The 115,343-nt window shown below is 67.0% G+C and carries 94 protein-coding genes and 1 riboswitch (2 of these 95 running past the window's edge); of the genes, 56 read left to right on the forward strand and 38 right to left on the reverse strand.

The annotated features are described in order from the left end of the window. Positions 1-1,020, forward strand: the 3' end of a protein-coding gene (locus D5301_RS11115) for a bifunctional (p)ppGpp synthetase/guanosine-3',5'-bis(diphosphate) 3'-pyrophosphohydrolase (protein WP_248858109.1). Its footprint begins 1,137 nt before the window's first position; only the last 1,020 of its 2,157 coding nucleotides appear in the window; its start codon lies off the left edge, out of view; it ends in the stop codon at positions 1,018-1,020. 30 nt (positions 1,021-1,050) lie between these two features. After that, entirely contained in the window at positions 1,051-2,616 is a 1,566-nt protein-coding gene (locus D5301_RS11120; RefSeq protein ID WP_153855723.1) for a hypothetical protein, read from the forward strand. On the opposite strand, the gene D5301_RS11125 is transcribed toward D5301_RS11120, so the two are convergent. Further along, complete coding sequence (locus D5301_RS11125) at positions 2,613-4,712, reverse strand: glycosyltransferase (RefSeq protein WP_153855724.1); 2,100 nt, start codon at positions 4,710-4,712, stop codon at positions 2,613-2,615. The two genes, D5301_RS11120 and D5301_RS11125, sit on opposite strands and share 4 nt — an antisense overlap. Before the next feature lie 96 nt (positions 4,713-4,808). On the opposite strand from D5301_RS11125, the gene mrcB reads away from it, so the two are divergent. The 4 genes from mrcB to tsaB all read left to right on the forward strand — a co-directional run bounded on the left by mrcB (position 4,809) and on the right by tsaB (position 11,114). Beyond that, positions 4,809-7,250 (forward strand): penicillin-binding protein 1B, encoded by a 2,442-nt coding sequence (gene mrcB, locus D5301_RS11130; protein WP_110713268.1) that lies wholly within the window; start codon positions 4,809-4,811, stop codon positions 7,248-7,250. 11 nt (positions 7,251-7,261) lie between these two features. Beyond that, a complete protein-coding gene (locus D5301_RS11135; RefSeq protein ID WP_180846411.1) occupies positions 7,262-7,783 on the forward strand; it encodes a hypothetical protein in 522 nt (173 codons plus the stop codon). A gap of 559 nt (positions 7,784-8,342) precedes the next feature. Next, a complete protein-coding gene (locus tag D5301_RS11140) occupies positions 8,343-10,391 on the forward strand; it encodes an ATP-dependent DNA helicase (RefSeq protein ID WP_153855725.1) in 2,049 nt (682 codons plus the stop codon). A 9-nt stretch (positions 10,392-10,400) separates the two neighbouring features. Beyond that, the gene (tsaB, locus tag D5301_RS11145; protein ID WP_153855726.1) at positions 10,401-11,114 is read left to right on the forward strand and encodes a tRNA (adenosine(37)-N6)-threonylcarbamoyltransferase complex dimerization subunit type 1 TsaB; all 714 of its coding nucleotides are present in this window, start codon (positions 10,401-10,403) and stop codon (positions 11,112-11,114) included. Between the two features lie 487 nt (positions 11,115-11,601). On the opposite strand, the gene D5301_RS11150 is transcribed toward tsaB, so the two are convergent. Then, a complete protein-coding gene (locus D5301_RS11150; RefSeq protein WP_110713262.1) occupies positions 11,602-12,486 on the reverse strand; it encodes an energy transducer TonB in 885 nt (294 codons plus the stop codon). Next, positions 12,486-13,433 (reverse strand): glutathione synthase, encoded by a 948-nt coding sequence (gene gshB / locus D5301_RS11155; RefSeq protein WP_153855727.1) that lies wholly within the window; start codon positions 13,431-13,433, stop codon positions 12,486-12,488. Before gshB ends, D5301_RS11150 begins: the two co-directional genes overlap by 1 nt. A gap of 240 nt (positions 13,434-13,673) precedes the next feature. Here gshB and pilG point away from each other — a divergent pair, with 240 nt between their 5' ends. The 7 genes from pilG (at position 13,674) to D5301_RS11190 (ending at position 25,585) form a co-directional block, all read left to right on the forward strand. Then, positions 13,674-14,075 carry a twitching motility response regulator PilG gene (gene pilG / locus D5301_RS11160; RefSeq protein WP_005418455.1) on the forward strand — a complete coding sequence of 134 codons (402 nt, stop codon included), beginning with the start codon at positions 13,674-13,676 and terminating at the stop codon, positions 14,073-14,075. Between the two features lie 18 nt (positions 14,076-14,093). Beyond that, positions 14,094-14,456 (forward strand): response regulator, encoded by a 363-nt coding sequence (locus tag D5301_RS11165; protein ID WP_005410717.1) that lies wholly within the window; start codon positions 14,094-14,096, stop codon positions 14,454-14,456. Continuing rightward, positions 14,456-14,986, forward strand: a complete 531-nt coding sequence (locus D5301_RS11170) for a chemotaxis protein CheW (protein WP_005410716.1) — start codon at positions 14,456-14,458, stop codon at positions 14,984-14,986. The genes D5301_RS11165 and D5301_RS11170 overlap by 1 nt, the downstream gene beginning before the upstream one ends. Before the next feature lie 41 nt (positions 14,987-15,027). Continuing rightward, positions 15,028-17,064 (forward strand): methyl-accepting chemotaxis protein, encoded by a 2,037-nt coding sequence (locus D5301_RS11175; RefSeq protein WP_032130100.1) that lies wholly within the window; start codon positions 15,028-15,030, stop codon positions 17,062-17,064. 100 nt (positions 17,065-17,164) lie between these two features. Then, a complete protein-coding gene (locus tag D5301_RS11180; protein ID WP_153855728.1) occupies positions 17,165-23,800 on the forward strand; it encodes an Hpt domain-containing protein in 6,636 nt (2,211 codons plus the stop codon). After that, positions 23,787-25,124: a chemotaxis protein CheB gene (locus D5301_RS11185; protein WP_324187308.1), complete on the forward strand. Its 1,338-nt coding sequence runs from the start codon at positions 23,787-23,789 to the stop codon at positions 25,122-25,124. The genes D5301_RS11180 and D5301_RS11185 overlap by 14 nt, the downstream gene beginning before the upstream one ends. Beyond that, positions 25,121-25,585 carry a chemotaxis protein CheW gene (locus tag D5301_RS11190; protein WP_110713256.1) on the forward strand — a complete coding sequence of 155 codons (465 nt, stop codon included), beginning with the start codon at positions 25,121-25,123 and terminating at the stop codon, positions 25,583-25,585. Before D5301_RS11185 ends, D5301_RS11190 begins: the two co-directional genes overlap by 4 nt. A gap of 102 nt (positions 25,586-25,687) precedes the next feature. On the opposite strand, the gene D5301_RS11195 is transcribed toward D5301_RS11190, so the two are convergent. Continuing rightward, positions 25,688-26,425: a 16S rRNA (uracil(1498)-N(3))-methyltransferase gene (locus tag D5301_RS11195; protein ID WP_110713254.1), complete on the reverse strand. Its 738-nt coding sequence runs from the start codon at positions 26,423-26,425 to the stop codon at positions 25,688-25,690. After that, positions 26,416-27,807, reverse strand: a complete 1,392-nt coding sequence (gene bioA, locus D5301_RS11200) for an adenosylmethionine--8-amino-7-oxononanoate transaminase (protein ID WP_228756387.1) — start codon at positions 27,805-27,807, stop codon at positions 26,416-26,418. The genes D5301_RS11195 and bioA overlap by 10 nt, the downstream gene beginning before the upstream one ends. Before the next feature lie 77 nt (positions 27,808-27,884). Between bioA and nudE the strand changes: the two genes are divergently transcribed. From nudE to gcvH, 9 genes are all read left to right on the forward strand, one after another. Continuing rightward, complete coding sequence (gene nudE / locus D5301_RS11205; protein WP_110713251.1) at positions 27,885-28,448, forward strand: ADP compounds hydrolase NudE; 564 nt, start codon at positions 27,885-27,887, stop codon at positions 28,446-28,448. Then, positions 28,445-29,248, forward strand: coding sequence for a 3'(2'),5'-bisphosphate nucleotidase CysQ (cysQ, locus tag D5301_RS11210; protein WP_032130106.1), 804 nt, complete (start codon positions 28,445-28,447; stop codon positions 29,246-29,248). The genes nudE and cysQ overlap by 4 nt, the downstream gene beginning before the upstream one ends. A gap of 13 nt (positions 29,249-29,261) precedes the next feature. Beyond that, positions 29,262-30,101, forward strand: a complete 840-nt coding sequence (mazG, locus tag D5301_RS11215; RefSeq protein ID WP_153855730.1) for a nucleoside triphosphate pyrophosphohydrolase — start codon at positions 29,262-29,264, stop codon at positions 30,099-30,101. Then, on the forward strand, positions 30,098-30,427 hold the full coding sequence (locus D5301_RS11220; RefSeq protein ID WP_110714367.1) for a YnfA family protein: 330 nt from the start codon (positions 30,098-30,100) through the stop codon (positions 30,425-30,427). Before mazG ends, D5301_RS11220 begins: the two co-directional genes overlap by 4 nt. Positions 30,428-30,574: 147 nt before the next feature. Then, on the forward strand, positions 30,575-30,877 hold the full coding sequence (locus tag D5301_RS11225) for a DUF962 domain-containing protein (protein ID WP_110713247.1): 303 nt from the start codon (positions 30,575-30,577) through the stop codon (positions 30,875-30,877). 72 nt (positions 30,878-30,949) lie between these two features. Then, on the forward strand, positions 30,950-31,909 hold the full coding sequence (locus tag D5301_RS11230; protein ID WP_005410704.1) for an SPFH domain-containing protein: 960 nt from the start codon (positions 30,950-30,952) through the stop codon (positions 31,907-31,909). 1 nt (position 31,910) lies between these two features. Continuing rightward, positions 31,911-32,354 (forward strand): NfeD family protein, encoded by a 444-nt coding sequence (locus D5301_RS11235; protein ID WP_153855731.1) that lies wholly within the window; start codon positions 31,911-31,913, stop codon positions 32,352-32,354. Between the two features lie 144 nt (positions 32,355-32,498). Then, positions 32,499-33,611: a glycine cleavage system aminomethyltransferase GcvT gene (gene gcvT, locus D5301_RS11240; RefSeq protein WP_153855732.1), complete on the forward strand. Its 1,113-nt coding sequence runs from the start codon at positions 32,499-32,501 to the stop codon at positions 33,609-33,611. 94 nt (positions 33,612-33,705) lie between these two features. Further along, positions 33,706-34,101 carry a glycine cleavage system protein GcvH gene (gcvH, locus tag D5301_RS11245; RefSeq protein ID WP_005410701.1) on the forward strand — a complete coding sequence of 132 codons (396 nt, stop codon included), beginning with the start codon at positions 33,706-33,708 and terminating at the stop codon, positions 34,099-34,101. A 292-nt stretch (positions 34,102-34,393) separates the two neighbouring features. On the opposite strand, the gene D5301_RS11250 is transcribed toward gcvH, so the two are convergent. Continuing rightward, positions 34,394-34,693, reverse strand: coding sequence for a hypothetical protein (locus D5301_RS11250; RefSeq protein ID WP_125895567.1), 300 nt, complete (start codon positions 34,691-34,693; stop codon positions 34,394-34,396). Between the two features lie 183 nt (positions 34,694-34,876). Here D5301_RS11250 and D5301_RS11255 point away from each other — a divergent pair, with 183 nt between their 5' ends. Further along, the gene (locus D5301_RS11255; RefSeq protein ID WP_032130057.1) at positions 34,877-35,395 is read left to right on the forward strand and encodes a hypothetical protein; all 519 of its coding nucleotides are present in this window, start codon (positions 34,877-34,879) and stop codon (positions 35,393-35,395) included. Positions 35,396-35,515: 120 nt separating this feature from the next. Here the strand turns inward: D5301_RS11255 and D5301_RS11260 are convergent, their stop codons facing one another. Beyond that, positions 35,516-36,409 (reverse strand): LysR family transcriptional regulator, encoded by an 894-nt coding sequence (locus tag D5301_RS11260; RefSeq protein WP_110713241.1) that lies wholly within the window; start codon positions 36,407-36,409, stop codon positions 35,516-35,518. A gap of 114 nt (positions 36,410-36,523) precedes the next feature. Between D5301_RS11260 and D5301_RS11265 the strand changes: the two genes are divergently transcribed. Further along, positions 36,524-37,282, forward strand: coding sequence for an SDR family oxidoreductase (locus D5301_RS11265; RefSeq protein ID WP_153855733.1), 759 nt, complete (start codon positions 36,524-36,526; stop codon positions 37,280-37,282). 131 nt (positions 37,283-37,413) lie between these two features. Here the strand turns inward: D5301_RS11265 and D5301_RS11270 are convergent, their stop codons facing one another. Continuing rightward, positions 37,414-38,814 carry a serine hydrolase domain-containing protein gene (locus D5301_RS11270; RefSeq protein WP_153855734.1) on the reverse strand — a complete coding sequence of 467 codons (1,401 nt, stop codon included), beginning with the start codon at positions 38,812-38,814 and terminating at the stop codon, positions 37,414-37,416. 325 nt (positions 38,815-39,139) lie between these two features. Here D5301_RS11270 and D5301_RS11275 point away from each other — a divergent pair, with 325 nt between their 5' ends. Then, positions 39,140-40,429 (forward strand): MFS transporter, encoded by a 1,290-nt coding sequence (locus tag D5301_RS11275; protein WP_153855878.1) that lies wholly within the window; start codon positions 39,140-39,142, stop codon positions 40,427-40,429. A 73-nt stretch (positions 40,430-40,502) separates the two neighbouring features. Further along, positions 40,503-40,853 (forward strand): DUF1304 domain-containing protein, encoded by a 351-nt coding sequence (locus D5301_RS11280; protein WP_153855735.1) that lies wholly within the window; start codon positions 40,503-40,505, stop codon positions 40,851-40,853. 470 nt (positions 40,854-41,323) lie between these two features. On the opposite strand, the gene D5301_RS11285 is transcribed toward D5301_RS11280, so the two are convergent. From D5301_RS11285 to D5301_RS11295, 3 genes are all read right to left on the reverse strand, one after another. Beyond that, the gene (locus tag D5301_RS11285) at positions 41,324-41,791 is read right to left on the reverse strand and encodes a hotdog fold domain-containing protein (protein ID WP_110713234.1); all 468 of its coding nucleotides are present in this window, start codon (positions 41,789-41,791) and stop codon (positions 41,324-41,326) included. Positions 41,792-41,866: 75 nt separating this feature from the next. Continuing rightward, positions 41,867-44,344: an acyl-CoA dehydrogenase gene (locus tag D5301_RS11290; protein WP_110713233.1), complete on the reverse strand. Its 2,478-nt coding sequence runs from the start codon at positions 44,342-44,344 to the stop codon at positions 41,867-41,869. Further along, on the reverse strand, positions 44,341-45,258 hold the full coding sequence (locus tag D5301_RS11295; RefSeq protein ID WP_110713231.1) for an alpha/beta hydrolase: 918 nt from the start codon (positions 45,256-45,258) through the stop codon (positions 44,341-44,343). Before D5301_RS11295 ends, D5301_RS11290 begins: the two co-directional genes overlap by 4 nt. A gap of 141 nt (positions 45,259-45,399) precedes the next feature. Between D5301_RS11295 and D5301_RS11300 the strand changes: the two genes are divergently transcribed. From D5301_RS11300 to D5301_RS11310, 3 genes are all read left to right on the forward strand, one after another. Next, the gene (locus D5301_RS11300; protein ID WP_006464233.1) at positions 45,400-46,002 is read left to right on the forward strand and encodes a TetR/AcrR family transcriptional regulator; all 603 of its coding nucleotides are present in this window, start codon (positions 45,400-45,402) and stop codon (positions 46,000-46,002) included. A 103-nt stretch (positions 46,003-46,105) separates the two neighbouring features. Next, positions 46,106-47,425: a hypothetical protein gene (locus tag D5301_RS11305; protein WP_110713229.1), complete on the forward strand. Its 1,320-nt coding sequence runs from the start codon at positions 46,106-46,108 to the stop codon at positions 47,423-47,425. 34 nt (positions 47,426-47,459) lie between these two features. Continuing rightward, entirely contained in the window at positions 47,460-48,098 is a 639-nt protein-coding gene (locus D5301_RS11310) for a 2OG-Fe(II) oxygenase (RefSeq protein WP_110713228.1), read from the forward strand. Between the two features lie 37 nt (positions 48,099-48,135). Here the strand turns inward: D5301_RS11310 and D5301_RS11315 are convergent, their stop codons facing one another. From D5301_RS11315 to D5301_RS11345, 7 genes are all read right to left on the reverse strand, one after another. Continuing rightward, positions 48,136-48,675 carry a GNAT family N-acetyltransferase gene (locus tag D5301_RS11315; protein WP_110713226.1) on the reverse strand — a complete coding sequence of 180 codons (540 nt, stop codon included), beginning with the start codon at positions 48,673-48,675 and terminating at the stop codon, positions 48,136-48,138. 32 nt (positions 48,676-48,707) lie between these two features. Further along, positions 48,708-49,997 (reverse strand): tetratricopeptide repeat protein, encoded by a 1,290-nt coding sequence (locus D5301_RS11320; RefSeq protein WP_110713224.1) that lies wholly within the window; start codon positions 49,995-49,997, stop codon positions 48,708-48,710. Between the two features lie 6 nt (positions 49,998-50,003). Beyond that, positions 50,004-51,905 carry a glycosyltransferase family 41 protein gene (locus tag D5301_RS11325; RefSeq protein WP_153855736.1) on the reverse strand — a complete coding sequence of 634 codons (1,902 nt, stop codon included), beginning with the start codon at positions 51,903-51,905 and terminating at the stop codon, positions 50,004-50,006. Further along, positions 51,898-52,872 (reverse strand): class I SAM-dependent methyltransferase, encoded by a 975-nt coding sequence (locus tag D5301_RS11330; RefSeq protein ID WP_162622085.1) that lies wholly within the window; start codon positions 52,870-52,872, stop codon positions 51,898-51,900. Before D5301_RS11330 ends, D5301_RS11325 begins: the two co-directional genes overlap by 8 nt. A gap of 140 nt (positions 52,873-53,012) precedes the next feature. Beyond that, entirely contained in the window at positions 53,013-55,664 is a 2,652-nt protein-coding gene (locus tag D5301_RS11335; RefSeq protein WP_110713219.1) for a TonB-dependent receptor, read from the reverse strand. A gap of 282 nt (positions 55,665-55,946) precedes the next feature. Continuing rightward, on the reverse strand, positions 55,947-56,762 hold the full coding sequence (locus D5301_RS11340; RefSeq protein ID WP_180847648.1) for a hypothetical protein: 816 nt from the start codon (positions 56,760-56,762) through the stop codon (positions 55,947-55,949). A 149-nt stretch (positions 56,763-56,911) separates the two neighbouring features. Continuing rightward, positions 56,912-57,805 carry an Hsp33 family molecular chaperone HslO gene (locus D5301_RS11345; RefSeq protein ID WP_153855737.1) on the reverse strand — a complete coding sequence of 298 codons (894 nt, stop codon included), beginning with the start codon at positions 57,803-57,805 and terminating at the stop codon, positions 56,912-56,914. 77 nt (positions 57,806-57,882) lie between these two features. Between D5301_RS11345 and mtgA the strand changes: the two genes are divergently transcribed. From mtgA to D5301_RS11360, 3 genes are read left to right on the forward strand one after another with little or no spacing between them, the layout of a single operon-like run. Then, positions 57,883-58,632, forward strand: a complete 750-nt coding sequence (mtgA, locus tag D5301_RS11350; protein WP_153855738.1) for a monofunctional biosynthetic peptidoglycan transglycosylase — start codon at positions 57,883-57,885, stop codon at positions 58,630-58,632. Between the two features lie 42 nt (positions 58,633-58,674). Then, a complete protein-coding gene (locus tag D5301_RS11355) occupies positions 58,675-59,694 on the forward strand; it encodes a glycosyltransferase family 2 protein (protein WP_153855739.1) in 1,020 nt (339 codons plus the stop codon). Continuing rightward, positions 59,654-60,085, forward strand: coding sequence for a CBS domain-containing protein (locus tag D5301_RS11360; RefSeq protein WP_012511858.1), 432 nt, complete (start codon positions 59,654-59,656; stop codon positions 60,083-60,085). The genes D5301_RS11355 and D5301_RS11360 overlap by 41 nt, the downstream gene beginning before the upstream one ends. 481 nt (positions 60,086-60,566) lie before the next feature. On the opposite strand, the gene D5301_RS11365 is transcribed toward D5301_RS11360, so the two are convergent. The 4 genes from D5301_RS11365 to D5301_RS11380 all read right to left on the reverse strand — a co-directional run bounded on the left by D5301_RS11365 (position 60,567) and on the right by D5301_RS11380 (position 66,004). Beyond that, positions 60,567-62,540, reverse strand: a complete 1,974-nt coding sequence (locus D5301_RS11365; protein ID WP_324187309.1) for an AsmA family protein — start codon at positions 62,538-62,540, stop codon at positions 60,567-60,569. Between the two features lie 83 nt (positions 62,541-62,623). Beyond that, on the reverse strand, positions 62,624-63,262 hold the full coding sequence (locus D5301_RS11370; protein ID WP_110713209.1) for a hemolysin III family protein: 639 nt from the start codon (positions 63,260-63,262) through the stop codon (positions 62,624-62,626). A gap of 177 nt (positions 63,263-63,439) precedes the next feature. After that, on the reverse strand, positions 63,440-65,044 hold the full coding sequence (locus tag D5301_RS11375) for a peptide chain release factor 3 (protein WP_049401409.1): 1,605 nt from the start codon (positions 65,042-65,044) through the stop codon (positions 63,440-63,442). A 66-nt stretch (positions 65,045-65,110) separates the two neighbouring features. After that, positions 65,111-66,004, reverse strand: a complete 894-nt coding sequence (locus D5301_RS11380) for a M23 family metallopeptidase (RefSeq protein WP_153855740.1) — start codon at positions 66,002-66,004, stop codon at positions 65,111-65,113. 149 nt (positions 66,005-66,153) lie between these two features. Continuing rightward, positions 66,154-66,272, forward strand: a riboswitch (SAM riboswitch). Between the two features lie 77 nt (positions 66,273-66,349). Here D5301_RS11380 and D5301_RS11385 point away from each other — a divergent pair. The 3 genes from D5301_RS11385 to D5301_RS11395 are packed head-to-tail and all read left to right on the forward strand — an operon-like array spanning position 66,350 to position 69,677. Further along, on the forward strand, positions 66,350-67,381 hold the full coding sequence (locus D5301_RS11385) for a homoserine O-succinyltransferase (protein WP_153855741.1): 1,032 nt from the start codon (positions 66,350-66,352) through the stop codon (positions 67,379-67,381). Next, the gene (locus D5301_RS11390) at positions 67,378-68,613 is read left to right on the forward strand and encodes an O-succinylhomoserine (thiol)-lyase (RefSeq protein ID WP_153855742.1); all 1,236 of its coding nucleotides are present in this window, start codon (positions 67,378-67,380) and stop codon (positions 68,611-68,613) included. Before D5301_RS11385 ends, D5301_RS11390 begins: the two co-directional genes overlap by 4 nt. After that, complete coding sequence (locus tag D5301_RS11395) at positions 68,610-69,677, forward strand: homoserine dehydrogenase (protein WP_110713203.1); 1,068 nt, start codon at positions 68,610-68,612, stop codon at positions 69,675-69,677. Before D5301_RS11390 ends, D5301_RS11395 begins: the two co-directional genes overlap by 4 nt. 106 nt (positions 69,678-69,783) lie before the next feature. Here D5301_RS11395 and D5301_RS11400 read toward each other — a convergent pair whose 3' ends face one another. Next, on the reverse strand, positions 69,784-70,779 hold the full coding sequence (locus D5301_RS11400) for an alpha/beta hydrolase (protein WP_153855743.1): 996 nt from the start codon (positions 70,777-70,779) through the stop codon (positions 69,784-69,786). Between the two features lie 128 nt (positions 70,780-70,907). Next, positions 70,908-72,290 (reverse strand): L-serine ammonia-lyase, encoded by a 1,383-nt coding sequence (locus D5301_RS11405; RefSeq protein ID WP_049456519.1) that lies wholly within the window; start codon positions 72,288-72,290, stop codon positions 70,908-70,910. A 99-nt stretch (positions 72,291-72,389) separates the two neighbouring features. On the opposite strand from D5301_RS11405, the gene D5301_RS11410 reads away from it, so the two are divergent. After that, positions 72,390-72,620, forward strand: coding sequence for a glutaredoxin family protein (locus D5301_RS11410; RefSeq protein WP_110714365.1), 231 nt, complete (start codon positions 72,390-72,392; stop codon positions 72,618-72,620). Between the two features lie 99 nt (positions 72,621-72,719). Here D5301_RS11410 and D5301_RS11415 read toward each other — a convergent pair whose 3' ends face one another. Genes D5301_RS11415 through D5301_RS11425 form a run of 3 tightly spaced genes read right to left on the reverse strand, consistent with a single transcriptional unit; the run spans position 72,720 to position 74,511 of the window. Beyond that, positions 72,720-73,292: a YceI family protein gene (locus D5301_RS11415; RefSeq protein WP_110713200.1), complete on the reverse strand. Its 573-nt coding sequence runs from the start codon at positions 73,290-73,292 to the stop codon at positions 72,720-72,722. 3 nt (positions 73,293-73,295) lie between these two features. After that, positions 73,296-73,868, reverse strand: coding sequence for a cytochrome b (locus D5301_RS11420; RefSeq protein WP_153855745.1), 573 nt, complete (start codon positions 73,866-73,868; stop codon positions 73,296-73,298). Positions 73,869-73,878: 10 nt separating this feature from the next. After that, positions 73,879-74,511 (reverse strand): YceI family protein, encoded by a 633-nt coding sequence (locus D5301_RS11425; protein ID WP_110713196.1) that lies wholly within the window; start codon positions 74,509-74,511, stop codon positions 73,879-73,881. A gap of 164 nt (positions 74,512-74,675) precedes the next feature. On the opposite strand from D5301_RS11425, the gene D5301_RS11430 reads away from it, so the two are divergent. Both D5301_RS11430 and D5301_RS11435 read left to right on the forward strand, forming a co-directional pair. Next, positions 74,676-78,221 (forward strand): ATP-binding protein, encoded by a 3,546-nt coding sequence (locus tag D5301_RS11430; protein ID WP_153855746.1) that lies wholly within the window; start codon positions 74,676-74,678, stop codon positions 78,219-78,221. 95 nt (positions 78,222-78,316) lie between these two features. Continuing rightward, positions 78,317-81,844: an ATP-binding protein gene (locus tag D5301_RS11435; protein ID WP_324187310.1), complete on the forward strand. Its 3,528-nt coding sequence runs from the start codon at positions 78,317-78,319 to the stop codon at positions 81,842-81,844. Between the two features lie 606 nt (positions 81,845-82,450). On the opposite strand, the gene mdtD is transcribed toward D5301_RS11435, so the two are convergent. From mdtD to D5301_RS11460, 5 genes are all read right to left on the reverse strand, one after another. After that, positions 82,451-83,860, reverse strand: coding sequence for a multidrug transporter subunit MdtD (mdtD, locus tag D5301_RS11440; protein WP_010482759.1), 1,410 nt, complete (start codon positions 83,858-83,860; stop codon positions 82,451-82,453). 92 nt (positions 83,861-83,952) lie between these two features. Continuing rightward, positions 83,953-85,035 carry a uroporphyrinogen decarboxylase gene (gene hemE / locus D5301_RS11445; RefSeq protein ID WP_012511848.1) on the reverse strand — a complete coding sequence of 361 codons (1,083 nt, stop codon included), beginning with the start codon at positions 85,033-85,035 and terminating at the stop codon, positions 83,953-83,955. Between the two features lie 25 nt (positions 85,036-85,060). Next, positions 85,061-85,300, reverse strand: a complete 240-nt coding sequence (locus D5301_RS11450; protein ID WP_032127800.1) for a WGR domain-containing protein — start codon at positions 85,298-85,300, stop codon at positions 85,061-85,063. 102 nt (positions 85,301-85,402) lie between these two features. Further along, positions 85,403-86,515: a 3-dehydroquinate synthase gene (gene aroB, locus D5301_RS11455; protein ID WP_153855747.1), complete on the reverse strand. Its 1,113-nt coding sequence runs from the start codon at positions 86,513-86,515 to the stop codon at positions 85,403-85,405. Continuing rightward, on the reverse strand, positions 86,512-87,054 hold the full coding sequence (locus tag D5301_RS11460) for a shikimate kinase (RefSeq protein WP_110713190.1): 543 nt from the start codon (positions 87,052-87,054) through the stop codon (positions 86,512-86,514). The genes aroB and D5301_RS11460 overlap by 4 nt, the downstream gene beginning before the upstream one ends. A 98-nt stretch (positions 87,055-87,152) precedes the next feature. On the opposite strand from D5301_RS11460, the gene D5301_RS11465 reads away from it, so the two are divergent. Further along, positions 87,153-87,356 carry a dodecin family protein gene (locus tag D5301_RS11465; RefSeq protein WP_005410663.1) on the forward strand — a complete coding sequence of 68 codons (204 nt, stop codon included), beginning with the start codon at positions 87,153-87,155 and terminating at the stop codon, positions 87,354-87,356. Between the two features lie 6 nt (positions 87,357-87,362). On the opposite strand, the gene D5301_RS11470 is transcribed toward D5301_RS11465, so the two are convergent. Further along, a complete protein-coding gene (locus D5301_RS11470; RefSeq protein ID WP_110713189.1) occupies positions 87,363-88,190 on the reverse strand; it encodes a kinase in 828 nt (275 codons plus the stop codon). A gap of 40 nt (positions 88,191-88,230) precedes the next feature. Between D5301_RS11470 and pdxH the strand changes: the two genes are divergently transcribed. The 3 genes from pdxH (at position 88,231) to D5301_RS11485 (ending at position 89,948) form a co-directional block, all read left to right on the forward strand. Then, complete coding sequence (gene pdxH / locus D5301_RS11475) at positions 88,231-88,830, forward strand: pyridoxamine 5'-phosphate oxidase (protein WP_110713187.1); 600 nt, start codon at positions 88,231-88,233, stop codon at positions 88,828-88,830. Next, entirely contained in the window at positions 88,827-89,294 is a 468-nt protein-coding gene (aacA, locus tag D5301_RS11480; protein WP_110713186.1) for an aminoglycoside 6'-N-acetyltransferase, read from the forward strand. The genes pdxH and aacA overlap by 4 nt, the downstream gene beginning before the upstream one ends. A 192-nt stretch (positions 89,295-89,486) precedes the next feature. After that, complete coding sequence (locus tag D5301_RS11485) at positions 89,487-89,948, forward strand: DoxX family protein (protein ID WP_153855749.1); 462 nt, start codon at positions 89,487-89,489, stop codon at positions 89,946-89,948. Positions 89,949-90,084: 136 nt separating this feature from the next. Here D5301_RS11485 and prpR read toward each other — a convergent pair whose 3' ends face one another. Beyond that, positions 90,085-91,668, reverse strand: a complete 1,584-nt coding sequence (gene prpR, locus D5301_RS11490; protein ID WP_110713182.1) for a propionate catabolism operon regulatory protein PrpR — start codon at positions 91,666-91,668, stop codon at positions 90,085-90,087. Positions 91,669-91,821: 153 nt separating this feature from the next. On the opposite strand from prpR, the gene prpB reads away from it, so the two are divergent. The 9 genes from prpB (at position 91,822) to pbpC (ending at position 107,659) form a co-directional block, all read left to right on the forward strand. Further along, positions 91,822-92,715 carry a methylisocitrate lyase gene (gene prpB / locus D5301_RS11495; RefSeq protein WP_075677355.1) on the forward strand — a complete coding sequence of 298 codons (894 nt, stop codon included), beginning with the start codon at positions 91,822-91,824 and terminating at the stop codon, positions 92,713-92,715. A gap of 36 nt (positions 92,716-92,751) precedes the next feature. Then, positions 92,752-93,909: a 2-methylcitrate synthase gene (gene prpC / locus D5301_RS11500; protein ID WP_014038133.1), complete on the forward strand. Its 1,158-nt coding sequence runs from the start codon at positions 92,752-92,754 to the stop codon at positions 93,907-93,909. Between the two features lie 97 nt (positions 93,910-94,006). After that, positions 94,007-96,625 (forward strand): Fe/S-dependent 2-methylisocitrate dehydratase AcnD, encoded by a 2,619-nt coding sequence (acnD, locus tag D5301_RS11505; RefSeq protein WP_153855750.1) that lies wholly within the window; start codon positions 94,007-94,009, stop codon positions 96,623-96,625. Positions 96,626-96,725: 100 nt separating this feature from the next. After that, positions 96,726-96,968: a type II toxin-antitoxin system ParD family antitoxin gene (locus D5301_RS11510; RefSeq protein WP_110713180.1), complete on the forward strand. Its 243-nt coding sequence runs from the start codon at positions 96,726-96,728 to the stop codon at positions 96,966-96,968. Further along, the gene (locus tag D5301_RS11515; RefSeq protein WP_164161713.1) at positions 96,965-97,327 is read left to right on the forward strand and encodes a type II toxin-antitoxin system RelE/ParE family toxin; all 363 of its coding nucleotides are present in this window, start codon (positions 96,965-96,967) and stop codon (positions 97,325-97,327) included. The genes D5301_RS11510 and D5301_RS11515 overlap by 4 nt, the downstream gene beginning before the upstream one ends. A gap of 3 nt (positions 97,328-97,330) precedes the next feature. Then, positions 97,331-98,509, forward strand: a complete 1,179-nt coding sequence (gene prpF, locus D5301_RS11520) for a 2-methylaconitate cis-trans isomerase PrpF (RefSeq protein WP_110713177.1) — start codon at positions 97,331-97,333, stop codon at positions 98,507-98,509. Between the two features lie 124 nt (positions 98,510-98,633). Continuing rightward, positions 98,634-100,094: a bifunctional 2-methylcitrate dehydratase/aconitate hydratase gene (locus D5301_RS11525; RefSeq protein WP_110713175.1), complete on the forward strand. Its 1,461-nt coding sequence runs from the start codon at positions 98,634-98,636 to the stop codon at positions 100,092-100,094. Between the two features lie 226 nt (positions 100,095-100,320). Next, the gene (locus tag D5301_RS11530; protein ID WP_153855751.1) at positions 100,321-105,228 is read left to right on the forward strand and encodes an alpha-2-macroglobulin; all 4,908 of its coding nucleotides are present in this window, start codon (positions 100,321-100,323) and stop codon (positions 105,226-105,228) included. A 49-nt stretch (positions 105,229-105,277) separates the two neighbouring features. Then, entirely contained in the window at positions 105,278-107,659 is a 2,382-nt protein-coding gene (gene pbpC / locus D5301_RS11535) for a penicillin-binding protein 1C (RefSeq protein ID WP_153855752.1), read from the forward strand. Between the two features lie 99 nt (positions 107,660-107,758). Here pbpC and D5301_RS11540 read toward each other — a convergent pair whose 3' ends face one another. Together D5301_RS11540 and D5301_RS11545 are read right to left on the reverse strand one after the other, a co-directional pair. Further along, positions 107,759-108,334 carry a ferritin-like domain-containing protein gene (locus tag D5301_RS11540; RefSeq protein ID WP_110713170.1) on the reverse strand — a complete coding sequence of 192 codons (576 nt, stop codon included), beginning with the start codon at positions 108,332-108,334 and terminating at the stop codon, positions 107,759-107,761. Between the two features lie 28 nt (positions 108,335-108,362). Then, complete coding sequence (locus D5301_RS11545; protein WP_110713168.1) at positions 108,363-108,845, reverse strand: peroxiredoxin; 483 nt, start codon at positions 108,843-108,845, stop codon at positions 108,363-108,365. A gap of 261 nt (positions 108,846-109,106) precedes the next feature. Here D5301_RS11545 and D5301_RS11550 point away from each other — a divergent pair, with 261 nt between their 5' ends. Further along, positions 109,107-109,997, forward strand: a complete 891-nt coding sequence (locus D5301_RS11550) for a DnaJ C-terminal domain-containing protein (RefSeq protein WP_153855753.1) — start codon at positions 109,107-109,109, stop codon at positions 109,995-109,997. 88 nt (positions 109,998-110,085) lie between these two features. Here D5301_RS11550 and pilH read toward each other — a convergent pair whose 3' ends face one another. Beyond that, entirely contained in the window at positions 110,086-110,457 is a 372-nt protein-coding gene (gene pilH / locus D5301_RS11555) for a twitching motility response regulator PilH (protein ID WP_005410644.1), read from the reverse strand. 88 nt (positions 110,458-110,545) lie between these two features. After that, positions 110,546-111,541, reverse strand: coding sequence for a YhdH/YhfP family quinone oxidoreductase (locus tag D5301_RS11560; RefSeq protein ID WP_153855754.1), 996 nt, complete (start codon positions 111,539-111,541; stop codon positions 110,546-110,548). A gap of 153 nt (positions 111,542-111,694) precedes the next feature. On the opposite strand from D5301_RS11560, the gene hflK reads away from it, so the two are divergent. The 4 genes from hflK to D5301_RS11580 all read left to right on the forward strand — a co-directional run. Then, entirely contained in the window at positions 111,695-112,828 is a 1,134-nt protein-coding gene (hflK, locus tag D5301_RS11565) for an FtsH protease activity modulator HflK (RefSeq protein WP_049401370.1), read from the forward strand. Further along, a complete protein-coding gene (locus tag D5301_RS11570) occupies positions 112,825-113,688 on the forward strand; it encodes a protease modulator HflC (protein ID WP_088026795.1) in 864 nt (287 codons plus the stop codon). Before hflK ends, D5301_RS11570 begins: the two co-directional genes overlap by 4 nt. A 67-nt stretch (positions 113,689-113,755) precedes the next feature. Then, positions 113,756-113,941, forward strand: a complete 186-nt coding sequence (locus tag D5301_RS11575; RefSeq protein ID WP_005410640.1) for a DUF2065 family protein — start codon at positions 113,756-113,758, stop codon at positions 113,939-113,941. A 325-nt stretch (positions 113,942-114,266) separates the two neighbouring features. Then, positions 114,267-115,343, forward strand: the 5' portion of a protein-coding gene (locus D5301_RS11580) for an adenylosuccinate synthase (RefSeq protein ID WP_006463282.1). The gene runs 216 nt beyond the window's last position; only the first 1,077 of its 1,293 coding nucleotides appear in the window; the start codon lies at positions 114,267-114,269; the stop codon falls past the right edge of the window.

Genomic DNA, 115,343 nt, shown 5'->3' on the forward strand with positions numbered 1-115,343 from the left:
GCGCTCGATGCCGAACTGACCGAGGACCGGGTCTATGCGCTGAGCCCGAAGGACGAGGTGCTGGACCTGCCGCAGGGGGCCACGCCGCTCGATTTCGCCTACCAGGTGCACACGATGGTGGGCCACCGTTGCCGTGGTGCGAAGGTCAATGGCCGTATCGTGCCGCTGACCTACCGCCTGCGCAGCGGCGACCGCGTCGAGATCCTGACCGGCAAGGAGGCCGACCCGCGTCGCGACTGGCTGATGCCGGCCAACGGCTTCCTGGCCAGCAACCGCTCGCGCGAAAAGGTGCGCAGCTGGTTCCACAAGCTGGATCGCGCGCGCAACGTGCAGGCCGGCCGCGAACTGCTTGAGCGCGAACTGAAGCGGCTCGGCCTGCAGCATTCGGACCTGTCGGTGGCGGCGAAGAAGTTCCATGCCGACAGCGTCGACGATCTCTACATCCAGGTGGCGCTGGGTGATACCGGCCCGAACCAGGTCAGCCGTACCCTGCTGGAGGCGGAGCGTGCGGCCAGCCAGCCGGCACCTGCGCCGAGCCTGCCACGCCCGACCGCGCGCCGCGAGAACCTGGGCAAGTCCAAGTTCACCGTGCAGGGCGTGGGCAACCTGCTGGTACAGCTGGCGCGTTGCTGCCAGCCGGTGGCCGGCGAACCGATCGTCGGCTACCTGACCCGTAGCCGGGGTGTCACCGTACATCGTGCAGACTGTGCTGCGCTGGCCCGGCTGGCAGCCACCAGCCCGCAGCGCATCCTGCCGGTGGAGTGGGGCCAGGCCGGCGGTGGCTACGAGGTGGACGTGGTGGTCACTGCAGTCGACCGCCGCTGGCTGCTGAAGGACATCACCAACCTGATCGCCCAGGAAGACGCCTACGTGCTCGACATCCACAGTGACAACGTGCGCAACAGTGGCCGTGCCCATCTGCGCCTGCGCCTGAAGGTGAGCGACTACGGCCAGCTGTCGACCCTGCTGGGCAAGCTGGATGCGCTGCCCGGCGTGAGCGAGGCGCGTCGCCTCGGCTGAGCTTCACGCTGCCCCGGCTACCCTGCACGCATGGAACGCGAGCCTCCGCATCGCCCGCATGGCGCTGAACATCCTGCGCTGGACCGCGTCCGCCGCGAAGGCCGTTGGTGGTGGCTGCAGGCCCGCCACGCGCGCCGGGTGTGGCGCTGGGCGCTGGTCGCAGCGCTGGCGGTGTTCGTGCTGCTGGTGCTGCTGCGCAAGCCGTTGGCTGACTGGTTCTGGGATGAACCGCAGATCGAACAGCTGCTGGTCGAGGGCGATCGTGCGCTTGCCAGCGGCCGACTGAGCGCGGCCGACGGCAGTGGCGCACGCGAACGTTACCAGGCCGTGCTGGCATTGGATGGCGACCGTCCGCAGGCCCGTGAAGGCCTGGCACGAACGGCCGCCGCCGCCCTGCAGCAGGCCCGCGACAAACTTGAGAGCAATGATCTCGACGGCAGTGCGCAGGCGCTGGCACTGGCCCGCGAACTGCAGGTGCCGCAAGGCGATGCAGATGCCGTCGCCCGCCAGTTGCAGGCACGTCGCAGTGCCGGGGCGGGCATCGGTGCGCTGCTGGCGCTGGCCCGCAATGCCCTCGCTGCCGGGCGGCTCGACGATGGCGACAGCAGTGCACTGCCGCTGTTCCAGCGCATCCTGGCACTGCAGCCAGACAACCTGCCGGCGCTGGAAGGGCGCGAAGATGCACTGAGCGATCTGCTGCAGCATGCGCGTACGCTGGCCGGGCGCGGGGACCTGGCCGAAGCCGCTGCGATCGTGCAGCGCGCGCGCCAGTTCGATGCCGGCCACGCCGATCTGCCCGCCAGCCAGGAGGCGTTGGCGCGGGCAGTCGATCAGCGCCTGAGGCAGGCGCAACGTGCATTGCAGCGGCGGCAGCTGGACGTGGCGGCCAAGGGGTTCCTGGCGGTTCTTGGGGTGGCGGCCGATGATCCCAATGCCCAGCGTGGCCGCGAACAGGCGTTGCAGGCCGTACTGGCACGCAGCCAGAAGCAGGCCGACGACTTCCAGTTCGAGGCGGCGCAGGCGGATGCAGCGCTGGCGGAAGAACTGGGCGCCTCGCCGGCCGCACGACAGCAGCTCGCACAGCGTCTGCAGCGCGCACACCAGGCGCAGAAGGCGCTGCAGCAGCCGTCGGTCAGCAACACGCAGCGCGAGCGCCAACTGCGCGACCACCTGCGCAGGATCGAGCGCGCCGAACGCGCTGGGCAGTGGATCAGTCCGCCCGGCCACAGTGCGTTCGACGCGTTGCGCGAAGCGCAGTCACTGGCGCCACGCGATGCACGGGTGAAGGCCGCTGCAGCCCGCCTGTTGCCGGCCAGCCGAAGTTGTTTCGACGACAACCTGCGGCAGAATCGCGTGCAGGCGGCCGGTGCCTGCCTGCAGGCGTGGCAGACCCTGTCGCCGACCGCGGCTGGACTTCCCGCGGCACGCCTGCGCCTGGCCCAGCGCTGGCTGGCGATCGGCAGCGAACGGCTCGGCAATGGAGACCTGGCGTTTGCCGCACACGCTGCCGAACAGGCCCGGTTGCTGCAACCGGACCTGGCCGAGCTGCCGGCGTTCGAAGACCGCCTGCGCCGCGCCGGCGGTCGCCCGGATTAGGTGAAGAACACCCGCTGCACGGTCGCGCGGGCAGCGTCGAGGGAGAAGTGCTCTGCGATGTTGGCCAGGCCGGCGTCGGACAACTGCTGCCACAGCTGCGGATCCTGGTACAGGCGGACCACCGCATCGGCGAAGCCCGCCGCATCATCGGCCACCAGTACGTCCTGGCCCGGGTGCAGGTGCATCCCTTCCACGGCGCAGGTGGTACCGACCACCGGCTGGCCATGGGCCATGCTCAGGTTGATCTTGCCCTTCACGCCGGCGCCGAAGCGCAGTGGCGCGATGGAAATGCGGGCACCGTCCATGTAAGGCGTGATGTCCTCGACGAAGCCATGCATCTGCACGCCCGGCTGGCGAGCGGCCAACGCCAGCAGCGATTCCGGCGTGGCGGCACCGATGCAGTGCAGGCGTACCTCGGGCAGACGGGCGCGGATGCCGGCAAAGACTTCGCCGATGAACCACTCCATGGCATCCAGGTTCGGCGGATGGCGGAAGCCACCGACGAACACCAGGTCATGGCGCTGTTCGAACGGCTTGCCGGCACCGGCGAGGTCATGCAGGTTGGAGATCAGTTCCACCTGCACGGCGGGTGCGTCGGCCTGCAGCTGCTCGCGCTCGGCGGCACTGACCAGCACGGTGATGTCGCACTGCTCCATCACCGCCAGTTCGCTGGTACGGGTGCGCTCGGCGGCCCGTAGCAGGCTGGTGTCGCCGGCGACTTCGGCACCGCGGCGTTCGCGCAGGTAGTGCAGGTCCACGGTGTCGAATACCGTGCGTGCCTGCGGGGCATAGCGCTTCAGCAGCGGCAGGCACTCGTGGGCAACATGATGGCGGACCAGCAGCGCCACGTCGAAGCGCGCACCGTGCGTGCGCAGCCAGCCGGCCACGCCATCAATGAACGGCGCGTACCAGACTTCCACGCCCATCCGCTGCAGCGCCTCGGTGGCAGCGCCGCCGTGTTCGCGGCGGGTGGGGACGAACACCACGTGAGCGCCGCCCTGCAGCAGCAGGCGGATCAGGTTGACCTGGCGCAGCGAGGCGGAATCGCGATCGGGCCTCGGGACTTCCTCATCGAGGATCAGCACCTGGCGGCGGCCGCGCTGCAGCAGCGCAGGCGACGGCACCGCACCCACTGCAGGATGGTGGGCCAGCTCGGCCGCCCACTTGGTCGCAAAGATGGCCTGGTTGCGCACCTGGTAGGCCTTCACCCCGCTGCCGGTATCGGTGCCGTTGCTGGTGCCTTCATCGTGGACCACGCGGCTGGCCGGCTGCACCAGCACTCGCAGGCCCTGGGCGCGAACGCGGAAAGCCAGATCGGTGTCCTCGTAGTACGCCGGCTTGTAACGGGTATCGAAGCCGCCCAGCTGCTGCCAGAGGGCGCGCGGCAACATCAGCGCCGCGCCGGAGCAGTAGTCGACGTCACGCAGGCTGGCAAAGCGCGGGTCGTCGGCGGCCTCGAAGCGGCCGTAGCTCCAGCCGCTGCCGTCGGCGAAGATCACGCCCCCCGATTCCTGCAGTCGGCCATCCGGGTACAGCAGTTGGCTGCCGACCAGCCCGGCCTCGGGGGTATTGGCGAACGTGTCCAGCAGTGCATCCAGCCAGCCCGGCTGCGGCACCGTATCGTTGTTGAGCAGCACCACGAAGCGGCCGCGTGCGCGTGCGACGCCGTCATTGCAGGCTTCGATGAAGCCGCCATTGCGCTCACGTACCTCATAGCGCAGTCCGGCCACCTGTGGCATCCACTGCGGGGTGGTATCACTGCTGCCGTCATCCACCACCAGGATCTCGCAGGCCGCCGCCGGCGGGTGCGCTGCCAGGGCGCGCAGGCAGGCCAGGGTGTGGCCGACGTGGTTGTAGACCGGGATGACGATGCTCACTTCCGGCGTTTCACTGAACGGCACCGTGAAGGGGGCGAACGCTTGTTCCGGTGGCAGGAACAACGGCGTGCGTGGGGCGGGGACGGCGCGCTGGGTGTGCACGCGGATGCGCTGCCAGGTCGCCCGCCACCCACGGGTACGCAGGCTGGCCAGGCTCCGGCGGGCCAGGCCCGACAGGCGGTTGATCAGGTATCGGATCTCGGCCAGGGACATCGCCATCCGGTTGCAACTCCAGCTTAAGCAGGGGAACCCGGGAGAATCCGCCAGCCGCAGCGGCTGGGGTAGACTCGCCAGACCTTACATTCTCGCATCCCCGTGCCCCGACGCTACGATTCCGACGACATCGACGATTTCGACGACGACGACCAGCAGGACAACGGCCCGCTGTGGCGGCGCCGGCTGATCACCTGGAGCATGGCTGCGGTCGCGTTGGGATTGGGTTTCCTGATCCCCTATACGCTGTACCTGAACCAGCAGGTCACCCAACGCTTCGGTGAACTGCGCTGGCAGATTCCGACCCGTGTGTACGCGCGTCCGCTGGTGCTCACGCCCGGCAAGGCAATGGATGCGGCGACCCTGAAGACCGAGCTGGCCGCTTCTGCCTACCGCGATGACGGCCAGGGCAAGGAGCCAGCCACCTATGCGGTGAACGGCGGGCGTTTCGTCATTTCCAGCCGCGGCTACAACGATGTCGACGGCCGGGTTGCCCCGCGCCGGCTGGAACTGTCGTTGTCCGACGGTGCGGTCGCGTCGCTGCGTGATGCCGACAACCGCAAGGCGCTGAAGGCCGCACGGCTGGACCCGGCGCGCATCGCCACCCTGTACGGGCAGAAGCAGGAAGAACGCCGCCTGATCCGCATGGATGAGGCGCCGGACCTGCTGGTGACCGGCCTGCAGGCGGTCGAGGACAAGGACTTCAACCGCCACCACGGCATCGACCTGTCCGGCATCGCCCGTGCGGTGTGGGTGACCATCCGCTCCGGTGGCCAGAGCCGCCAGGGCGCCTCTACGCTGACCCAGCAGCTGGCCCGCAGCGGCCTGCTCGGCATCGGCAAGGAACAGACGGTCACCCGTAAGTTCAACGAAGTGCTCTACGCGCTGATCATGGAAGCGCGCTACGACAAGCGCACCATCTTCGAGGCCTACCTCAACCAGGTGTACCTGGGCCAGCGCGGCAGCCAGGCGATCCATGGCATGTCCTCCGGTGCCGAGTTCTGGTTCGGCCGCGACCTGTCGTCGCTGGAAACCGAGCAGATCGCGCTGCTGATCGGCCTGGTCAAAGGCCCGTCCTTCTATGATCCGCGGCGCAACCCGGAACGTGCGCTGGACCGCCGCAACTTCGTGCTGGGCAAGCTGCACGAGGCCACGCTGATCGACGACGCCGAGTACCAACGTGCGCTGAAAGCGCCGCTGGGGGTGCCCAAGACCCCCGGCCTGGTTGCGGCCAACCGCTTCCCGGCCTACGTCGATCTGGTTCGCCGCCAGCTCGGCCATGATTATCCGGAATCGGCACTGCAGGGGGCCGGCCTGAGCGTGATGACCGGCATGTCGCCGTCCGCGCAGGCCTATGCCGAAGGTGCGGTGACCCGCACCATCAAGTCGCTGGAAAGCAAGCGTCGCCCCGAACTGCAGGCCGGCATGGTGCTGACCGACGTGCACAACGGCGACGTGCTGGCCGTGATCGGCAGCCGTGAAGTGTCCGAGGTCGGTTTCAACCGTGCGATCGAGGCACAGCGCCCGGTCGGTTCGCTGCTGAAGCCGTTCGTGTACCTGCTGGCGCTGGCACAGCCGGACCGCTATTCGCTGGCCAGCTGGGTCGACGATTCACCGGTGACCGTCCAGCTCGGCCGTGGCCGCAACTGGACCCCTGGCAACGCGGACAACCGCAGCCATGGCACCGTGCGCCTGATCGACGCGCTGGCGCATTCCTACAACCAGGCCACGGTGCGCGTGGGCATGCAGGTCGGCCCCGAACGCGTGACCCAGCTGATCCACGTGCTGGCCGGCATCAAGGCCGAGGCGAATCCGGCGGTGATCCTCGGCTCGACCGACCAGAGCCCGTACGCGATGGCGCAGCTGTACCAGTTCCTCGCGTCCGGCGGTGAGATCCAGCCGCTGCACGCGGTGCGTGGCGTGCTCGACCCGCAGGGCAAACTGCTCAAGCGGTATGACAAGACTCCGGCACCGGCCCAGGAAGGTGACTCGATCGCCGCCAACCTGATCAGCGTCGGCCTGCAGCAGGTGGTCGCCAGTGGTACCGCGCAGCGACTGAATGCCGATGGCCTGGGCCGCCTGCAGCCGGCCGGCAAGACCGGCACCACCAACGACGGCCGTGACAGCTGGTATGCCGGCTATACCGGTGATCATCTGGCGGTGATCTGGATCGGCAACGACCAGAACGAGCAGGCCGGCCTGTACGGCGCCACCGGTGCGATGCGGGTGTGGTCGGGTATCTTCCAGCGCCTGCCGAGTGCCCCGCTGCGGGTCAGCAACAAGGGCCTGGACTGGCAGTCGGTGGCACCCACCGGTCTCAACACGACCGATGAAGGCTGCCCGGGTGCCCGCCGCTTCCCGTTCGTGGTCGGCTACGCTCCGGCGTATGCACCGTGCGCACCGGCGACGTCGCCGGATGGGCAGGGCGGTGCCGAAGGCGAAGGCGGTGGCTGGCGTAGCTGGTTCGGACTGGACCGCAAGCCGGAAGCGCCTGCCGAACCTGCCGCGGCACCTGCCGCAGCCTCTCCTCCTCCGAGCCGATGATGTCGATGAACATGCGATCCCTGTTGCAGCCCCTGGCCTTGACCGGCCTCAGTCTGGCCCTGGCCGCCTGCGTGAGCAGCGCACCGCCAGTGGTCAAGCCGGTCGATACCACCACGCCGGCGCAGCGTCTGGCCGCCGTGAACGCAGCTGCGGGTCCGGACGACAAGGAGCTGTCGGTGCAGCCGCTGCGTGATTCGCAGGTGGAAGATCTGCGGGTGACCGCGCAGGCGCAGCGCCAGGCCAACGATCTGGCCGGTGCCGCCAGCAGCCTGGACCATGCGCTGGAGATCGTGGCGGGTGACCCGGCGGTGCTGCAGGAGCGCGCCGAGCTGGCGCTGCTGCAGGGCCAGTGGGCGCAGGCGGAGACGTTCGCACGCAAGGCGATCGACCTGGGTTCGAAGACGGGGCCGCTGTGCCGCCGGCACTGGGCGACGATCGAGCAGTCGCGCCTGGCGCGGGGCGAGAAGGAAAATGCGGTGTCGGCGCATGCGCAGATTGAAGGTTGCACGGTGCCGGGGATCAAGCGGTACTGAGGTATTCCACTCCATCGGGCGCTGCCCCCTCTGCGGCGCGCGCTCGCACTGATGGATACTGGTGATGGGCCGGGTGGGTGGGGCGTGCAGGACACGCCGTAAACCCATCCCTGGGGGCTCGATGGCGCCATCCATGGCGCCAACGGTCCTGCACGCCCCACCCACCCGGCCCGCCATACATCGCGCGGGCCGCAGGCAAGAACAAAATCAAAATCAAAAGCGGGTCGCGCGCTGCGCGCACTCGCGGTAATTCATCGTTTTTCCCCGTTCCCTCCACCGCTTTTGACATCCCAGTCGAGCAAGCTCGACGCTACGAAGCGCGTGCCTCCGTCACCGGGAAACTGTCGAAGGCAGGGGACTGTGGGTTTGCGGGGTGTCCGCGGCATGGATGCCGCGGCCAAGCCCACAGGGACGGGTTTACGGCGTCCCCGCAAACCCACAGTCCCCTGCCAGCCCTCGGTGCAACCCAGAGCCATGACCGCCGTTGCCGTTGCTGGTGCTCTGGCTCCGGCTTGAAACGGGTGCCGGGCAGCGCCCGGCCGGGTATCCTTTCCCTCCGATGTCCGACCTTGTCCATGCCAGCCGCGAAGCCCTCAGCGACGGCGGCGCGCTCGCCTCGCATCTGGATGCCTTCGTCCCGCGTCCAGCCCAGCTGCACCTGACCGAAGCCATCGCCGATGCGCTGCAGCAGCGGGACCTGTTGCTGGCCGAGGCCGGTACCGGTACCGGCAAGACCTTCGCCTACCTGGTGCCGGTGTTGCTGTCCGGGTTGCGCACCATCATCTCCACCGGTACCCGCGCGCTGCAGGACCAGCTCTACCACCGCGACCTGCCACGGGTGCGCCAGGCACTCGGGGTCGGCCTGCGCAGTGCGCTGCTGAAAGGGCGTGCGAACTACCTGTGCCGCTATCGCCTGCAGCAGGCGCGCGGTGAGCCGCGTTTTTCCAGCCCCGAACAGGCGGCGCAGTTCCAGCGCATCCTGGCCTGGTCCGGTCGCTCGGAGTTCGGTGACATCGCCGAACTGGAAGGCCTGGCCGATGACTCGCCGCTGCTGCCGATGGTTACCTCCACCGTCGACAATTGCCTGGGCACCGATTGCCCGTTCTGGGACGATTGCTTCGTGGTGCGCGCGCGACAACGCGCGCAGGCCGCCGACGTGGTGGTGGTCAACCATCATCTGTTGCTGGCCGACCTGGCACTGAAGCAGGATGGCTTCGGTGAACTGTTGCCGGGCGCGCAGGCCTTCGTCATCGACGAGGCGCACCAGCTGCCGGAACTGGCTGCACAGTTCTTCGGCGAGGGTTTCGGCATGCGACCGTGGCAGGAGCTCGGGCGCGATTGCCTGGCAGAAGCACGCGGGGTGGGCGGCGCGCAGTCGGCGTTGCAGGAGCCGGTCGACCAGTTGCAGCAGGCGTTGTTGGCGCTGCGTTCGGCGATGGAGGGGCTGCCGCCACGTGGCACGCAATGGCGCGCACTGGCGATGCCGCAGGTACGCGACGGCTTCGATACGGTGATGGCAGGGTTGGTAACGCTGGAGCAGGCATTGCAGCCGCTGCGCGAAGCGGCGGCGGGCCTGGATGCCTGCCATGCACGGGCGCGCGAGGCGGTCTCGCGGCTCAGCCGCTGGCTGGGCGATGACGAACCTGCCCTCGATTTCGATACCGACCCGGCGGAAACCGCCACTGCCGCCGATGTGCTCTGGTACGAACTCACCCCGCGCGGTTTCCGCTGCCAGCGCACGCCGATGGATGTGTCCGGTCCGTTGCGCGAGCACCGCGAACGCAGTCGTGCGGCATGGATCTTCACCTCGGCGACGCTGACCGTCGGTGGCGGTTTCGATCACATCGCCACGCGCCTGGGCCTGGACGACCCCCACACGCTGGTCCAGCCAAGCCCGTTCAACTGGCCGGAGCAGGCGTTGTGCTACCTGCCCGAAGGCCTGCCTGATCCGGCCGCGCGGGGCTTCGGCACTGCGCTGATCCAGACCCTGCGACCCGTGCTGCAGGCCTCGCAGGGCAGGGCCTTCCTGTTGTTCGCTTCGCATCGCGCGCTGCGCGAGGCCGCCGAGGCACTGCGCGACGGGCCATGGCCGTTGTTCGTGCAGGGCGAGGCGCCGCGCGCGACGCTGCTGCAGCGCTTCCGTGAATCCGGCAATGGCGTGCTGCTCGGTTCGGCCAGTTTCCGCGAGGGTGTGGACGTGGTCGGCGAAGCACTGAGCGTGGTGATGATCGACAAGCTGCCGTTCGCGGCACCGGATGACCCGGTGTACGAGGCGCGGCTGGAGGCGATCCGCAGCCAGGGCGGCAATCCGTTCCGCGACGAGCAGTTGCCGCAGGCGGTGATCGCACTGAAGCAGGGCGTCGGCCGTCTGATCCGCAGCGAGAGCGACCGCGGCGTGCTGGTGCTGTGCGACCCGCGCCTGCTCAATCGGGGGTATGGCCGGGTCTTCCTCGATTCGCTGCCGCCATTCCGCCGTACCCGCAGCCTGGCCGATGTGCAGGCCTTCTTTACGCCACAATGGGCGCCCGTGGCCGATGATGCGGCTGCCCCGGTCGCTGTAGCGACCGGTCCCGAGCCGGCGCCCGGTGCCACGTTCCCCCTGTTCTGACCCGATCCGATGAAACTGCTCGCCTTTGAAACCGCCACCGAAGCCTGTTCCGTTGCCCTGCATGTCGACGGACAGGTACTGGAACGCTTCGAGATTGCCCCGCGTCGGCACGCCGAACTGAGCCTGCCGTGGGCGGAGGCGCTGCTGGCCGAAGCCGGCATCAGCCGCCGCCAGCTGGACGGTATCGCGCTCAGCCGCGGCCCGGGTGCGTTCACCGGCGTGCGCCTGGCGATCGCCATTGCCCAAGGCATTGCGCTGGCACTGGATCGGCCATTGCTGCCGGTCTCGACACTGCAGGTGCTGGCGCTGCGGGCACCGGCGGAAGAAACGCAGATCCTGTCGGCGATCGATGCGCGGATGGGCGAACTCTACGTTGCCCGCTTCGAGCGCGTGGACGGCCTGCCGGTGGCGCGCGATGCAGAACGTGTGTGCGCACCTGCCGCGGTGGCGCTGCCGGAAGGGCTGTCCGCCTACGGCGTCGGTACCGGTTTCGGTGCAGCCGAGGGCGCGCTTGTTTTGCAGTTGGGCGCTGGCCTGCGCGGCTTTGATGCCACTGCGCTGCCGCGGGCATCGGACGTGCTGGCACTGGCGGTGCCGGCCTTCGCGCGCGGCGAAGCCATCGCACCGGAGAAGGTCGAGCCGGCGTACCTGCGTGACAACGTGGCGCTGACCCTGGTCGAGCAACAGGCGGCGCGCGAGGCGAAGGCGAAGGCCAACGGCTGAGCCCCTCGTGGCGGGGGGCGAAAGCACAAGCCGCGCTGGGCCGGGCGGGGTGGGTTCGCGGGGGACGCCGTGAACCCATCCCTGGGGGCTTGGCCGCGGCATCCATGCCGCGGACACCCCCGCGAACCCACCCCGCCCGGCCACGGACAGTTTCCGTGTGCGTCCGCCACGGAAAATCAAAAAAATCAAAGTCAAAAGCGGGTCGCTTCGCTCGCATCCACGCGTGGCGTGGATGTGTGTCGACCAAGGTCGACACCTACCAATAGCAAAAATGCGCCGCGATCTGTCAAAGGTGGGGCGGTGTGGGCTTGCAGGACCGTTGGCGCCATGGATGGCGCCATCGAGCCCCCAGGGATGGGTTTACGGCGTGTCCTGCAAGCCCACACCGCCCCGCCAAACCCAAAGCCCAACCGCAGCTCTTGATCTTGCTGTTGCAGTTGCTTGGGCTTGCAGCGGGTCCCGGGCCGCAGGTCCGGGCAACAAAACCCTACCGATCGTCGTGCAGGGTGCCGCCCGGCAGGAACACCCACGTGCGGGTGACCTGCAGGATATCGATCTCATCCTCGGTCTTCGGCAACGGCGGGAACGGCTGGGCTAGCTTCACCACCCGCAGTGCCGCCTCATCCAGCAGCGGGGTCCCGCTCGAACGCAGGATCCGGCTGCTCTCCACGCTGCCATCGCGGCGCACGCCCACGCTGATCACCACCTGGCCACCCAGGCGCCGCTGCCGCGCCTCATCCGGGTAATTCAGATTGCCTACGCGCTCGGCGCGATCGACCCACGCGCGCAGGTAATTGGCATAGGCATATTCGCGCGTGCTGGCCGACACGAACTTGCGGTTCGGACGCTTGGCGTACTGCGCCGAGCGCAGGTGCACTTCGGCGGCCAAGCGCGCCATCTCCACGTCGCGCTGTTCGCGCGCGCTCAGCGGTGCGTCCGGTTCGGGCTGATCCGGCGTGGGCCGGGACTGCGCCTGCGCCACCATTTCTTCGCCATTGCGGCTGCTGACCACCCGTGCCTGCGGCGGCGGAACCGGTGCGGCCGATTGCTGCTGCTGTGGCACCGGGCTGATTCCGGACTGGGCCTGCGGCACGATGCCGGCCTGGTTGTCGCGCGGACGCTGCGCGCGGTCGTGCTCGCCACCGCCTTCCTGGTTGGCTGCGGCCAGGAAATCGGCCTGCTTCGGCGTCAATGCGGTGCGGGTCTGGCTGAAGATCACTTCCAGCGTCGGCACCAGCGGTGCATCGCCCTTCACGGCAAAGCCCACGCCCAGGATCAGCAGGGCGTGGACCAGCACAGACAGCGCGATGGTCGCCCCCAGCCGTTGCGCTTCGCGCGGCGGCGGGGGCAGGACGGCAGGGGCGGACGGCATCAGCGCAGGCCGGCCTCGAGTGCGTCGAACAGGGTGCCAGCGATGTTCAGCCCGTACTGGGCGTCCAGTTCGCGCACGCAGGTCGGGCTGGTCACGTTGACCTCGGTCAGGTAATCACCGATCACGTCCAGGCCGACGAAACGCATGCCACGACGCTTCATCTCCGGGCCCACCTGGGCGGCGATCCAGCGGTCGCGCTCGCTCAGCGGGCGGCCTTCGCCGCGGCCGCCGGCGGCCAGATTGCCGCGGAATTCGTCGCCCTGCGGGATGCGCGCCAGGCAGTAATCGACCGGCTCACCATCGACCAGCAGGATGCGCTTGTCGCCGGCGGTGATGTCGGGAATGAACTTCTGCGCCAGTGCCATCCTGTGGCCGCCGTCGGTCAGCGTTTCCAGAATCACATTCAGGTTCGGGTCGCCCTGGCCGCTGCGGAAGATCGAGCGTCCGCCCATGCCATCCAGCGGCTTCAGGACGGCCTGGCCGTGTTCCAGGGCAAAGGCCTTCAGCGCCTTGGCATCGCGGCTGACCAGGGTCGGCGGGCAGCACTGCGGGAACAGCAGGGCGGCCAGCTTCTCGTTGTAGTCGCGCAGCCCCTGCGGATTGTTGACCACGCAGGCGCCGGCGGCCGCGGCCACGTCCAACACCTGGGTGTCGTAGATGTATTCGGCGTCGACCGGCGGGTCCCTGCGCATCAGCACGATCTGGCCGGGGCCGAACTCGGTACGGCTGAACGCGCCCAGCTCATACCAGCCGGCCGGGTCGTCGCGCACCTGCAGCGGCGCGGTCTGGGCCACCGCCACGCCACCTTCCAGGGCCAGGCCGCCCGGGCGCACGTAGTGCAGGGCATGGCCGCGGCGCTGGGCTTCCAGCAGCATGGCGAAGGTGGTGTCCTTGGCGATCTTGATGTGGGCGATGGGGTCCATCACCACGATGACGTTCAACGGCATGGGCGCACCTGTCAGGCAAGGCGTTGATGGTAGCGGCAACGCCGCTCGCGCGCCTCCCCGCCGTACTGCAACGCAGCGTCCGCCCGGCGGTCGCGCACGCATTGCGAAACCCGTCACGTTCAGGAGGGCGCCATGCCCCGCGCCATGGGGCGGCCTTGAAGCGGGCGCGGAAAGTGCGATATAGATACGCTTTCGTAGCGGCCCCCGCCAGAGATCGGGCCGTGCGCTTGGGGATAGGCAATGACTGAAAACACGACTGCGGGCGGGGAACTCGCAGGACTCCGGGTGATGGTCATCGATGATTCGAAGACCATCCGCAGGACTGCGGAAACGCTGCTCAAGCGCGAAGGCTGCGAGGTGGTCACCGCCACCGACGGCTTCGAAGCGCTTGCCAAGATCGCAGACCAGCAACCGCAGATCATCTTCGTCGACATCATGATGCCGCGCCTGGACGGGTACCAGACCTGTGCGCTGATCAAGGGCAACCAGCTGTTCAAGGCGACCCCGGTCATCATGCTGTCGTCCAAGGATGGCCTGTTCGACAAGGCGCGGGGACGCATCGTCGGCTCGGAGCAGTACCTGACGAAGCCTTTCACGCGTGAAGAACTGCTGGGTGCCATCCGCACATACGTCAACGCCTGACCAGGGGGGAAAGGCACAATGGCTCGTATCGTTCTGATCGAGGATTCACCGACCGACCGCGCGGTGTTCACCCAGTGGCTGCGCCGTGCCGGCCACGAGGTGCTGGAAGCGGACAACGCCGAGGATGGACTGCAGCTGGTCCGCGACCAGGTGCCGCAGCTGGTGCTGATGGACGTGGTCCTGCCCGGCATGAGCGGCTTCCAGGCCACCCGTGCGATGGCCCGTGATGCGGCGATCAAACACATTCCGGTGATCATCGTCAGCACCAAGGCGATGGAAACCGACAAGGCATGGGGACTGCGCCAGGGCGCGGCCGATTACATCGTCAAGCCGCCGCGCGAGGATGAACTGATCGCGCGGATCAACGAACTGGTGGCCTGATGCGCTCGCCCTTCGACATTCTCGAAGCCTACGAACGGCGCAGCCTGGCCCACGCGGTGCAGCTGCCCGAACGGCAGTTCGCCCAGGACCTCTGGCGTGGCGTGGGTTACCGCGTCGGCCAGCGCCGGCTGGTGTCCGATTTCCGCGAAGTGGTGGAAATCGTGCCGATGCCGCCGGTGACCCCGGTACCGTGCGCGCAGCCGTGGCTGCTGGGCGTGGGCAACCTGCGCGGCAACCTGTTCCCGGTGGTCGACCTGAAGTACTTCCTGGAAGGCACGCGTACCGTGCAGCAGGAAGGCCAGCGCGTGCTGATCATGCGCCAGGCCGGCGGCGACGTCGCGCTGACCATCGATGAACTGTTCGGCCAGCGCAGCTTCGAACTGGACCAGCAGATCGCGGCCGGCACGCTGGCCGAAGGGCGCTACGGCCACTTCGTCGATCGCGCCTTCCATGCCGACGGCCATGACTGGGGCGTGTTCTCGCTCTCGCTGCTGTCGCGTACCCCTGAATTCCGGCAAGCCGCGGCCTGAGGCCGGGCATCGCCCCCTGCATTGAAGATCGAGGTTGAACGATGAGTACTGCTTCGGACGCCACCAAGACCGGCAAGCTGCGGCTGGGCGGCAGCAACCTCTGGCTGTTCCTGCTGCTGGCATCGATGATCCTGTTCGGCGTCAACACCGGCGTCGCCACCTGGCAGGGCAGTCGCCTGGCCGATGCCGGTTCCAAGGCAGCCGACCTGCAGGTGCTGTCGCAGCAGCTGGCCAACCAGGGCCGTGACGCGGTGGGCGGCAACGCGCAGGCGTTCACCGCCTTCAAGGCGACCCGCAACGCGATCGAACAGAACGTGTCGACCCTGCAGGGGCGCTACGGCAAGGAGCCGGGCGTGTCGGGTGCGATCGCCACCCTGGCCGAAACCTGGGCGCCGCTGGGCAAGCAGGCCGGGCAGCTGGTCGCCAGTGAACCGGCGGTGCTGGCGCTGGCCGGCAATGCCAACAACTTCACCGGCGCGGTGCCGGGCCTGCAGGCACAGCTGAACGAGCTGGTGCGTGCGATGTCCGCCTCCGGCGCGCCGTCGTCGCAGGTGTACAGCGCCCTGCAGCAGGTGGTGGTGGCCGGCTCCATGGCCCGTCGCGTGACCGAAATGCGCGCCGGTGGCAGCGCTGCGGCGACGTCCGGCGATGCACTGGCACGCGACATCACCGTGTTCTCGCAGGTGCTCGACGGCCTGCGCAACGGCAACGAGGAACTGGGCATCACCGCCGTGCGCGGTGCTGCCGCCGTGGCCGCGCTGGAGCAGTCGCAGCAGAAGTGGGAAGCGATGAAGCAGGACGCCGACGCGATCCTGGCCAGCTCGCGCCAGCTGTTCGCCGCACAGTCGGCGGCCACTGCGCTGGGCCAGGGGTCGGCACACATGCTGGACGACAGCCGCAAGCTGTTCGAGGCGTTCTCCTCGTTCGGCTCGGTGTCCGATACCCGCCTGTTCCCGAACTTCTGGATCGGCGTGGTGTCCGGTGCGCTGTCGCTGATCGCGATCATCGGCTTCGTCTCCACCAACGTGCGCAGCCGCTCGCGCGAGCAGGAACTGCGCTACCAGACCCAGGTGGAGTTCAACAGCCGCAACCAGCAGGCGATCATGCGGCTGCTGGACGAAATCTCCTCGCTGGGTGAGGGCGACCTGACGGTGAAGGCCTCGGTGACCGAGGACATGACCGGCGCCATCGCCGACGCGATCAACTACGCCGTCGACGAGCTGCGCCACCTGGTGACCACCATCAACGACACCTCGGCCAAGGTCGCGCTGTCCACCCAGGAAACCCAGGCCACCGCCATGCAGCTGGCAGAAGCGGCGGGCCACCAGGCCAACCAGATCACCTCGGCTTCGGACCGCATCGGCGAAATCGCGGCGAGCATCGAACAGGTGTCGCGCAACTCGGCCGAGTCGGCCGACGTGGCACAACGCTCGGTGGTAATCGCCGCCGAAGGTGCCGGCGTGGTGCGCGAGACCATCCAGGGCATGGACCAGATCCGTGACCAGATCCAGGAAACCTCCAAGCGCATCAAGCGCCTGGGTGAGTCCTCGCAGGAAATCGGCTCGATCGTGGAGCTGATCAACGACATTTCCGAGCAGACCAACATCCTGGCGTTGAACGCAGCGGTGCAGGCGGCCTCGGCCGGTGAAGCGGGCCGCGGTTTCGCGGTCGTGGCCGACGAAGTGCAGCGCCTGGCAGAACGCACCTCGGGCGCGACCCGACGCATCGAGAACCTGGTGCAGGCGATCCAGGCCGATACCAACGAAGCGGTCACCTCGATGGAACAGACCACCGCCGAAGTGGTGTCCGGTGCACGCCTGGCCGAGGACGCCGGCACCGCGCTGACCGAAATCGAGCGCGTGTCCAACGCCCTGAACACCCTCATCAAGAACATCTCCATCGCCGCCCAGCAGCAGTCGGCTGCGGCCTCGGACATCACCCGCACCATGGGCGTGATCCGGCAGATCACCGGCCAGACCTCGCAGGGTGCCGGGCAGACCGCCGAATCGATCGGCCACCTCGCGCAGCTGGCGGCCGACCTGCGTCGTTCGGTCGCCGACTTCAAGCTGCCGGCGTGACGCGGGCAGGGCGGCGAGCAAGGAACCAGTCGATGAAGCATTTCCATTCCCCACGCCAGAACTCGCGCGGCCTCCGCGCGGCGGCGAACGGAGCGCGTCCATGAGCAGTCTGCGCGATGCGATGAGCCACGCAGCGCTGGGCTGGGTCAAGCCCGAGCTGGACGAGACCCTGCGCCAGGTGCGCAACGAGGTCGAGTACTACGCGGAAGACCCGACCGATGCCAGCCGCATGCGCATCTGCGCCGGCTTCCTGCACCAGGTGCAGGGCACCCTGCGCATGGTCGAGCTGTACGCCCCGGCGATGGTGGCCGAGGAGCTGGAGCAGCTGGCCAATGCCATCGGTGCCGGTGGCGTGGCCGATCGCGATGAAGCCTGCGCGACCCTGATGCGCGGCAGCGTGCTGCTGCCCGATTACCTGGAGCGCCTGCAGAACGGTCACCGCGACATTCCGATCGTGCTGATGCCGCTGCTCAACGAAATCCGTGCCGCGCGGGGCGAAGAAGGGGTGCATGACAGCGTGCTGCTGGCGTTCGCGCCGGACAGCGTCAGCGCCACCGAGGCCGAGCTGGACCATGCCCGTGGCAGCCTGAGCGGGCGCAACCGCGAGCTGCTGGATACCGTGGGCAGCGCGGTGAAGGAAGAACTGCTGCGCATCAAGGATGCGCTGGACCTGCACCTGCGTACTGGCGGTGCGCCCGAACAGCTGCAGACCCAGGCCAACGAACTTGGCGCCGTGGCCGATACGCTGGGCATGATGGGCCTGGGCGTGGCCCGTGGCGTGGTCGTGCAGCAGCGCGATGCGCTGCGTGGCGTGGTCGAAGGCCGCCAGCAGATCGACGAGAACCTGCTGCTGGATATCGCCGGCGCATTGCTCTACGTGGACGCGTCGCTGGACGACCAGGTCGCCCATCTGGGTGCCGGTGGCAGTGGCGAAGATGATCCGAGCGCGGTCGAGAACCGGCGCACGGTGGAGGTGCTGGCACATGAGGCCATCGCCAACTTCGCCGCCGCCCGCGAGCATTTCGTCGCCTTCATCGAAACCAGCTGGAACCATGCTGAGCTGCAGGACGTGCCGCGCCTGCTGGGCGATGTGTCCGGCGCGCTGCGCATGCTGGATCTGGGCATGGCTGCCGATTACCTGCGCGGTGTGCAGCAGTACATCGAAGCCGAGCTGATCGGTCGCCAGCGCGTGCCCAGTGGCCGCCAGCTGGACACCCTGGCCGACGCCATGGCCAGCCTGGAGTATTACCTCGAAGCCCTGCGCGACCGTCGGCCGGGGCGCGAGGACATCCTCGACATCACCCGCAGCAGCCTTGAAGCGCTGCGCTATTGGCCGTTGCCGGAGCGCAACGCGGCGGAACCTGTTGCAGCCGCGCCGATTGCGTTTGCGTCGCTGCTGATCGAGCGCGAGCCGGTCACGCTGCAGGCCGAGCCGCTGCAGCCGGAGCACATCGAGATTCCGGTGCAGCCGGCCGCGCCTGCCGCCGGCACGGTGCCGGTGCCGCTGCCGGACTTTACCTTCGACCCGCCACCGGCCGCGCCTGCACCGGACGTGGTGGACAACAGCCTGATGTTTGGCGCGCTGGGGACGGTTGCGTCCGCACCGCTGTCGCTGCATGACGACGCGGATGCACCGCTGGTGTTTGCGGCTTCGAGCGCGCCTGCGCCCGAGGTGCCGCAGTGGGATCTCGCGCCGTTCCATCCGGAAGCCGATCCGCTCGCGTCTGCCGACGAGCGCAGCCCGACCTTTGCCAGCTTCGATCCGGTCAGTTTCGAACAGGCCGACGCGGGGCAGGGCGCTGCAACACACTGGACGCTGTCGGAGGCAACGCCTCCGGCACCGGCGGATGAAGTCGCGCTGGACGCCGACGAAGGCGCAGTTGCGACGACAAGCATCGACGCCGATGCGTATGCCGCGCCGGTGTTTGATCCGGTGGCCGCCGAGCACGAGGCTGCTCCGGCGAGTGACGACGTGGTGTTCCGCTTCGACGCCGACGCGCTGGACAACGCTGACGATGTGCTGTCGCTGCATGCGATGGAGACGCTGTCGCTGGACGACGATGCCCCGCTGCACCCGTCGCTGGAGATCGCCGATGCCGGCGCGCCAACGATGGAGGACGAAAATCCTGTTGCCGTCGAAATGGGCACCGCTCCTGCGGATGCACCGATTGACACGCCGGCACCCGGTGCCGACGCGCCGACGCCTGTGGCGGATGCACCTGCGGTGTCGGTGATCGACATCGACACCATCGCGCCGATCGATTTCAGCGAAGCCGACGCGCAGTTCTTCGCCGAGCTGAGCGCGGCTGCTGCGGACTTCAATCCGCAGGCAACGGCGGCACCGACCGTCGTCGAAGCGCCAGTCGCGGTGGATGCCGAGGAGGGCTTTGAAGCGGGCTTCGATGATGACGCCGAGAACATCGACGAGGACATCCGTGAGGTGTTCCTGGAAGAGTTCGATGACGAACTGGCCAACCTCGGTACCTTGCTGCCGGCATGGCGCATGCAGCCGGACAACATGGACCGGCTGCGGCCGATCCGCCGCATCTTCCACACCCTCAAGGGCAGTGGCCGCCTGGTCGGTGCCCGCACCCTGGGTGAGTTCGCGTGGAAGATCGAGGGCATGCTCAATCGCGTGCTGGACGGTAGCCGTCCGGCCTCGCCGGCCGTGCTGGCCATGGTCGACAACGCGCACGCGGCGTTGCCGCAGCTGAACGCAGCGCTTCGCCACGGCCAGCGCATCAGCGTGGACCTGCAGGCGATGCAGGCCATCGCCGACCGTGTCGGCGCTGGTGAGGAAACCTACTACGTACCGTTGCCGGTTGCGGTCGCACCTGCGACACCGGTGGTGGAGGCCGGGAGCGAAGGCGAGGACGACATCAGCCGCATCCTCGAGGCCGAAGCCATCGCGTCGGTGCAGGCCGAAGCCGAGCCGGTGCCCGAGGCCGTGGGCACGCCAGCCAATATCGACAGCGTGCTGCGCGAGATCCTCGAAGCCGAAGTGGAAGTCCACCAGGCCACCCTGCAGGACTGGCTGCGTTCGGCGCAGCAGGCACCGCAGCCGGTCAGCGACGCGCTGCTGCGCGCGGTGCACACCATGAACGGCGCCTTCGCGATGACCGAAGTGCCGGAAATCACTGCCGTCACTGGCGGTGCCGAGTCCTACATCAAGCGTGCACTGGCTGCAGACGTGGTGCCTGGTGACGAAGGCGTTGCCGCACTGGGGGCGACCGCGCAGGCGATCACCGCGACCATGGAAGCGCTGCAGGCCGAGCAGCCGCGCATTGTTCCGCAGGAAGCGCTGGTGCAGCGCCTGCAGGCGCTGGCCGGCGAACTGCCGGAAGCGCGCTGGCCGATGGTCGGGCTGGAGGACGAGGACGACGAGCTGCCGCTGGAGACCGATCCGGAGTTCGATGCCGCTGTCGACACGCCGGATGCCTCCGCGTTCGAGCCGACCGGGTCTGGGATCGAGCCTGCCGAGCCGGTGCTGGAACCGATTGCAGCTGGCGCGCAGGTGCCGGAAACCACGGACGTGATCGACACCGGTCTCGACGTCGGTGAACTGACCGGCAGCGATGATCTTTCGCGCTACTTCGATGCCGGATGGCCGTCGGTGCCGGGCGAGGGCGAAGCCGTCACCGTGGATGCCGGATCGCTTGAATCGATCCAGCCGGTTGAAAGTGAGCCGGTTGTTGCGCCGGCCGAAGTGGAGGCTGCACCGACGCCGGCCGCCGAAGCCGAACTGACTGCCGCGGACGACCTGTCGCCGTACCTCGACGCCAGCGCATTGCCGGTGGACGACCGCGACACGGATGAGCTGGCTGCGCCTGCGGAAACTGACGCGATCGACCTGAATACGCAGCAGCCCGCAGGCCCGGGCGATGTCGACGGCAACGACTTCGACGACACTGCTGCACTGCCACTCGACAGCGAGCTGTCGAGCCTGCAGGATGAAATGGCTGCGCCGGGTTTTGCAGAACCGGTCACGCTGGCAGCCGCGCTCGAGGCCGGCCTGCACGTGATCGACGAAGAGCAGACCCTGGACGACGACGGGCAATGGCCCGTGCTCGGCCTCCAGGCCAGCGAACTCGCGCCGGGCGAGGCGGAAGCCTTTGCCGAGGATGCGGACGTCGGCGGGGAGGCGGCGATCGGTGAAGGAGAGAGCGCCGATCAGCCGTCCCCGGCGACGGTGAATGAGGAGGTCGCAGCGGACGCACTGCAGGCCTCCGGCGGGCCGGTACGCTTCTTCGAACTCGAAGACGCACCGGGGCAGGGCACGGTCCATGTCGATGCCGAGCCTGTCGAGTCCGAAGCCGCCGCCAACCTGCCGGCCCACGATGGAGCCGCCGCTCTGGAAGACAGCGCCGATGGCGTTGATGCGCTCGATTTCAGCGTGTACGACCGCGAACTGGTCGATATCTTCGTCGAGGAAGGCAAGGACCTGCTGGATCATTGCGATGGCCTGATCAGCGAACTGCGCGATGCGCCGCAGGACCGCGAGGTACTGGCCGGCCTGCAGCGTGATCTGCACACCCTGAAGGGTGGCGCACGCATGGCTGGCATCAACGCCATCGGCGACCTTGGCCACAGCATCGAATCGCTGCTGGAGGCCGTGGCCGCGGGCCGTACCGAGATCGAGCGCCGCGACGTGCAGTTGCTGGAGCGTGGGTTCGATCGCCTGCACCAGCTGCTCACCCGCACCGGCGCGCACCGCGTGGTGGAGCCGGCGCAGGATCTGGTCGAAGCCTTTGAAGTCCGCACCACCACCGATATCGCAGCGGCCGTGGCGGCCGCGCACGGGGCCAGTGTGGTCGAGGCGGCTCCGGCGCAGACCATCAGCCCATCGACTGCCCTGGTCGATATCCCGCTGTCGGCACCGCTGCCGGCCGAGGGCGTGGTCGATGAAGATCCGCTGGCGCGTCCGCAGCAGGAGCAGGTGCGCGTGCGCGCCGATCTGCTCGACCGCCTGGTCAACCATGCCGGTGAAGTGGCGATCTACCGCTCGCGCCTGGAACAGCAGCTGGGTGCCTTCCGTGGCGCCATGGGCGAACTGGAACGCACCAATGCGCGACTGCGCGACCAGCTGCGCCGCCTCGACCTGGAAACCGAGGCGCAGATCGTCGCCCGCTACCAGCGCGAACAGGACCAGGCCGACCAGAAGTTCGATCCGCTGGAACTGGACCGCTTCTCCACCCTGCAGCAGCTCAGCCGTGCGCTGAACGAGTCGGCGGCCGACCTGGGGGGCCTGCAGGGCGTGCTGGACGATCTGTCGCGCCAGTACGATTCGCTGCTGCAGCAGCAGTCACGCGTCAGCTCCGAGCTGCAGGATGGCCTGATGCGTGCGCGCATGGTGCCGTTCGATGGTCTGGTGCCGCGCCTGCGCCGCGTGGTCCGCCAGTCCGGCATGGATACCGGCAAGCAGGTCCACCTGACCCTGGAAGGCACCCACGGCGAACTGGACCGCAACGTCCTCGACCGCATGGTCGCGCCGCTGGAACACATGCTGCGCAACTCCGTGGCCCATGGCCTGGAAGCGCCGGAACAGCGTCGCGCCGCCGGCAAGCCGGAGGAAGGCGAGATCGCCATCCGCCTGCACCGCGAAGGCTCGGAAATCGTGCTGGAAGTGGCCGATGACGGCGCTGGCCTGGATCGCGAAGCGATCCGCCGCCGTGCCATCGACCGGGGCCTGCTGGCGGCCGACGCACAACCGAACGAGCAGGAGCTGGACAACCTGATCTTCGCTTCCGGCTTCACGACCGCCGACCAGGTCAGCCAGCTGGCCGGCCGTGGCGTGGGCATGGACGTGGTGCGCAACGAAGTGCGCCAGCTCGGTGGCTCGGTCGACATCCAGTCGGTGCGGGGCCAGGGCGTGCGCTTCACCCTGCGCCTGCCGCAGACGCTGGCGGTCACCCAGGCGGTGTTCGTACAGATCGGCGAGACCACCTTTGCAGTGCCGGTCGCCTCGGTCAGTGGTATCGGCCGTCTGTCGCGCGAGCGTTTCGAAGCCGCCGACAGCAGCTACCGCTACAGCGGCGAGGACTATCCGCTGTACGACCTCGGCAGCCTGGTAGGCCAGGCCCCGGCGCGTGCCGATGGCCAGGACCAGGTGCCGCTGCTGCTGGTCCGCGCCGGTGATCTGCGTGCCGCCGTGGCGATCGACCAGGTGCTGGGCAACCGCGAAATCGTGGTCAAGCCGGTCGGCCTGCAGATCGCATCGGTGCCGGGCATCTACGGCGCCACCATCACCGGCGATGGTCGCGTGGTGGTGATCCTGGACGTGGCGCCGCTGGTGCGCCGCTTCCTCGCCAACCCGACCTTGCCCGTGCTGGCCAATGCGCCGCGCCAGGAGCGCCAGGTGCCGCTGGTGATGGTGGTCGACGACTCGCTGACCATGCGCAAGGTCACCGGCCGCATCCTCGAACGCCACAACTTCGAGGTCAGCGTCGCCCGCGATGGCGTGGAAGCGCTGGAACGCCTGGAAGAGCGCGTGCCCGACCTGATGCTGCTGGATATCGAGATGCCGCGCATGGATGGCTACGAGCTCGCCACCGCGATGCGTGCCGACCCGCGCTACAAGGATGTGCCGATCGTGATGATCACTTCGCGCAGCGGCGACAAACACCGCCAGCGCGCCTTCGAGATCGGCGTCCAGCGTTACCTGGGCAAGCCGTACCAGGAACTGGACCTGATGCGTAACGTGTACGACCTGCTGGGGATCGCCCGTGTCCGTGAGTGAAACCCAAGCGGCTCCGGCCGTGGCCCTGCTGGCCCGCCCCGGTGCGGCGCGTGAGCGCCTGCGCGAGGCGCTGTCGCATGCGGATGTGCAGCTGGTGCTGGAAGACGACCCGAACAGCCTGGAGCCGCAGCTGCTGCAGGACGCCCGTCCGCAGATCGTGGTGATCGCCCTCGAGGCGGCCATCGAGGATGCACTTGAGCGCCTGGAAAGCGTGCTGTCCGCCCCGGGCCTGACCCTGGTCTTCGACGAGGCCGAGCTGGCCGCGCGCCGCGATGGCTGGGAAGCCCAGCGCTGGGGCCGCCACTTGGCCGCCAAGCTGCACGGCCACCAGCAGGTACTGCCGCCAGGGGCCGAGGACGAGCCCAGCCTGCAGCTGGAACCGGGCCACCCGGCACCGGCACCGGCACCGCAGGAAGAGGCGCTGCAACCGCATCTGGACCAGGCGCTGAGCTGGGCCGACGAGGTGCCGGCCGACAGCCTGTATTCCCCCCCTGCACAACTGCACGAGCCGATCGCACTGGAGCAGGCACTGGCCGCGCTGCAGCCGATCGTGTCGGAGCCGCTGGAGGCAGCAGTACCGCCGTCGCTGGCTGAGCCCGTTGCTGCAGCACCGGCCGTGCCGCCGATCTCCTTCGACCACACCGCGTGGTCGCTGGTCGAGGACGCGGTGGACGCGCCGGCCACCGTCAGCAACATTGCCGACGACGCGCCGTTGCCTTCTTTCGATACCGACCACCTCAGCCTGGTCGATCTGGACGCTGCTGCGCCTGTGGGTGCACGTGCCGGATCGTTGCTGGTGCTGGCCGGCATCGGTGGCCCGGATGCGCTGCGTCGCCTGCTCGGCGCGTTGCCGTCTTCGCTGAGCGTGCCGGTCCTGGTGCACATGCGCCTGGATGGCGGTCGTTACGGCAATCTCGTCAAGCAGATGGCACGCGTATCGCCGCTGCCGGTGCAACTGGCCGAAGCCGGCCAGCGCGCCACACCCGGTGAAGTGCACGTGCTGGCCGATGATATCGGCGTACGTGCGGCCAGCGATGGCCTGCATTTCATCAGCGACGCGCAGGGGATCGCGATTGCCGCGCTGCCGGCTGACCACACCGCGCTGGTACTGCTCAGTGGTGCCGATCTGGCCCACGTCGGACCGGCGTTGGACCTGGCGGCCGCCGGTGCCTGGGTGGCCGGGCAGGTGGGTGAGGGCTGCTATGACCCGGCTGCGGCCACGGCCGTGGTTGCGGCCGGCAGGGTCGCCGGAGAACCGCAGGAACTGGCGCAGGCCATTGCCGCGCGCTGGGGCGTGGAAGACGACAACGGAGAGGCACCATGAGCTACGCCAGCAATGATGAGATCCGCGGCGTCCTGATCCAGGCCGGCAATGAGCGCGTGCTGCTGCCCAATGCCACGGTGGCCGAAATGATGTCGCGCGTGCCGGTGCAGCCAGTCTCCGATGCCCCGCGCTGGTTGGTCGGCGAGATCGGCTGGCATGGCTGGCAGGTGCCGTTGGTGTCGTTCGCACGGCTGTCCGGTCTGGGCGAAGAAGCCGTGAGCGGCCACAACAAGGTAGTGGTGCTGAAGGCCCTGAGCGGCAACGCGCAGCGCCCCTACTATGCGCTGCTGACGCAGAATTTCCCGCAGTTGATCTCGGTGCCGCGCGACGGCCTGCTGGCCGACGCCTCCGAGGAAACCCTGCCGCAGATCGTGCACATGCGCGTGCTGCTGGGCGAAAAGAGTGCGCTGCTGCCGAACCTGGATGCGCTGGAAGCCGCGCTGGAATCGCTGGCGGCCTGATCGGACATCCGCCGGTCGGATTCCCGGTAGTGCCGGCCGCTGGCCGGCAGCCTCATGATCCCGTGGATGCCGGCCTGCGGCCGGCACTACCACGAATCAGCCTCAGCCCAGATCGCCCAACCGCGCCTGCAGTGCTGCAATCGCGGCCAGGCCGGCGGTTTCGGTGCGCAGAATGCGCGGGCCCAGCTGCAGGCCCTGGAACCCCGCCGCCGCCAGTTGATCCCGGTCGCGCGGCGACCAGCCGCCTTCCGGACCGATCGCGATCACGATGCCCCCGACGGGGGCGGCGTCCAGCGTCGACAGCCGGTGCGCGCCTTGCGGGTCCAGGGTCAACCGAAGCGTATCCACTGGCAGCGCCGCTGCCGCCTGCGCAAGCGACAGCGGCGGGCCCACCTGCGGAATGCGCGCGCGCCCGGACTGGCCACAGGCTGAGGTCACCACGTTGTTCCAGTGCGCCACGCGCTTCTCCGCCCGTGCTGCATCGAGCTTCACCTCGGTACGCTCGGCGTTGACCGGAATGATCGCCGCCACGCCCAGTTCGGTGGCCTTCTGCAGGATCAGGTCCATCTTCTCGCCGCGGGCGATGCCCTGCAGCAGAGTGATCGCCAGCGGCGATTCAGTGTCGATGGCCTGCACGGCGTCGATGCGGACCTGTACCTCGCGCTTGCCGGCCACAGTCAGGGTGGCGCTGTAGTCGTGGCCGTCACCGTTGAACAGTACGCAGGTATCGCCCTCGCGCAGGCGCATCACCCGCACCAGGTGGTTGGCCGTCTCTTCCGGCAGGGTCACGGTCTGGCCGCTGTGCAGCGCCAGGTCGATGGGACAGCGGGTCACGCGCATGCAATCGCCTCGTCAATCGCTGCCAGCGTGGTATGTGCCAGCAGCTCCAGTTGTTCGTCATCCACGCAGTAGGGTGGCATCCAGTACAGCACGTCGCCCAGTGGTCGCAGCACCACACCGCGCTTCAGCGCGGCCTTGTAGGCGTGCAGGCCGAGCCGCAGCGCCGGGTCGAACGGGGTGCGCTTGTTGCCGTCGCGCGACAGCTCGAACGCCACCACCATGCCCGCCTGGCGCACGTCGGCCACGTGCGGATGGTCGCTGAACGGTGCAGTCAGCGTGCCCATCACCGAGGCGATGCCGCGGTTGCGGGCGATCACATCGTCGTCGCGGAAGATGTCCAGCGTCGCCAGCGCGGCCGCGCAGGCCAGCGGGTTGCCGGTGTAGCTGTGCGAGTGCAGGAACGCGCGCTCGCGCGAGTCGTCGAGGAAGGCGTCGTACAGTGCCTGCGTCGCCAGCACGGCGGCCAGTGGCAGGAAGCCGCCGGTCAGGCCCTTGGACAGGCACATCAGGTCCGGCATCACCCCGGCCTGCTCGCAGGCGAACAGGGTGCCGGTGCGGCCGAAGCCGGTGGCGATCTCGTCGGCGATCATGAACGCGCCGTGGGCATCGCACAGTTCGCGCACGCGCTGCAGGTACACCGGGTCATGCATGCGCATGCCGCCCGCGCACTGCAGGCGAGGTTCCAGGATCACCGCGCAGATCTCGCCCGGATGCTGGTCGAACAGCGTGGCCAGTCCATCCGCCGCCTGCCGCGCGCGATCGGCTGCGCTTTGGCCGGGCTCGGCCAGGTAAGCGTCGGGCGAGGGCGCGAACAGTCCTTCGGCCAGCAGCGGCGCGTAGACGCGGCGATACAGCGGGATGTCACCCAGCGCCAGCGCGCCCAGGGTTTCGCCGTGGTAGCCATTTTCGAGTGCGATGAAGCGCGTGCGCCGCGGCTCGCCACGGTTCTGGAAATACTGGAAGGCCATCTTCAGCGCCACTTCCACGCCGGCGGAACCGTTGTCGGCGTAGAACACCTTGGCCAGCGGTTCGCGGCCAGGCTGGCGCGGGGCCAGCGCCAGCAGGCGTTCGGCCAGGGTGATGGCCGGCTCATGGCCGAATCCGGCCAGCATCACCTGTTCCAGCTGCGTGGCCTGGGCGGCGATGGCGCCACCGATGCGCGGTTCGGCATGGCCGAACAGGTTGGTCCACCAGCTGCTGACCGCATCCAGATAGCGGTTGCCGTCGTGGTCGATCAGCCAGGCACCTTCGCCGCGGGCGATCGGTACCAGCGGCAGGGTGTCCGGGTGTTCACGCATCTGCGTGCACGGGTGCCACAGCACCTGCAGGTCGCGCTGCCGCCAGTGCTGGGCCAGCGGGGAAGGGGTTGGGTCTGCTAGCATTTCGGGCTCATGAACATGTTGCTGCCTGCACATTCTATCGGCCCCGGCGCAGGCGCCGGCCGCCGCGGAGATTCCGCATGAACGATGACCGTGCCGGCCGTCGCTTGCCGATCATCCATCGGATCACCGATGAGGAGAACGGCCCCTTCCAGCGCCAGCACCTGGACCTGGAGTTCTCCAACGGCGAACGCCGCCGCTTCGAGCGCCTGGTCAGCCGGGGTCATGGCGCGGTGGTGGTGGTGCCGATGCTCGATGACGAGACCGTACTGCTGGTACGTGAATACGCGGCCGGCATGCACCGCTACGAGCTGGGCCTGGTCAAGGGCCGGATCGATGCCGGCGAGACGCCGGAGCAGGCGGCCGACCGCGAACTGAAGGAAGAGGCCGGTTACGGCGCGCGCCGGGTGGACGTGCTGCGCGCGATGACCCTGGCCCCGACCTACATGAGCCACCAGTCGTGGTTGGTGGTGGCGCGCGACCTGTACCCGGAAAAGCTGGCCGGCGACGAGCCGGAAGAACTGGAAGTCGTACCGTGGAGGCTGGCCGAGCTGGACCAGCTGATGCTGCGCGAAGACTTCTCCGAGGGACGCTCGCTGGCAGCGCTGTTCATCGCCCGCCAGTGGCTGCAGGGAACGCGATGATCAAACTGACCACGGACCTGCGCGAGACCGCCATCGCCATTGCCCAGGAAGCCGGACAGGCCATCATGCAGGTCTATGCCGATGGCTTCGATGTGCAGATCAAGGATGACAACAGCCCGGTCACCGCCGCCGACCTGGCCGCCAACCAGGTGATCGAGCAGGGCCTGCAGCAGTTGACCCCGGATCTGCCGATCCTGTCCGAGGAATCGGCGCAGGTCCCCTGGGAACAGCGCCGCCACTGGGGCGCCTACTGGCTGGTCGATCCGCTCGATGGCACCCGTGAGTTCGTCAAGCGCAACGGCGAGTTCAGCGTCAATATCGCGCTGATCTACCAGGGCGCGCCGGCCTTCGGCGTGGTGCTGGCCCCGGTGACCGGCATCGTCTGGCATGCCATGCGCGGCGAGCTGGCGTATCGGCGCCAGGGCCTGCACGACACTGTGCTGCGTACCCGCACACCGGCCACCGCACCGTTGCGGGTTGCCGCCAGCCGCTCGCACCGGTCGCCGGAAACCGAAGCGCTGCTGGCGCGCATGGGCCGCATCGAGACCATCGCGCAGGGCTCGTCGCTGAAATTCTGCCGGATCGCCGAAGGTGGCCTGGATGTCTATCCGCGGCTGGGCCCGACCTCTGAATGGGATACCGCCGCCGGCCAGTGCGTACTGCACGCCGCCGGCGGTGCGGTACTGTCGGCAGCGACCGGCAAGCCGTTCCGCTACAACCGCCGCGAGACCCTGTTGAACGGCGATTTCATTGCCCTTGGTGATACCAGCCTGCCGTGGCGCGACTGGTTGTCCGATTGACCCTGGAGGCCGCATGAGCGCGCATGACACCCCTACCAGCGGCAGCGCCGCCGCCCATGAACTGGAACGCCTGCTGGCGATCATGGCGCGCCTGCGCGATCCGCAGGGTGGCTGCCCCTGGGACCTGGAGCAGACCTTCGCGACCATCGCGCCGTACACCATCGAGGAAGCCTACGAGGTGGCCGATGCGATCGACCGCGGCGACCTGGATGATCTCTGCGACGAACTGGGCGACCTGCTGCTGCAGGTGGTGTTCCATGCGCGCATGGCCGAGGAGCAGGGCGCCTTTGCCTTCGCCGAAGTCGCACGCGCGATCAGCGACAAGATGCAGCGCCGCCATCCGCACGTGTTCGCCGACGTCAGCGTTGACGATGCCGACGGCGTGACGCGTAACTGGGAGGCGATCAAGCGCGCCGAGCGCGCGGCCAAGGGCGAGCAGGATACCTCCGCGCTGGCCGGCATCTCGCGCGGGCTGCCGGAATGGCAGCGGGCGGTGAAGCTGCAGTCGCGCGCGGCCAAGGTCGGCTTCGACTGGCCGGGCCCGTTGCCGGTGCTGGACAAGGCCGCCGAGGAACTGCAGGAGCTGCGCGAGGAGTTCGAGCGCGGCGACATCGCCGGCAACAAGGCGCGCCTGCAGGAAGAGCTGGGCGACCTGCTGTTCGTCTGCGCCAACCTGGCCCGCCACGCCGATATCGATCTGGGCGCGGCGCTGCGCGGGGCCAACCACAAGTTCGAACGCCGCTTCCGTGCGATGGAAGCGCAGGCCGACGCCCAGGGTGGGGCGCTGGCGTCGATGGACCTGGATGCGCAGGAAGCGCTGTGGCAGCACGCCAAGGCGGCGGAGAAGGCGTGAAGACGCTTGCGCTGTTCCTGCTGACCGCGCTGGCCGAAATCGTCGGCTGCTACCTGCCGTGGTTGTGGCTGCGCAAGGGTGGCAGCATCTGGCTGCTGCTGCCGGCGGCGGCCAGCCTGGCCCTGTTCGCGTGGCTGCTGACCCTGCATCCGACCGCCAGTGGCCGCGTCTATGCCGCCTACGGTGGCGTTTATATCGGTACCGCGCTGTTCTGGCTGTGGCTGGTCGACGGCATCCGCCCCAGCCGCTGGGACCTGCTCGGTGCAGCCCTGTGCCTGGCCGGCATGGCGGTGATCATGTTCGGGCCGCGCACGCCCTCGGTGTAGCGTCGAGCCATGCTCGACTGCTTCTGCCAGTATCCGTCGAGCCTAGGCAGCCGAGCATGGCTCGGCTCTCCAAGGGCAAGGATGCTCGCGCAGCGCTGCCGCCTCCGAAGGTGCATGATGTAGGCAGTGATGGCCCGGAGCACACACATGTCCCGCTTCGCCAGCTTCCGTGAGTTCTACCCGTTCTATCTGGACGAGCACCGCCACCCGGTCTCGCGGCGCCTGCATTTCATCGGCAGCTGCGGCGTGCTGTTGCTGGTCGCCGTTGCCGCGCTGCGCGGCCAGCCGATGTTTCTGCTCGGTGCTCTGTTCTGTGGTTACGGATTCGCCTGGGTCGGCCATTTTTTCTTCGAGAAGAACCGCCCGGCCACCTTCCAGCACCCGCTGTATTCATTCATGGGCGACTGGGTGATGTTCGCCGACATCCTGCGTGGGCGGGTGCCCTGGTAGCCTCGCTGTGCCCGCCGTCCTCACGCGCTATGCTGGGGCCTGGGCGACATAGATATAGATAAGGAAAGCGCGATGTTCCCGACCATGTTCTTTACCGTGGTACTGGCCTTCGTGGCCGTGGTGATCCTGTTCAAGGCGGTGCGGATGGTGCCGCAGGGGTATGAATGGACCGTTGAGCGCTTCGGCCGCTACACCCACACCATGACGCCGGGCCTGCACTTCCTGATCCCGATCGTCTACGGGGTCGGGCGCAAGGTGAACATGATGGAACAGGTGCTGGACGTGCCCAGCCAGGAAGTGATCACCAAGGACAACGCGGCCGTGCGCGTGGATGGCGTGGTGTTCTTCCAGGTCCTGGATGCGGCCAAGGCCGCCTACGAGGTGGCCAACCTGGAAGTGGCGATGATCGCCCTGGTGCAGACCAACATCCGTACCGTGATCGGTTCGATGGACCTGGATGAATCGCTCAGCCAGCGCGAGGTGATCAATGCCCAGCTGCTGAGCGTGGTCGACCATGCCACCAATCCCTGGGGTGTGAAGGTCAATCGTATCGAGATCCGCGACATCCAGCCGCCACGCGATCTGCTGGATGCGATGGCGCGGCAGATGAAGGCCGAGCGCGAGAAGCGTGCGCAGATCCTCGAAGCGGAAGGTTCACGGCAGTCGGAGATCCTGCGCGCCGATGGCGAGAAGCAGGCCACCGTGCTGGAGGCTGAAGGCCGCCGCGAAGCCGCGTTCCGCGATGCCGAGGCGCGCGAACGCCTGGCCGAGGCCGAAGCGATGGCGACCAAGGTGGTGTCGGCAGCGATCGCCGAGGGTGACGTGCAGGCGATCAACTACTTTGTCGCGCAGAAGTACGTGGAAGCGTTCAAGGAACTGGCCAGTTCGCCGAACCAGAAGCTGGTGCTGATGCCGATGGAGGCCAGTGGCGTGATCGGTTCGATCGCAGGCGTGGCCGAACTGGCAAAACAGGCGCTGGCCAGCCAGGACAACAAGGCCGCCGGCAAGCGGCCGCCGCCGCTCGGAGGCTGACATGCGCTGGGAAGTCGTCGGTTGGGGTGCGTTGGCGCTGCTGCTGTTCGCGGCCGAAGCGCTGGCGCCGGGTGCGTTCATGCTGTGGATCGGCATTGGTGCGGCGGCGGTGTTCGTACTGGTTGCGGTGTTCAGTGACATTCCGCTGTTGTGGCAGGTGATTGCTTTCGTCCTGCTGAGCGTGGTCTCGATCCAGTGCTACCGGCGCTGGGGGCGATCGCGGGCACGGCCCAGCGATGCGCCGCTGCTCAACCGCCGCACGGAGCAGTTGATCGGCCGGGAGGTCGCACTGCAGCAGGCCATCGTCGGCGGCCAGGGACGGGTCAGCATCGATGATGCGTCCTGGCAGGTGAGTGGACCGGATCTGCAGGCCGGTAGCCTGGTACGGGTGGTGGCGGTGCAGGGCAGCACGCTACGGGTCGAGGCTGCAGACCGTCCCCTGTAGAGCCGAGCCCACGCTCGGCTCCTGCACGAAGAGCAGCCGAACATGGGCTCGGCTCTACAGCTCTCCCGCTGCGCTGCGGCACGCCTGCGGGCGACCGATCTGGGATAATGGGGATTCTTGTTTCCTCTGCTGCCGGACCCGGTCATGACCCAGAAGACGCTGCTCAACGATACCCACCGCGCCCTTGGCGCCAAGATGGTCGATTTCGGGGGTTGGGACATGCCCATCCACTACGGCTCGCAGCTCGACGAGCACCACCTGGTGCGTCGCGAGTCCGGTGTATTCGACGTCAGCCACATGACCGTGGTCGACCTGCACGGTGACCAGGTCAAGCCGTTCCTGCGCCGCCTGCTGGCCAACTCGGTCGACAAGCTGAAGGTGACCGGCAAGGCACTGTATTCGTGCATGCTGAATCCGCGCGGCGGCGTCATCGATGACCTGATCGTCTACTACCTGGGCGACGATTTCTTCCGCATGGTGGTCAATGCCTCCACCCGCGAGAAGGACCTGGCCTGGCTGCGTGAGCAGGCTGCGCCGTTCGGCGTTTCGGTCGAACAGCGCCCGGACCTGGCCATCCTCGCCGTGCAGGGCCCGCAGGCACGCGACATCGTCATCGGCCTGGCCCGCGAAAGCGATCGCGCAGCGCTGGCCAAGCTGGGCCGTTTCGCCGCCCTGCAGGTGCAGTCGGACGACGCTGTCGAGCTGTTTGTCGCTCGCACCGGGTACACCGGTGAGGACGGTTTCGAGATCCTGCTGCCGCAGGATGCCGTGGTCGCGTTCTGGAACCGCCTGCTGGCGGCTGGCGTGAAGCCGGCCGGCCTCGGCGCGCGCGACACCTTGCGCCTCGAAGCTGGCATGAACCTGTACGGCCAGGACATGGACGAAGAGATCAGCCCGTACGAAGCGGCACTGGCCTGGACCGTGTCGCTGGACGAAGGCCGCGACTTCATCGGCCGCGACGTGCTGGAAGCGCAGAAGGCTGCCGGCACCGCACGCCAGATGATCGGCCTGGTGATGGACGAGAAGGGCGTGCTGCGCCACGGCCAGGCGGTGACCACCGCGGGCGGCCAGGGCGAGATCCTGTCCGGCACCTTCTCGCCGACCCTGGCCAAGGGCATCGCCTTTGCCCGCGTGCCGGCCGGTGAGCTTGGCGAGGTCACCGTCGACATCCGCGGCCGGCAGGTGCCGGTGCGCGTGGTCAAGTTCCCGTTCGTGCGCGAAGGCCAGGCCCAGCCCGGCGTGCTCGCCGACGCCTGATCCGAAACTGCCGATCGTCACTGACAGCAGTGGCGGCCGGTTGGTTACACTAGCCCCGTTTTTTCCACCCCCTGCATATCTCTGGAGCAGTCCCATGAGCGAGATCCCCGGCGACCTCAAGTTCCTCAAGTCCCATGAGTGGGCCCGTGTCGAAGGCAATGGCCGCGTCACCGTCGGTATTTCCGACCACGCCCAGGGCCTGCTGGGTGACCTGGTCTACGTCGAACTGCCGGAAGTCGGCGCCGACGCAAAGGCTGGCGAGCAGATCGCCGTTGTCGAGTCGGTGAAGGCCGCCTCGGACGTCTACAGCCCGATCAGCGGCAAGGTCGTCGAGGTCAACTCGGCGCTGTCCGACAAGCCGGAAACCATCAATGAAGATGCCTACGGCGAAGGCTGGATGTTCGTGGTCGAACTGACCAACGCTGAAGAGGTCAACGAACTGCTGGATCCGGACGCGTATGCCGAAGCCCTGGAAAACGACGACCACTGAGTCGTCACTTCCGGGTTCTGGAACGGCCACCTTCGGGTGGCCGTTTTTGTTTTGGCGAGTGCGTCGGACTCATGACGGCGGGTTCGCTCTGCACCCTCGGCGTGGCATCAGCCGACAGACGAACGGTGCCGATCAGCGTGCGCAGTTTTGCGCAAATCCGCGTTTCCGCCCCGCGCCGAAGCGATCGAATGTGAAAACTTTTCGCCCCCCGTTGCGGCCCCGTTGTGCTGGCGTCGGCGACGGTGCGGGTGACCATCGGCGATGCACGTGCGCTGTTGTCCGGAACATGTGCCTATCTGCGCAGAGTGCTTATTTCAAGTGTTTTTTGTTCAGAGAGCGCATCGACTTCGTCGTATGCGGCGCGCGTGCGCGCCGCTTCAATGGTCGTTGCAGGGCGCGCACGGCGGTGGCGAGGGCGGCGTCCGGGATGGCGCGGATGTGAAAATTTTTCGCGGGGGTTGTTGACAGTAAAAAAAACCGTGATTAGGTTTCGCCTCAGCAGACCTTGCCTGCCCAACCGAGTGCGCAGAATCAATCGTCCGATGCGAAGCAGCCCCTTCAAGACCACCGCGACCCTGATGACGGTGGACATGGCCCCGCTTCCCCCGGAGAAATGCAAGGCAACTCCCGTTCCGATGCCCGCTCCGCCGATCGAGGCGGGCATTGCCGCATCCGTAACGGCGCGCCTGACGCGCCGGCGGTCCCCGCACGCAGCATCCGCGGGTTTGATCCACCTGGGCGTTTCAACTCCCTATCACTGACGAGGAGCCATCCCATGGCAACCAAGAAAGCTGCGAAGAAGAAGCCCGCCGCCAAGAAAGCGGTGAAGAAGGTCGCGAAGAAGGCCGCTGCCAAGAAGGCAGTGAAGAAGGTCGCGAAGAAGGCGACCGCCAAGAAGGCAGTGAAGAAGGCTGCGAAGAAGGTCGCCAAGAAGACCACTGCGAAGAAGGCAGTGAAGAAGGCGGCGAAGAAGGTAGCCAAGAAGTCCACCGCCAAGAAGGCCGTCAAGAAGACCGCGAAGAAGGCCGTCAAGAAGGTAGCCAAGAAGGCCACCAAGAAGACTGCCAAGAAGGCAACGGCCCGCAAGCCGGCCAAGAAGGTCGCGAAGAAGGCCACTGCCAAGAAGGCCGTCAAGAAGACCGCCAAGAAGGCAGTGAAGAAGACCGCGAAGAAGGCCACCAAGAAGGCTGCCCCGAAGAAGGCAGCGAAGAAGGTTGCCAAGCGCAAGCCGGCCGCCCGCAAGAAGAAGGCCGCTCCGGTCGCTCTGCCGGCCACCCCGGCGCCGCTGATCTAAGTACTTCCCGATAGCCGCATCCTGAAACCCCCTTCCCCGGCTGCCCAGCGGGGAGGGGGTTTTTTTATGGGGCCGTTTGTAGGGTCGAGCCATGCTCGACTGCTTTTCTGGCGGTCGACGCTAGCGCTGCGGCGCTGGTGGGAAACGTTCCACCAGGAAGTCGATGAAGCTGCGCAGACGGGTCGAGCGGTAGCGGTCGTGGGCGTAGACCAGGTGCATCGGTCGACCGGCCTGGCCATGTTCGGGGAACAGCGGCACCAGCCGACCTGCCTCGACATCCGCGGACAGCAGCAATGCCGATTGCAGGACGATGCCCATGCCATGCAATGCGGCCAAGCGCAGCGCCTCACCATTGTTGACCTGCAGCCGGCCGTCGGGCGTACGGACGAGTTCGCCAGCGTCGGCCTGCAGCCACTGCGCGAGTGCCGTCGGTTCGAAGGACAGGCACTGGTGCCGGGCAAGTGCCTGCAGGTTGGTGGGCGTGCCATGCCGGGCGAGGTACCCGGGGGAGGCGCACATCATCAACCGGTAGGGCGCGAGTGCGCGCGCGACCAGCGTGCTGCTGTCGGCCAGCGTGCCGATGCGCAGCGCCGCTTCGAATCCTTCTTCGGCGAGGTCGACGACGCGGTCGGTCAGCGTTGCTTCGACCCGGACGCCAGGGTGGCGCGCCATGTAGTCGGCCAGTGCTGGCACCAGCGCATGCGTGCCGAAGATCACCGGTGCGCTGATGCGCAGCGTGCCTGCCGGTGCCAACTGCTGATGTTGGGCCTGGGCATCGGTTTCGTCCACCAGACGCAGGATCTCCCTGCAACGGGCGTAGTAGTCCTCGCCGAAGGGCGTCATGTGCTGGCGCCGCGTGGTTCGGCTCAGCAGCTGCATGCCCAGGCGTGCTTCCAGTGCACGCAGGTGCTTGCCGGCCATCGTCGCGGAGATATCCAGTGCCGTAGCGGCGGCACTGAGACTGCCTTTGTCCACGATCAGCACGTAGACCTGCATGCTTTCCAGCAGGTTCATCTGACACTCCGGGTGTTGAATGCTGAAACCTGCGCGGAGTTTATCAATCAGGGGTGATCAAACAGCATGCACAGCACGCGCCGGATGTGCCGGCTGGCTGATTGGGAGAACAACATGGATCTGGGGCTTGAAGGGCGTACCGCGCTGGTCACCGGGGCGGGCAGTGGCATCGGTGCCGGTGTGGCCAGGCTGCTGGCGGCACAGGGCGCACGCATCGCGATCAGCGCCCGCCGCATCGAGCCGCTGCAGGCACTGGCGGCGGAGATCGAATCTGCAGGCGGACAGGCACCGATCATCGTGTTGGGCGATGTCACGGATGCCGGAGATGTACGCCGTATTGCCGAAACCGCCCTGGCGGCGCTGCAGCGCGTCGACATCCTGGTCAACACGGCGGGTGGATCGCGGCCGACCACAGTGGATGCCGGTGACGATGTCTGGGAAGAGGCGATCGCATTGAACTTCTCTGCGGCGCGGCGCCTGACCCAGGCCCTGCTGCCGGCGATGCAGGCGCAGGGCTGGGGACGGGTGATCAACTTCAGCGGTTCGATGGAACCACGCGCGGTGAACGCGGCTACCGCGGCGAAGGCGGCGTTGCATCTGTGGAGCAAAGGGCTGTCGTCGGCGCTGGCCTCACAGGGCATCACGGTCAATGCAATCGCGCCGGGACGGATCAACAGCGCACAGATCCGGGAGCGCCTGCATCCCACCGAGGAAAGCCGGCGTGAGTTCATCGAACGCAACATTCCGATCGGGCGTTTTGGTGATCCGGAGGAGGTGGCGCCGCTGGTGGCCTTCCTGGCCTCGCCCTTGGCCGCCTACATTACCGGCGCGGTGATTCCGGTGGATGGCGGCATGCACTACTTCGCGCATTAGCCTTCCGTTTGTAGAGGCGAGCCATGCTCGACGGCTTTGCCCGAACAGTCGAGCACGGCTCGACTCTACAAGAGCCAACAAAAAGGGCGACCCGCAGGCCGCCCTTCGCACACACGGTCGAGTCCGACAGATCAGCGCGGCGAAGCCACCGCGCGATTGCCCGAGGCACCCTTGCCCTTGCGCTTGTCCTGCTGCGCGGGACCCGCGCCCTCGGCCATCAGGTTGTCGCTGCCGAAGTCGGTGTCCACGTCCAGCCAGCGCTGCGTCGGCAGGCCCAGGGCGGAATCGAGCACGGTCGGCAGCAGGCCGCTGGGCAGGCCGCTTTCGCCGTTCCACATGATGGCGATGCCGAGATCGCGTTCCGGTACCAGCGCGACCAGGCCGCGGTAGCCCTGCACGGCACCGGCATGGAACACCACGTCGTGACCGGCGTAATCGAAGGTGCGCCAGCCCAGGGCGTAGCCGGCCGAGTGCAGGCGCTCGCGGCGCCAGCCCGAACGCATCTCGCCGGGGGTGTTGATCAGGCTGGAGTGCAGGGTGGCCAGCAACGGTGCCGGCAGCACATCGGGGCGATGGCCGGTGTGGGCCAGCAGCCACTGCGCCATGTCGCTGGCGCTGGCGTTGACGCCGGCTGCCGGGGCAACACGGTAGTAGGTCGGCTTCGGTGTCAGCGACACCCAGCCGTTGCGGCTGCGCACGTGCGGGCGCGCCCAGCGCGAGCTGGCCTGGATGCCGGCCAGGCCGAGGCTGGCGTCGTTCATGCCCAGCGGCTTGAAGATGCGGCGCTCGACCGACTGCTCGTAGAAGCTGCCGGAGGCGGCATAGACGACGTCGCCGATCAGGCTGAAGGCCACGTTCTGGTAGGCGTAGCAGTCGCCCGGCAGGCACTTCAGGCTGGTGTTGGCCAGCTTCTGGGTCAGCGAGTAGTACTCGGCATTGCCTTCGATGTCGCGGTCGTAGGCGTTGTAGGGCAGGCCGACGCGATGGCTGAGCACGTCGGCCACGGTCAGGCGATCGGTGGCTTCGGGCGAGTTGAGGCGGAAGCCGGGCACGTAGTCGGTGACCTTGCTGTCCCAGCGCAGGGTGCCGTCGTTGACCAGCAGGCCGGCCATGGTGCCGGCGAAGGCCTTGGACAGCGACGCCAGGCGGAACACGGTGTGGGCATCGACCGGCAGCGGGTTGTTGACGTCGGTGACGCCATAGCCGCGCGCACTGAGCACGCGGCCGCCCTGCACGATCGCCACCGCCATGCCGGGCACGCGCTCACCATAGGTGAGCTGCTGCGCCATTGATTCGATGTTGGCGACGTTGAAGCCAGCCGCCGGGGCCTGCACCTGCGGCACCAGGCCGGTGCGGTAGGCGGCTGGCTGGGTGTGGGCGACGGTGGGAGCCGTAGCGGATTCGATGTTGGTCGGCATCGGCGGCAATGCCGGCGGTGTCTGCGCGGTGGTGGACAAGGCAACGGGCATCAACATGCCCAGCAAACCGGTGGCCGCCGAACGGATCGGACGACGCAGGCTGTTCTTTTTCATCGGTTGGACCCGTGCGCGACTGCTGATGGCGATTCTAGCGCCGCTTTTCCCTTGTGCACAAACAAAGCGAAGATGAATGCGCATCTCGTTGAAAAAGTTGGAATTTTGACGCTCTCAAGGCGTGTATCGGAACGTGTCATCCGGACTCCTCATGACACTGCGTTGCAGCCTTCAAACGGCCTCCTGCTAGCGATGTTGCAGTGCATTGGCTAACGTACGCGCTTCACCGCCCCCCGGAGCCTGCCATGCCGCTGTCCAACCGCCGTCTTCTGGCGAGGGACGCCGCGTGAGCGCGGTACAGGGCAGGGGGCCGCTGCGGGGCCTGATGGTGGCGCTGCGCGAGTCGCCGGCGTTGTGGTGGTCGTTCCTGTATTTCTTCTGCCTGCTCAGCGGCTACTACGTGCTGCGCCCGGTGCGGGAGGCGATGGCCGCCTCGGCCGACCTGGAAACGGTGTTCCCGCCGATGCTCATTGCCTGGTTCGCCAGCCATGGCATCGCGCTCAAGGACTTCGTGCTGCAGTTCCTGTTCTCCTGCGTGTTCGTGATCATGCTGGTGCTGCAGCCGGTGTACGGCTGGCTGGTCAGCCGCTTCCCGCGGCGGGTGTTCCTGCCGGCGGTGTATGGGTTCTTCATCGTCACCTTGCTGGGTTTCTACATACTGTTCGACAGCGGTGTGCCGGGCCGCGGCATGGCGTTCTTTTTCTGGATCACCGTCTTCAACCTGTTCGCGGTGGCGGTGTTCTGGAGCTTCATGGCCGATGTGTTTTCCAACGCGCAGGCACGTGCTTTCTACGGTTACATCGGCGCGGCCGGCACCATCGGTGCTTTTCTCGGTCCGATCATCACCGGTGCGCTGGTACAGCGCGTGGGCATCGCCAACCTGATGCTGGTTTCGGCCGGATTCCTCGCCATCTGCCTGTTGAGCATCTGGCGGCTACGGCACTGGGCGGTGCTGCGCGAGCAGGAGCAGCAGTTGGTATCCGGCGAGCAGCCGATGGGTGGCAGCGTGCTGGACGGCTTGAAACTGATCGTGCGTGAGCCGTTGCTGCGCTGGCTGGCGATCATGGTGGTGTTCGGTGTGGGCGTGGGCACCCTGTTGTACAACCAGCAGGCCAGCATCGTGCGTGCGGCGTTCAACGATGCAGGCGCTGCCACGGCCTTCTTCTCGCGTATCGACCTGGCGGTGAACGCACTGGCGCTGCTGATGCAGCTCGGCCTGACCCGCTGGCTGCTGTCGCGTCACGGCATCGCGCCGGCCCTGTTGATCCCTGGCTTTGCGATCCTGATCGGCTTCTCGGTGCTTGCCGCTTCACCCATGCCGTTGATGGTCGCAGTGGTGCAGGTGATGACCCGCGCCAGCGAGTTCGCATTGGCCAAGCCGGCACGCGAAACCATCTATACCCGCGTGGACCGGCAGTGGCGCTACAAGGCCGGTGCGGCCATCGATACCGTGGTGTACCGCGGCGCGGACCTGAGCTTTGCGTGGGTGCACAAGGGCTTGTCGCTGTTCGGTTCACACGTGGTGTTCATCGGTGGCGTGGTGGTTGCCGCGTGCATGACCGCCGCCGCATTCGGTGTGCTACGCGAAGAAAAGAAGCTTCCGCGCGACCGCTGAGCCGCGCGGGGTCGGATCCCTCTTCCACGGAGAGGGCTCTGACCCCATCACCCCATCCATCCAAGGAACCGCCATGTACTGGATCGCACTCGCCCTGACCCTGCTGGTCGCCCTGCTGCACGTCTATTTCCTGGTGCTGGAGATGTTCCTGTGGACCCGCCCGCTGGGCCTGAAGACCTTCCGCAACACGCCGGAGAAGGCAGAGGCCACGCGCGTGCTGGCGGCCAACCAGGGCCTGTACAACGGCTTCCTGGCGGCGGGCATCGTGGTGGGGCTGGTGATCGATCAGCCGGTGCTGGTGACGTTCTCGCTGGCCTGCGTGGTGGCGGCGGGGTGCTATGGCGCGTACAGCGTGAGCCGTCGCATTTTCATGATCCAGGCGCTGCCGGCGATCCTGGCGTTGGTGTTTCGCGCGGTGGCGTAGTTTCCAGCCAACGGCGCAGCCCCTCGTGGGATGGTCGCGTAGAGCGGGTCATGTGTTCGGTGTGGCGGGCGGGCCGTGCAGGGGACGCTGCAAGTACGTCCATGTAAGCTCGATGGCGCCATCCATGGCGCCAACGCCCCTGCACGGCCCACCCGCCACACCCCTGACAGTTTCCGTGCGCGGCCAGCCCACGGAGAAGAAAAAGAAGATCAACAGCAACAGCAAAAAGCGGCCGGTGGGCCGCTTTTGCTGTTGCTCTTCTTTTTTCTCTTCCGTGGGCTGGACGCCGCAGAGATCTGTCAGAGGCTGGGGGCGGTGGGTTCGCGGGGGTGTCCGCGGCATGGATGCCGCGGCCAAGCCCCCAGGGACGGGTTCACGGCGTCCCCCACGAACCCACCGCCCCCAGCCAAACCCAGGCTTTCCGTGACCAACCGTCCACCCCACGAGGGGCTGCGCCGTTCGCGGGAACGCTACTTCGCCGGCGACATCCACATGTCGATCACCGCGCTGAACACCTCCGTGCCCGCACGGTCGCGCACGCTCACCGTCACCGGCAGCGCATAGCCCTCGGCAGCGGCCACGATCGGCTGCGCCGGAAGCGCTACCGCCTGCAACGTGCCACGCGCCTTGGCCAGGTACTGCACCTGCATCCCCTTTGGAATCCAGCGCATGCCCTTCGGCAGCGATGCATCGACCATCAGCCCGGCGGTCAGTTCGGCCAGGTTGCACATCGCGATCGCGTGCACCGTACCGATGTGGTTGCGCACCTTGCGGCGGTCGGCCAGCGTGCCTTCGCAGCGGCCGTGTTCCAGGCGCGTGATGCGCGGTGCGATGCTGGCGAAGTAGGGCGCCTTGAAGCACACCGCGCGTGAGAACAGCCAGTTGCCGGCAGGCCAGCGCTGCAGGCGGTGGTAGAGCGAGAGCAGGGGCGTGGACATGAGGGGTATTCCGGTCGGCGGACAAAGCGACGGCGGGCCGAAGCCCGCCGTCGAGGCAACGCGTGTCGCGGGCGATCAGGCCGCCTGCGAATGCGGGTCCTTGTGCTGGCGGTCGTAGTAGCTGGCCGCGCGCAGTTCGTGGGTGTCGAAGTCGTCCACGGTGATGGTGTCCAGGGTCAGCGTACGCAGTTCTTCCAGCAGGCTGCGCTCGTCCTGGGTGATCACGCCTTCGGCCACGGCTTCGTCCAGCTGCGCCTTGAAATCCAGTGCTTCGATGCCCTTGCTCTTCAGCGCCTTCAGGAACTTGCGCTCCACCGGCTCGGCCATGATCGCCTTGCTCAGGTAGCTGTTGATGCGGCCGCCCGGGTTGTTCTCGCACGGGGTCAGGAACACGCCACTGGCCAGACGGTCGCGGGCTTCGTTCGGCGCCATCAGCAGAGCGGCGACGCGACGGCTCAGGCGGTCGCCCGGGGCCTCGGCGCGACGGCCCAGCGGGAAGATCAGCGCCCACATCAGCCAACCGATCGGACGGATCGGGAAGTTGCGCAGCGCGGCCGACAGCGATTCCTCGATCTTGTGCACGCTGTCATGGAAGGCCCAAGCCAGCAGCGGCTGGTCGGCCTGCGGTGCGCCTTCGTCGTGGTAGCGCTTGAGCATGGCGCTGGTCATGTAGACGTGGCTCAGCACGTCGCCCAGGCGGCCGGACAGCGATTCCTTGAACTTCAGCTTGCCACCGAGGGTCATCATCGAGATGTCGGCCATCAGCGCCAGGTTGGCCGAGTAACGATCCAGCTTGCGGAAGTAGCGGCGGGTGTAGGCGTCACCCGGGGCAGCACCGAAGCGCGCACCGGTCAGGCCGAACCAGAACGAACGCACGGCGTTGGAGAGGCCATAGCGGATGTGGCCGAACAGGCTGCGGTCGAACTCCTGCAGGCCGGCACGGGTATCCGGATCCTGCGCGGCCTTCATCTCCTTCAGCACCCACGGGTGGCAGAGGATCGCACCCTGGCCGAAGATCAGCAGGCTGCGGGTCATGATGTTGGCGCCTTCCACGGTGATCGCGATCGGCGCGGCCTGCCAGCTGCGTCCGGCGAAGTTGCGCGGCCCCAGGATGATGCCCTTGCCGCCGATCACGTCCATCATGTCCGAGATCACTTCGCGGCTCATGTTGGTGCAGTGGTACTTGGCGATCGCCGACGGCACCGACGGCACGTCACCACGGTCAACCGCGGCGGCGGTGGCCTGCGACAGTGCGCTGATCTTGTACGCCTTGCCGCCGATGCGGGCCAGCGCTTCTTCCACGCCTTCGAAGCGGCCGACCGACAGGCCGAACTGCTTGCGGATGCGCGCATAGGCGCCGGTCACCGCGGCACCGGCCTTGGCACCGCCGCTGGCGGTGGACGGCAGGGTGATCGAGCGGCCCACGGCCAGGCACTCGTTGAGCATGTTCCAGCCCTTGCCGGCCATGGCGGCGCCACCGATCAGCTGGGTCAGCGGAATGAACACGTCCTTGCCGCGGATCGGGCCGTTCTGGAACGTCGAGTTCAGCGGGAAGTGGCGACGGCCGATTTCAACGCCGGCGGTGTCGCGCGGCAGCAGGCCCAGGGTGATGCCGATGTCGCGGGTATCGCCGATCAGGCCATCCGGGTCGTACATGCGGAAGGCCAGGCCGATCAGCGAAGCGACCGGGGCCAGGGTGATGTAGCGCTTGTCGAAGGTCAGCTTGACGCCGAGCACCTGCTCGCCGTTCCACTCGCCCTTGCAGACGATGCCGTAATCCGGAATCGAGGTGGCGTCGGAGCCGGCGAACGGACCGGTCAGGCCGAAGCAGGGCACTTCGCGGCCATCGGCCAGGCGCGGCAGGTACTGGTCCTTCTGTTCCTGGGTGCCGTAATGCACCAGCAGTTCACCCGGGCCCAGCGAGTTGGGCACGCCGACGGTGGAGCTGACCACCGAAGACACCGAGGCCAGCTTCTGGATGACCTTGTGGTGGGCCAGCGCGGAGAAGCCCAGACCGCCGTATTCCTTCGGGATGATCATGCCGAAGAACTTGTTCTTCTTGATGAAGGCCCACAGTTCCGGCGGCAGGTCCGCGTGGACGTGGGTGATTTCCCAGTCGTTGACCATCGTGCACAGCTCTTCCACCGGGCCATCCAGGAAGGCCTGTTCTTCGGCGGTCAGCTGCGGCTTGGGATAGTTGAGCAGGATGCTCCAGTCCGGATCACCGGTGAACAGTTCGCCCTCGAAACCGACCGAACCGGTTTCCAGCGCGATGCGCTCGGTCTGCGACAGCGGCGGCAGCACCTTGCGGAACACCTTCATCATCGGGCCGGTCAGCAGCGGCTTGCGGATGAACGGCAGCAGCAGCGGCACGGCGATCACCGCCAGTACGGCGGCCGCGACGATCGTGGCGGTCTGGTTGACGTAGGGAATGAACCAGCAGGCGGCCAGCAGGGCCACGCTGATCAGCGTCCAGGTAACCAGCCGCATGCGGTGGTAGGCGACGAACGCGCCTGCCAGCAGCAGGGCGAGGAAGGGAAGAACGATGCTCATGAGCGTGCTCCGGTGACGTGCTCGTTTGTGGCGGACGAAGCCGCAGCGTCCGCTGCGGGCAACACGTCCAGATATTCCAACACAGTAGCGGTAAAGGCGTCGTTGTCATCGCCGGCGACCATGTGCGTGGCCTGCGGCAGCTGTACATGGCGCGCGTGCGGCGCCAACGCCAGGAATTCGGCCACGGTCTGCGGCGTGACCAGGTCACTGCGGCCGCCGCTGACCAGCAGCAGCGGGCACTTGACCTGGCGTGCGGCCTCGGCCAGTGCATCCTGGTGCTGCTCGCTGTCGCGGGCCAGCTCGGCCACCAGGCGCGGGTCCCAGTGCCAGCGCCAACGCCCGTGGCCGTCTTCGCGCAGCAACGCACGCAGCGACTGCTCGGATTTGCGCGGGCGGTGCGGCATGTAGGCCGAGATCACGTCGGCGGCCTGGGTCAGCGAGGCGAAGCCGTCGGGGTGGGCGGTCATGAAGGCCAGGATGCGTTCGACACCGGCGGTATCCCAGCGCGGGGTGATGTCGACCAGCACCATCGCCGAGAACAGGCCCGGCCAGCGCGACTCGGCCAGCAGGCCGAACAGGCCGCCCATCGATGCCGCGACCAGCACCGGCGGGCGCGGCTGTTCACCGGCCAGCACGATCAGGTCATCGGCGAACTGTTCGCCGTGATAGGGCAGGTCGGCGGCATTCCAGTCCGAATCGCCGTGGCCACGTGCGTCGTAAGCCAGGGTCTGCAGGCCCGCTGCGGACAGGGCGCGGGCGGTGGCAATCCAAGCGTGGCGGGTCTGGCCGAAGCCATGTGCGAACAGGACGCGGCCGCGCCGGCCGTGGTCGCTGGCGGTCGCCGCCAGGCGCGCGCCATGGGCAGCATCCAGGCGCAGATCATGGAACGCAGCGGGAGTAGGGGACGTAACCATACTTGCTAGTATGGATCGCTTGAATGGGAAGTCAATACTGTATCGTATGGTGCGGTGCGGCAGGCCTTCTGGAGGTGACTTTGACGGTTTCGACAGCAACCGCGTACTGCAACGAACCCCGGCGTATGGTTAAATCAGCGCATGAATCAACCTGACGCTTCCGCCGGCGAACCGCGCGCCGGCCGCAACAGCCGCCTGAGTGCCGAAGACTGGGCCCAGGCGGCCCTCGACCTGATTGCTGAACAAGGCGTAGGCGCCGTCGCGGTGGAGCCGCTGGCACGGCGGCTGGGCGTGACCAAGGGCAGTTTCTACTGGCATTTCCCTTCGCGCGACGCACTGCTGCAGGCGGCACTGGAACGCTGGGAACTGTTTGAACAGGAACAAGTGTTCGGCAGCCTGGAAGACGTACCGGATCCGCGTGTGCGCCTGCGCCAGCTGTTCCAGATGGTGGCGCATGAGGTGCAGCCGCACATCATCTACAGCGAACTGTTGAAGGCGCTGGATCATCCGATGGTGCGCCCGGTGATCGATCGCGTATCGCAGCGCCGCCTCGACTATCTGATCGCCTCGTTCCGCCAGGCCGGGCTCAGTTCGACCGACGCGCGGCATCGCGCGCGCCTGGCCTACGCGGCCTATGTCGGCTTCCTGCAGCTGTCGCTGCAGCTGCAGCAGCCCAAGCAGGCGCGCGAGGATTTCGAGGCCTACGTCGAGCACCTGATCGAGACACTGATCCCGAACGGCTGAAGTTGAAAGCCTGCGGCCAATAGCCGGCTGCCCGTCGCTTGACAGCAAGTGCTGGATGATTGAATGTTCAGGATGCCTTCACGGATCTCGGGCGAGGACAGGGATGTTCCACGGAATCAATCAGCAGGCATTGCCGGCCTTCCAATCGTTGCCCGGCACCATGGCATACGCAGAGATACAGCGACGCCTTGAGGCCTTCCGGATCGCCTTGAACGCACCTCGGATGCGCTTTTCCGCGCATCCGTTGTTGTTTGATCGCAACGACTACGAGCAACTGGTAGACGGCTTGCAGCTGGTTGCATCCGGCCTGCAGCGCGTGGTCGACGAAGCATTGCGTCGGCATGCGCGTAGTGACCTTATGCAGCTGATGGGGGTCGACGCTGCATGGGCACCCTTGGTGGACTGGGAGCAGCTTCGCAGCGGCCAACATCGCGTGATGCGTGCCGATCTGTTGCCTTGCGCAGATGGCATGCGGATATGCGAGCTCAATTTCTCCGCAGCGGTGGGTGGCTTCGAATTGTTCGAACACTATCGAGCGTTCGCCGACGTGCTTGGCTGGGACGCAGAGGGTAGTCAGGCGGTACCGGTAAACAATCTTGCCAGCATGTACGCGCGAAGCATCGTGCGTGAGGGCTACCTTAGCCTCCATCTGCTCGACTGGAGCACGCATTCGGCAATGGGTTATCCCAGTGGCGATCTCAGCCGGCAGTGGTTGCGGCGTTCTCTGCCTGGACTGGACATTTCGGTGCATGATGAACGTAGCTGGCGCGATGCGCGGCGCTCGGGCATGGATATGAGCAGGACACTGGTCCATCGTCGCTTTACCTATGACGACGTGCTTTCTGATCACGATGTGTACCTGGACATCCTCGACAGCGGTGCGAGGTTCTCCAATGGCCTTGAAGCCGAACTGCTGATGAGCAAGGCATGGCTGGCATTGCTGTGGGATGAGGGCTACCGGCAGGTACTGACGCCGATGGAATGGGAGGCAGTACAGCGCTGGGTGGTGCCCACGCATTTCGTCACTGTCGACGATGTAGCCGCATTGAACGAATCCGACAGCAACATCGTGTTCAAGAAAAAGTACGGCTACGGCGGGCAGGATGTCGTTCCCTCCGGTAGCGCCGCCGCTGCCCTGTTGGCGCGCCGGTTGAGCACATCTGGAGCTGGCGACTGGGTCCAGCAGCCGATGCTCGATGTTCCGGAACTGGTCCATCTGGACGATCGCGACCTTGGCTTGGCGCCTCACCGTACAGTGGTGGGCGTGTACCTGCATGAGGGCGCGGCCAGCGGTTGCGTCGTGCGCTCAGCGGTTGGCAATCGGGTTGTCAATGCCAGCAGTGGCGCCAGCATCGGCTGGGCACCGGTACTGAACCCCGATGAGCGCGGCGCATTCCTGGAGAAATTTTCTGCCCTGGCTTGATTGATTGCTTTCCCAAACGAAAGGAGGACGCTGCATGAGTATGGTATTGGAAGCCTCTCGACTTTCCCGCTATGCGGATGAGTTGAAAACGACCGGCAGTACGTTGATCCCGATGGGCGTTGTGTTTGATGCTTCGACATTGAAGGAGCTTGAAAGGCTCCAGTCATTGCTGCCTGAAGAAGCCGTGACGCAGGGCGACGCGGGCGACACGCATGACATCTACGTGCGTCGCATCATGGTTGATCGGCAAGGCGAGGTTCCGCAGGTGGTCAATCGCCCGCACGCAGACCAGATCCTGGACATTCTCAACCGGGAGGAGTGCCGGAACGCGATTGCAGAACTGTTCCAGTCACAGGATGCCTTCCATATCCGTCGGGCACAGATGAACCGCATGACGGCGGGTTCCTTCATCGGCCTGCATCTGGATGCTGCCAGCAATCCGGACTATGACTACTCGATGATCATCCAGTTGGGGCACGATTTCGCAGGCGGTGATTTCGTCGTCCACGACGATGCCGGTGCGCGCCATGCCTATGCGGCGACCTACGGCACGGTGCTGCTTACGACCTGCAAGTTGCGGCACGAGGTCGCACGGGTGACGGCCGGCGAGCGCAATGCGCTGGTCTATTTCTATTCGCGGCACGATGGCGCCAATCGTCGCCACGACGCCTGACGTTGCCCGTCATCCGGCGTCTGTTGCCGGAACTACATCATGAAGTGAGCGTCGAGAGGCTGGAGGTGCGTGTGAGCACTGCGAATGGATTGCCTTCAAAATCCATTTCCTCGACGATGCTGTAGCCGACGGCGTTGGCCAACGCCAGCGCCGATCGGTTGCGGAGATCGGTAATCGCTGAAGTGGCTTCGATCCGAGCAACGCGATCCATCCATTCCAGCACGCCGGCAGTGGCCTCCTGGGCGATGCCGCGTCCCCAGCCACGACGTGACAACGTGCAGCCGAACTCAGGCAGGCCGGCGGCCTCTCCAGGCAGGTCACGCAGGGTAAGCGCGAAGCCGAGCTCTCCGTAGAATCTTCCATCGTTGCGATGACGGATGGTCCAGTAGCCATATCCAAGCATTGCCCAGTGGCCTGCATATCGCAGTATGCGAAGCCAGGTCTCGTGCCGGCTGAAAGGGTGGTCGCGGATCATGCGCAGGACCGCCGGGTCTGACCACATGCTGGTGCATTCATCGAGGTCATCCCGGCAGTGGGGCTGCAGAATGAGGCGTTCCGTAACTATTCGACGTTCCATGTGAATTGCTCCAGCGAATGGAGGGGATTTGTTCACGGAGACGCTGGCAGCAGGTCGAATGCCAGACTGATGCGCGGCCGCGTTCCGTGGTAAGGCGTTGTGTGATGGAGGAACCAGGAGGGAAAAATCAGCATTTCGCCGCTGCGGGCCACATGACGATGAGCATGCGGTTCGCCTGCTGTGTCGATGTCCCTGGGGGCGTGGCCAAACACGAGATCGCCGTCTCCCTCTGCAGAGTTGCCGGCATCGAGGTAAAGCACCCCGCTGATGCGTCCGGCAGGATGCAGGTGTGGATCCTGGTGTCCTCCATCGCCATGCAGCACCGTTGCCCAGGCCTGCAGCGTCCATCGTGAGGGCAGGCTCAGTCGCCAGGCGTCGGTGGGGGCGTCGAACAGGCTGCCGTGCAACTGCAGCAGATGATCGTGGAGTGCGTTGCTCACCTGCTGGCCGAACCCGTGGAATGGACTTGGCGGTGTCAGGTCGAGCATCGCGCTTTGAAGGCCGCCAAGAGTGGTTTTGCCCGCAGGCTCCCAGCGCAATGACGGCAACTGCAGCACTGCGTTGATCAACGCATCGGTGTCCAGATCAGTCCTGATCCGCCGCAGCAGGAGCGGGTAGTCCATCAACATGCGGGCTTCCGGTAGCTTCAGGGCGCATGCGGACAGATAGCGCCCGGCCCAGCAGCGCTGATCGTCGGGATGTTCTGAAAGAAGGGTCAGAAAACGTGCGTGGGCCGACGCCGCATCACCGCCGCGCAGCAGCGCCGTGGCCTGGTCTGCGGCCAGATCGATGTTACCGGGAGAAATCTGCGCAAGCCGTTGGAACAGATCCAGTGCCAGGGCATGCTGACCGGCTCCGCTGAGGGCGTTGGCCAGGCTGTGCTGGATGCGAGTGTCAGCAGGCGACTGAGTTGCAGCCCGTTGCAGCCAAGGCAATGCAGCCGCGTGGTTGCCGCGCCGCAACAGAACAACACCGATGTTGGCGACAGCCGACGTTTCATCTGGCGCGATCTTCACGATGCGCTGGAAGTCTTCCTCTGCTGCGGTGAGATCGTCATCACGGGCCAGCAGCGCTGCGCGACGTCGCAGTGCTGGCAGAAAGCGCGGCTCAAGGCTGATTACCCGATCAAGCTGTTGCTTCGCTCGTTTCCAGTCGCCGATTTCGATCAGAAGCAGAGCCAGCTGGAATGCCAGTCTGGGATGGGTTTGCGCAAGCTGGTCATCCTGCAGGCGGAGCAGCGCGCGGTCCTTCTCGCCGGATAGAAACAACATGGCGATCTCGCGCTCAAGTCCCACATCAGGGATATGGTCCAGTGTCTCCATGGGTGTTCACTCCCCCAGCAGGCCTTGATAAAGCGCTTGAAGATCGGTAGCCGCTCGTGCTGCCGAATGCAACGCGCTGTCTTTGTTTCGGACGGTGACCCGCTGGCGGAGTTCTGCGAGCACAGCCGGGTTGCGGAGCAGCGTCACGGCGCGCTTCACATAATCATGCCGTCCGTTGCAGATCAGGTCAGGCATTCCCAGTTGCCTGTTCACACTGCTCCCCAGCCGTGCAAGCGGTAGCTCCCCGGGGCAGGTCAGCAGTGGCAACCCTGCCAATGCTGCATCAATCGCGGTCGCACCGGCCTGGTAGTTGAATGCATCAAGGAACAGATCGCATGATGCCATACACTCCAGGTATTGCTCGGCCGGCATGGGTGATAGCAGGCGAAGTCGGTCGCGTTCACCCCCGAGAAGGTCCCACGACTGCAGAAAACCGCGGTGTGCCTGTGGTGCCAAGCAGACCAGCAAGAGCGCATCGGGTACCTCGCGCAGGATTTGCGTCCAGCATTGCAGCAGCGACCTGCTCAGTTTGTGGCTGCTGTTGAAGCTGGCTGCTACCGGTGATGCGTGGGGTAGCTTCCAGCGCGCACGGTCTCGCCCAGGCGGAGAGCGGGACTCTGCTGCGGGAAATACGCTGCCAGCCAGGCGAAGTACCCGGTCGGAGAATGGCCACGGGGTGTCCGCCGGTGCCAGGCTGTGGTCGAGGATGACGCCATCAAGCCACGGCGATTGTTGTCCGGAGAGGTAGCCCAGCCATCCCAGTTGCATGCGCGCCGGTCGATACGCCAGGGCTCCGGACCGACTTCCGTACGTTGGGCCATTGAGATCTATGAGAATATCCAGATCCGCTTCGTGCAGGCGCCTCGCCAGTTCAGCGTCGCTCAGCGCGCCAACGTGCTCGATGTGTTCTGCGTCGTTGATGGACGCCGGCTGGCGGCCGGAATCGTACACATGCACTTCGAAGCGGCTTCGATCATGGGCTGCGAAGAATCCGTGCAACAGGGTGCCCACGGTGTGGTGGCGCAGGTCATTGGAAAGGTAGCCGATTCTTGGACGGCCGCCCCGACGGGTAGTCGCCCGTACCAACGGTTGCCGGCCGGCCTGGATCGATTCGGCCGCATGATCCAGCAGCTGCCGGTGCAGGTCGTTGCTCAATGGCAGCGTCGCGAAGGTGAATGGTTGCGGTATGTCGTCGGCTGTGGGCGCGGCCACACGCAACTGTGCGATGAGCCGCGCAACGATCCGGTCCATCGCATCGAATTCGCACAGCTGTGCATGGACATGCGCGAGCCAGCACATTACCTCCACACGTGCTGGCTGCAGCGTGTGAAGCTGCGCCAGTGCGTCACGTGCGGATTCCCATCGGCCGAGGTGCTGAAGGCACTGAGCGATGTTGATGAGCTCCATGGGAAGTTGGGCGGCTACAACTTCATAACTGGTGATCGCCTCCTCGTACCTGCCCGCTTCCTGCAGGGCGAGACCCAGCAGGTGATGGGCCTCAAGAAGGGTGGGATCCAGCGCGAGCGCGCGTTGGAGGCTGCCGACAGCAGCCATTTGTTGGCCTGTGCGTTGCTGCAGGTCACCAAGCAGCATCCATTGCCACGCTTGTGGCTCTGCCGTCGTGATCGCCTGGCGTGCGGGTTCAAGCGCCTCTTCTGCACGATGGCTGTCGCGCAGACAGATCGCAAGAGGGGCGCGTGCCGGTTGCCAGGCGATGGATGCGGGATGGATCTGCTGGAACAGTACTGTGGCCTCTTCTGCGTGGCCGAGTTGCATCATGCAAAGCGCTGTGTCGTAGCGAAGAACATCGTCAGACGGATCCAGCAGCAGTGCTCGCTTGTAGTGTGGGAGGGCGTCATCCAGCCGAGCCGCATGGTGATACCGGCGCGCCTCTGCGGCCTCATTCACGCACTGCCTCCAGGGCCCAGCCCATGTTCACCCCGCGATACATCAGAGGTTCAAATCCTGAATGCATGCCATGGGCATGCAATGCTTCCGCCAGACACTTCATCTCGTCCTCGCTTCGGGTCGCCCGCATGAGCTCCTGCAGGCGGGCGGCTTCCTCTGCAAGCACGGCACGACCACTCTGAAGGCGCCGCAGCGCGGTCGATGGATCCTGCGCGGCGGGGCCCAACGCGTCTTGCAGAATGCCCACGCTCCTGCCCAGGACCGGCAGATCCCGCTCCGCCAGGGTACGCTCGACAAGTGCGCCTGCTGCCTCGTTGAAGGCTAGGCGGGATCGCTCCGCAGCTTCGTTCCCCGAAAGGGAGGAGGGGCCGCGGGCCCTGGCCAAGTACAGTTCCTTGATCACCTGTTCAGCCCGATCGAAGATGCCATCGTTCCGAAGTACATCGGTGATGGCCTGGGCTTGGCGCGCTGAGATGCGCGCGATTTCGCTGTTCGTGCTGTGCAGGATCCACGCGATTCGCCCTCCCGGCCCGATCAGCCGGGAAAACTCCTGAAGTGCTGGGTCCTGCGCTGCATATTCGAATGCATACTGAGATGCCAGAAGGTCCACGCTACCGTCTGCCAGTGGAATGGCGTGCATCGGCGTACGAGGCAGGAAGGTGATTTCGGAGAAAATCTCCGTGCCATTGGCGACATTCGAGCGAGGGTCGACATCGGCCAGGTCGGTGCCCACCACTTGAAGATCGGGGCGGAACCGATGGATCAAGAGGGCGATGGCGCCGTTGCCGGTGCCCACGTCAAGCACCCGCGCGCCTTGTGGTAGAACCGCGGCGTTGCGCTCCCAGAAGAGACGCAGCTCGCCATCGTAGTTTCCTTCGATGCCGTGACTGCACGAATGAAGCACGCCGGTGCGCCAGAGCTGGGTCCAGTGCGCTGCCTGCGAGAGGGAGTGGGGATCTGCGCTCATTGTGGCGCTTCCGTCATGCATTGTCGGCGGGGCCCGGTGCACAGGTTATGCCCCTCATGGGGAGTTGACGCAGTTGCAAGACTGCCCAAAAGCAGCGACCCGCACAAGCGGGTCGCTGCGTTACTGCTGACAGGCGTGGATCAGAAGTTCTGTTCGTAACGCATGTACGGGGTACGGCCCCAGATGTTGTACAGGCTGTTGTCGTAATACGGGAAGGAGTTCAGTGCATCGTTGAACGGCGGCAGCTTGTTGCCGACATTGCGGACGCCCAGAGTCACCTTGCCCTTCCACGGCGCATTCCAGGTCAACTGCAGATCATTGGTGATCCAGCTCGGCAGGCGCGTGTCTTCCGAACCGCTCTTGCCGATGTAGTTGGTGATCGCCGCAATGCTGACGTCGCCGTAGCTCCAGCCCAGGGTGAACTGCGCGCGATCCTTCGGATAGCCGCCGGTGCCCAGCAGTTCAACCTTGTCATTGATGATCGAGGTTTCGGTGAATTCGATCTGGTGGGCCCAGTTCAGCCTTGCCATCAGGTCCCCGTAGGTGCCCAGGCTCTGGCGGAAGTTCAACTCGGCGTCGATACCACGGACCTTCTTCGAAGCACCGTTGTCGATCGGCAGCTTGATCTGGAACGGGATGCCCGGCAGTACTGCGCCATTCGGTGCAGTGATGTCCGGACCACGATCAACGCCATAGCCGGGCTGGCCTGCGTCGCCGTAGCGCCATGCCAGCGGACGCGGCACCGAAGTGATCACGTTGTCGATCTGCACATCGTAGTAGTCGACTGCCATCGACAGTGCTTCGGTCGGGCTGAACACGAAGCCGACATTCCAGTTCTTCGATTCCTCCGGCTTCAGATTGCGGTTCGAGGAAACCAGCCACTGGTACTGGCTGCTGGTGCTGCAGGGATCAACCGGGTACGGCTGGTAACCGGTATTGCCGGTCGAAGCGCGGACGGCGGACAAGGCCTTGCATGCCAGTTCGTCGCCGCCGTTGTGGCCGATGGCACTCAGGACCGGGCTGTTCAGGTTGGTCGTGGAGTTGGAGCCGTACATGTCATCCAGGGTCGGAGCACGGAAGCCCTTACCCCAAGAGCCACGAACCAGCAGCGAGTCGATCGGACGGAACTCCAGCGATACGCGCGGCGAGAACTTGCTGCCCAGATCGTTGTAGCTGTCATAGCGGCCCGCCACAGTGGCGGTCAGGCTGCTGAACAGCGGGATCAGGGTTTCGAAGTAGCCTGCGTAGTAGGAGCGCTCACCACCCGTACCTGCACCTGCCGAGCCGAACACGTTGCCTGCGGCGCTCTGTGCGTCGTAGGCCATGGACAGGCGGTCATCGCGGTACTCGAAGCCGGTCACGAAGCTGACGGCGCCGGCCGGCATCTGGAACAGGTCGAAGGAGATGTTGCCGTCGGCCGAGACCGTGCGCTGTTCCGATTCCACGTACACGGTGTGTGCGATCTTCGGAGCCGCAGCGGCCACGCTCGGATGGGTGGGATCGAACGGGTTGTACTCGCCCGAATCAACCATGTCCTGCAGGATGCTGCCGATGCCGTAGTTGTAGTTCACCGAGCTCTGGCGGACACGGCCATGGCCAACACCGACTTCCCAGTCGGCGCCGCCGAACAGGTCCAGCGTACCGCGCAGGCCGAAGTTGAAATCGCGATAGGTATCGCGACGGACGGCATCACGGGTACCCAGCGGGGTGAACCGGTAGGACAGGACGCCGTCCTCGCCAAACGGATTGAATGGATTGTTGGCTGCGATGGTCAGCGGACGGCCGCCGCCGGCGTTGTCGACCGGGGCCGACGCATAAACGCCAACGCTCTTGGTATCCGACGCAATTGCACGGAAGAAGAACGAGGTGTTGTCGGTCAGCTGGTAGTTGCCGTTCAGCAGCAGCGAGTCACGCGACATCGAGGCTTCGTTGGCCGAGGTCGCGCCGTGGTCGAAGCCGCAGCGGGTCGGGCTGATGCGGACGCTGTTCTCGAAGGTGTCGCAGTTGGCGACGCTGGCGCTGCCGGTGCGGGCGCCGGAGAAGGTCGCGCTCGAGTTGTACGGGCTGAGGCCCCAGGTCAGCCCTGCATCAGTGACGTATTTCTTGATGTCACGGTTGTACATCAACTCGCGTTCCTGATGGTCGATCACGAACGTCAGGTTGCCACGGTCGGAGCTGATGCCACCGGACAGGCTGCCGGTGCGACCGGCCGGGCCGATTTCAGGATTTTCATAGCCGACGCTGAAGCCCAGGCCTTCATAATCCTTACGCAGGATCACGTTGACCACGCCGCCGATGGCATCCGAACCGTACACTGCACCTGCGCCTTCGCGCAGGATTTCAATGCGCTCGACGGCGGCCGTCGGAATCAGGTTGATGTTCTGCGCACCGCCACCGAGGGTCGGCGAAGACGTCATGCGACGGCCGTCCAGCAGGACCAGCGTGTACTCAGAGCCGAGGCCGCGCAGGCTGATGGTGGCTGCGGAACCGGTTGCCGAGCCCGACGACTCACGGGTGGAACCGAACGAGTTGTAGATGTTGTTGCGGAGGAAGTCCGCGACCGAGATTTCGCCGGAAGTTTCGATGTCCTGGCGGGAAATCACGCTGACCGGGCTGGGGCCTTCAACATCCGTGCGCTTGATGCGCGAACCGGTTACTTCGATACGGTCGAGCTGGGTCGTACCCGCCTGCCCCGACTTCCCTTCCTGGGCACTGGCGGTAGCCGCCGTACCGGCACTTGCGATCAACGCGAGGACAACTGCATCGCGCAGCTTGCAGGTCTTGCTGTTCATTGGCTCTCTCTCCAAGGATTCTTGGTGGTGCTGCTGAGTGCTTCACGCGGGAGGCGAAAGGCGCCACCAAAACACGTGAAGCTGAGCCGATACTAACTGCCCTTTTCCAATAATTAAAGGGCTGTTAATGACTTGTATGAAATAGATGAAGGCAGGCCTCGGACTCGCGCCGTGCCGCAGCCGCAATGCCTAGTGTGACGGGCGTTCAGCGCGTTGACCCAAGGACTTGCAGCTGTTGGGCTTGGCGGCCATGCGGGGCCGCATGCTGCGCCGCAACTGGAGTTACAGGTCCTGTTCGTAACGCACGTACGGCACGGTGCCGTCGTCGTTGCTTTCATTGCGCGGGGAGAACGGATTCTTGCCGCGGCTGATCACGTTCTCGGCGCCTACGGTGAGCTGGCCGGACCACGGGGTGCGCCAGGTCAGGCCAATACCGAGGCCTTCCCACTTGCCGGGCTTGCCCGGTACGTCGACGACGCGGCCGATGATGCTGCCGGTGAAGTTGCCGTAGCCGGCGCCGATGCTCAGGCTCTTGCTGTCCCAGCGATCGACCAGGGCTGGCGAGGCATCGGCCAGCGGCACCAGACGGGCCTTGGCGTAGGTGCCGGCGATGGAAACGAAGCCTTCGCGGCCGATGTTCTTCTGCGCGAACACGGTCAGATCGTTCTGTTCGGCGCGCAGCGAAGGGGTCTTGTTGGGGCCTGCCAGCCACGCCGGCAGGGTTTCGCGGCCGGTACCGGCGGTGATGCCCAGACGGCTGTTGCCGCGGTTCAGCGCGGCGGTGCCGGTGAAACGACGGCTGTTGAGGTCATCCTCGTCGCCGAGGCTGGCCAGCATGCAATGGCTGGCCAGGCCGCTGATGCTGGTCCCGCTGCTGCTGTTGCAGAGCAGGCCCAGCGAGTCGCCCGAGGACAGGCCGAAGGCCGCGTCCAGCGAATTGCGGCCGAAGTGCCAGCGGGCGCCAGCTGCCTGTTCGCCGGTCGGCTCCAGGTACAGCAGGGCCTCGACCTTGCCGCTGCCCTTGTTCCACACCGGAAGCACGGTGCGGGTGTCCTTGCTCTGCGCATGCACGCCCGTGATCGCGCCAAGGGCGATCATCAAAGCCAGCGGTAGACGCAGGAAGGTACGCATCGGACCAGTTCAGACAGGGACGGACAACGGAAGTTCCCGTGGAGACGGGAACTTGATCCTAGGGTGTTTATGAATTCTTAACAAGCCTTGATCCCCCCAGATGCAAGACAAGCTGTTTACTGAAGCCGTTCAGGTGCCGGTACAGTCCCCTCGGCACCGTGGAACAGTATGCCGAACTCCGTCAAAGCAAAGTGATACTCCCGCCCGCAGAATTCGCAACGGACCTCGACGGCGCCGGTATCTGCGGCCGCGGCGCGGGCCTCGTCCTCGCCCAGCGACTGCAGCATCGACGCGACCCGTTCGCGGGAGCAGGAGCAGGCGAAGGACAGTGGCTTGTCGCCCATCAGCTCCGGCTTCTCTTCGTGGAACAGGCGGTGCAGCAGCTGCTCGGCCGGGGTCGCCAGCAGCTCGGCCTTGCCCAGGGTCTCGAACAGGGCGCTGGCGCGCGCCCAGCCGTCCTCGTCACCTTCGTCGCCCGGCAGCTTCTGCAGCAGCAGGCCGGCGGCGCCGTTGCGGTCGGCGGCCAGCAGCAGGCGGGTCGGCAGCTGTTCGGACTGGCGGAAATAATCCTCGAAGGCCTCGTCGAGCTCCGGCGCGGTCAGACCGACCAGGCTCTGGTAGCGCTGCGGCTCGCGCGGGTCCAGGCCCGGGTTCTCGATGGTGATCGCGAGCAGGGCGTCATCACCCAGGCTGGACAGGTCGCGCGGCGCATCGGCGCCCTCGCTGAGCTGGGCGATGCCGCGCAGGGTGCCGGCGGCGGTGCACTCGGCGAACAGGGTGCGCAGGGCGGTGCTGCTGCGCAGCTGGATCGACAAGCGGCCATCGATCTTGGTGTGGCCGGTGAACAGCGCCGAGGCCACGCAGGCCTCGCCGAGCAGTTCGGCGGCGGTATCCGGGTATTCGGCGTGGGACAGGATTTCCTGCCAGGTGGCCTGCAGGCGCACATGGACACCTCGGACGCCGGCGTCGGGGAGCAGGAAGCGGATCAGGGAATCGGGGTTGGCGGTCATCGGCTCACATCGCGCGTAAACGGGGACGGTTGCCGGATAATGCGCCGACAACCAGACAGAAGAAGGATGCACCAGTAATGGGGGCAGGGGGAGAGCAGCACAAGGTAGAGGCCGGGGCGGATGTCCCGCGCCGCAGGCGCTGGCGCTGGAAACGGCTGCTGTGGCTGCCGGTGCTGCTGGCCGCCTTCAGTTGCCTGCAGGTGCTGGTACTGCGGTTCATCGACCCGCCGCTGTCCACGGTCATGCTGTGGCGCTATGGCGAGGCGCTGGGCGAGGCTGACTGGTCGTATCGTCTGCATTACCAGTGGCGCGACCTGGACCAGATGGCACCGAGCCTGCCGATTTCGCTGGTGGCCGCCGAGGACCAGCGCTTCCCCGACCACAACGGCTTCGATCTGCAGGCGATCGAGAAGGCCCGCGACCACAACGCCAAGGGGGGGCGCCTGCGTGGCGCCAGCACGATCAGCCAGCAGGTGGCCAAGAACCTGTTCCTCTGGCAGGGCCGCAGCTGGATCCGCAAGGGCCTGGAGGTCTGGTACACGGTGCTGATCGAAGCGTTGTGGCCGAAGGAACGCATCCTGGAGATGTACGCCAACATCGCCGAGTTCGGCGACGGCGTCTATGGCGCGCAGGCGGCGGCGCAGAAATTCTGGGGCAAGGACGCGGCCAGGCTGAGCCCGGCCGAGAGCGCGCGGTTGGCGGCGGTGCTGCCGGCACCGCGGCGCTACAACGCGGCGGCACCGGGGCCGTATGTGCAGCGCCGTGCGGCATGGATCCAGCGCCAGGCACGGCAGCTGGGCGGTGCGGCGTACCTGTCGGAGGATTGAGCGCGCGGGTTGTCGGGTCGGCAGGCAACGTACAATCCGTGCATGACCCGCGAACGACTCACTTTAGTCATTGCCGCCTACAACGAAGCCCAGGCGCTGCCCTGCCTGCATCCACGCCTGTGCGCGGTGCTGGACGGCATGCCCGATATCGAGGGCCACATCCTCTATGTGGACGACGGCAGCCACGACGGCACCTGGGAAGTGATCGCAGGATTGGCTCAGGCCGACACGCGCGTGTCGGCGTTGAAGCTGTCGCGCAACTTCGGCAAGGAAGCCGCGCTGACTGCGGGCCTGGACCTGGTGCGCGACGGAGCGGCGATGATCCTCGATGCTGACGGGCAGGATCCACCGGAACTCGTGCCGCAGTTCGTCGAGCGATGGCGCGAAGGCTACGACAACGTCTATGGCACGCGCTTGGTGCGTGATGGCGAGAACTGGATCAAGCGGGCCACGGCCGCGATGTTCTACCGGGTGATCGGTCGCCTGTCGCGCACGCCGATCCCTGCCGATACCGGCGATTTCCGCCTGCTTTCGGCACGCGCACTGAGTGCGCTGCGCGAGATGCGCGAGCGCCACCGCTTCATGAAGGGCCTCTTCAGCTGGGTCGGTTTCAAGCGGATTGCGGTGCCCTATCACCGCCATGCACGCGTGGCCGGCACCAGCAAGTTCAGCCTGTGGCGACTGTGGAACTTCGCGCTGGAGGGCATTACCGGGTTCTCGACCGTTCCCCTGCGGGCGGCGACCTACATGGGGCTGGCAACGGCGGCGGTGGCTTTCGTATTCGGCGTGTGGGTGATCGCCAAGGCGGCCCTGTACGGTGACCGGGTGGCGGGTTGGCCGACGATGATGGCGGTGATCCTGTTCCTGGGCGGGGTGCAGCTGATCGCGCTGGGCCTGATCGGCGAGTACCTGGGGCGGCTGTACGAAGAGTCCAAGCAGCGGCCGTTGTACCTGGTTGACGCGTGGCTAGCATCCGCCGTGGCAGACTCGGCCCTGCAACCCACCCTCGGAGGGAAGGCAGATGACCACGGTACGGCAACTGTTGGACGGCAAGTCTCCTGAAGTTCACGCGGTCGCGCCGGACGCGGCGGTGATCGATGCGATCCGGTTGATGGCGGAAAAGGGCATTGGCGCGGTGCTGGTGATGGACGGGCCGCGGTTGGTCGGGATCCTGTCCGAGCGCGATTACGCGCGCAAGATCGTGCTGCGTGATCGTTCGTCGCGGGATACGGCAGTGGCGGAGATCATGACGGCGCAGGTGGTGACGGTCTCGCCGGGCGAGCAGGTGGAGCATTGCCTGCAGCTGGTGACCGACTACCGCATCCGCCACCTGCCGGTGGTTGAGGGCGCGCAGGTGCTGGGGGTGATTTCCATCGGTGACCTGGTGAAGTCGGTGATCGATGCGCAGCGGCGCGAGCTGGATCAGCTGCAGCAGTACATCGTGGCGGGGTGAGTTGTTCGCTGGCGGGCCTGCGGCCCGCCGGCCCGCTTTTCGAAGCTCAAAGCCAAAGCCAAAGCAGCGCCTATCTGATACGTCGGGAGGCGGAGGGCATGGGCGTGCAGGACACGCCGCAAGTACGTCCCTGTAGGCTCGATGGCGCCATCCATGGCGCCAACGGTCCTGCACGGCCATGCCTTCCGCCTCTGGACACGTTCCTGCGAGCGCGGTGCGCACATGCGCGGTGCCTCGCCTTTGGTAGCTGCCAACCTTGGTTGGCAACAGCTTTTGACTTTGCTTTCTTCTTTTGACTTTGAATTTCCGCTCTCGTTCCGCGCGCTGGAAACTGTCCGGAGCCGGAGCAAGGCGGCAGGCAGGACCGTGAGGCGCATGGATGCGCCGACCGAGCCTACAGGGACGTATTTACGGCGTGTCCTGCCTGTCGCCTTGCTCCGGCTCTACGCGCGGAAAAACGGGGCGCCGCGAACATCCGCTCCTACTTCGCATATTGCCCACCGCAGTCGGCGTCCTTGCCCGGCCCCAGTTCAATGGTTGCCAACAGCGCCGCCGGCGGGGCGATGCTGCCCAGTGCCAGGGCCACCGCGCCGCGGATGCCCAGCGCCTTGAAGTCCGGGCGGAATGACGGGTCCTTGAAGGTGCCGGCGATGTGCAACGGCGAGCGCAGTACCAGGATGCTCTTGTCCTTTGGTCGTGGCTTCAGCAGCAGGTCCAGGGTCTCGTCGCGCAGGCTGACCGTGCCCTCGCCGATGATGATCGTGTCGGTGGTGTCCACCGCCAGTGCCTGGCTGGTCATCAGGCCGTCGCGCACGCCGAAGTCGGCGAAGGCGCAACGCAGGGGAATCTGCTTGTCGCCGGTCACCAGGAATTTCAGTGATTCGGTGATATCCAGCCCTGCCAGTTCCATCACCAGGTTGCCGGCGTGACCACGACCCATCGCCAGGCCGACCTTGCCGCTGCTGCTGCCGAGCATTGCGGCGATCGAGTTGCCGCGACCGCTCAGGTCCACTTCGCCGCCGATGCCGCCCTTGGCCTGTTCGGCCAGTTTGGCGTCGGGGAACAACTGGCCCAGCTGCACGCCGCGCACACTGGCCTTCAGCGCGGTACTGATCTGCGGCTGGCGCGCGTCCATGCGGATCGTGCTGCGGATATCGCCTCCGGCCACGCCGAAGTTCAGCGGGTCCAGCCGCAGTACGCCGTCATCCAGCAACAGGTGCGCATCCATGTCATCCAATGGCAGCGATGGCGCGTTGATGCGGTGGGCCTTCCAGCGCACGTCGGCATCCATCGCACGCAGCTTGCCGAGGTTGTAGGGCGTATCGGGCAGCACCCGCGCGCGCGCGGCGATGCGCGCGGCCTCGATCTTCTGTTCCGCGTTCGCGGTTTCGCCACCGCCGGTCTTCGGTGGGGCGCCGACGAAACCGGCCAGATCATCGAAGTCCAAGCGCTTGGATTCCAGCGTAGCGGTCAACCGCGGGCGTGCGCCACCCACTTCGAACTGCAGATTGCCGCCGAGGTCGCTGTCACCGACCTTGCCGGTGAAAGCGTCGTAGCGCCAGACGTTGTGGTCGCGCTTGAGGCGGCCATTCAACGCGTAGGGCGGGGAGGGCGGAATGGCAATGCCAAGCAGCGGGTAGAGGTCGGCCAGGTCCTGCCCGCTGAGCGCGAACTGCAGGTCGAACACGCGCAGCTGGAAGGGGTTGGTCAACGTACCGCTGGCTATGGCGTGGGTGGCGCCGGCCCGGCCGTCGAGGTGGATGCGGAACGGGTGGTCGCTGTCGGTCAGCTGCAGTGGAGATTCGGTGCCGCCGCGAAGGGTGAACGGATTGCCCTGCCAGTGCCCCTTACCCTGCACCAGCAGGGGTGGTGCGGCGTCGGCCTGCTTGGGTTGGCCGCTGCGCACGTCCACGCGGATGTCGGTACGGCCCAGCGCATCGAGGAACTGCAGGCGGCCGTCGTCGATGCGCAGGCGCTTGAGCTGGAGAGTTGTACCGCCGGAGCTGTCACCGAGGAAATCCCAGTTGCCGGGTTCACCCTTGCGCGGCGCGGTTTCCAGCAGCACGTCCGGCCGGGTCAGGCGTACTTCAGGCAGCTGTACGCTGCCGCGCAGCAGGGGCCAGACCCGCACATCGATCTCGACGCGGTCGGCGCTGGCCATATCGGGTTGTTTCGCCCAGCTGGCATTGGCGAAGGTGATCGCATCGGCGCGGATCGTACTGGTGCGGCCGAGGTCGACATCAAGGTTCCCGATGTGCAGCACACGGCCGGTACGCGCCTGCACGGCACGCTCGACCGGTCCCTTGAACCAGTTCCAGTCCCACAGGGCGATCAGCACCAGGATCGCCGCCAGCAGGAAGACCAGGGCGGTCAGCCAGCGTCGGCCACGTGGGCCGGGTCGACGGAGGCGCCAGCGCGAGGTGCGCGGCGCGGCGGGGGAGGCGGCGGCATTCACGCGGCCATGGTTGCTCCCTCATCGTGGACGGGGCGCGAAGCGTCCATGTGCGCGGTGTGCACGCACCGCGCACGGACTGGGATCTACAGCACCTGCATGGTGACCGCGACGAAGTGGCAGACGCTGCCGCCGATCACGAACAGGTGCCAGATCGCGTGCGAGTAAGGGATCGATTCGCGGTGATAGAAGTAGGTGCCCAGCGTGTACGACAGGCCACCGGCCAGCAGCCAGCCCAGCGTCCAGCCGTCGATCGAGGCCAGCATTGGCTTGATCGCCACGATTACCAGCCAGCCCATGGCCACGTAGATGGCAGTCGAGAGGCGCTTGAAGCGGCCGGTGTAGAACAGCTTGAACACCACGCCGGCCAGGGCCAGGGTCCAGATTGCGGCGAACAGGCCCCAGCCCCACGGGCCGCGCAGGCCGATCAGGGTGAATGGGGTGTAGGTGCCGGCGATCAGCACGTAGATCGCGCAGTGGTCGAACACCTTGAGGCGTCCCTTGGCGACCGGGTGCTGGATGGCGTGGTAGAGGGTGGAGGCGGTGTACAGCAGCAGCAGCGCGATGCCGAACACGATGGCGCCGGCCAGCTGCCAGCCATCGCTGTAGATGGCGGCCAGGGTGATCAGCACCGCACCGGCGCCGAGGGCAAACACGGCACCGAGGCCGTGGGTCAGGGCGCTGGCGATTTCTTCGCGGATCGAAGCAACGGAAGTCGTGGACATGGCGTAGGCATCGTTCGCGGGGAGGGGGACCCGCACCCCCCTATCATCGCCGCGATGGGCGGTGTGTGCACGCCCGTCACCGTATGGTCGGTGAATTCCTGTGTTGCGGGGATGAACCGCCTGCGACGGCCGGGGTCAGAGCCCTTTCCTGCCGGAAAGGGATCCGACCCCGTGGCATCAGCCCACCGAAACGGTATGCGCCGCTTCGCGGGTAGCCGAGAAGCGCACGTCCGGCGAGCGTTCCTGGGCCAGCTGCAGGTTGACCCGGGTCGGTGCCAGGTAGACCAGGTGGCCGGCCGCATCCAGCGCCAGGTTCAGCGCATTCTTCTCGCGGAACTCTTCCAGCTTCTTCTCGTTGCTGCAGTGGACCCAACGCGCAGTGGTCACGCTGACCGGCTCGAAGGTGGCTTCCACGCCGTACTCGTCCTTCAGGCGGTAGGCGGCCACGTCGAACTGCAGCACGCCGACCGCACCCAGGATCAGGTCGTTGCTGGTCAGCGGGCGGAAGAACTGGGTCGCACCTTCCTCGGACAGCTGGGCCAGGCCCTTCTGCAGCTGCTTGAGCTTGAGCGGATCACGCAGGCGTGCGCGGCGGAACAGTTCCGGGGCGAAGTTGGGGATGCCGGTGAAGGTGACCGCTTCGCCTTCGGTGAAGGTATCGCCGATGGAAATGGTGCCGTGGTTGTGGATGCCGATCACATCGCCCGGCCACGCCTCGGCGGCGATCTCGCGGTCGCTGGCCATGAAGGTCAGCGCGTTGGCCAGCTTCATTTCCTTGCCGGTGCGCACGTGGAAGGTCTTCATGCCGGCGCTGAAGCGGCCCGAGCAGACGCGCATGAACGCCACGCGGTCACGGTGCTGCGGGTCCATGTTGGCCTGGATCTTGAACACGAAGCCGGTCAGCTTGTTCTCTTCCGGGGCGATCTCTCGGCCGGTGGTGGAGCGTGCCTGCGGCGACGGCGCATGCTCGACGAAGAAGTCCAGCAACGGCTGCACGCCGAAGTTGTTCACGCCCGAGCCGAAGAACACCGGGGTCTGCTTGCCGGCGCGGTAGGCCTGCAGGTCGAACGGGTGGCTGGCGCCCTGCACCAGCTCCAGCTCGTCGCGCAGGTCGGCCAGCATCTGCGCACCGATCTTCTCGGCCAGGCCGGGCGCATCGATGGACGGGAAGATGGTCGAGTCCTGGCGGGTGAAGTTGCGGCCCGGTTCGTACAGGTGCACTTCGCCGGTCAGCAGGTGGACCACGCCCTTCAGGCGCTGGCCCATGCCGATCGGCCAGGTCACCGGCGCGCACTGGATGCCCAGCACGGTTTCCACTTCATCCAGCAGCTCGATCGGGTCCTTGCCCTCGCGGTCGAGCTTGTTGATGAAGGTCATGATCGGGGTGTCGCGCAGGCGGCAGACTTCCATCAGCTTGATGGTGCGCTCTTCCACGCCCTTGGCCACGTCGATCACCATCAGCGCGGAGTCCACCGCGGTCAGCACGCGGTAGGTGTCCTCGCCGAAGTCGGCGTGGCCGGGGGTGTCGAGCAGGTTGACGATCTTGCCTTCGTACGGGAACTGCATCACCGAGGAGGTGACGGAGATGCCGCGTTCCTTTTCCAGCGCCATCCAGTCGGAAGTGGCGTGGCGGGCGGCCTTGCGGCCCTTGACCGAACCGGCCATCTGGATCGCGCCTCCGAACAGCAGCAGCTTTTCGGTCAGCGTGGTCTTGCCGGCGTCAGGGTGGGAGATGATGGCGAAGGTGCGGCGACGCGACGCTTCGTTGGCGACTTCGGACATGGCAGTGGCGCCCGCCCGGGGCGCTTTTCAAAGAGATAAGCGCTCGATTATACCGGCCAGGGCCGGTCAGCGCCCGGTACCGCCGTCGGCCTCGCCCTGGCGGGCGAACTGCAACTGGCCCTGCTCGGCAAAGATGCGCACCGGTACCGAGCGCAGGCCCATGCCGCGGTTGACCTGCACCACGAAGTGCAGGTGCGGCGCGCTGCTGTAGCCGCTGTTGCCGGACAGGCCGATCGGCTGCCCGGCGCCCACTGCCTGGCCACGGCGCACGCGCATGCCGCCGGCCTGCAGGTGGCCGTACAGGGCCATGCTGCCGTCGCTGTGCAGCACGCGGATGAAATTGGCGCGGGCACCATCGCGTTCGCGGTCCTGGCCGTTGCCACGGAAGCCATCCTGGATCTGCATCACCGTGCCCTCGCGCGCGGCCAGCACCAGGGTGCCCTCCGGCAGCGCGAAGTCGACCGCATCGCGGTTTTCCTCGTCATCGTGGCTGAATCGGCCCTGTGGCGCCTGGTCCACGCGTGGGCGGGTCGTATCGAACGGCAGGCGGTAGGCGACATCCTCGGCCTGTGCGGCCGGGTTGCCCGGCACCGACTGCAGGCGCAGATCCAGCGTGCGGCCATCGAGCGGGGCGGGCAGGTGGCCGACCACCAGGCTGCTGTCGCCCTGTATCAGCGACTGCACCGGCAGGCCTTCGACCGGGCGTCCGGGCGCGGCGCGCAGTTCGACCTGCAGCGGACCGGCCAGTGCGTTGTCGACCCGGGCCTGCCAGTGCTCGCCGAGCGGCTGCAGGCGCAGCTGGGCCATCGGCGCAGCGCTCTGCGCGGCCTCGCCACGGGGGGGCGGAGCGGCCGGGGCGGCCTTGGGCACCAGTCCCCAGCCCTGGCGCCAGTCACCGGCGCTGGCCGTCGTGCTCACCAGCAGGGACAACAGCAGGCAGGTCAGGGGCAGGCGCAGCATCAGTGGTTCCAGTGGGTAGGGACCGCCGGGACTGTAGCCGATCCTGAACAGGACGGCCGCGACCGCCTTCGCATAGTTGCGTTGAAAATATTCATCGCTTTATCCGTATGAAGGGATTGACAGTGCCGGAAAGGGCTGGCATCGTGGCTCCACCATCGAGACCGGCAGAGGGACAGGCCCTTTGAAGCCGGGGCAGCCCGCAGGCGCGCAAGCGTCTGCGTAGGTGCCAAATCCTGCGGGGACCGTGGCGTCCACCGAAAGATGGTTCGAACCATGCACCCCACGTGCATCTCGAACGCGGGCCCCGCGAAGGCTCGATGGCCGATTCCCCAACCGGATCCCGCCATGAGCTTCGCCGCCAGTACCGCGCTTCGCCCCGAACCCTTTGTCCCCGTCAGCGTGCCGGTCGAAGACCGCGTGCATGCCGAGCGCGGTGAGTTCGCCGCGGTGCTGTCGATGCGTCACGCCGGCCCCAGCCCGGTGCGCCTGCGCTATGAGTGGGTCGGCCCGGCCAATGCGCCGGTGGTGGTGCTGGCCGGCGGCATTTCCGCCCATCGCCATGTGGCGTCCAATGCACAGTTCAGCGAGAAGGGCTGGGCCGAAGACTTGGTCGGCAGCGGGCGCGCGCTGGATCCGCAGCAGCTGCGTGTACTGGCCTTCGACTTCATCGGCGCCGACGGTGCACTGGATGTGCCGATCGATACCGCCGACCAGGCCGATGCACTGGCGCTGCTGCTGGACCATCTCGGCATCCGCACGCTGAAGGCGTTCGTGGGCTACTCCTACGGGGCGCTGGTCGGCCAGCAGTTCGCGATCCGCCACCGTGCACGCGTGCACCAGCTGGTGCTGGCCAGTGGCGCGCATCGCCCGCATCCGTATGCCGCCGCCTGGCGCGCATTGCAGCGCCGCGCGGTCGCGCTGGGCCAGCTGCAGTGCGGCGAAGACCACGGCCTGGCCCTGGCCCGGCAGTTCGCCATGCTCAGCTACCGCACCCCGGAAGAGTTCGGCGAGCGCTTCGATGCCGCGCCGGAAGTGATCAATGGCCGCGTGCGCGTGGCCGCCGAAGATTATCTCGATGCGGCCGGTGCGCAGTACGTCGCGCGCACGCCGGTGACCGCTTACCTGCGCCTGTCTGAATCGATCGACCTGCACCGCGTCGACCCCACCGCGATCCTGCCGCCGACCGTGGTGGTGGCCGTGGAGGGCGACCGCCTGGTGCCGCTGGCCGACCTGGTCGGCCTGGTCGAAGGGCTGGGCCCGCGCGGCAGCCTGCGCGTGCTGCGCTCGCCCTATGGCCACGATGCCTTCCTCAAAGAAACCGATCGCATCGACGCGATCCTCGTCACCGCCTTCCGCACCTCTGGAGAGTCCGCATGAGCCTGCACGCCAACGAGCCGTCCTGTAGTCGCACCACTGCCGCCGTCCGTGCCGGCATCGATCGGGACACCGCACATGGCGCGGTCACGCCGCCGATCGTGCTGTCGTCGAACTTCAGCTTTGAAGGTTTCGGCAACAAGCGCCACTACGACTACACGCGCAGTGGCAACCCGACCCGCGACCTGCTGGGTGAAGCGCTGGCCGAACTGGAAGGTGGCGCCGGCGGCGTCATCACCGCCACCGGCATGGGCGCGATCAACCTGGTGTTGAACGCGCTGCTGCAGCCGGGCGACACCCTGGTGGTTCCGCACGATGCGTACGGCGGCAGCTGGCGCCTGTTCAACGCGTTGGCGAAGAAGGGCCACTTCGAGCTGGTCACCGCCGACCTGACCGATCCGCGCGCGCTGGCACAGGCGCTGGCCACGCAGCCGAAGCTGGTGCTGGTGGAAACCCCGTCCAACCCGCTGCTGCGCATCACCGACCTGCGCTTCGTCATCGAGGCCGCGCACAAGGCCGGTGCGCTCGTGGTGGTCGACAACACCTTCCTGTCGCCGGCGCTGCAGCAGCCGCTGTCGTTCGGTGCGGACCTGGTGCTGCATTCCACCACCAAGTACATCAATGGCCACAGCGATGTGGTGGGTGGTGCGGTGGTCGCGCGCGATCCGGCACTGCACGAGCAGCTGGTGTGGTGGGGCAACGCACTGGGCCTGACCGGTTCGCCGTTCGATGCGTTCCTGACCCTGCGCGGCCTGCGCACGCTGGATGCGCGCCTGCGCGTGCACCAGGAAAACACCGCGTCGATCGTCGCCCTGCTGGACCAGCATCCGGCGGTCGGCGCGGTGTACTACCCGGGCCTGGCCGATCACCCGGGCCACGCCATCGCCGCGCGCCAGCAGAATGGCTTCGGCGCGATGCTGTCATTCGAACTGGCGCACTGCGCCGGCGATGATCCGCATGCGGCGGTGCGTGCGTTCGTCGATGGCCTGCGCTGTTTCACCCTGGCCGAATCGCTGGGTGGCGTCGAAAGCCTGATCGCGCACCCGGCCACCATGACCCATGCAGCGATGACCGCCGAAGCGCGCGCGGCCGCCGGCATCAGCGAGGGCCTGCTGCGCCTGTCGGTCGGCATCGAGGCCGAGCGTGACCTGCTGGCTGATCTCGGCGCAGCGCTGCAGCGCGCCGAAGCCGTGATCGATGCGGCTGCGCGCCGCAAACAGGTGGTGGATGCATGAGCGCGCTCGCCGCTGACATTCCTGCGCTGGGCGCGGGGCGCCTGGCGCTGCTCGGCACTGGCACGGTCGGCTCAGCCTTCGTGCAGCGCTACCAGGCGTTGCAGGCACGTGGCCTGGAACTGCCCAGCGTGCAGTGGCTGGCCAATTCACGCACCGCGCTGGAGATTGATCGCGACCTGGCGCTGCCCTTGGAACTGGCACGTCGTGCACCCCGCGATGGCCAGAGTTCGCCGCCGTGGGCGAGCGCCGAAGGGCTGGAACGGGGTGACGTGGTGGTCGACGCCACCGCCAGCGAAGACGTCGCCGCACGCCACGTGCAGTGGCTTGCGCGCGGCGTGCACGTGGTGACCGCCAACAAGCTGGGCCGTGGTGCGCAGCTGGCCCGCGCGCAGGCCATTGCTGAAAGCTGTGCCGACAGTGGCGCACGCTATGGCGACAGCGCGACGGTGGGCGCGGGCCTGCCGCTGTTGAGCAGCCTGCGTGCGCTGGTGGCCGGTGGCGATCACATCCATGCCATCGAAGGCGTGCTGTCCGGTTCGCTGGCATGGCTGTTCCATCGCTATGACGGCCAGTCGCCGTTTTCGGTGGCGGTGCGGGAAGCACTGGCGGCGGGCTACACCGAGCCGGATCCACGCCTGGACCTGTCCGGCGAAGATGTACGCCGCAAGCTGCTGATCCTGGCGCGCAGCAGCGGCCTGGCATTGGATGCGTCGCAGGTACAGGTGGATTCGCTGGTGCCTGACGCGCTGGCGGCATTGCCGCTGGAAGATGCGGTGGCCGCACTGGAGCAACTGGATGCGCCGTTGCAGGCGCGTTGGCAGCAGGCGCGTGACAACGGTCGTGTGCTGCGTTTCGTCGGCCGCGTTGATGGCGAAGGGGCGCAGGTGGGCCTGCGCGAGCTGCCGGCCGATCATCCGCTGGCACAGGGCGCGGGCACCGACAACCGCGTGGCCATCCACAGTGATCGCTACCGCCGCCAACCGTTGTTGATCCAGGGACCGGGCGCGGGCGCGGAAGTCACCGCAGCCGCGCTGCTGGATGATGTACTGCGGATCGTAGGTTGACCGCATCGCTTGTGTAGAGCCGAGCCCATGCTCGGCTGCTCCTGGCGGAATCGCCTCCTGCTGGATGAGCCGAGCATGGGCTCGGCTCTACACAAGCAGCCGTCGGTCAGCGGGACTTCAAGGCCTTCAACAATGCGCTGTTGAACTGCTTGGGGTTCTGCACCTGTGGTGAATGGCCCAGTTCGGGGAACTCGACCAGCGTCGCGCCGGGAATCGCCTCGGCCGCTGCTCTGCCCAGCGCCGGATAATTGCCCAGCGTCGCCTTCACCTCCGGCGGCGCCAGGTCACGGCCGATCGCGGTGCGGTCCTTCTGGCCGATGAACAGCGTGGTCGGTACCTGCAGGTTCTTCAGTTCGTAGACCACCGGCTGGTTGAACACCATGTCCGAGGCCAGTGCCTGGCTCCACGCAACGGCCTGCTTGCCCGGGCCTTCATACATGCCTGATTGCATGCGTGCCCATGGTTCGTACGCCGGCTTCCACGTGCCGTCGTAGTACACGTCCAGCTGGTAGCGGCGGATGCTGTCATAGCTGGTTTTCAGTTCGCCGGCATACCATGCATCGACGCTGCGCCATGGCACGCCCAGCGCCTTCCAGTCCTCCAGCCCGATCGGATTGACCAGTGACAGGCTGTGCAGGTCCTGCGGGTACATCAACGCGTAGCGCACCGCCAGCATGCCGCCCATCGAGTGGCCGACCAGGTGCACCGGCATGTCCTCCAGCTGCAGCTGCTGCAGCAGGGCGTGGGTATTGGCCGCCAGCTGCGCGAACGTGTACTGGTAACGCTCGGGCTTGCTGGATTTGCAGAAGCCCACCTGGTCCGGGGCGATCACCCGGTAGCCGGCGTTCAGCAGCGGCGCGATGGTCTGCTGCCAGGTGGCTGCGCAGAAATTCTTGCCGTGCAGCAGCACCACCACGCCGATGGCGCGGCGTTTGGGCAGGACATCCAGATAGGCCATTTCCAGTGGCTGCCGCTGCGACTCCAGCGCGAAGATCTTCACCGGATAGCCGTAGTCGAAACCTTCCAGCCGCGGACCATAGGTCGGCGCGGCAAGCGCGGACAGCGGCAGGCAGGCAAGCAGGGCAGCAGCGATCACGCGCATGGGGGCAATCCGGGGCAGGGGAGCCCCGAGCCTAACCGGAACATGGTGACGGTGTCGTCCGATGTAGAGCCGAGCCCATGCTCGGCTGCTCCTACCCGATCAGCCGAGCATGGACTCGGCTCTACAACTCAGCACTCGATGACGTTCACCGCCAGGCCACCGCGGCTGGTTTCCTTGTACTTGTCCTGCATGTCGCGGCCGGTATCGCGCATGGTCTTGATGACCTTGTCCAGCGACACCTTGTGCTTGCCGTCGCCACGCATCGCCATGCGGGAGGCATTGATCGCCTTCACCGCGCCCATCGCGTTGCGCTCGATGCAGGGGATCTGCACCAGGCCGCCGATCGGGTCGCAGGTCAGGCCAAGGTTGTGTTCCATGCCGATTTCCGCGGCGTTCTCGATCTGGCTCGGGTTGCCACCCAGCGCCGCAACCAGGCCCCCGGCCGCCATCGAGCAGGCCACGCCCACTTCGCCCTGGCAGCCCACTTCGGCACCGGAAATCGAAGCATTTTCCTTGTACAGGATGCCGATCGCCGCCGAGGTCAGCAGGAAATCGAACACACGCTGCTCGTTCGCGCCCGGGCAGAAACGGTCGAAGTAATGCAGCACCGCCGGCAGTACGCCGGCTGCACCGTTGGTCGGCGCGGTCACCACGCGGCCACCGGCAGCGTTTTCCTCGTTCACTGCCAGTGCGTACAGGTTGACCCAGTCCAGCGTGGTCAGCGGGTCGCGCATCGCCGCTTCCGGCTTCGACGACAGCTCGCGGTACAGCGCCGGTGCACGACGGCCGACCTTCAGGCCACCCGGCAGCACGCCTTCCTCGCGGATGCCTCGCGCGACGCACGACTGCATCGCGCTCCAGATCTCGCGCAGGTTGGCGCGGATCTCGTCTTCGCTGCGCCAGCACTTCTCGTTCTCGAACATCAGCTGGGCGATGCTCAGGCCGCTGCGTGCGGTCTGCGCCAGCAGCTCGTCGCCGCTCTTGAACGGGTAGGGCAGCGGGGTCTCGTCGGGCACGATGCGGTCATCGGCCGCGTCGTCCTGGTTGACCACGAAGCCGCCTCCGACCGAGTAGTAATCGCGGGTGGCGATCACTTCATCGTCGGCGTTGTACGCGGTGAAACGCATGCCGTTGGTGTGGTACGGCAGCTTCTGGCGCTTGTTCATGCCGAGGTCGCGCTTCTCGTCGAAGGCGATCTCGTGCTGGCCCATCAGCTGGATGCGCTTGCTGCTGCGGATGCGCTCCAGGGTGGCCGGGATGATGTCCGGGTCGATCAGGTTCGGCCGCTGGCCCTCCAGGCCCAGCAGGATTGCCTTGTCGGTGCCATGGCCGCGGCCGGTCAGCGCCAGCGAGCCATAGACATCGGCGCGGATGCGCGCGACCTCGTGCAGGCGGCCCGGATCGAGCAGCCAGCGATGGATGAATCGCTCGGCGGCCTTCATCGGCCCGACGGTGTGCGAGGAACTCGGACCAATGCCGATCTTGAAAACGTCGAACGTGCTGACAGCCATGGATGCCAAACTGCGGGTACCGGACAAGCCGCTATTCTAACGGCTTGCCGGGCCATCCGATGGCTGCGGCGCAGCATTTCCGCCATGGGAGCCCGACCGGTGTTGACCCTGATCCAACGTGACGATTGCCACCTGTGCGACATGGCCCTGGCCGAACTGGCCAAGGCGCGGGCCCCGGAGTTCGAATCGGTGTTCCTGGATGACCAGCCGGCGCTGGAAGCACGCTACGGCGCGCGGGTGCCGGTGCTGCGTGACGAGCGCGGCGAGCGTGAGCTGGACTGGCCGTTCGATGCCGCCACGGTGCAGGCCTGGCTGGCCGTCGATCGGTAGTGCCGGCCGCTGGCCGGCAACTGCCCGGATCGGTGAGGTTGCCGGCCAGTGGCCGGCACTACCGGAGATGATGGCCGGGGCGGTGCCCCGGCCTGTTGCTTATTTCGCGTTGAACTTCACGATCGTGCTGATCGCGGTGTCGTCCGGGATGGTCTTGGTATCGGCCCAGTCACCGCCGCCGACACCGAAGTCCAGGCGCTTGACCGTGGCCTTGCCGGTCAGCACCGGCTGGGTGCCCGGCTTCCAGGTGAAAGTAAGGGTGACCGGCTTGCTGACGCCGCGCAGCTCCAGCGTGCCATCGGCGGCGAACTGGTCATTGCCCACCGCGCGGAAGCCCTTGGCGGTGTAGCGCGCAGTGGCGAACTTGCCGACGTTGAAGAAGTCGGCGCCCTGCAGGGTCGAGTCGCGGTCGCTGTTGCCGCTCTTGGCACCGGCCAGCGGAATCACCACGTCCAGCGAACCGGCGGCCGGATTGGCCGGGTCGAAGCTGAGCTTGGTGGCAAAGCCCGGGAAGCTGCCGGTGAACACTTCACCGTCGTACTTGGTGGCGAACACCAGGATCGAACCGGCGCCGGGAGCCTGCGCGTAGTCGGCGGCGAGCGCCGGAGCAGTGGCCAGCATGCCGGCCAGGGCGGCGGCCACGGCGGCCGGGGTGGTCAGTTTCAGGTTCATCGGTCAGTCCTTCTGAGGGGAGGCGAGCCAGCCGCGCGGCAACATGCGGGACAACGTCGCATCGCGCTGGAACAGGTGGTGGTAGAGGGCAGCACCGGCATGGGCCAGCACCACCGCGATCAACAGCCAGAAGCCGTATTCGTGGAGGGCATGGGACACCGCGACGACCTGCGGATCCGGGCCACTCAGCTTGGGCACGTCGACCAGGCCGAACCAGCGGAACGGGCGCAGGCCACTGGCCGAGTCGTACAGCCAGCCCGACAGCGGGATGGCGAACATCAGCACATACAACAGCACGTGGGTGGCGCTGGCGATGCGCTCCTGCCAGCTGGGCACGCCCGGCACCGGCTTGGGGGCGCCGGCGTACAGGCGCCAGCCGAGGCGGAACAGCACCAGCGCCAGTACGGTAATGCCGATCGACTTGTGTGCGGTGTAGACCCAGAAGTACTTGGGGGTCTTGGGCAGTTCGCCCATGGTCAGGCCGACCACGCCCAGGGCGAGGATCAGCAGTGCGATCAACCAATGCAGGATCTGGCTGACACTCCCCCAGGCGGCGGGGGTGTTCTTGGCGGTCATGAAAGGTCCTCTAGCGGGCCGTCTTGGGGTCGGAGTGCGGAACGGGAGCGGGAGTTCCCGGGGCGTCGCTGCGGTCGAGGGTGGCTTCAGCCTCGATCCTCAGCTGTACTGCATCACCGATGACGCCCGGCCAGGCGGTGATGCCGAACGCGCGCCGGCTCAGCGTGGTGCTGGCGGAAAAACCGGCGGTGCGTCGGAACGGGGGGAGGGGGTAGCGCTTGATGGCATTGAGGGTCACGTCCAGGGTGACTTCCTGGCTGACGCCGCGCAGGGTCAGGGTACCGATCACGTGCGCACGCTTGGCATCGATCGGTTCGACCCGGCTGGAGACGAAGCGTGCGCTGGGGAAACGCTCGCCGTCGAGCAGGCTGCGGGCCAGCGTGGCCTGGTTCCATTTGGCGTCACCAAGGTCCAATCGCGACACGGGTACCTCGACGTCCAGCGTGGCTTCGCGCCAGTTGTCGGGATCGAACTGCAGGCGGCCTTCACTGCCGGAGACCGTACCCATGGCCTGCGAGTAGCCCGCGTGGTCGATGGTGAACAACACCCGTGTATGCACCGGATCGAGGCGATAGGTGTCTGCGTCCGCCCAGGCGGGGGCGGTGGCGAGCAGCATGGGCAGCAGGGCCAGGCAGGGACGCATCGATGGCGGGCTCCGGAAGGGGACGCTGTGATCATACGCACAGGCCCCTGCCAACGATGCGCACATGGCTGCAACAGTTCGTGGTGGGGCCACCCGTGGAAACAGGCTGTTGCAGCCATGAACCCGGCCCTGTGTGACAATCGGGCCAGGACAGGGGGTTCAGGATGACGAGTGGCTGGCGCCGGTGGTGCCGAGGCATCGTGGGCATGGGGCTGTTGCTGATGGCGTTGAGCTCGGCAGCTGCGGCCCCGGACATGGCAGAAACACCGCGCCTGCGCCGTTTCGGTGCAGCCGAAGGCATGCCCTCGCGCATGGTGCTGGCGTTGGCCGAGGACCGCCAGGGGCACATCTGGGCGGCCACCGACGGTGGCCTGGTGCGCTATGACGGCGATACCCTGCGGGTCTGGGAACATGATCCGGAACAGCCGGGCTCGCTGCCCGGCAATGAGATCGAGACCCTGCTGGTCGATCCGCTGGACCGCGTCTGGGTGGGTATCAATGGCAAGGGTGTGGCACGCCTGGATGCGGACCGCGAGCGATTCAGGACCTTCGATGCCGTCAATGGTCCGTGCCTGGGCCAGTTCTGGACGCTGGCCTACGCCGAGGATGCGCTTTGGATCGGCACCAGCAGCCAGGGTGTCTGCCGATTCGGGGAGGATGGCAGCCTGCGCTTCTTCAAGCACGACCCCGCGCGCCTGGACGGCCTGCCCAGCAACACCATCTACAGCAGCCTGGTTGATGCGCAGGGGCGCCTGTGGATCGGCACCGAGCGTGGGGTGGCACGCTGGAACGGCCGCGGATTCGAATCTGTGGCACCACGCGAGCTGGGCGTGTTGAGCGTGCTGCGGATGAGTCGCGATCCGGATGGCTCGATCTGGATCGGCAGCCAGAACGACGGTCTGTACCGCATCGATGCGCAGGACCGGGTCAGCCGCCCGCGCTGGGTCGACAGTGCCCGCCTGCGTTCGGCACTGGTGCTGGCCGATCGCCAGGGGGGCTACTGGGCGGGTACATCAGACGGTCTGCTGCGTGGCGATGCCAGCGCACTGCGGCGGCTCGAGGGCGACCGCGGCAGCGGCTTCCTCACGGCGCAGAGTGGCGTGCTTGATCTGCTGCAGGACCATGAGGGCGGATTGTGGGTGGCGCTGCTGACCCAGGGCCTGGCCTACCTGCCGCCGGACTGGCGCCGCTTTTCGATCTGGAACCAGCTCGATGGCAAGCCACTGGACAGCCAGTACCTGTTGAGCGCTGCCAGTGACGGCCAGAATTATTACGTGGGATCGGCGCACGGCGTGTACCAGCTGGATACGCGCGGCACGCTGCGCCTGCTGGCCAGCGATCGTGAGATCGGCAGCGGTGCGGTGTGGTCGGTGCTGCCGCGCCCGGATGGGCGCCTGTGGCTGGGGCGTGCTGGTCGCATCACTGTGTATGACCCGACGACACGCGCACTGCAGGATTGGCACATCGATGGTGGCGCCGACCTGCGCCAGCGCATCGATCTGATGCGCCAGGCGCCTGATGGCACGGTCTGGCTTTCAGTCATGAACCTGGGCCTGCAGCAGCGTAGTGCCGACGGCCGCGTGCTGCGCAGCTATCCGCTGGACGATTTCCGCAAGGCGGCCGATTCACCGATCGAGCAGATCCGTTTCGACGCCCAGGGCAAGGTCTGGGTGATGGGCGACATGGGCATCTGGCGCGAGCATGCCGGGCGCTTCGAGGCGGTGCCGGGTGTCTCGCGTGGTTTGATCTACGATCTGGTGTGGGTTGATCCGCAACAACTGTGGCTGGCCCGCCAAGGGGCACTCGAGCGCTACCAGTGGGATGGCATGAGCCTGCGCCTGATCCAGCGCATCGATGGAAGTGCCGGCGTACCACCGGTCAGCATGGGGGGCCTGGCATTGGCCGACAACGGACGCCTGTGGGCGACCACGCCGCGTGGTCTGCTGCGTTGGGACCCCAAGGCACGGCGCCTGCAGCAGTTCAACGAACGCGATGGCCTGTCCGACGCCGAATTCACCAGCCGACCGCCAGCGGTGAATGCTGATGGCCGCGTGCTGGCAGTCGCCCAGACCGGCCTGGTCGCCTTCGATGTGAATGCCGCCGACGTCGTGCTGCCCGAATCGTCGCTGGTGATTGCCGACGTGCGCGTGCGCCGCGACGATGCGCGTGGCTGGCAGCCACTGCCGAACGCCGGCACATTGCTGCTGGGGCCGGATGATCGCGATCTGCAGATCGACGCTCGACTGTTGTCATATGCCAATCCCCAGGGCAACCGCTACCGCTTCCGGGTACGCGGTTACGACCAGAACTGGGTGGAGCAGGGCGGCAACGGCCAGCGTACGCTTTCGCGTTTGCCCACCGGAAGCTATGTCATCGAAGTGCAGGCAGCCACTGCCAGTGGTGCATGGACACCCTCACAGAAGCTGCAGGTGAAGGTGCTGCCGCCCTGGTGGCGCAGCGGCATGGCGATCTTCGGCTACATCCTGATCGGCTCGCTGCTGCTGCTCACCCTGGTGTGGTCGATCCGGGCGCGCCTGCGTCGCCGCCAGCAATGGCAGTTGACCGTGCACAAGCAGGAACTGGCCGAACAGGCCTCGCAGGCCAAAAGCCGGTTCCTGGCCACGCTGGGCCATGAGGTGCGCACGCCGATGACCGGGGTGCTGGGCATGAGCGAGCTGCTGCTGGCCACGCCGCTGGACCCGGTGCAACGCAGCTATGCCGGTTCGATCCAGCAGGCTGGAAGCCATCTGCTGCGGCTGGTGAATGATGCGCTGGACCTCGCGCGCATCGAAGCCGGTCGACTGGAGCTGGATCTGCGTCCGTTCGACCTGGCCGGCCTGCTCGACCAGGTACAGACGCTGATGCAGCCGATGGCGAAGCAGCGCAAGCTGGATTTCCAGCGTGGCGACGATCCGCCGGGCCCGATCAGTGTCAGCGGCGACGAGATGCGCGTGCGGCAGATCCTGCTCAACCTGCTGGGCAATGCGATCAAGTTCACCGAGCGTGGCCATGTCGGCCTGGCGGTGCGCCTGGAGGAGAACGGCGGTGGCCTTTGCTTCGAGGTGCACGACAGTGGCCCGGGCATCAATGCCGAGCAGCAGGACCGCCTGTTCCACCGCTTCGAACAGGCCGATGGCCCACGCACAGCATCGCGCTACGGCGGCAGCGGGCTGGGCCTGGCGATCTGCCAGGAGCTGGCCGTGGCGATGGGCGGGCGCATCGAAGTGGACAGCCAACCGGGCAAGGGCGCGCGCTTCCGGGTACGGTTGCCGCTGCCCTGGACCCGGCAGGCGGCCGTCGCAGCGGGCGATGCTCCGGCGCAGCCGGTATTGCCGCCGTTGCGCATCCTGCTGGTCGAGGACGATGCCACCGTGGCCGAGGTCATCGCAGGCCTGTTGCGCAGCCGTGGCCATGACGTGGTGCACGTTCTGCATGGTCTGGGCGCGCTGTCGGAGATCGCCACCGACGGCTTTGATGTCGGCCTGCTCGACCTCGACCTGCCGGCGCTGGACGGAACCGCCATCGCCCGCCAGCTGCGTGCCCTGGGGTATGAGCTGCCGTTGGTGGCGGTGACCGCGCGCTCCGATGCCTATGCCGAATCGCAGGTGCTGGCTGCCGGTTTCGATGGCTTCCTGCGCAAACCGGTCACCGGCGACATGCTGGTGGCGGCGATCGCCCAGGCCCGTACAAAACGACAGACCGCAACGTGAAAGCGTCGGCGCCGGGCGTGAACGGCGCGACTTTCGGTTTACCATGCCGACGCCCGCAGCGCGGGAATCATCAGGGCAGCGTGAGGAGGCAATCGGTGGCGTATCTGCGGGCGGCGATGCTGCTGCTGGTCCTCCTGTGCTGCCTGTCACCCGCTGCAGCGCAGCCGGTGCCGCCAAGCCCGCGCCAGGTGACGGTGTTCGACGGCCTGCCGTCCAATACAGTCAATCGCATGGCCGAAGATCGCTACGGCTACCTGTGGATCGCCACCAACGATGGCCTGGCCCGCTACGACGGGCGCAACTACCGGATCTGGCGCTCGGAAGACGGGTTGCGCGACAACCGCATCTGGACGGTGCTGGTCGATGCGCGCAACCAGCTCTGGATCGGTACCGAGAATGCCGGTCTGGTGCGGATGTCGGCCGATCGCCGCCAACTGCATTTCTACGACCGCAGCAGCCAGCCGTTGATGGGCACCAACACGGTCTGGAGCCTGGCGACTACGCCCGACGGTTCGATCTGGTTCGGAACCCACGAGGGTGGGTTGTACCGCCTGGACAACCAGGATCGGTTGCAGCGCTTCCTGCCGGAAGCCAACAATCCGCGCAGCCTGCCTGCGGCATCGGTTCCGTATCTGGCTACCCTGGCCGACGGCAGCCTGTGGATCGGCACCAAGCACGGCGTTGCGCGCTGGACCGGCACCGATTTCGAACGCATTGGCACCGACGTCATTCCCAGTCTCCTGATCAATGGCCTGACCACCGAGCCCGACGGCAGCCTGTGGATCAGTACGATGGCCGGCGCCATCGTGCGCCGCCCCGATGGTCGCTTCGAGGCGCCGCCGTGGAAGCTGCCCGAAGGCGAGCAGGTGCTGGGCATGATGCTGCGCGATGAACAGGGCGGGTACTGGCTGGACACCCGCACAGGCCTCGGCCGCGCGGTCGACGGCCAGTACCGGACCGTACCGCTGTACAGCGCGGTGGCACGTGGACCGGTACGGCCGAACTGGACCGGTGCCTACGAGGACCGTGAAGGCGGCATCTGGCTGGCCAGCACCAACGCCGGGCTGTGGCATCTGCTGCCCCGCTGGTGGCAGTTCTCGGTGCTGTCGCGGCTGGAGGACGATGCCCGCTCGCTGCGCAACGCCTACGTGCTGGGCACCAGCCCATCCCGGAATGGCGGCATCTGGACGGTGGGTAGCCATGGTGCGCTGGACCGCTTCGACCCGAAGACCGGCAAGATCGAACAGCACCGCACCTGGGTCAACGGCATGCACTGGCTGAGCTCGGTGCGCGAGGACCGCCGTGGACAGGTCTGGATCGGTTCGAACGATGCCCTGCTGCGCTATGACCCGGAGCAGCGCGATCTACGTCGCTGGGGCCGCGACGCCGGCGCCGACGCAACCATGGAAGGCATCATCGAGTCGATGACGACCTGTGATGGCGACAGCCTCTGGCTGATGCTGTCGTCCGGCCTGCAGCAGCGCGACCTCGACGGGCGCCTGCGCCGTCAGCTGGACAACGGCCAGCGCGGCCTGCAGCAGGGGCAGCTCAACCTCGACGTGGAATGCGGGCCGCAGGACCACATCTGGCTGGCCAGCAGCCGCGGCCTGCTGCAGTGGTTGCCGGAAAGCGAACGATTCCAGCCGGTGCCGGGTGCGCCGGCGACGGCGATCCACGCACTGCACGTGGGTGCCGATGGCCAGGTATGGCTGTCCGAGGATGGTCGCCTGTCGCGCTACCGCTGGAGCCAGGGCCGGCTGGAACGGCAGGCCGTGGTCGGCGCCGAGCAGGGCTATCCGGCGATCTCCGCGTCCGGGCTGGTGGTTGACGCGCAAGGGGTGGTCTGGGCCACCAGCGCGCGCGGCCTGGTACGGATCGGCGCCGATGGCCAGAGCGTGCGCCTGTACGGTGTGCACGATGGCCTGCCCAGCCAGGAGTTCCGCGAGCACACGCTGGTGATGTCGGAGGACGGCCACCTGGTGGCCGGTACACCGGCCGGTGTGGTGGTGTTCGACCCCGAGCAGGTACGGCCGTCGGTGCGGCGTGCACCGCTGGTGATCGAGCGGGTCGAGGTGCGTCGCAATGACCAGGTGCTCGACCTGACCCACGACACGCCGTTGCAGATTGCCGATGGTGATCGTGACCTGCGCATCGTCGCGCGCCTGCTGTCGTTCGCTGATTCGGCGTCCAACAGCTACCGCTACCGGCTGGCCGGCTACGACCCCGATTGGGTGGAAGTGGGACCGGCCGGTGAGCGTCTTTTCTCGCGCCTGCCACCGGGCAGTTACCGCCTGGAAGTGCAGGCGCGTTCGGCCGATCACGTCTGGTCGCGGGTGCAGAGCCTGGAGTTCCGCGTACAGCCGCCGTGGTGGCGTAGTCTGTCCGGGTTGCTGGTGCTGGCCTCGATCGCGCTGCTGCTGACCAGCTGGTTCGCCTGGCTGTATCGCCGCCGCCTGCAGCGCCGCCACGCCTATCAGCTGGCGCTGCACAAGCAGGAACTGGCTGAGCAGGCCTCGGCGGCGAAGACCCGTTTCCTGGCCAACCTCGGCCACGAAATCCGTACCCCGATGACCGGCGTGCTCGGCATGAGCGAGCTGCTGCTGGCTTCGCACCTGGATCCGCAGCAGCGCGGCTACACGCAGTCGATCCGCCACGCTGGCGAACATCTGCTGCACCTGGTCAACGATGCGCTGGACCTGGCACGCATCGAGTCCGGCCGCCTGGAGCTGCAGTCCAAGCCGTTCGCGCTGAGCTGCCTGCTGCAGGATCTGACGGCGTTGATGGGCCCGTTGGCCGCACAGAAGGGCCTGCGCTTCACCCTCGACAACCAGTTGCCCCCAGGCCTGCAGGCCACCGGCGACTCGATGCGGGTACGCCAGATCCTGCTCAACCTGCTCTCGAATGCGGTCAAGTTCACCAGCCGTGGCACCATTACCCTGCATGCACGCAGTGATGGCGAGCTGCGCGCGTTGCATTTCGAGGTGCGCGACACAGGTCCGGGCATCAGCCAGGAACAGCAGCAGCGACTGTTCCGCCGCTTCGAGCAGGCCGATGGTGCCCGCACTGCCGCGCAGTACGGTGGCAGTGGTCTGGGCCTGGCGATCTGCCGCGAACTGGCGCAGGCGATGCAGGGACGAATCCAGGTGGAGAGCCAGCTGGGCCGCGGCACCTGCTTCGGCGTGACCCTGCCGTTGCCGTTGGTGGTCGATGCCAGTGCCGAGGCCGAGGGCGAAGCGCATCGCGAGGACGTAGCCAACATGCCGCCGTTGCGGGTGCTGCTGGTCGAGGACGATGCCACCGTGGCCGACGTGGTGCGAGGCCTGTTGAGTGCGCGCGGGCATGAGGTGGTGCATGCAGGCCATGCACTGGCGGCGCTGCGCGAGATCAGCGCGGGTGATTTCGATGTCGGCCTGCTGGATCTGGACCTGCCGGGCCTGAGTGGTTTCGAACTGGCGCAGCACCTGCGCAACCAGGGCTACATGCTGCCGCTGCTGGCGGTGACCGCGCGCACTGATCCGGACCTTCAGCAGCAGGTGGAAGCGGCCGGCATCGGCGGCTTCCTGCGTAAGCCGGTGACCGGCGAACTGCTGGTCGAAGCAATTGCCAGGGTGATGGGAAGGTAGGGTTTATTGCGGGGCTTGCAGCCCTGCACCTGCAGAATCAACGTCAACGTCAAAAGCGTGCAATCCGCGGGATGGCGGGGTGGGTCCGGTGGCGGGAGACGCCGTAAACCCGTCCCTGGGGGCTTGGCCGCGGCTTGCTCGTGTGCGCTGTCCTGCGCACACGGCAAGACCGGGGCTGGGCATCCTGCCCAACCCGCCCGAGGCATGCCTCGGACCCATGCCGCGGACACTCCCGCCACCGGACCCACCCCGCCTTCGAAAGCTTTCCGCGATCTGTCGGAGCACGGGGTCGGATCCCGTTGCTGCGCAACGGGCTCTGACCCCAATCTGGAATTCGATATCTGACAGATGTGTCGACCAAGGTCGACACCTACCAACAACCGCGCGTTCCAACAGTCGCCGTTACCCACAGCCGCGTGAACCTGTCAGAGGTGGGGCGGTGTGGGCTTGCAGGACCGTTGGCGCCATGGATGGCGCCATCGAGCCCCCATGGACCGGTTTACGGCGTGTCCTGCAAGCCCACACCGCCGCGCCATCCCACGGAATGCTCGCTGTCGTTTCGGCTTCGGCCTCTGCGGGTGCAGGGTGCAACCCTGCCGAACCGCCTCACTCCGCGACGTGCTCGACCTGCCGTGGTTCGGGCTTGGTGTCCGGCAGCTGCCAGAAGATCATCGTCGAGGTCAGGGTGATCGCGCCCACGCACAGGAAGGTGGCGTGCAGCGCGGCGGTCGCGCTGTTGCTGTCCAGGTGATTGCCGAATGCGGCCAGCAGGCTGCCGGCGGCCGCGGCGCCGAAACCGGCGGCCAGCATCATCACCATCGACAGCAGGCTGTTGCCGGAACTGGCGAACTCGCGGTCCAGATCCCGCAGCGTCACGGTGTTCATCACGGTGAACTGCAGTGAATTGACCGCGCCGAAGAACGCCAGCTGCAGCAGGCGCCAGGCCAGATGCTGGCCGGGTGTCATCAGGATGAAGCTGGCCATCGCCAGGCCCACCAGCACGGTGTTGACCATCAGCACGCGGCGGTAGCCGTAGCGCTCGACCAGCTTCACCGCCAGCTTCTTCGACACCATGCCGGCCGCCGCCACCGGCACCATCATCAGGCCGGCATTCATCGGGCCCAGGCCGAGGCCGACCTGCAGCAGCAGCGGGATCAGCATCGGCATGGCGCTGCTGCCGATGCGCGAGAACAGGTTGCCGAGGATGCCGATGCGGTAGCTGGGCACGCGGAACAGGGCCAGCGAGAACAAGGGTGCGGTGGAGTTGGCGGCATGCAGCCAGTAACCGACCAGCGCGGCCAGGCCAGCCACGGTCATCAGCATCACCAGCGCATGTGGCGTTCCGAGCCCGGAGATGCCGTCCAGTGCCAACGACAGCACCACCATCGCGAAGGCCAGCATGATGTAGCCGCGCAGGTCGAAACGGGTGCGATGGCTGGCGTAGTGGTCGGGCATGATCTTCATCGCAGCGATGAAACCGATCACGCCGATTGGCAGGTTGATCAGGAACACCCAGTGCCACGACGCGATCTCGACCAGCCAGCCGCCCAGTGTCGGGCCGATCAACGGGCCGACCAGGGCCGGGATGGCGATGAAGCTCATCGCGCGCAGGAAATCCTCACGCGGTACCGAACGCATCACCGCCAGGCGACCGACCGGCAGCAGCATCGCACCGCCGATGCCCTGCAGCACGCGCGCACCGACCAGCTGGTGCAGGTGCTGGGCCAGCGCGCAGGCCAGCGAGCCGAGGGTGAACAGGATGATCGCCACCAGGAAGGTACGGCGGGTGCCGTAGCGGTCGGCGATCCAGCCGGAGGCGGGAATGAAGGTGGCCACTGCCAGCGCGTAGCTGAACACCACCGACTGCATCTGCAGCGGGCTCTCGCCCAGGCTGGCCGCCATCGCCGGCAAGGCCGTGTTGACGATGGTCGAGTCCAGCATCTGCATGAAGATCGCCAACGAAACCAGCCACAGCAGGGGGCGCTGGCGGTTGTAGGTCGATGGCGATGTGGACATGGGGTGCGGCCGGTGCAGCGTGGGGGACGCCATGATCGCGCACTGCGGGTCACGGCGCGATCAACATCGCGCCGCAACCGCATGGGCATTGTTCAGCGCTGGCTGTGCGCGTGCACCGCGTCGACCAGCACCTGCACGTGCGCCGGGTCCATGTCCGGCGACATGCCGTGGCCGAGGTTGAACACATGGCCCTCGCGCGAACCACCGTTGCCGGCGGCATAGGTGTCGAGCACGCGTGCTGCAGCGGCGGCGATCGCATCCGGCGAGGCGTACAACGTGGTCGGGTCGAGGTTGCCCTGCAGGGCGACGCGGCCACCGGTGCGGCGCATCGCCTCGTCCAGGTCCAGCGTCCAGTCCAGGCCCAGCGCATCGGCACCGGTCTGCGACAGCGCTTCCAGGTGCAGGCCGGTGCCCTTGCCGAACAGGATCAGCGGCGTGCGCTCGTTGCCTTCGCCGCGCTCCAGGCCCTCGGCGATGCGCTGCAGGTAGCGCAGCGAGAACTCGCGGTACATCGACGGCGACAGCACGCCGCCCCAGGTATCGAACACCTGCAGGGCCTGTGCGCCGGCCGCGCGCTGCGCGCCGAGATAGGCGATCACCGCCTCGGTGGTGACCTCCAGCAGGCGGTGCAGGGCCTGCGGATGGTTCAGTGCCATCGCCTTGATCCGCGCGAAGTCCTTGCTGCCGCCGCCTTCCACCATGTAGCAGGCCAGCGTCCACGGGCTGCCGGAGAAACCGATCAGCGGCACCTGGCCGTCCAGCTCACGGCGGATCAGGCGCACCGCGTCCATCACGTAGCCCAGGTCCTGTTCCATGTCCGGCACCGCCAGCTTGGCGATGGCCGCTTCATCACGCACCGGGTGGCGGAACTTCGGGCCTTCGCCTTCGACGAAGTACAGCTCCAGCCCCATCGCATCGGGAATGGTGAGGATGTCCGAGAACAGGATGGCCGCATCCAGCGGGAAGCGGCGCAGCGGCTGCAGGGTGACCTCGCAGGCAATCTCCGGATTCTTGGCCATGGCCAGGAAGCTGCCGGCCTTGGCCCGGGTCGCGCGGTACTCCGGCAGGTAGCGGCCGGCCTGGCGCATCAGCCAGACGGGGGTGCAGTCCACCGGTTCGCGGCGCAGGGCGCGCAGCAGGCGATCGTTGCGGAGAGGGCTGGTCACGATGGGCATTCCTTGGGCGAATGAGGCAGCGGCGTCAGTCGCCGTGCGAAAGGATCTGGAAGCCGCGATGCAGTTCGGCATCGCGGGCCTTCTCGAAGGCGTGGCGGGCTTCGTCGGCCTGCAGGAACAGCTCGCGCCGCAGCTGCGAGCGGCTGCCGACGCGGCCGCTCTCGCGCAGCAGTTCCCAGCCGCCGAACAGATCCGGCTGCAGGCTCAGGCGCAGGAAGCGCGGTGCCTGCGCACCGGCGTCGGGATGTTGCAGGTAGACGTGCATGGCGCCGATTGTAGCGGGGCCAGGGTGACCCCGGCCGCAACGCGGTCGTACCGGCCGTTGGCCGGCAACGTCATGAGCGGGGAAGCCGGCCAGCGGCCGGCGCTACCGGGCCGACAGCACCTTCAGCACCGCCGCTTCATCCACGTCCGGCACCACTTCGGCGCGGCCCATGCCGCGCCACAGCACCAGGCGCAGGCGGCCGGCCACGTTCTTCTTGTCCAGCCGCATGCGGCCGAGCAAGGCCTGCGGGTCCAGTCCTGCGGGGATCGTCACCGGCAGACCCAGACGCTCCAGCAGTGCCTGCAGGCGCACGCGGTCGGCATCGTCGGCCAGGCCGAGGTCGGTGGACAGCTTTGCCGCCAGGACCATGCCCACCGCCACCGCCTCGCCATGGTTCAGCGCATCACGGCCCGGGGCGGAATAGCCCTGTTCGGTCTCGATGGCGTGGCCGAAGGTGTGTCCCAGGTTGAGCAGGGCACGCTCCCCCTTCTCGAACGGATCGCGTTCGACGATGGCGGCTTTGTGCCGGCAGCTGCGTGCAATTGCCTCGGCCAGCACCGCATCCTCGCCGGCCAGCAGCGCATCGGCGTGCTGCTGCAGCCATTCGAAGAACACCGCATCGCCCAGCGCGCCGTACTTCACCACTTCGGCCAGGCCGGCGCGCAGCTCGCGCGGCGGCAGGGTGGTCAGTACGCGGGTATCGGCGATCACCGCGCGCGGCGGATGGAACGCGCCGACCAGGTTCTTGCCGGCCGGAATGTCGACCGCGGTCTTGCCGCCCACCGATGAATCAACCATCGCCAACAGGGTGGTCGGCAGTTGCACGCAGTCCACGCCGCGCATCCAGCAGGCGGCGGCGAAACCGGCGAGGTCACCGACCACGCCGCCGCCGAGGGCGAACACGCAGGCGTCGCGGGTGGCGCCGAGCGCGGCCAGCGCTTCGATCGCGCGGCCGAATTCGGCCAGGGTCTTGGAGGCTTCGCCGGCGGCCAGCACGTGCTCGCCGACGATCAGGTCGGGGCGTGCGGCCAACAGTGTCTGCTTCACGGCGGCCAGGTAGCGCGGAGCCACTTCGCTGTCGCTGAGCAGCAGCACGTGGCGGCCGCGGACATGCGAGGCCAGCGCAGCGCCGTCGGCCTGGGCACCGGCGCCGATGGTGATGGAGTAAGGGCGGTCGCCGCCAACGGCGACCTGCAGCAGGGCGGGGGGAGTCATGCGGTCAGGTCCTGGCGCTGCCATTGCGTGGCCAGCTTGACCACCAGGTGGGCGGTCGCGTCGGCAGCGGTATACGGGTCGGTATCGAGGGTGAGGTCGGCCAGTTCGCGGTACAGCGGGTCGCGGTGAGCAGCCAGATCGTGCAGCACCTGCTCGCGGTCCGGGCGTTGCAGCAGCGGCCGGCCCTTGTCGCGGGCCAGGCGTTCCAGCTGCGCGGCCACGCTGACCCGCAGGTAGACCACGAAGCCACGCCGGGCGATCAGTGCACGGTTGCCGGGATCCAGCACCGCGCCGCCACCGGTGGAGACCAGCTGGTTACGGCCTTCCAGCACGCGCGCAAGCGCCTCGCGTTCATGGCTGCGGAAGCCGGCTTCGCCGGAGTGCTCGAAGAGGGTCGGAATGCTGGCGCCGGCGGCATCGACGATGGCCTGGTCGACATCGACGAAGTCCAGCGTGAAGCGCTCGGCCAGGCGGCGGCCGATGCAGGTTTTGCCGGCGCCCATCGGGCCGATCAGGATCAGGTTCGGAGCAGGATTCATGCCCTCTGATGCTAACACCTCCGTGCCCCGGCCTTTACGTTCTTCACGTCAGGGTAGGCGTTCCTGCGGGGTCTCCCGCGCCAGCCGGAGTACAGGCCATGACGGTCGCCAAGGTCATCGAAATCACCGCCTCCTCGCCGAAGAGCGTGGAAGACGCCGTGCGCAGCGGGCTGAAGAAGGTCTCCGAGACGGTCAAGGGCATCCAGGGCGCCTGGGTGAACGAGACCAAGGTGGTCACCAATGGCAGCGGCGAGATCACCGAATGGCGGGTCAACCTGCGGGTGACGTTCCTGGTGGAATAGGCGCGCTCAGCGCACGTCCTGTACCTGGCGCTGGCCGTCCAGCACCACCACGTGGTCGGCCAAGGCGGGCAGGGCGTGCAGTGCCTGCCGGCTGACCCGCTCGTAGTACTGCACGAAGCGCTCCAGCTGTGGCCGGCTCATGCCGTGCCGGCCCGGCTGCGCGGCCTGCAGGTTCTGTTCCTGCTGCCAGCGCCAGCGCGGTACCACCGAAAAATCCGGTGGCTGCAGGAACCACAGGCGGTCGCAGCGCTGCCACAGCGCCGGGTAGTCTCGGGCCAGCGCCTGGTTGCACCAGCGACGCCATCGGCCATCGGCGTCGGCCTCGCGTTCCAGCGCGTTCAGCGGGCTGTCCAGCGCGTCGTCGTCCTGCGCGGGCGTGCCCAGGAACCAGCCTTCGAATACCAGCAGGTCCAGCGTTTGTTGCAGCTGCGGCCATTGCGCTTCGGGCAGGCGTTCGTCGGCCAGCTTGTCGAAGCGCGGCATGGCGAAGGGCTGGCGTGCGGCCACCGCGTCCAGCACGGCATGGGCCAGCGGCAGGTCGTGGGTGCCGGGCGGGCCGCGAGTGATCAGCAGCGGATGCACCTGGCGGGCCAGTCGCTGGCGCTGTGCACGGGTGAGGTAGACGTCATCGATCGACAGCGTGGCCGCGTTCAGGCCGCGTGCCTGGGCGCGCGCCACCACCTGCGCGGCCAGCGTCGATTTGCCGCTCCCCTGCAGGCCGCTGATCGCCAATACTGGAACCGCTGCACCGCTGCCCAGCGCATCATCCAGCGCCTGTTCGGCCAATGTTTCGGGGAATCCTTTCACCTGGGGCATATACGCAGCAGCGGCCATGCAGCCACAATAGCCCAATCCGTGTGAGAAGAACGCAATCATGAGCGACCTGTACGCCGAAGCCCTGTCCACGTTTGCCGGCCTGTTCGAGGAGGCCAAACAGAGCCGCGAGGTCGAGCCGAACGCGATGACCGTGGCTACCGCCGATACGCAGGGCCGTCCCTCGGCGCGCACCGTGCTGCTGAAGGCCTTCGACGAGCGTGGCTTCGTCTTCTACACCCACCTGGACAGCCACAAGGGCCAGGAGCTGCAGGCCAATCCGCAGGCCGCGCTGCTGTTCCTGTGGCGCAGCCTGCGCGAGGCCGGCATCCAGGTGCGCATCGAAGGCCGTGTCGAGCAGGTTGCCGACGCCGAGGCCGATGCCTATTTCGCCAGCCGCCCGCGCATGAGCCAGATCGGCGCCTGGGCCTCGCAGCAGTCGAAGACGTTGGCGACGCGCGAGGAATTCGACGCGCGCGTGGCCGAGATCGAAACCCGCTTCGAGGGCAAGGACGTGCCGCGCCCGGACGGCTGGAGCGGCCTGCGCGTGGTGCCTGACCGCATCGAGTTCTGGTACGGCGCGCAGTTCCGCCTGCACGAACGCTGGTGCTATGAAGCCGGTGCCGAAGGGCGCTGGAGCAAGCGCCTGCTGTACCCGTGATCGACAGCGCGCCCACGATCCGCCAGGCCACGCCGGCCGATGCGGCCGCGTGGGCGCAGTTGCGGCTGGGCCTGTGGCCCGATGCCGATGATCCGCTGGAGGAACTGGCGGAGTCGCTGGCCGATGCCGAAGGCGCGGTATTCCTCGCTTGTCTGGCCGGTGGCGAAGCGGTGGGCTTTGCCGAAGTACGCCTGCGTCATGACTACGTGAATGGCACCGAGTCTTCGCCAGTCGGCTTCCTGGAAGGCTGGTACGTGCAGCCGCCGTGGCAGGGCCACGCCGTGGGCCGCGCTCTGCTGGCGGCAGTGCAGGCGTGGACGCGCGCAGCCGGCTGCAGCGAGCTGGCCTCTGACAGTCGCATGGAAGACGTACAGGCGCACGCCGCGCATCGCGCGTGTGGCTTCGAGGAAACCGAGCGCGTCGTGTATTTCCGCATGGCGTTGGATGCCGAGCTGCCCCGGTAGCCGCCAACCTTGGTTGGCGATGCTCCCGTAGTGTCGAGCCATGCTCGACTGCTGTTGCTCCGGTACGAAAAGCAGTCGAGCATGGATCGACGCTACAGGAGCAGATTGTCGCGAACCGACGGGTTCGCTTCATCTGCGAGCAGGCCAGTGACCTGCACACTCGGCTGGATGCCCTCGACTTCCGGAATTGCCATGCCCTCCTGGCGTTGCCTGTTTGCCGTGCCTCCACCGCGCCGCGGCGTGGAAGCCTTCCTGCTGCTGCTTGCCCGCATCGTCGCCGGGGTGATGTTCTGCGTGTCCGGCTGGAACAAGGTGTTCGCCGACGCGGGGCGCGAGCGCATGGTGCATACGCTGGTTGATGCGGGCATTCCGTTCCCGGTGTTCAGTGCGCCGGTACTCGGCGCGATTGAATGGATCGCCGGCGGCCTGCTGGTGCTGGGTCTGTTGAGTCGCCCCTCGGCCCTGCTGCTGGCGGGTATCTGTGCGGTGGCCGCAATGACCGATGGCATCGCGCGCATTCCTGCGGGATTGAGCCTGCCCGATTGGCTGAGCTGGTTCTTCTACCTGAGCGAAGTGCCGCTGGGGGTGTTGCTGCTTTGGATTGCGGCGGTGGGGAGTGGACGGTTCGCCATCGAGGCGCGCTGGGTACGGTGAGTGCTCATCGTCCGCGCGCAGCCGGAGTGCGCCTGTAGCATTTGGTGTGTTCCGGTAGATCCACGCCATGCGTGGATGAGATGCTTGACGGAAGAGCGGTGCGAACCAAGGTTCGCACCCACCAGGCAACGAGTGGTTACAATCCCTCCGCGCGCAGCCAGCGCCATAGCGTGGTGCGTGACACGCCCAGCGACTGCGCCATGCCCTCGCGATCATTGCGATGTTCCTGCAACAGCGTTTCCAACTGCGCACGCGGCGGGCGCTTGCCGTTGCTTTCCAGTGGTAGCGCAGCGGCGCCCTCATTCACCAGTTCGGGTGCCAGCTGCAGCAGTCGCGCAGCATCAATCAGCCCTTCACCGGGCTGCCAGTGGATGCGCAGCCGATCCACCAGATTACGCAGCTCACGCACGTTGCCTGGCCAACTGGCGGCGGTCAGCACCGCCAGCGCATCCTCATCCAGTGGCGCATCGATGCCACGCAGCAGGCGGAAGAAGTGCTGCGCCAACAGTGGGATGTCACTGCGTCGCGCACGCAGCGAGGGCAGGGCGATGCGCAGCGCGGCCAGACGGTAATACAGGTCGCGGCGGAAGCTGCCGGCCGCCGCGCGCTGCTCCAGCGACTGCAGGGTGGCGGCGACCACGCGCAGGTCCACCGGTGTCGGTTCGGTGGCGCCCACGCGCAGTACTTCACGTTCTTCCAGAACCCGCAGCAGGCGGGTCTGCAGCGGCAGCGGCAGTTCGCCGATTTCGTCCAGGAACAGGGTGCCGCCATCTGCCGCCTCGACCAGGCCGACACGGCCGCCACGGCGTGCGCCGGTGAAGGCGCCATCGCTGTAGCCGAACAGCTCCGCCTCCAGCAGCGATTCGCTGATCGCGCCGCAGTTCAACGCGACGAAGCGGCCTCGACGGCCGCTGGCCGCGTGCAGCTGGCGCGCAACCAGTTCCTTGCCGGTGCCGGTTTCGCCGTTGACCAGTACGGTGCTGTCATGTGGGGCGTAGAGCGCGATCTGCGCGCGCACCTGCGCCATCGCCTCGCTGTCGCCGAGCAGTTCATGCGCGTCGGCGCGCGCTGCCGGGCGTCGGCGTGGGGTAGGCCGATTGCCGCTGGAGCGGGCCAGGGTCTGGGTCAGTTCCAGCGCATGCTCGAAGGCCTGCCGCACCGAGTCGGCCGAATACAGCAGCACCCCGGGCAGGCCGGCCTGTTCGGCGTGGTCGATGGCCATGCCGGTGCCGACGATCACTTCGATGCCGTTGGCGCGCAGGTCGGCGATGCAGTCGCGCGCGTCCTCGCGGGTGACGAAGCGCCGATGCTCGATATCCAGGCCGAAACTCTGCTGGAAGTTGCTGAACACCGGCACGTCGCTGGCGTGGGTGACCAGGCCGATGCGGCCGGCGATGCGTCGCGCTCGCGCCAGCGCCTCCATCAGGTCGAAGCCGTTGGCCTGGATCGGCACCAGCGGCAGATCCAGCCGGCCACGCAGCCAGGCGGCGTTGGAGCCGCCAGCAATCACCACATCGCAGTGCTCGCGGCGCAGGCGTTGCCCGATCACCTCCACCGCTTCCTCGAAGCCGAGGTTGATCTGTTCGATGCGCGCGCGGCGGTCGAACTCGGGAATGACGTCGCCGAGCAGGCCGGTCAGTCGCGAGACGCTGACCGTCCAGATCACCGGTCGGCCGGGGTCGGCATCGGCATGGCGCAGGGGCGAGCGGGGCAGGTACATGGCGACGGGTTCAGACGGGGTGTTTCATGATACATCTGTTTCAATGTTTCATTTGTTTCGCGGCTGCGTGTCGGTCATCCCCGTGAAATCAACTGCTTGCAGCTTGGCATGGTGCTTGCGCCTACCCATCCGTTCTTCAACCTGGATTGCCGCATGACTGCTTCCGCCCCTTTCTCCGCCGGTGCCCGTTTCCGTGAGGCGCTGGCTGCCGAATCGCCGCTGCAGGTGATCGGCGCGATCAACGCCAACCACGCCCTGCTGGCCAAGCGCGCCGGCTTTCGCGCCATCTACCTGTCGGGCGGCGGCGTTGCCGCGGGCTCGCTGGGCCTGCCGGACCTGGGCATCAACACCCTGGAAGACGTGTTGGTGGACGTGCGCCGCATCACCGATGTCTGCGACCTGCCGCTGATGGTCGACATCGATACCGGTTTCGGCCCGAGCGCGTTCAACATCGCGCGCACCGTGAAGTCGCTGATCAAGGCCGGCGCAGCCGCCTGCCACATCGAGGACCAGGTCGGCGCCAAGCGCTGCGGCCACCGCCCGGGCAAGGAGATCGTCTCGCAGGGTGAAATGGTCGACCGGGTGAAGGCGGCCGCCGATGCCAAGACCGATCCGGACTTCTTCCTGATCGCGCGCACCGACGCCATCCAGGTGGACGGCGTGGACAAGGCCATCGAGCGCGCCATCGCCTGTGTCGAGGCCGGTGCCGATGGCATCTTTGCCGAGGCCGCCTACGACCTGGAGACCTACCGCCGCTTCGTCGACGCGGTGAAGGTGCCGGTGCTGGCCAACATCACCGAATTCGGTGCCACCCCGCTGTTCAGCCGTGATGAACTGGCCTCGGCCGGCGTCGCCATCCAGCTGTTCCCGCTGTCGGCGTTCCGTGCCGCCAACAAGGCCGCCGAGAACGTCTACCAGGCGGTGCGCCGTGATGGCCACCAGCGCAATGTGGTCGAGACCATGCAGACCCGCGAAGAACTCTACGACCGCATCGGCTACCACGCGTTCGAGCAGCAGCTCGATGCACTGTTCGCCGCCAAGAAATAAGCAGTACCCTGCACCATCAAGTTTTCGGAGGGAAACATGAACGATACGACCGCAACCCCGACCTTCAAGCCGAAGAAGTCCGTCGCCCTGTCCGGCACCGCCGCCGGCAACACCGCGCTGTGCAGCGTGGGCCGCAGTGGCAACGATCTGCACTACCGTGGCTACGACATCCTGGACCTGGCCAACACCAGCGAGTTCGAGGAAATCGCCTATCTGCTGGTGCACGGCAAGCTGCCGACCCGCGCCGAGCTGGTTTCGTACAAGGCCAAGCTGAAGTCGCTGCGTGGCATCCCGGCCGCGGTGAAGGCGGCGCTGGAAGAACTGCCGCCGTCGGCGCACCCGATGGACGTGATGCGCACCGGCGTGTCCGTGCTCGGCTGCGTGGCGCCGGAGAAGGACGACCACAACCATCCGGGCGCGCGCGACATCGCCGACAAGCTGATGGCCTGCCTTGGTTCGATGCTGCTGTACTGGTACCACTGGAGCCACAACGGCCGCGCCATCGACGTGGAAACCGACGACGACTCGATCGGTGGCCACTTCCTGCACCTGCTGCACGGCGAGAAGCCGCAGGAATCGTGGGTGAAGGCGATGCACACCTCGCTGATCCTGTACGCCGAGCACGAGTTCAACGCCTCGACCTTCACCTGCCGCGTCATCGCCGGTACCGGCAGCGACATGTACAGCGCGATCTGCGGTGGCATCGGCGCGCTGCGCGGCCCGAAGCACGGCGGCGCCAACGAAGTGGCGTTCGAAGTGCAGAAGCGCTACGACAACCCGGATGAGGCCGAGGAAGACATCAAGGCCCGCGTCGAGCGCAAGGAAGTGGTGATCGGTTTCGGCCACCCGGTCTACACCGTCTCCGATCCGCGCAACAAGGTGATCAAGGACGTGGCCCGCGAGCTGTCCGAAGAACAGTCCAGCATGAAGATGTACGACATCGCCGAGCGCCTGGAATCGGTGATGTGGGACATCAAGAAGATGTTCCCGAACCTGGACTGGTTCAGTGCCGTCAGCTACCACATGATGGGCGTGCCGACCGCGATGTTCACCCCGCTGTTCGTGATCGCCCGCACCGCCGGCTGGAGCGCGCACATCGTCGAGCAGCGCATCGACGGCAAGATCATCCGCCCGAGCGCCAACTACATCGGTCCGGAAGACCGCGACTTCGTCGCCATCGACAAGCGCGTCTGATCCCCCTGCTGTACCCATCCGGCCGGCCCCGTGCCGGCCGGATGCTTTCGCCGCCGCACCGCCGGCACCCGGCCCGCCTCAAGCACTCCGCCAGCCCATGAATACCGATTACCGCAAGAACCTCCCCGGCAGCACGCTGGATTATTTCGACGCGCGCGCCGCTGTCGATGCAATCCAGCCCGGCGCCTATGCCACCCTGCCATACACCTCGCGCGTGCTGGCCGAGAACCTGGTGCGCCGCTGCGATCCGGCTACGCTTGGCGATTCGCTGAAGCAGCTGATCGAGCGCCGCCGCGACCTCGACTTCCCGTGGTTCCCGGCACGCGTGGTCTGCCACGACATCCTCGGCCAGACCGCACTGGTCGACCTGGCCGGCCTGCGTGATGCGATCGCCGACAAGGGCGGTGACCCGGCCAAGGTCAATCCGGTGGTGCCGGTGCAGCTGATCGTCGATCACTCGCTGGCGGTGGAGTGCGGTGGTTTCGATCCGCAGGCGTTCGAGAAGAACCGCGCCATCGAAGATCGCCGCAACGAAGACCGTTTCCACTTCATCGACTGGACCAAGCTGGCGTTCGAGAACGTGGACGTGATTCCGCCGGGCAACGGCATCATGCACCAGATCAACCTGGAGAAGATGTCGCCGGTGGTCTACGTGCAGGACGGCGTGGCCTTCCCGGATACCTGCGTGGGCACCGACAGCCATACCCCGCACGTGGACGCGCTGGGCGTGATCGCGATTGGTGTTGGCGGCCTGGAAGCCGAGAACGTGATGCTGGGCCGCGCCTCATGGATGCGCCTGCCGGACATCATCGGTGTCGAGCTGACCGGCAGGCCGCAGCCGGGCATCACCGCCACCGATGTGGTGCTGGCCCTGACCGAGTTCCTGCGCAAGGAACGCGTGGTGGGTGCGTATCTTGAATTCTTCGGCGAGGGTGCCGCGGCACTGACCATCGGTGACCGCGCCACCATTTCCAACATGTGCCCGGAGTACGGCGCGACTGCCGCGATGTTCTACATCGACGGGCAGACCATCGATTACCTGCGCCTGACCGGCCGCGAGGAATCGCAGGTGGCGTTGGTCGAAAACTACGCACGCACCACCGGCCTGTGGGCCGATGACCTGGCCACCGCGCAGTACGAGCGTGTGCTGCGCTTCGACCTGTCCAGCGTGGTGCGCAACATGGCCGGTCCGTCGAACCCGCACAAGCGCGTGGCCACCGCCGAACTGGCCGAGCGCGGCATTGCCGACGCAGCCAAGCTGGAAGCGGGCAAGGCCGAACAGTCGCAGGGGCTGATGCCCGATGGCGCGGTGATCATCGCCGCCATCACCAGCTGCACCAACACCTCCAATCCGCGCAACGTGATCGCCGCCGCGCTGCTGGCGCGCAAGGCCAACGAACGTGGCCTGCTGCGCAAGCCGTGGGTGAAGTCCTCGCTGGCGCCGGGCTCCAAGGCGGTGCAGCTGTACCTGGAAGAATCCGGCCTGCTGCCGGACCTGGAGAAGCTGGGCTTCGGCATCGTCGCCTTCGCCTGCACCACCTGCAACGGCATGAGCGGTGCGCTGGACCCGAAGATCCAGCAGGAAATCATCGACCGCGACCTGTATTCCACCGCCGTGCTGTCGGGCAACCGCAACTTCGACGGCCGCATCCACCCGTACGCGAAGCAGGCCTTCCTGGCCTCGCCGCCGCTGGTGATCGCCTATGCCATCGCTGGCACCGTGCGCTTCGATATCGAGAAGGACGTGCTGGGCGTGGACACCGACGGCAACGAGGTGCGCCTGAAGGACATCTGGCCGAGCGACGCCGAGATCGACGCGGTGGTGAAGGCCGCGGTGAAGCCGGAGCAGTTCCGCCGTGTCTACAACCCGATGTTCAACGTGCGCGTGGAGCACGGTGCGGCGGTCAGCCCGCTGTACGACTGGCGCCCGCAGAGCACCTACATCCGCCGGCCGCCATACTGGGAGGGTGCACTGGCGGGTGAGCGCACGCTGTCTGGCATGCGCGCGCTGGCGGTGCTGCCGGACAACATCACCACCGACCATCTGTCGCCGTCCAACGCGATCCTGGCGTCCAGTGCCGCCGGTGAATACCTGGCGAAGATGGGCCTGCCGGAAGAGGACTTCAATTCGTACGCCACCCACCGCGGCGACCACCTGACCGCGCAGCGCGCCACGTTCGCCAATCCGAAGCTGTTCAACGAGATGGTGCGCAACGACGACGGCAGCGTGAAGCAGGGTTCGCTGGCGCGCGTGGAGCCGGAAGGCAAGGTCATGCGCATGTGGGAAGCGATCGAAACCTACATGGACCGCAAACAGCCGCTGATCATCATCGCCGGTGCCGACTACGGCCAGGGCAGCTCGCGTGACTGGGCCGCCAAGGGCGTGCGCCTGGCTGGCGTGGAGGCGATCGTGGCCGAAGGCTTCGAGCGCATCCACCGCACCAACCTGATCGGCATGGGCGTGCTGCCGCTGGAGTTCAAGCCGGGCACCACCCGCCTGACCCTGGGCATCGACGGCACCGAGACCTTCGACGTGGTCGGCGAGCGCACCCCGCGCGCCGACCTGACCCTGGTCATCCACCGCCGCGACGGCCAGGACGTGATCGTGCCGGTCACCTGCCGCCTGGACAGCGACGAGGAAGTGGCGATCTACGAAGCCGGTGGCGTGCTGCAGCGCTTCGCCCAGGACTTCCTGGAAGGCGCCAAGGTGGCGTGATGCCGGGCTGAATGCCTGCCCCCGGAGGCCGGGGGCGGGCTTGTCCGACACCAGGGCAGGGCGCACACTGACTTGGCAAAAACTGCCAAAGGAGGGTTTCATGGCCACCATGAACATTTCGCTGACCGATCCGCTCAAGCAGTTCGTGGACGAAGAAGTGCGCGAAGGCGGCTACTCCAGTACGTCGGACTACGTGCGTGACCTGATCCGCCAGCGTCAGCGCAGCAAGGCTGAAGCGCTGCTCAAGCAGTTGATTGCCGAGGGGCTGGCGTCGGGACCTTCGGCGCCTCTGCCGCCGGATCACTTCGACAAGCTGCGTGAGCGTGCACGGAACCGCAAGTGAAGCCCTCGCACTGGTCCCCCGCAGCGGTTCGAGATCTTGACCAGGCAGCAGGCTGGTATGCAGATCAAGGCGGAGAAGTGCTGGAAATCGGCTTCATCGATGCGGTGGAATCCGTTGTAAAGCTGATCGAGGCGCACCCGGGTGCTGGTTCCGCACTGCATGCGGATTTGTTGCCCTGCCTCGCCGCCCCGTTGCGCTTTCATCCGGTTCGTCGCTTCAACGGCTACCTGGTCTACTACGTGGAGCTACCTGGGCACGTTTCCATCGTGCGCATCTGGAATGCTTCGCGGGGCATGGAAGCACTGTTCGAAGACGAGGAGCTCAACCCCGATATTGGTTCGTCGCATCCAGGATACTGATCCATGACCTTCCTCCCGCAACTCCGTATTCCCGCCACCTACATGCGCGGCGGCACCAGCAAGGGCGTGTTCTTCCGCCTGCAGGACCTGCCCGAGGCCGCGCAGGTGCCTGGCGCCGCACGCGATGCGCTGCTGATGCGCGTGATCGGTTCGCCCGATCCGTATGGCAAGCAGACCGACGGCATGGGCGGCGCCACCTCCAGCACCAGCAAGTGCGTGATCATCTCCACCGCCTCGGTGCCTGACCACGACGTGGACTACCTGTACGGCCAGGTGTCGATCGACACCGCCTTCGTCGACTGGAGCGGCAACTGCGGCAACCTCAGCACTGCGGTGGGTCCGTTCGCGATTGCCAATGGTCTGATCGATCCGGCCCGCGTGCCGCGTGACGGCCTGTGCACCGTGCGCATCTGGCAGGCCAACATCGGCAAGACCATCATCGCGCACGTGCCGATGCGCGATGGCGAAGTACAGGAGATCGGCGATTTCGAGCTGGATGGCGTGACCTTCCCGGCCGCCGAGATCCAGCTGGAATTCATCGATCCGTCCGATGACGGCGATGCGGGCGCGATGTTCCCGACCGGCAATCTGGTCGATACCCTGGAAGTGCCCGGCGTGGGTAGCTTCGAGGTGACGATGATCACCGCCGGCATCCCGACCATCTTCCTCAACGCCGCCGACCTGGGCTACACCGGCACCGAGCTGCAGCCGGCGATCAACGAGGACAAGGCCGCACTGCAGAAATTCGAGACCATCCGCGCACATGGCGCGCTGCGCATGGGTCTGATCAAAAACCTGGAAGATGCGGCGACCCGCCAGCACACGCCGAAGGTGGCCTTCGTGGCGCCGGCGCAGGACTATGTGTCGTCCAGCGGCAAGGCCATTGCGGCCTCGGCCATCGACCTGCACGCACGTGCGCTGTCGATGGGCAAGCTGCACCACGCGATGATGGGCACGGCCGCCGTGGCGATCGGTACTGCGGCGGCGATTCCGGGCACCCTGGTCAACCGTGCCGCCGGTGGTGGCGAACGCGAAGCGGTGACCTTCGGTCATCCCTCCGGCACGCTGCGCGTGGGTGCGCAGGCCGGTCTCGTTGACGGCCAGTGGACGGTGACCAAGGCCATCATGAGCCGCAGCGCCCGCGTGCTGATGGAAGGCAAGGTGCGGGTGCCGGCCGAGTGATGCGTTGGTAAACGCCAACCAAGGTTGGCGACTACCGGGCCGCAGAGACCGATTGCTTTGGTAGATGCCAACCTTGGTTGGCATGGTGCACGGGCAACCGTGCACCGCAACGAGGAGATCGACGATGTCCGACAGCCACACCCCCTCCAACGAGCGTGCAGCGTGGGATGCGCTGTTGGTGGACATCGTCGATTACGTGCGCGACGCACGCATCGACTCACCGCTGGCGTTCCAGACCGCGCATCACTGCCTGCTCGACACGCTGGGCTGTGGCCTGGAGGCGCTGTCTTTCCCGGCCTGCAGCAAGCTGCTCGGTCCACTGGTGCCGGGCATCAGCGTGGTCAACGGTGCGCGTGTGCCGGGTACGCACTACGTGCTGGACCCGGTGCAGGCCGCCTTCAACCTCGGCGCGATGGTGCGCTGGCTGGATTTCAACGACACCTGGCTGGCGGCCGAATGGGGCCATCCGTCGGACAACCTGGGCGGCATCCTTGCCGTCTGCGATTGGCTGGGTCGCAACGCGCAGGCCCTGCGCCGCCCGCCGCCGACCGTGCACGACGTGCTGCTGGCGATGATCAAGGCGCACGAGATCCAGGGTGTACTGGCCCTGCAGAATTCCTTCAATCGGGTCGGGCTGGACCATGTGGTGCTGGTCAAGGTCGCCACCACCGCTGTGGTGGCGCAGCTGCTCGGGCTGGATCGCGAACGCATGCTCAATGCGCTGTCGCTGGCCTGGGTCGATGGCCAGGCGCTGCGAACCTACCGGCATGCGCCCAACACCGGCTCGCGCAAGAGCTGGGCGGCCGGCGACGCGACCAGCCGTGGCGTGCGCCTGGCGCTGATGGCGGCCAGCGGCGAGATGGGCTACCCCAGCGTGCTCAGCGCACCGACCTGGGGCTTCGAAGCGGTGTCCATGCATGGCCAGAGGCTGACGCTGGGGCGACCGCTGGGCAGCTATGTGATGGAGAACGTGCTGTTCAAGATCAGCTACCCGGCCGAGTTCCACGGCCAGACCGCAGTGGAGGCGGCGATCGCGCTGCACCAGCAGTTGCGCACGATGGGGCGGCGGGTCGAGGACATCGCGCACATCGCGATCCGGACCCAGGACGCCTGCATCCGCATCATCGACAAGCAGGGGCCGCTGCACAACCCGGCGGACCGCGACCACTGCGTGCAGTACATGATCGCCATCGCGCTGCTGCATGGGCGGCTGGTGGCCGAGGACTACGAGGACGACGTCGCCGCCGATCCGCGCATCGACGCATTGCGCGCAAAGATGGCCTGCCACGAGGATCCGCAGCTCAGCGCCGACTACCTGGACCCGGGCAAGCGCAGCATCGCCAACGGCCTCAGCATGCGCTTCAACGATGGCAGTGAACTGCCGGAAGTGCTGGTGGAGTACCCGCTCGGCCACGCGCGTCGCCGCGAAGAGGGTATTCCGCTGCTGATGGACAAGTTCCGCCGTCACCTGGCCCACCGTTTCCCGACCGCCCAGCAGCAGCGCATCCTGGCCGCCTCGCTGGACCCGGTGGCGCTGGCGGCGATGCCGGTGACCGACTACGTGGATCTGTACCTGCCGGGGTAGGGGGCTTCGCCGGATCTGGCGCTGCGCCTGCTTGCCGGGCACGTAGCTGCACCTGCTTTGGTAGGTGCCAACCTTGGTTGGCACGGCCGACGCCAACCACGGTTGGCGACTACCGATCCCGCCGGCCGGCGGCCGGTGCTACCCGCGCCCGGAGCAATTGCCGAATTCGCGTCAACACCTTGACGCAGCCCGCCTATAATGGCCACCTCGATCAAGGAGTGACGACATGAGCGGTCCGGCACGGCGGAAGCGGTGGGGATGGGCGGCGGCTGTACTGGCAGGAGGCCTGTTGCTGGGCCTGGCCGGCTGCCGCAACGACAGCGGGCAGCTGCCCAAGACCAGCGGTGAAGCGATCACCACCAAGGCCGAGCAGGTGAAGGAATTCACCCTGCTGCGCGCCTACCCGGACCAGAAGAATGACGGCCTGTCGCTGGCGCTGGAGTTCTCGCGCCCGCTGGTCGGCACCCAGGATTTCGACAAGCTGGTGCGCTTCGAAGAGAAGGTCGGCACCGACGACAGCAGCTGGACGCTGTCCGATGACGGCCTGACCCTGCGTTACCCGTTCGTCGAGGCTGGCAAGGAGTTCAGCCTGGTGGTCTCGGCCGACCTGCTCGCCGCCGATGGCAGCCGCCTGGGCAAGGAACTGAAGCAGAAGGTGTTCAGCGGCGAGCTGAAGCCGGTGGTCGGTTTCGCGTCACAGGGCAGCGTGCTGCCGGCCAAGGACAGCCGAGGCCTGCCGGTGGTCTCGGTGAACGTGCCCGAGGTCGACGTCGAGTTCCTGCGCGTGCGCGAGAAGGACCTGCCGACCTTCTTCAGCCAGTACCAGCGCGGCGGCCGCCGTGGCAGCTGGGAGCTGAGCAGCGACTACGAGCGCAGCCCGATCAACAAGCTGGCCGAGCCGGTCTACGTCAACCGCTTCATCCTGGGGGGCAAGAAGAACGAGCGGGTGCTGACCTACCTGCCGACCCAGGACATCAAGGAACTGCAGGAGCCGGGCCTGTACTTCGCCCTGCTCAAGCGCACCGGTGACTATGAAGGCGAGTTTGACACCGCGTTCTTCTCGGTCAGCGACATCGGCCTGCATACCCGTGCCTACAAGGACAAGCTGTTCGTACATACCGCCGGCCTCAAGGACGGTGCGCCGCTGAAGAACATCGACCTGCGCGTGCTGGATGCCAAGGGCGAGGTGGTGCTCAAGGGCAGCACCGACGGCAATGGCAATGCGCTGCTGAACTACACCCTGGATGCCACCCACGTGCTGGTCGCCAGCAGCGGCAAGGACACCAGCTTCCTGCCGTTCAACCAGCCGGCGCTGGACCTGAGCGAATTCGCCGTGGCCGGCCGTGACAACGCCTGGTTCGACGTCTATGCCTGGTCCGGGCGCGACCTGTATCGCCCGGGCGAAACCGTGCGCCTGTCCGCGCTGCTGCGCGACAACGACGGCAAGCCGGTCAAGGCTCAGCCGGTGTTCCTGCGCCTGAAGCAGCCCGATGGCAAGACCTTCCGCGAGACTCGCCTGCAGCCGGGCGAGCAGGGCTACATCAACTTCGAGCAGGTGATCCCCGCCGAGGCGCCGACCGGGCGCTGGCAGGTCGAGTTCCGCACCGATCCGGCCAGCAAGGAAGCGATCCAGGGCATGACCCTGCGCATCGAAGAGTTCCTGCCCGAGCGCATGAAGCTTGACCTGGACAGCGCGCAGAAGACGCTGAAGCCGGGTGAGGACCTGCGCCTGCAGGCCAATGGCGCCTATCTGTATGGCGCGCCGGCCGATGGCAACCGTTTCACCGCGCGCATGGCGGTGGCCGCCGAGCAGAAGCCGGTGGACGGCCTGCCGGGCTATTTCTTCGGTGACCCGACCCTGCAGCTGCCGCGCGAGGCCAAGGACGTGATCGATACCACGCTGCCGGCCAATGGCCAGCTGCGTGAGGACGTTGCGTTGCCGGAAGAGGCGGCCAAGGCCAAGGCACCGATCGCCGTGGTGCTGTCCGGCAGCCTGTATGAAACCGGTGGCCGCACGGTCACCCGTACCCTGAAGCGGGTGATGTGGCCGGCCAATGCGCTGGTCGGCGTGCGCCCGCTGTTCAACCCCGAGGACGGCGCCGATTCCAACGGCAATGCGCGCTTCGAACTGATGCGTGTGGATGCCGCCGGTGCGCCGCAGCCGGCCAAGGGTTTGAAGATCACCCTGGTGCGCGAACTGCGCGACTACCACTGGACTTTCAACGACAACCGCTGGGACTACGACTACACCCGCCGCTTCGAGAACAAGGAAACCCGCACCGTCGATGCCGGCAGCAGCGCGGTCGCCTTCGACTTCCCGGTGGAGTGGGGTGAGTACCGGGTGGACGTGTTCGATCCGTCCACCGGCCTGACCAGCCGCTACCCGTTCCGCGCCGGCTGGAGCTGGGGCGACGACAACCGCGGCCTGGACGCGCGCCCGGACAAGGTCAAGCTGGGCCTGGACAAGACCGGCTACAAGGCCGGTGACACCCTGGAAGTGACGGTGACCCCGCCGCATGCCGGCAAGGGCATCCTGATGGTCGAGACCGACCGCATGCTGTACGTGCAGGACATCGAGGCCAAGCCGGGTTCGACCTTCAAGATTCCGGTCACCGCCGACTGGGAACGCCACGACGTCTATATCACCGCGCTGGTGTTCCGTGGCGGCAGTGCGCCGAGCAAGATCACCCCGGCCCGTGCCGTGGGCGTGGTGCACGTGCCGATGGACCGCAAGGGCCGCACCGTGGCCGTCGGCCTGGCTGCGCCCAAGCAGATGCGCCCGGAGCAGGACCTGCCGGTGACGGTCAGCGCACCGCAGCTGGCCGGCAAGATGGCGCACGTCACCGTCTCGGCGGTGGACGTGGGCATCCTCAACATCACCCGCTTCCCGGTGCCCGATGCCGGTGCGCACTTCTTCGCCCAGCGTCGCCTCGGCATCGATGCCTACGACATCTACAGCCGGGTGATCGAGAGCTTTGATGGCGGTGCCGGCAAGCTGAAGTTCGGTGGCGACATGGCGCTGCAGGCGTTGCCGCAGGCCAAGCGCCCGACCGCGCGCGTGCAGACCGTGGACCTGTTCTCCGGCCCGGTGCAGCTCGACGCCAAGGGCATCGCCCGGATCCGCCTGAAGGTGCCGGACTTCAACGGTACCCTGCGCGTGTCGGCGTTGGTCTACAGCGATGACCAGTACGGCAAGCGCGATGTGGAAACCATCGTGCGCGCGCCGATCCTGGCCGAAGCCAGCATGCCACGCGTACTCGCCCCGGGCGACCGCAGCACGGTGACCCTGGACGTGCAGAACTTCACCGGCAAGCCGGGCCAGTTCACCGTGAAGGTGGAAAGCGAAGGCCCGTTGAACCTGGGCGAGGGCAGCCGCAGCGTGCAGTTGAATGCCGATGCCAAGACCACGCTGAGCTTCCCGCTGTCGGCGCGCGAGGGCCACAGCGTGGCCAAGGTGCGGGTGCGGGCGGACGGCAACGGCTTCAAGGCCGATCGCCGCTACGACCTGCCGGTGCGTGCGGCGTGGCCGCAGGTATTGCGTTCGCAGGTGCGTACGCTGGATCCGCTGGCCGCGGTCAGCCTCGACAACAGCCTGACCGATGGCCTGATGTCCGAGTCGGTGAATGCTCGCCTGCTGGTCAGTCCGCTGCCGCCGATTCCGTTCGCCAGTGCACTGCAGGGCGCGCTGAACTACCCGTATGGCTGTGCCGAGCAGACCACCAGCAAGGGCTACGCTGCGTTGATCCTGGACCAGGCGACGTCGTCAATGCTCGGTGCCGACGGGCTGGATGCCAAGACCCGTCGCGAGCGCATGGAAGGTGCGTTTGGCCGCCTGGCGTCGATGCAGGTGGCCAATGGCAACTTCTCGATGTGGGGTGACGACGGCTACGTGAACCCGTGGCTGACCCCGTACATCACCGAGTTCCTGCTCGACGCGAAGGACGCCGGTTTCGCGGTGCCCGACAACGTGCTGCAGAAGGCGCTCAACCGTCTCAGCGAGGATCTGCTGTCCGGCGGCAACCAGTTCTACGGCCAGGACGACCGCGAGAAGCTGAAGTTCGCCAACCAGGCCTATTCGGGCTACGTGCTGGCCCGGGTCAACCGCGCTCCGCTGGGGACGCTGCGCACGCTGTATGACAACGAGCGCAGCAAGGCGGTCGGCGGCCTGTCGCTGGTCCATCTGGGCGTGGCGCTGTCGCTGCAGGGCGATGCCAAGCGTGGCCAGGCGGCATTGGCCGCCGCCTTCGCCAAGTCCAGCAGCGAACGCCCGTCGTACTTCGGCGACTACGGCAGTGCGATCCGTGATGACGCGCTGATGATCGCGCTGACCCACGAAAACAAGCTGGCCAAGCCAGCCTGGGATGCACGTGCGGTTGACCTCGGCCGTGGCCTGGATGCGCGCCGCAATGCCGGCTGGATGTGGCTGAGCACGCAGGAACAGGTAGCGATTGCCCGCCTTGGCAAGGCACTGGCCGCCAACCAGAAGGCGCTGGTGGCCGGTGAACTGGTGATCGGCGGCACGACCGAAGCGATCGGCGAGCGCAAGCTGTTCGGCCGCAACTTCAGCGCCAGCGAGCTGGCCAGCGGCGTGCGCTTCACTCCGCAGGGGCAGCCGCCGATGTTCGCCAGCATCGACGTGGCCGGTATCCCGCGCAGCGCGCCGGCACCGGATAACAGCGTGCTGGGCGTCGAGCGCAGCTACTACGGCACCGATGGCAAACCGTGGTCGCCGCGTCCGCTGAAGGAGGGCGAAGCCCTGATCGTGCGGGTCACCGTTACCGCCGACACCACGATGCCCGATGCATTGCTGACCGACCTGTTGCCGGCCGGCCTGGAGATCGAGAACTTCAATCTGGGCGACGCCAAGCAGTGGGCCGATGTGGTGGTTGATGGCATCACCATCAGCGACCGCGGTGAAGCCGCCGACACCAAGCATGAGGAGTTCCGCGACGACCGCTATGTGGCCGCGCTGAAGCTCTCGCGTGGCAGCAAGGCCAACGTGTTCTATCTGGTGCGTGCGGTGACCCCGGGTACCTACTCGGTGCCGCCGCCGCTGGTGGAGGACATGTACCGGCCGCAGCTGCGCGGCGTCGGCCGCAGCAACCCGACCACGATCACGGTGGTACAGCCGTGACCGCGCGGACGGGCCGCGACGGCGCGGCCCGTCCTGCTGGCAACCCGCAATGAAGAACACGATGACGACCCGGCTGGCGGCCCTGCGCCGCGGGCTGCGGCCGCTGTGGCCGTGGCTGCGCTGGGGCACGGCGGGTCTGTTGGCACTGCTGCTGGTGCTGGATTTCGCCTTCCCGCCGCCGCTGCCGAAGCAGCGCGATACCAGCACCCTGGTGGTGGCTGCAGACGGCACACCGCTGCGTGCGTTCGCCGACGCCGAGGGCGTGTGGCGCTATCCGGCATCGATCGACAGCGTCTCGCCGCTGTACCTGCAGGCGCTGCTGACCTACGAAGACCGCTGGTTCTGGCGCCATCCGGGCATCAATCCGCTGGCGATCCTGCGTGCCAGCGGCCAGCTGCTGCGCGGCGGTCGCATCGTGTCCGGTGGCTCGACCCTGACCATGCAGGTCGCGCGCATCCTCGACCCGCATACGCGCACGCCCTGGGGAAAGCTCAAGCAGATGCTGCGCGCGGTACAGCTGGAAGTGCATCTGAGCAAGCCGCAGATCCTGGCCCTGTATCTGGAGCGCGCGCCGTACGGCGGCACCATTGAAGGCGTGGAAGCCGCCAGCTGGGCCTATCTGGGCAAGCCGGCGGCGCAACTGTCGCATGCCGAGGCCGCGCTGCTGGCGGTGCTGCCGCAGGCGCCGAGCCGGCTGCGCCCGGACCGCCACCCGGAAGCGGCACAGAAGGCGCGCGACAAGGTGCTGTCACGCATGGCCGAGCTGGGCGCGTGGACAGCGGACGAGGTGGAGGACGCGCGCATCGAGAACGTGGTCGCGCGCTCGCTGCGGCCGCCGTTGCATGCCGCGCTGCTGGCGCAGCGCCTGCATTCGGCGCATCCAGGCCAGGCGCGCATCCAGAGCAGCATCGACATCGGCCTGCAGCGCACGCTGGAAGAACGCGTGGCCAGCTATTTCTCGACGCTGCCCGAGCGCACCTCGGCGGCGTTGCTGGTGGTCGACAACCAGACCCTGCAGGCGCGCGCCTATGTCGGCACGTTGTCCTTCGGTGACCGCCAGCGCCTCGGTCACGTCGACATGGTGCAGGCATGGCGCTCGCCGGGCTCCACGCTCAAGCCGTTCCTGTATGCGATGGCGCTGGACGATGGCCTGATCCATTCGGAAAGCCTGCTGGTCGATGCGCCGCAGAGTTTCGGCAGCTACCGGCCCGGCAACTTCGACATGGCCTTCAATGGGCCGATTGGTGCCTCCAGCGCATTGCGGCTGTCGCTCAACGTGCCCTCGGTGGACCTGCTGCAGCGGGTCGGTCCGGCGCGCTTCGCCGCACGCCTGTCGCACTCCGGCATCCAGCTGCGCTTCCCGCCGGGCAGCACGCCCAACCTGTCGCTGATCCTGGGCGGCACCGGTGCGCGGCTGGAAGATCTGGTGGGTGCGTTCGCAGCGCTCAACCGCAACGGCATCGCCGGGCGCGTGCGCTACACCGATGACGAACCGATGATCGAGCGGCGCCTGGCCTCGCCGGGCGCCAGCTGGATCGTGCGCGAGATGCTGGAATCGAACCCTCGCCCGGGCTACAGCGTCGGCACCTTCGATGTCGGTGGACGCCCGCGCGTGGCGTGGAAGACCGGCACCAGTTACGGGTACCGCGATGCGTGGGCAATCGGCAGCACGCGCCACTACACCGTGGGCGTGTGGGTGGGCCGGCCGGACGGCACACCGCTACCGGGCCAGTACGGCGCGGTGACCGCGCTGCCGCTGATGTTCGAAGTGGTGGACAGCCTGCCGCGCCAGCGCGGCGATTCGGCTGCTGCACCGATGCCGGCCAGTGTCAGCCAGGAAGACATCTGCTGGCCGACCGGTGAACGCGCCGAAGGCCTGCCGACGGCACTGTGCCAGCGGCGGATGTCGGCCTATCTGCTGGACGGCGCGGCACCACCGACCTTCCCCGAGCGCGAGGCGCGGCGCTGGCAACCGGGCCGGCAGCGTTACCTGGCTGATGCGCACACCGGTCTGCGTGTATCGGCCGATTGCCGCAATCCACATGAGGAAGTAGCGCGCGAGATCGCGCGCTGGCCGGCGTTGTTGTCGCCGTGGTTGCCCAAGGCCACGCGCGCTGCCTCGCAGTTGCCGGCGTTGTCGCCAGACTGCCGCGACGATGGGCGCGAAGCCAGTGTGGCGCTGCATGTGGACGGGCTCAACGACGGCGCCACGCTGGCGCGTGCACCCAATGCCGAACATGGCGTGCGCCTGCAGCTGCGCGCGCTGGGCAGCGAACAGGCGGTGGACTGGTTGCTGGATGGACGCTGGATCGCACAGACCCACGGCGCGCAGTTGATGCAGCGCGAATTCGCCGAGCCGGGCGCACACACCCTGACCGCGCTGGCGACCGACGGCGCGTGGACGCAGGTGCGGTTCAACGTTCTCCGGTAAATGTCCTGCGGTAGGTACCGGGCCCTTGTAGAGTCGAGCCATGCTCGACTGCTTTTCCCCAGTCGAGCATGGCTCGACTCTACAGAGAGCGTTGGGCCGCTATTCCCCGATCCACCCATCCAGCAGGTCGGCGAATTCGTCGGCGTGCTCCTCTTCCTGCGCGAGGATTTCTTCGAGGATGCGCTTGGTGGTGGTATCGCGGTCGCCGATGAAGTTGATCATCTCGCGGTAGCTGTCGATGGCGATGCGTTCGGCGACCAGGTTCTCACGGACCATGTCGCGCAGGTCGCTGCCTTCCTTGTATTCGGCATGCGAACGCGCGGTCAGCGTATCGGGGTTGAAGTCCGGCTCGCCGCCGAGCTGGACGATGCGCTCGGCCAGCTTGCCGGCGTGCGCCTGTTCCTGCTGTGCATGTTCGAGGAATTCGGCTTTCACCGCGTCGGCCAGCATGCCCTTGGCCATGAAATAGTGCCGGTAGTAGCGCAGCACGCATACGTACTCGGTGGCCAACGCATCGTTGAGCAGCTTGATCACCACCTTGCGGTCGGCGCTGTAGCTGTCGGTGATCGCACCGTCCTCGATGTTGCGTCGTGCACGCTCGCGCAGCGTCTTGCGATCGCTGATGCCGGGTACCTTGGCGGCAGATCTGGGAGCTTTGGCTGGCTTGCTGGACATGGCTGGCCGTTTCCTCTGCGGTGGAAGATCAGGTGGGCAGGTGGTCCAGCACGTACTCGGCCGAAGACACCTCGAACTGGCCGGGCTGTTCGATCCAGGCCGCGCGTACCACGCCATCCACCACGTACAGGGCGAAGCGGCGTGAGCGGATGCCCATGCCCGAGGCGCTGGCGTCGAGCTCCAGGCCGAGCGCGCGGGTCAGTTCGGCATTGCCGTCGGAGAGCATCAGCAGGCCGTCCGGCACGCTCTGGTCGGCGGCCCAGGCCTTCATCACGAACGGGTCGTTGACGGCCATGCAGTAGACGTCGATGCCGCGCTGGCGGAATGCCTGGAACTTCTCGACGTAGCCGGGCAGGTGGCGCGCCGAGCAGGTCGGGGTGAACGCGCCGGGCACGGCGAACAGCACCACCTTGCGTGCGTCGAACAGCGAGTGCGTATCGAGCGTTTCGATGCCCTCGCGGATGCGCTTGAGGGTCACTTCCGGAATGCGGTCGCCGACATGGATGGTCATGGGGAACTCCTTGCTGGGGCAGGCTAGTGGGCCGGATGGGACAGGGGCGTCAAGACATTGGAAACCCGGTGTGCAGGCCCCATCTTCAGGCTTTGTGGCAGGGGCTTCCAGCCACAGCGTGGCGCATGGGGATGGCAGCCGCATTGCGCAGGATCAGTCGGCCTCACCGGGGCCGCACGAGGGGCGGCGTAGCATCGCCGGCGCGTAGAATGAACCCGGGGCGGCGCCACCGGCGCGGCCGAAGCAGATCGAGGTAGCTGGATGGAATTCAAGGATTACTACGCCACCCTGGGGGTGGAACCGAGCGCGGGCGAGGCGGAGATCAAGACCGCCTACCGCCGGCTGGCACGCAAGTACCACCCGGACGTCAGCAAGGAGGCCGGGGCGGAAGACAAGTTCAAGGCGGTCAACGAGGCCTACGAGGCGCTGCGCGACCCCGAAAAGCGGGCGGCGTATGACCAGCTGCGCGCGCAGGGCTATCGCCCGGGCGAGGAGTTCAACGTACCGCCGAACTACGGCGGCGCCGGCGGCTTCAATTTCGAGGAAGTGTTCGGCGGTGGCGGCCCCAATGGCGGCTTCAGCGACTTCTTCGAGAGCCTGTTCGCGCGCCAGCGCGGTGGTGGAGCCGGTCCGGGGCCGGGCTTCAGCAGCCAGGGCCACGCGCCCAACCGCGACACCCGCGCCAAGCTGTCGGTTCCGCTGGAAGCGGCCTACAGCGGCGACAGCCTGCGCATCACCGTCAACGGCAAGCAGCTGGACGTGCGCGTGCCCAAGGGCATCCGCCCAGGCCAGGTGATCCGACTGGCCGGGCAGGGCAACCAGGGCGGCAACCTGCTGCTGGAAGTGGAGTACGCCGCCCACCCGCAGTTCGAGGTCGACGGCCGCAACATCCTCTACACGCTGCCCGTCACGCCGTGGCAGGCCGCGCTGGGCACCAGCATCAGCGTGCCGACCCTGGGCGGAGCAGTGGAGCTGAAGATCCCGGCCGATTCCGATGCCGGCCGCAAGCTGCGCCTGCGTGGCCGTGGCCTGCCGGGCAATCCGGAGGGCGACCAGATCGTCGAGATCGAGATCGTGGCCCCGGCCGCGACCGACGAGGCGCAGAAGAAGGCCTACCGGAACCTGGCCAAGGCCTTCGGCGAGACCATTTGAAGGTAGTGCCGGCCGCTGGCCGGCAACTTCATTGCCCGGGACGGTGATGCGTGGTTGCCGGCCAGCGGCCGGCACTACCGCGCGTGTCTCAGCCCTGCCCGGCGAACACCCGTTCCAGCACCTCGGACAGTTCGTCTTCCGAGAACGGCTTGGTGATGTAGGCCTTGGCGCCCTGGCGCATGCCCCACATGCGGTCGGTGTCCTGGTCCTTGGTGGTCACCAGGATCACCGGAATATGCCGGGTCGCCTCGTCGCGGGCGAGGGTACGGGTGGCCTGGAAGCCATTGAGGTTGGGCATCACCACGTCCATCAGGACCAGGTCGGGCAGCTCGGCCTTGGCGGTTTCGACCCCGGCGGCGCCATCGGTGGCGGTCAGGATCTGGTGCCCGAGCTTCTCGACGATGCGCTGTATCCCCAACAGCTGCGACGGTGAGTCGTCGACGATCAGAATGCGTGCCATGTTGTTCCCCATGTAATGCCCGCAGTGTAGTGCGGGCACATTACTGGCGGGAGGGGCGCATCTGCCGTCCGTCGCCTGCCTGCGACGTTCAGTCGATCCGCACCACGGTACGGCCCAGCGAACCACCCACCAGCATCCGTTCGAATACGGCAGGAAGGCCATCAAGGCCGACTTCGGCGGTGCAGATGCGGTCCAGCTGCTGCGGCTTCCAGTCACTGCCCAGCCGCGTCCACACTTCTTCGCGCAGCCCGCGCGGTGCATTGGCCGAGGACACGCCCAGCAGTGACACGCCGCGCAGGATGAACGGCATCACCGTCATATCCAGCGTCGGACTGGCGGCCAGACCGGCACTGACCACGCTGCCGTAGGGCACCGTCTGTGCCAGCAGGCTGGCAAGCATGTCGCCTCCGGCATTGTCGAGGCCCCCGCCGAAGCGGGCCGACTGCAGTGGGCCGGTGTCGGACAGTGCCTCGCGCGGCAGTACTTCGCTGGCGCCGATGTCGTGCAGGAAACCGGTCTGTTCGGGTTTGCCGCTGACCGCGTGCACCGTGTAGCCGGCGCGGCTGAAGATCGACAGCGCCAGCGCGCCCACACCACCGCTGGCGCCGGTGACCGCCAGTGGGCCGAGCTCCGATGTCTGCCGGTTGTCCTGCAGGCGCAGCAGCGCCAGCGCCGCCGTGAAGCCGGCGGTGCCCAGCACCATTGCCTCGCGGGCACTCAGCCCGGCCGGCAGCGCGATCACCGCGCTCGATTCCAGCCGCACATACTGGCTGTAGCCGCCGTCGCGGGTTTCGCTGAGGCCGCAGCCGGTGGCCAGTACCGCATCGCCTTCACGCCAGGCCGGGTCGGTGGATGCCACCACGGTGCCGGCCACATCGATTCCGCCGACCAGCGGGAAGCGGCGCAGGATCCTGCCCTTGCCGGTGCCCGCCAGCGCGTCCTTGTAGTTGACCGAAGACCAGTGGGCGCGGATCAGTACCTGGCCGGGGTTGAGGTCGTCGACATTGAGCTGGGCCAGGCCGCTGCGGTAGCCGGCGTCGTCGTTTTCGATGCGGAAGGCGGTGAACGGGGTGGTGGGGGCCATCGGCGTTGCCTGACTTCGAGGAAAACGCCACCTTACCCCGTTGCCCCCCTTTCGATCCTGCCGATCCGCCCCATCTTGTATGATCGGTGATGGTTTCACGGCTGGTGGTGCGGGAAGGGCCCGCGCCGCAGCCCAAATCTTGATGGAGCGTGCATGGCCTGGAATACACCCGGCGGCAACAAGGGCGGACAAGGCCCCGAGGACAATCGACGCGGGCCGTTCGGGTCGCGCGGCGGTGGCAATGGTGGTGGCTGGGGCGGACTGCCCGGGCCGCTGAAGGACCTGTTCGACGGCGGCATCATGCGTTGGGTGGTGGCGGCTGTCGTGTTGCTGGTGCTGTTCTCCAGCTTCCAGCTGATCGGCGAACAGCAGCGTGGCGTGGTGCTGCGCTTCGGCCAGTTCTCGCGCATCCTGCAGCCCGGCCCGAACTTCAAGCTGCCGTGGCCGATCGAATCGGTCACCAAGGTCAATGCCACCGAGATCAAGACCTTCTCGATCCAGGTGCCGGTGCTGACCCGCGACGAGAACATCGTCAACGTCTCGCTGAACGTCCAGTACCGCATCGACGACCCGCAGCAGTACCTGTTCGGCACGGTCGATGCCAACCAGGTGCTGGAGCAGTCGGCGCAGAGCGCGGTGCGCGAGGAAGTCGGCCGTGCCGACCTCAACGCGGTGCTGAACAACCGTGGCCCGCTGGCCGTGGCCGCCGAGGAGCGCCTGCAGGCACTGCTGAAGGCGTTCAAGACCGGCCTGACCGTGACCGGCCTGACCCTGCAGGACGCCCGTCCGCCGGAAGAAGTGAAGCCGGCCTTCGACGAGGTCAACGGTGCCCAGCAGGTCAAGGAACGCCTGATCAACGAAGCCCAGGCCTACGCCGCCAAGGTCGTGCCGGAAGCCCGAGGCCAGGCCTCGCGCGCCCGTACCACCGCCGAAGGCTACAAGCAGGCCGTGGTCTCCAAGGCCGAGGGTGACGCGCAGCGCTTCAGCCTGTTGCAGGCCCAGTACAAGGACGCCCCGGAAGTGACCCGCAAGCGCCTGTGGCTGGAGACCGTGCAGCAGGTGCTGAGCGAGAACCGCAAGGTGATCGGTGGCGATGGCCGCCAGCTGATCTACGTGCCGATGACCGGCGATACCCGTCCCACCACCTCGGCGCCGCCGGGAGTGACCAATCCTGAGGTGGTGATGCCGTCGCTGCCGGGTGCAGCGGCGGAAGCTTCCCGTGATCCGGGCCGGCCGGTGGGCCGCCCGACCGGGCGACCGAGCGGCCGTGAGGAGGGCAGCCGATGAAGAGTCCTATCTGGATCGCCGTGATCGTGGCGGTGGTGCTGGGCCTGCTTGGCTCGGTGTACGTGGTCCGCGAGGACCAGACCGCCATGGTGCTGAACCTGGGCAAGGTGGTGCGTTCGGACATCAAGCCGGGCCTGCACTTCAAGGTGCCGGTGGTGGAAACGGTGAAGGTCTTCGACCGCCGCTTCCAGGTGCTCGACACCGCCCCGGCGCGTTACTTCACCGCCGAGCAGAAGGACGTCAGCGTCGACTTCTTCGCCATCGGCTACATCTCCAACGTGGGTGACTACTTCCGTGCCACCGGCGGCGATCCGCGTATCGCCAATGCCCGCCTGGCGCCGATCATCACCGACTCGCTGCGCAACCAGATCAACTCGCGCACCCTGCAGCAGCTGGTGTCCGGCGACCGCAGCGAGCTGATCGCCGAGCAGCTGAAGGGGATCAACGAAGCGGTGGCCGGCCTCGGCATGCAGATGATCGACCTGCGCATCAAGCAGGTGGACCTGCCGACCGACAGTCAGGTGATCAATGACGTGTACGAGCGCATGCGTGCGCAGCGCAAGCAGGAAGCGGCCAAGCTGCGTGCGGAGGGCGAGGAGCAGTCGCTGACCATCCGCGCCCAGGCTGACCGTGACAGCACCGTGCTGATCGCCGAAGCCGAGCGTGATGCACAGCGCCTGCGCGGTGAAGGCGATGCCGATGCGGCGCGCATCTACGGCAAGGCCGGCTCGGCCGACCCGTCGTTCTATGCGTTCTACCGCAGCCTGGAGGCCTACCGTGGCTCCATGAGCGACGGCAACGGCGTGATCGTGCTCGACAAGAACGACCCGTTCCTGCAGTACCTGAAGAACGACCGCTGAGGTCGCAGGGCAGTACCCCACGGGGCCCGGCCAGATGCCGGGCCCCGTGCTTTTTCCGGAGTCCCCCATGAAAGATCTGTTCGCCGCCGTCTGCCTGGTGGCGGTGCTGGAAGGCCTGTTCCTGTTCGTCGCCCCGTTCGCCTGGAAGCGCATGGCCGAGCGCCTGCTGGACCTGCCCAGCCCGGCCCTGCGCAGCTTCGGCGGGCTGGTGCTGCTGGCCGGCCTGAGCCTGCTGTGGTGGGCCCGGCATTGAAAGGGTCGTGCCTGACCGGCCGGTACATGCGTGGCGCGGCTCTGGTAGATGCCAACCTTGGTTGGCATTGCCGGCCAGCGGCCGGCACGACCGGGCGGGGCGCCTGACCGGCCGGTGAAGCCGTCCGTCGGAAAGGTGGCACCCGACCCCGGAAACCCGGATAATGCACAAAAGCCGGACGGGCCTCCCCGTTCGGCTTTTTCCGTGTCTGGGCCTTCCATCGCCGGCTGCTCCCCGTTTGGAGCCGCCTTCCAGGTGCTGGCCAGCCCCGCCACGGTTCAACCGTCCGCGGCCCCGATGGCCGCAACAAATCGAGGAGCCCGTCATGGGTCAGTCTGTCGTAGTGTTGGGTGCCCAGTGGGGCGATGAAGGCAAGGGCAAGATCGTCGATCTGCTCACTGAGGAAATCGGCGCCGTCGTGCGCTTCCAGGGCGGCCACAATGCCGGCCACACCCTGGTCATCAACGGTAAGAAGACCGTCCTGCACCTGATCCCGTCGGGCATCCTGCGTGACGATGCGCTGTGCCTGATCGGCAACGGCGTGGTGATCTCGCCGGCCGCGCTGCAGAAGGAAATCGCCGAGCTGGAAGCCTCCGGCGTGGAAGTGCGTTCGCGCCTGAAGATCTCCCCGGCCGCGCCGCTGATCATGCCGTACCACATCGCCCTGGACCAGGCGCGCGAGCGCGCTGCCGGCGGCAAGGCGATCGGCACCACCGGCCGTGGCATCGGCCCGGCCTACGAAGACAAGGTGGCACGTCGTGGTATCCGCATCGCCGACCTGCATTACCCGAAGCAGCTGGAAGAACTCCTGCGCACTGCGCTGGATTACCACAACTTCGTGCTGACCAAGTATCTGAACACCGATGCGGTCGATTTCCAGAAGACCTTCGACGAAGCGCTGGCCTTCGGCGAATACGTGCAGCCGATGAAGTCCGACGTGGCCGGCATCCTGCACGACCTGCGCAAGCAGGGTAAGCGGGTGCTGTTCGAAGGCGCGCAGGGTGCGCTGCTGGACATCGACCACGGCACCTACCCTTACGTCACCAGCTCCAACACCACTGTTGGTGGTGCGCTGGCCGGTTCCGGCGTCGGCGCCGATTCGATCGACTACGTGCTGGGCATCGCCAAGGCCTACGCCACCCGCGTCGGCGGCGGCCCGTTCCCGACCGAGCTGGACGACGAAGTCGGCCAGGGCATCCGTGACCGCGGTGCCGAGTACGGTGCCTCGACCGGCCGTCCGCGTCGTTGCGGCTGGATGGACATTGTCGCGCTGAAGCGTGCCGTGGCCATCAACGGCATCAGCGGCCTGTGCATCACCAAGCTGGACGTGCTGGATGGCATGGAAAAGCTGAAGGTCTGCATTGCGTACGAATACAACGGCAAGCGCACCGAATACGCGCCG

It is taken from the genome of Stenotrophomonas sp. MH181796 (assembly GCF_009659995.1).
In the GTDB taxonomy this organism is placed as follows: Bacteria; Pseudomonadota; Gammaproteobacteria; order Xanthomonadales; family Xanthomonadaceae; genus Stenotrophomonas; species Stenotrophomonas riyadhensis.

Bases quoted from the DNA above. Each gene is read 5' to 3' on its own strand.
- D5301_RS11120 (WP_153855723.1), top strand. From the start codon at position 1,051: ATGGAACGCGAGCCTCCGCATCGCCCGCATGGCGCTGAACATCCTGCG.
- D5301_RS11125 (WP_153855724.1), bottom strand. From the start codon at position 4,712: ATGGCGATGTCCCTGGCCGAGATCCGATACCTGATCAACCGCCTGTCG.
- D5301_RS11135 (WP_180846411.1), top strand. From the start codon at position 7,262: ATGCGATCCCTGTTGCAGCCCCTGGCCTTGACCGGCCTCAGTCTGGCC.
- D5301_RS11140 (WP_153855725.1), top strand. From the start codon at position 8,343: ATGTCCGACCTTGTCCATGCCAGCCGCGAAGCCCTCAGCGACGGCGGC.
- tsaB (WP_153855726.1), top strand. From the start codon at position 10,401: ATGAAACTGCTCGCCTTTGAAACCGCCACCGAAGCCTGTTCCGTTGCC.
- D5301_RS11150 (WP_110713262.1), bottom strand. From the start codon at position 12,486: ATGCCGTCCGCCCCTGCCGTCCTGCCCCCGCCGCCGCGCGAAGCGCAA.
- gshB (WP_153855727.1), bottom strand. From the start codon at position 13,433: ATGCCGTTGAACGTCATCGTGGTGATGGACCCCATCGCCCACATCAAG.
- pilG (WP_005418455.1), top strand. From the start codon at position 13,674: ATGACTGAAAACACGACTGCGGGCGGGGAACTCGCAGGACTCCGGGTG.
- D5301_RS11165 (WP_005410717.1), top strand. From the start codon at position 14,094: ATGGCTCGTATCGTTCTGATCGAGGATTCACCGACCGACCGCGCGGTG.
- D5301_RS11170 (WP_005410716.1), top strand. From the start codon at position 14,456: ATGCGCTCGCCCTTCGACATTCTCGAAGCCTACGAACGGCGCAGCCTG.
- D5301_RS11175 (WP_032130100.1), top strand. From the start codon at position 15,028: ATGAGTACTGCTTCGGACGCCACCAAGACCGGCAAGCTGCGGCTGGGC.
- D5301_RS11180 (WP_153855728.1), top strand. From the start codon at position 17,165: ATGAGCAGTCTGCGCGATGCGATGAGCCACGCAGCGCTGGGCTGGGTC.
- D5301_RS11190 (WP_110713256.1), top strand. From the start codon at position 25,121: ATGAGCTACGCCAGCAATGATGAGATCCGCGGCGTCCTGATCCAGGCC.
- D5301_RS11195 (WP_110713254.1), bottom strand. From the start codon at position 26,425: ATGCGCGTGACCCGCTGTCCCATCGACCTGGCGCTGCACAGCGGCCAG.
- bioA (WP_228756387.1), bottom strand. From the start codon at position 27,807: ATGCTAGCAGACCCAACCCCTTCCCCGCTGGCCCAGCACTGGCGGCAG.
- nudE (WP_110713251.1), top strand. From the start codon at position 27,885: ATGAACGATGACCGTGCCGGCCGTCGCTTGCCGATCATCCATCGGATC.
- cysQ (WP_032130106.1), top strand. From the start codon at position 28,445: ATGATCAAACTGACCACGGACCTGCGCGAGACCGCCATCGCCATTGCC.
- mazG (WP_153855730.1), top strand. From the start codon at position 29,262: ATGAGCGCGCATGACACCCCTACCAGCGGCAGCGCCGCCGCCCATGAA.
- D5301_RS11225 (WP_110713247.1), top strand. From the start codon at position 30,575: ATGTCCCGCTTCGCCAGCTTCCGTGAGTTCTACCCGTTCTATCTGGAC.
- D5301_RS11230 (WP_005410704.1), top strand. From the start codon at position 30,950: ATGTTCCCGACCATGTTCTTTACCGTGGTACTGGCCTTCGTGGCCGTG.
- D5301_RS11235 (WP_153855731.1), top strand. From the start codon at position 31,911: ATGCGCTGGGAAGTCGTCGGTTGGGGTGCGTTGGCGCTGCTGCTGTTC.
- gcvT (WP_153855732.1), top strand. From the start codon at position 32,499: ATGACCCAGAAGACGCTGCTCAACGATACCCACCGCGCCCTTGGCGCC.
- gcvH (WP_005410701.1), top strand. From the start codon at position 33,706: ATGAGCGAGATCCCCGGCGACCTCAAGTTCCTCAAGTCCCATGAGTGG.
- D5301_RS11250 (WP_125895567.1), bottom strand. From the start codon at position 34,693: ATGTCCACCGTCATCAGGGTCGCGGTGGTCTTGAAGGGGCTGCTTCGC.
- D5301_RS11255 (WP_032130057.1), top strand. From the start codon at position 34,877: ATGGCAACCAAGAAAGCTGCGAAGAAGAAGCCCGCCGCCAAGAAAGCG.
- D5301_RS11260 (WP_110713241.1), bottom strand. From the start codon at position 36,409: ATGAACCTGCTGGAAAGCATGCAGGTCTACGTGCTGATCGTGGACAAA.
- D5301_RS11265 (WP_153855733.1), top strand. From the start codon at position 36,524: ATGGATCTGGGGCTTGAAGGGCGTACCGCGCTGGTCACCGGGGCGGGC.
- D5301_RS11270 (WP_153855734.1), bottom strand. From the start codon at position 38,814: ATGAAAAAGAACAGCCTGCGTCGTCCGATCCGTTCGGCGGCCACCGGT.
- D5301_RS11275 (WP_153855878.1), top strand. From the start codon at position 39,140: ATGGTGGCGCTGCGCGAGTCGCCGGCGTTGTGGTGGTCGTTCCTGTAT.
- D5301_RS11280 (WP_153855735.1), top strand. From the start codon at position 40,503: ATGTACTGGATCGCACTCGCCCTGACCCTGCTGGTCGCCCTGCTGCAC.
- D5301_RS11285 (WP_110713234.1), bottom strand. From the start codon at position 41,791: ATGTCCACGCCCCTGCTCTCGCTCTACCACCGCCTGCAGCGCTGGCCT.
- D5301_RS11290 (WP_110713233.1), bottom strand. From the start codon at position 44,344: ATGAGCATCGTTCTTCCCTTCCTCGCCCTGCTGCTGGCAGGCGCGTTC.
- D5301_RS11295 (WP_110713231.1), bottom strand. From the start codon at position 45,258: ATGGTTACGTCCCCTACTCCCGCTGCGTTCCATGATCTGCGCCTGGAT.
- D5301_RS11300 (WP_006464233.1), top strand. From the start codon at position 45,400: ATGAATCAACCTGACGCTTCCGCCGGCGAACCGCGCGCCGGCCGCAAC.
- D5301_RS11305 (WP_110713229.1), top strand. From the start codon at position 46,106: ATGTTCCACGGAATCAATCAGCAGGCATTGCCGGCCTTCCAATCGTTG.
- D5301_RS11310 (WP_110713228.1), top strand. From the start codon at position 47,460: ATGAGTATGGTATTGGAAGCCTCTCGACTTTCCCGCTATGCGGATGAG.
- D5301_RS11315 (WP_110713226.1), bottom strand. From the start codon at position 48,675: ATGGAACGTCGAATAGTTACGGAACGCCTCATTCTGCAGCCCCACTGC.
- D5301_RS11320 (WP_110713224.1), bottom strand. From the start codon at position 49,997: ATGGAGACACTGGACCATATCCCTGATGTGGGACTTGAGCGCGAGATC.
- D5301_RS11330 (WP_162622085.1), bottom strand. From the start codon at position 52,872: ATGAGCGCAGATCCCCACTCCCTCTCGCAGGCAGCGCACTGGACCCAG.
- D5301_RS11335 (WP_110713219.1), bottom strand. From the start codon at position 55,664: ATGAACAGCAAGACCTGCAAGCTGCGCGATGCAGTTGTCCTCGCGTTG.
- D5301_RS11340 (WP_180847648.1), bottom strand. From the start codon at position 56,762: ATGATCGCCCTTGGCGCGATCACGGGCGTGCATGCGCAGAGCAAGGAC.
- D5301_RS11345 (WP_153855737.1), bottom strand. From the start codon at position 57,805: ATGACCGCCAACCCCGATTCCCTGATCCGCTTCCTGCTCCCCGACGCC.
- mtgA (WP_153855738.1), top strand. From the start codon at position 57,883: ATGGGGGCAGGGGGAGAGCAGCACAAGGTAGAGGCCGGGGCGGATGTC.
- D5301_RS11355 (WP_153855739.1), top strand. From the start codon at position 58,675: ATGACCCGCGAACGACTCACTTTAGTCATTGCCGCCTACAACGAAGCC.
- D5301_RS11360 (WP_012511858.1), top strand. From the start codon at position 59,654: ATGACCACGGTACGGCAACTGTTGGACGGCAAGTCTCCTGAAGTTCAC.
- D5301_RS11370 (WP_110713209.1), bottom strand. From the start codon at position 63,262: ATGTCCACGACTTCCGTTGCTTCGATCCGCGAAGAAATCGCCAGCGCC.
- D5301_RS11375 (WP_049401409.1), bottom strand. From the start codon at position 65,044: ATGTCCGAAGTCGCCAACGAAGCGTCGCGTCGCCGCACCTTCGCCATC.
- D5301_RS11380 (WP_153855740.1), bottom strand. From the start codon at position 66,004: ATGCTGCGCCTGCCCCTGACCTGCCTGCTGTTGTCCCTGCTGGTGAGC.
- D5301_RS11385 (WP_153855741.1), top strand. From the start codon at position 66,350: ATGAGCTTCGCCGCCAGTACCGCGCTTCGCCCCGAACCCTTTGTCCCC.
- D5301_RS11390 (WP_153855742.1), top strand. From the start codon at position 67,378: ATGAGCCTGCACGCCAACGAGCCGTCCTGTAGTCGCACCACTGCCGCC.
- D5301_RS11395 (WP_110713203.1), top strand. From the start codon at position 68,610: ATGAGCGCGCTCGCCGCTGACATTCCTGCGCTGGGCGCGGGGCGCCTG.
- D5301_RS11400 (WP_153855743.1), bottom strand. From the start codon at position 70,779: ATGCGCGTGATCGCTGCTGCCCTGCTTGCCTGCCTGCCGCTGTCCGCG.
- D5301_RS11405 (WP_049456519.1), bottom strand. From the start codon at position 72,290: ATGGCTGTCAGCACGTTCGACGTTTTCAAGATCGGCATTGGTCCGAGT.
- D5301_RS11415 (WP_110713200.1), bottom strand. From the start codon at position 73,292: ATGAACCTGAAACTGACCACCCCGGCCGCCGTGGCCGCCGCCCTGGCC.
- D5301_RS11420 (WP_153855745.1), bottom strand. From the start codon at position 73,868: ATGACCGCCAAGAACACCCCCGCCGCCTGGGGGAGTGTCAGCCAGATC.
- D5301_RS11425 (WP_110713196.1), bottom strand. From the start codon at position 74,511: ATGCGTCCCTGCCTGGCCCTGCTGCCCATGCTGCTCGCCACCGCCCCC.
- D5301_RS11430 (WP_153855746.1), top strand. From the start codon at position 74,676: ATGACGAGTGGCTGGCGCCGGTGGTGCCGAGGCATCGTGGGCATGGGG.
- mdtD (WP_010482759.1), bottom strand. From the start codon at position 83,860: ATGTCCACATCGCCATCGACCTACAACCGCCAGCGCCCCCTGCTGTGG.
- hemE (WP_012511848.1), bottom strand. From the start codon at position 85,035: ATGCCCATCGTGACCAGCCCTCTCCGCAACGATCGCCTGCTGCGCGCC.
- D5301_RS11450 (WP_032127800.1), bottom strand. From the start codon at position 85,300: ATGCACGTCTACCTGCAACATCCCGACGCCGGTGCGCAGGCACCGCGC.
- aroB (WP_153855747.1), bottom strand. From the start codon at position 86,515: ATGACTCCCCCCGCCCTGCTGCAGGTCGCCGTTGGCGGCGACCGCCCT.
- D5301_RS11460 (WP_110713190.1), bottom strand. From the start codon at position 87,054: ATGAATCCTGCTCCGAACCTGATCCTGATCGGCCCGATGGGCGCCGGC.
- D5301_RS11465 (WP_005410663.1), top strand. From the start codon at position 87,153: ATGACGGTCGCCAAGGTCATCGAAATCACCGCCTCCTCGCCGAAGAGC.
- D5301_RS11470 (WP_110713189.1), bottom strand. From the start codon at position 88,190: ATGGCCGCTGCTGCGTATATGCCCCAGGTGAAAGGATTCCCCGAAACA.
- pdxH (WP_110713187.1), top strand. From the start codon at position 88,231: ATGAGCGACCTGTACGCCGAAGCCCTGTCCACGTTTGCCGGCCTGTTC.
- D5301_RS11485 (WP_153855749.1), top strand. From the start codon at position 89,487: ATGCCCTCCTGGCGTTGCCTGTTTGCCGTGCCTCCACCGCGCCGCGGC.
- prpR (WP_110713182.1), bottom strand. From the start codon at position 91,668: ATGTACCTGCCCCGCTCGCCCCTGCGCCATGCCGATGCCGACCCCGGC.
- prpB (WP_075677355.1), top strand. From the start codon at position 91,822: ATGACTGCTTCCGCCCCTTTCTCCGCCGGTGCCCGTTTCCGTGAGGCG.
- prpC (WP_014038133.1), top strand. From the start codon at position 92,752: ATGAACGATACGACCGCAACCCCGACCTTCAAGCCGAAGAAGTCCGTC.
- acnD (WP_153855750.1), top strand. From the start codon at position 94,007: ATGAATACCGATTACCGCAAGAACCTCCCCGGCAGCACGCTGGATTAT.
- D5301_RS11510 (WP_110713180.1), top strand. From the start codon at position 96,726: ATGGCCACCATGAACATTTCGCTGACCGATCCGCTCAAGCAGTTCGTG.
- prpF (WP_110713177.1), top strand. From the start codon at position 97,331: ATGACCTTCCTCCCGCAACTCCGTATTCCCGCCACCTACATGCGCGGC.
- D5301_RS11525 (WP_110713175.1), top strand. From the start codon at position 98,634: ATGTCCGACAGCCACACCCCCTCCAACGAGCGTGCAGCGTGGGATGCG.
- D5301_RS11530 (WP_153855751.1), top strand. From the start codon at position 100,321: ATGAGCGGTCCGGCACGGCGGAAGCGGTGGGGATGGGCGGCGGCTGTA.
- pbpC (WP_153855752.1), top strand. From the start codon at position 105,278: ATGAAGAACACGATGACGACCCGGCTGGCGGCCCTGCGCCGCGGGCTG.
- D5301_RS11540 (WP_110713170.1), bottom strand. From the start codon at position 108,334: ATGTCCAGCAAGCCAGCCAAAGCTCCCAGATCTGCCGCCAAGGTACCC.
- D5301_RS11545 (WP_110713168.1), bottom strand. From the start codon at position 108,845: ATGACCATCCATGTCGGCGACCGCATTCCGGAAGTGACCCTCAAGCGC.
- D5301_RS11550 (WP_153855753.1), top strand. From the start codon at position 109,107: ATGGAATTCAAGGATTACTACGCCACCCTGGGGGTGGAACCGAGCGCG.
- pilH (WP_005410644.1), bottom strand. From the start codon at position 110,457: ATGGCACGCATTCTGATCGTCGACGACTCACCGTCGCAGCTGTTGGGG.
- D5301_RS11560 (WP_153855754.1), bottom strand. From the start codon at position 111,541: ATGGCCCCCACCACCCCGTTCACCGCCTTCCGCATCGAAAACGACGAC.
- hflK (WP_049401370.1), top strand. From the start codon at position 111,695: ATGGCCTGGAATACACCCGGCGGCAACAAGGGCGGACAAGGCCCCGAG.
- D5301_RS11570 (WP_088026795.1), top strand. From the start codon at position 112,825: ATGAAGAGTCCTATCTGGATCGCCGTGATCGTGGCGGTGGTGCTGGGC.
- D5301_RS11575 (WP_005410640.1), top strand. From the start codon at position 113,756: ATGAAAGATCTGTTCGCCGCCGTCTGCCTGGTGGCGGTGCTGGAAGGC.